The organism is Clavibacter sp. VKM Ac-2872 (assembly GCF_015351105.1).
Taxonomy (GTDB): Bacteria; Actinomycetota; Actinomycetes; order Actinomycetales; family Microbacteriaceae; genus Clavibacter.
This window is the reverse complement of the sequence record NZ_JADKRR010000001.1, coordinates 1476762-1590664: the sequence shown is the minus strand read 5'-3', so window position 1 is coordinate 1590664 and position 113903 is coordinate 1476762. Positions and strand designations below refer to the sequence as shown.

Below are 113903 nucleotides of genomic sequence, written 5' to 3'. Positions count from 1 at the left end.
CGTCCCGCTCGCGGCGGGGAGGCAGCGGCGCGATGTCCGGGGCCTGGAAGAAGACGGAGAGGGACGGGACGGCGCGGGCCGGAGCCGCGGGGGCCTCGGCGGCGGGCGCCTCGACCGGCTCGGCCGCGGCGGGCTCGTCGTCGGTCGCCACGTCGGCGGGCTCGGCCGCGGGCGCCGCGTCCTCGGCGGGGACGGCGGCCTTGCGCGGAGCGCGCTTCCGGGGAGCCCGGGCGGCGGGCTGCTCGGCGGCGGGAGCATCCTCGGAGGCCGCGGGGGCGGATGCCGAGGCGGACGCGTCGACGCTGGCGTCGTCCGGCTGGGCGATCGCGGGCGCGGATGCGGTGGTGCTCGCGCGGCGGGAGCGTCGGACGACCGGCGCCTCCGTCTCGTCGGGCGTGGTCCGGGTGTCGTCGTTCTCGTTCAGGGTGTGGCCCTTCGCTTCGGAGGCGGCGGGCGTGCCGCTCGCCTCGGGGGTCGCGGACCCAGGGGTGGCGGGCGTGCTGCCGGCCCCCGTCGCCGCGGTCGTCTCGGCGCGGCGGCCCGTGAGCCGCTCGAAGAGGCTGGGTCGCCTCCTGCCGGTGTTCTCGTCTCTCTCCACCATCTCTGGTGCACTCCTCAACCGGTCGATACGGCCGCGCCGTACCCCGGTAGCTCTCCGAGTGGATCCCCGCGTACGCGGCTCTCCGTCGATCCTGGTCTGCGACGGCCGGCCCGAGGCTTCGGTCGTGCGCACTGGTACGGAACTGGCTATCCGCCGCCGGACGTGCCTGGCGGCCCGGGTCTGCCCCGGGAAAGACTCTTCATGGCGGTCGTCCCGCGCGGCGGGGCGACCTGCCTGCCAGTATCGCACGCCGACGCCCACCGGGCCGTCAGGGTCGGCGCTCCCCCGTCTGCCATGATCGCCGCATGACCGCCACCCGGGCCCCCGCGCATCCCCGTTCGCTGGCCGTCCTGCTCGTCGTCACGGGCGTCGTCGGCTGGCTCGGCGCGTTCGTCCTCGTGCTGGACCGGCTGCACCTCCTGGAGAACCCGGGCGCGTCGCTGTCGTGCGACATCAACCCGTTCATCTCCTGCGCCACCGTCATCGAGTCGCGCCAGGGGTCGCTGTTCGGCTTCCCGAACCCGCTCATCGGGGTGGCCGCGTTCGTGGTGCCCATCGTGATCGGCATGGCCCTGCTCGCCGGCGCCCGGTTCGCGCGCTGGTTCTGGACGCTGTTCGCGCTGGGGACCTTCGGCGGCTGGGTCTTCGTGACGTGGCTCTTCACCCAGAGCGTCTTCGTCATCGGCGCCCTCTGCCCGTACTGCCTGCTCGTCTGGAGCGCGATGATCCCGCTGTGGTGGGGCACGCTGTCGGCCACCGCGCGCGCCGGCCTGCTGCCGCTGCCCGCGGGGATCCGGCGGGCGGCCGACGCCGTCGCGCCGTACACGTGGGCGGTCGTGGTGCTCAACTACGCCATCATCGTCGTCGCGATCATCTCGACGTTCCCGGCCCTCATCCCGACGCTCCTCGGCTGAGTCCCGGGACGACGAGAGGGGCCGACCGGGCATCCGGTCGGCCCCTCTCGTCGCGTGGGACTAGAACCAGAGCGCGAGCTCGCGCGCGGCCGACTCGGGCGAGTCGCTGCCGTGCACGAGGTTCTGGGCGACGGCGAGGCCCCAGTCGCGGCCGAGGTCGCCGCGGATCGTGCCGGGGGCGGCACCCGTGGGGTCGGTCGTGCCGGCGAGCGAGCGGAACCCCTCGATGACGCGGTTCCCGGCGACGCGCACGGCGACGATCGGGCCTGACTCCATGAACTCGACGAGCGGCTCGTAGAACGGCTTGCCCTGGTGCTCCGCGTAGTGCTGCTCGAGCAGGGCGCGTTCGGCCTGGACCATGCGGAGGTCGACGATCTGGTAGCCCTTGGCCTCGATGCGGCGGAGGATCTCGCCGGTGAGGCCGCGGGCGACGCCGTCGGGCTTGACGAGGACGAGGGTCTCCTGGACGGGAGCGGACATGGTGCCTCCTACGGGGTGGGAGCCGGCGGCTCGGTGGTCGGTCGGTGGTCGGTGGGGCGGTCATCGCCCGGGTCGGGGCTCCCGCCGGCCGCGGTCTGCTCGTCGAGCATGGCCTGCTCCCACGCGCCGCGGGCGGCCGCCTTCTCGCGGTCGATCCGGGCGCCCTGGACCATGGCGTAGATCCAGAGGAGCAGGAAGAAGCCGCCGACCGCGAACATGGCGGGGAGCACGAACCCGGTGAGGACGACGACCACCTGCACGACCCAGCCGGCGCGGATGCCGAGCGGGGTGCGCAGGGTGCCGACGACGGCGAGCATGGCCACGACGAGCAGCGCCCCGCCGCCGAGGGCGGGCAGCGCGGGCAGCGCCTGGAGGCCGAAGGCGACGAGGCTGGCGAGGAACACGACGATGACCTGGAAGCCCATGACGATGGATCCGAGGATCTCGACCGTAGTGCGGGGCGGCCGCGGCCGTCGGGTGCGCGCCGGGCGTCCTCCGACGCTCACGCGGTCTTCCAGCCCTCGTCGGCGGCGTGGGCGATGGCCTCGCCGACGAGGAGGATCGAGCCGGTGACGAGCGCCGCGCCCTTCTCGGTCTCGCCCGCCGAGTCGCGCGCGTCCTCGAGCGCCGTGCGCAGGTCGGGCTCGACCGTGACGCGGTCGCGGCCGACGACGCCGACGACGATGCGCGCCAGCTCGTCGGGATCCACCGAGCGCTCGGACGTGGACCTGGTGACGATGAAGTGGTCGACCACGGGCGCGAGCTCGCGCACGATCCCCTCCGCGTCCTTGTCCGCGAGGACCCCGATCACGGCGGTGACGCGGTCGAAGGTGAAGTACACGGGCAGCGCGGCCGCGAGCGACGCGGCTCCCGCGGGGTTGTGCGCCGCGTCGACCAGCACGGTCGGCTCCGTGCCGACGACCTGCAGGCGTCCGGGGCTCGTCGCGGTGGCGAGGCCCTCCGCGAGGACGTCGTCGTGGATGGCGTGGTCGCCGCCGCCGAGGAACGACTCGACCGCGGCGATCGCGACGGCTGCGTTCTGCGCCTGGTGCGCGCCGAACAGCGGCAGGAACACGTCGCGGTAGGTCCCCGCGAGACCCTGCACGCTGATCACCTGGCCGCCGACCGCGAGGGTCGTGTCGAGGAGGCGGAACCGCTCGCCCTCGATCGACCACGTGGACTCCGTGAGCTCGGCGGCGCGCGTGAGCTCGGCCACGACCTCGGGCACCTGGGCGCTCGACACGACGTCCGACGCGGGCTTCACGATGCCGGACTTGGTGCGCGCGATCTCCGCGACGGTGGATCCCAGCCGCTGCGTGTGGTCGAGCGAGACGGGCGTGAAGACGGCGACCTGGCCGTCGCCGACGTTCGTGCTGTCCCACTCGCCGCCCATGCCGACCTCGATCACGGCGACGTCGACGGGCGCGTCGGCGAACGACGCGAACGCGAGCACGGTGAGCGCCTCGAAGAAGGTGACGGGCTCCTCGCCCGCGGCGACGAGCTCCCGGTCGACCAGGTCGATGAACGGCTCGACGTCGGCCCAGTTGCGGCTGAGCGCCTCGTCCGTGATCGGCAGGCCGTCGACGACGATGCGCTCGTTGAAGCGCACGAGGTGCGGGCTCGTGAACAGGCCCGTGCGCAGGCCGGTGGCGCGCAGGATGCTCTCGGTGATCCGGCTGGTCGACGTCTTCCCGTTCGTGCCGGTGACGTGGACGATCGCGTACGCGCGCTGCGGGTCGCCGAGCAGCTCGACGACGCGCCGGGTGGCGGACAGGCGCGGCTGCGGCGCCTGCTCCCCCATCCGCGCGAGCAGCGCCTGGTAGACGGCGTCGCCCTCGCGCTCGAAGTAGTTCTCGTCGTCGACCTCGCGGCCGGCGACGATCGACTGCTCGGCCTCGCGGCGGAGCTCGGCGGCGTCGTCGGCGAAGAGCTGGTCGTCGCTGAGGCCGTCGACGTCGGGGTCGAGCGCGCGCGCCGCGGCGTCGACCCCCTCGTCCGTCTCCAGCTCGAAGTCGTCGTCGCGGCGGTCGTCGTCCGCGTCGTCGTCGAAGGGGCGTCCGCCCCGCTGGTCGCTCATGCTCGCTCCACCTCGATGTACAGGGGCGATCCGCCGCCGACGGTGATGCCGGGATCCGGATCCGCCGCGGCGTCCGCGTCGATCCGCAGCGCCACCGCCAGGGTCTCACGCGCGATGAGGTCGCGGAACCGCTCGGCCTGCTCGGCGCCCGCGGCGTCCAGCCGGATCACGAGGGCGATGCGGTCGCTCACGTCGAGCCCCGCGCCCTTCCGCGCGTCCTGCACGTTCCGCACCACGTCGCGCGCGAGGCCCTCGGCCTCGAGCTCGGGGGTGAGCGCGGTGTCGAGCAGCAGGAAGCCGCCGCCCGGCAGGAGCGCGAGCGCCTGGTCGGCCCGGTCGCCCGCCACCTCCAGCACGAGCTCGTACTCGCCGGCCACGAGCGGGACGCCGCCCGCGACGACCTCGCCGTCCGCCTCGGTCCAGTCGCCCTGCCTGGCGGCCTGGATCACCTGCTGCACGCCCTTCCCGAGCCGGGGTCCGGCGACGCGCGCGTTCACGGTGAGGCGGCGGGTGATCCCGGCGTCGGCCGCGCTCGTGGGGGTCAGCTCCTCGACGGAGACGGCCTTGACGTTGAGCTCGTCGCGCAGGATGTCCTCGAACCGGGCGAGGCCGTCGGCGTCGTCGCTCACGACCGTGAGGCGCGCGAGCGGCTGGCGCACGCGGAGGCCCGACTGCTTGCGGAGCGAGAGCGCGGTGGACGCGACCTGTCGGACGCGGTCCATCACCTCGACGAGGCGGTCGTCCGCCGGCAGGTCGTCGGGCTCCGGCCAGTCCTCCAGGTGGACGCTGCGCCCGCCCGTGAGGTCCTTCCAGATGCGCTCGGACACGAGCGGGAGGAGCGGTGCGGCGACGCGCGTCACGGTCTCGAGGACCGTGTGGAGCGTGTCGAAGGCGCGCGTGTCGCCCGCCTCGGTGCCCGCCCAGAAGCGGTCGCGGCTGCGGCGCACGTACCAGTTGGTGAGCACGTCGGCGAAGTCGCGGAGCGAGGCGGCGGCCAGCGTCGAGTCGAGCGCCGTCATGTGCTCCGTGACCTCGGTGACCAGCCGGCGCGTGCGGGCCAGGATGTAGCGGTCCAGCACGTCGTCGCTCGTCGTGTCGCGGCGCGCCTCGTAGCCACCGGGCTGCGCGGAGTTGGCGTAGAGCGAGAAGAAGTACCAGGTGCTCCAGAGCGGGAGCAGCACCTGGCGGACGCCCTCGCGGATGCCCTCCTCGGTGACGACGAGGTTGCCGCCGCGGAGCACGGGGCTCGCGAGGAGGAACCAGCGCATGGCGTCGGATCCGTCGCGGTCGAACACCTCGTTGACGTCGGGGTAGTTGCGGAGCGACTTCGACATCTTCTGGCCGTCGTTGCCGAGCACGATGCCGTGGCTCACGACGCTGGAGAACGCCGGCCGGTCGAACAGCGCGGTCGACAGCGCGTGCAGCGTGTAGAACCAGCCGCGGGTCTGGCCGATGTACTCGACGATGAAGTCCGCCGGGCTGTGCTGGTCGAACCACTCGCGGTTCTCGAACGGGTAGTGCACCTGCGCGAAGGGCATGGATCCCGAGTCGAACCAGACGTCGAGCACGTCCTCGATCCGGCGCATGGTGCTCTTCCCCGTCGGGTCGTCCGGGTTCGGGCGCGTGAGCCGGTCGATGAACGGGCGGTGCAGGTCCGTCGGCCGCACGCCGAAGTCGGCCTCGAGCTCGTCGAGGCTGCCGTACACGTCGACGCGCGGGTACGCCGGGTCGTCGCTCTTCCACACCGGGATCGGGCTGCCCCAGAACCGGTTGCGGCTGATCGACCAGTCGCGGGCGTTGCCGATCCACTTGCCGAACTGGCCGTCCTTGACGTTCTCGGGCGTCCACGTGATGTCCTGGTTGAGGCGCACCATGTCGTCGCGGAAGTCGGTGACGCGCACGAACCAGCTGGAGACCGCCTTGTAGATGAGCGGGTTCTTGCAGCGCCAGCAGTGCGGGTAGGAGTGCTCGTAGCTGGCCTGGCGGATGAGGCGGCCCTGCGCCTTGAGCATGCGCGTGAGCGTCTTGCCGGCGTCCGACCACAGCTCGCCCGCGACCTCGGGCACCGCGTCGACGAAGCGGCCGCCCTCGTCGAGCGACAGGATCACGGGGATACCGGCCGCCGCGCAGACCTGCTGGTCCTCCTCGCCGTAGGCCGGGGCCTGGTGGACGATGCCGGTGCCGTCGGTGGTCGTCACGTAGTCGGCGACGAGCACCTGCCACGCGTTCTCCGTCCCGAAGGCCTCCGTGTCGGCGTAGAAGTCCCAGAGGCGGTCGTAGGCGACGCCCTCGAGCTCGCGACCGGTGACGGTGCGGGAGACGGCGGAGCGGGCCTCGTCGGCGGACGCGTAGCCGAGGTCCTTGGCGTAGTTCCCCACGAGGTCCTGGGCGATGAGGTACTCGGATCCGAGCACCTCGGCCGCGAGCTGCACGGACGACGCACGGGGCAGCGAGTCGGGCGCCTCGGCGTCCGGCGTGCCCGCGGGGCCGGCCGGCACCACGGCGTAGACGATGTCCGGCCCGACGGCGAGCGCCATGTTGGTGGGCAGCGTCCAGGGCGTCGTCGTCCAGGCGAGCGCCCGCACGGCGGTGAGGCCGAGCGACTCGGCCTTCGCGCCGACGAGCGGGAACGTGACGGTGACGGACTGGTCCTGGCGCATGCGGTAGACGTCGTCGTCCATCCGCAGCTCGTGGTTGCTCAGCGGGGTCTGGTCGTGCCAGCAGTAGGGCAGCACGCGGAAGCCCTCGTAGGCGAGGCCCTTCTCGTGCAGCTGCTTGAAGGCCCAGATGACCGACTCCATGAAGTCGATGTCGAGCGTCTTGTAGTCGTCCTCGAAGTCGACCCAGCGGGCCGAGCGCGTGACGTAGTCCTCCCACTCCCCCGTGTACTCGAGCACCGAGCGGCGCGCGACGGCGTTGAACGCCTCGACGCCCATCTCCTCGATCTCGCTCTTCTCGGTGATGCCGAGCTGGCGCATCGCCTCGAGCTCGGCGGGGAGGCCGTGCGTGTCCCAGCCGAAGCGGCGGTGGACCTGCTTGCCGCGCATGGTCTGGAAGCGCGGGAAGGCGTCCTTCGCGTAGCCCGTGAGGAGGTGCCCGTAGTGCGGGAGGCCGTTGGCGAAGGGCGGGCCGTCGTAGAAGACCCACTCGTCGCATCCCTCGCGCCGCTCGACGGAGGCGCGGAAGGTGTCGTCGCGCTTCCAGAACGCGAGGATCCCCTTCTCGACGTCCGGGAAGCGCGGGCTCGCGGCGACCTGGTCGGGCGCGCTCGGGTCGTCGGGGACGGGACGGGGGTAGGTCATGGTGGCTCCTGCGGCGATGGGATCTCCGCGAGGACGCCCGGATCCCTCATGCGGATCCCCGAGCGCGGTACCACCCCGCTTGCCGCGCGATGCGCGACCACTCTCCTGAAGGCGATGACGGGCCCTATCCGTTCGGTTCTACTCGCCCCGTCTTCCGCGGCTTTCTTCCGAAGGCTCCCCGGTGATGGCCGGATCGACGCCTGTGCCACAGATCCTAGCGCGCCCGGGCGGCGGATCCGGCGGGTCAGCCGCCGAGCTCGGCCCGGTACGCGTCGGCGCGGTAGGGCAGGTCGAGCACGTCTCTGCCTGCCGTGTCCGGGTGGCCGGCGAGGAGCGTGCGGATGTCCTCGAGGACGCGGGCGCGCTCGTCGTCGGGCAGGGTGATGATCCGGCTGATGGACCCACCGAGGTCCACCACCTCCTCGGGGGTCGTGCGGTGCACGTGGGCGAACGACGCGTGCTCGACCGGGCCGAACCCGGGGAACGGGCCGGGCTCGGGTGCGCGTCCGCCGTGGCGCCGGCCCGCCTCGAGGATGGCGTCGAGCTCGCGGACCCAGTCGACGTCGCCGTCCATCATGTTCCAGACGATGCCGAGCCGTCCGCCGGGACGCAGCACGCGCGCGGCCTCCCGGGCCGCCTCGCCCGCGTCCATCCAGTGCCAGGCCTGCGCGACGAGCACGGCGTCCTCCTCGCCGTCGCCCACCGGGATCGCCTCGCCGCTGCCCGCCCGGACGTCGAGGCCCGGCGACGCCGCCTGGAGCACCTGGCGCATCTCGGCGTCGGGCTCGACCGCGGTGACGGCGAGGCCGCGCGCGGCGAGCAGGCGGGTGAGCTTGCCGGTGCCCGCGCCGAGGTCGATGACGCGGCGGGCGCCGGCCGGGAGCATCCATTCGACGGCGGCGTCGGGGTAGCCGGGGCGGACGCGGTCGTACTGGTCCGCGACGGATCCGAACGAGGAGGCGAGGGCGGCACGGTCGGGCTGCGGGAGGGCGTCGGAGGTCATGTGCCCATCATCGCCTGCGGAGGCCCGCGGAAGGGCGCGCGCCGCACGTCAGCCGAGGGTCGCGGCCAGGGCCGGGCGGAGCGGGTCGAGCGCCCGGCGGACGGCGTCCTCGAGGGGGCCGCGGCCCACGCCGTCATCCGCCCACGCGATGATGGCGGCGGCCGTCGCGGCGGCGATCACCGCGGCGGCGATCCGCACGGGCCCGGCGGAGGCGCGGCAGCCGGACGCCCGCGCGAGGGCCTGCGCGATGGGATCCACGAGCGGCGCCGCCCGGGCCACGCCCTCCCCCTGCACGTCGGCGCCGAGGCCCATCACCTCGTGCTGCGTGAGGGCGAGCGGCAGCCAGCCCTCGCCGCGGGAGCACGCGGCGCCGATCAGCGCGTCGACGACGCCGTCGACGGGCGGGCCCGCGCGATCCACGGACACGAGCGCGTCGCCGAGGGCGCGGAGCGTGTCGTCGAGGCCCGCCCACAGCAGGTCGGCCTTGGAGGCGAAGTAGTTGAAGAAGGTGGCGCGGCTCACCCCGGCGCGCTGGGCGATCTGCTCCACGGTCGTGGCGGCGTACGTGTTCTCCAGGAAGAGCTCGGCGGCGGCCTCCTCGAGTGTCGCGCGCGAGGAGCGACGCGGACGACCGGCGGGACGGGCGGGAGTCATGGGCCCATCCTGGTGCACCGGGGTGACGGCGGGCGCGTATTGTTGGACGCGGTACAGAAACACCCGCACCAGCGCCCGCAGCGGCGCGCTCATCGGAAGCACCCATGATCCATACCCCACGCACCCGCGCGCTCGCGGGCCTCGGCGCCCTCGCCACGACCGCCATCCTCCTCACCGGATGCACGCCCGCCACCCCCGAGGCATCGACCATGCCCGTCTCCGGCGGCACGCTCGTCTACGCGTCGGGCGACGCCGAGCCCGACTGCCTCGACCCCCACGTCGGCGGCAACTACCCGCAGGCGCTCGTGTCGTCCCAGTTCCTCGAGCCGCTCGTGTCGCTCGACGGCGCGGGCGGGATCACGCCCTGGCTCGCCGACAGCTGGACCTGGAGCGCGGACGGGCTCGGCCTCGAGCTGAAGCTCCGCCAGGGGGTCGCCTTCACCGACGGCACGCCGTTCGACGCGGACGCCGTGGTCGCGAACATCCGGCACGTGCAGGATCCCGCGACCCTCTCCTCCACCGGCTACCTCGCGCTGCAGGCGATCTCGGACGCGACCGCGGTCGACGCGGACACCGTGCGGCTCACCCTCTCGACGCCCGACAGCGCGCTGCTCGAGTCGCTCTCGCAGCCGTGGCTGGCCATGGAGTCGCCCGCCGGGATCGCGCGCGGCACCGACGCCAACTGCGCGGCGCCCATCGGCACCGGCCCCTTCCGCGTCGAGCGCTGGGACCGCCAGCAGTCGATCTCGCTCGTGCGCAACGACGCGTACTCCTCGCCGCCCACCGACGCCGCGCACACGGGGCCCGCGTACCTGGACCGCATCGACTGGCGATTCCTGCCCGACGCGGCCTCCCGATTCGCGGCGCTGCAGAGCGGCGAGGTCGACGTGATCGACAACGCGCAGCCCGACGCGATCGTCTCCGCGACGGCGAGCGGCGCGCTCGGCGAGCTCGACGCGCCGCGGCCCGGCGCCGCCAACCGCATCGAGCTGAACTCCGGCCGCGCGCCCTTCGACGACGCGCGCGTGCGGGAGGCGTTCATCCGCTCCGCCGACGTCGACGCGGGGATCACCGCCCTGTTCCAGGGCACCGCGGACCGGTCGTACTCGCCTCTCGCCAGCACGGAGCCGGCCGCCGTGTCCGCCCCCGACCTCTTCGGCATCGACGCCGACCGCGCGGCCGCCCTCCTCGACCAGGCGGGCTGGTCGGCCAAGGACGCCGACGGGATCCGCACGAAGGACGGGAAGCGGCTCACGCTCCGCTTCCCCGTGAGCACCAACCAGTCGATCCCGGCCGAGCAGTCGCTCTTCGAGCAGATCCAGGCCACCACCAAGCAGGTCGGCTTCGACGTGCAGCTCGAGCCCATGGACCTCGGCTCCTGGTACGAGGCCCTCGGCGCCGACGCGTACGAGCTCGTCAGCGCGCCGTACACGAAGGCCGGGCCCGACGTGCTGCGGATCCTCTACGACACCTCCGGCATCACCCCGGCGCCGAGCGGCTACTTCGCGAACCACGCCAAGGTGTCGGTGCCGGAGATCGACCGGGCGCTCGCCGAGGCCCGCGCGACGACCGACCTCGACCGCCGGAAGGCGCTCTACACCGACGTGCAGCAGCGCGTGATGGCCGGGTACTGGATCCTGCCGCTCTACGACCAGCAGAACCACTTCCTCCACGGCACCGCCGTCCAGGGCCTCCGCGCCCTGCCGTCCGTCGCGACGCCGACGCTGTACGACACCTGGCTCGCCCGGTGAGGCGCGGGCGCGCCGTCCGCGCGTCCGGTCCCCGTCGACACGGGCTCCTCGGCGCCGTCCGGGCCGTCGCGGCCCGGATCGGCGGCGCGGTCCTCGTGCTGTGGGCGGTCGCGACCGTCACGTTCCTCGCGGTGCGGCTGATCCCGGGCGATCCCGCGCAGGCGATCCTCGGCGGCCCCGGCTCGCAGGCGCCGCCCGAGGCGGTCGCCGCCGTGCGCGCCGAGTACGGGCTCGACCAGCCCCTGCTCGTGCAGTACCTGGCGCAGCTGGGTCGGCTGGCGCGGGGCGACCTCGGCCGCTCGTACGCGCTGCGCGAGGACGTCGTGGCGGTGCTCGCCCGGCAGCTGCCCGGCACGCTGCTGCTCGCGGTGCTCGCGCTCACGGTCGCCTGGATCCTCGCCCTCGGCCTCGCGCTCGTCTCCACGGGAGCGGGCCGCGTCGCGGCAGCGGTGGGCGCGGGCGTCGAGATCGTCGCGGCGTCGCTGCCGCACTTCTGGATCGGCGTGGTGCTGATCCTCGTGTTCTCCACCGGCCTCGGCTGGCTGCCGGCCGTGAGCGGATCGTCCCCCGCTGGCCTCGTGCTGCCGGTGCTCACGCTCGCGATCCCCCTCGCCGGGTTCCTCGGGCAGATCATGCGCGAAGCGCTGCTCGACGCGCTCGACTCCCCGTTCGCGCTCGCCGCCCGGGCCCGCGGCGAGTCCGAGGCAGGCGTCCGGCTGCGGCACGCGCTCCGGCACGCGGCGGCCCCCGGGATCGCGCTGTCCGGCTGGGCGTTCGGCTTCCTCATCTCCGGCGCGGTGGTCGTGGAGCAGATCTTCGCCCGGCCCGGCCTCGGCCGCACCGCGCTCGCGGCGGTGACCAGCCGCGACGTGCCGGTCATCGTCGGCGTGGTCCTCGTGGTGGCGGTGGTCTACATCGTGCTCACGGCCGTGACCGACCTGCTGGCCCGGATCGTGGACCCGCGGCTCGTCGACGCGCGCTCGGGGCCCGTCCCCGGCGTCTCGGGCCCTCCCGCCCCTGCGGTCGCAGCCGCGGCCGATGCGCCGGCGGTCGCACGATGAGCGACCCGCGCGCCGCGACGCTCCTCGCCCTCGCGCCCGACCGGCCGCGCGTGCGCCTCCTCGCCGTTGCCGGGACGACGGGCGCCGCGATCGCGGTCGTCCTGCTCCTCGCCTGCGCCGTCGCCCCCGGCCTCGTCGCGCCCGGCGACCCGCTCGCCATCGCCCCCGCAGAGGCGTTCCGCGCGCCCGGCGCCGGCCACCTGCTCGGCACCGACGAGTCCGGCCGCGACGTGCTCACGCGCGTCGTGCACGGCGCCGGACCGAGCCTCGTGATCGGCGTGACCGCCACCGCCATCGGCCTCGGCCTCGGCACGCTCCTGGGGCTCGCCGCCGCGCTCCTCGGCCGGATCGCCGACTTCGCCGTGAACCGCGTGATCGAGGTGGTCTTCGCGTTCCCCGGCCTGCTGCTCGCGCTCTTCCTCATCGTGATCCTCGGGCCCGGCATCGGCAGCGCGACCCTGGCCGTCGGGATCTCGGCCGCGCCCGGCTACGCGCGCATCATCCGCGGCCGGGTCGTCGCCGTGCGCCGCTCCGCCTACGTGGAGGCGGCCACCGTGCTCGGCCGCCCCCCGCTCGTGGTGCTCGCGCGGCACATCCTGCCGAACACGGCGACTCCCCTCTTCGTGCTCGGGACGCTCGGCGTCGGCCAGGCGATCGTGTGGGCGTCGTCGCTCAGCTACCTCGGGCTCGGCACGGTCCCGCCGGATCCCGAGTGGGGCGCCATGCTCGCGGCCGGCCGCACGTACATCGGCTCGGCACCGTGGCTCACGGTGGTGCCCGGCCTCATGATCGTCCTGACCGCGACCGCGTCCACCGTCCTCGGACGGGCGCTCGAGCGCCGGGTGCGCGGATCATGACCGGCGGATCAGGGCGGGGAGCCCCCGCGACGCCGCCCGCCCTGCGGGTGGAGGACCTCCGCGTCCGGTTCGACGGCGTCCCCGTCGTGCACGGCGTCTCGCTGCGGATCGCGCCGGGCGAGTGCCTCGCGCTGGTCGGCACGTCCGGCTCCGGCAAGAGCGTCACCGCCAGGAGCCTCCTCGGCCTCGCCGGCCCCGGCGCCGACGTCGAGGCGGAGGTCCTGGAGATCGCCGGCCGCGACCTCCGCGCCGCCGGTCCCCGTGCGTGGCGGCGCGTCCGGGGATCCGGCGTCGGCCTCGTGCTGCAGGACGCCCTCTCGTCCCTCGACCCGCTGCGGCCCATCGGCCGCGAGATCGGCGACGCCCTCCGCATCCACGGCATGCGGGATCCGCGCGCGCGCCGGGCGCGGGTCCTCGAGCTGCTCGAGCTCGTGGGCATGCCGGATCCCGCGACGCGCGCGCACCAGCGCTCGGGCGAGCTGTCGGGCGGGCTGCGGCAGCGGGCGCTCCTCGCGGCGGCCCTGGCGCTGGATCCGCCGCTCCTCGTCGCCGACGAGCCCACGACCGCGCTCGACGCCACCGTGCAGGCGCGCATCATCGACCTGCTCGCCGACCTCCGCACGCGCGGCCAGGCGACCCTGCTCGTCAGCCACGACCTGGCCGTGGTCGCGCGCCTCGCCGACCGCGTCGCCGTGATGCACGACGGACGGATCGTGGAGGAGGGCCGGACCGCGGACGTCCTCCGCGCGCCCGCGCATCGCCGGACCCGCGCTCTCGTGGCGGCGGTCCCGACGGGCGTCCCGCGCGGCGTCGCGCTGTCGGAGGCCCGCGTCGACGCGGCCGCAGCGGCCCCGGCCGCGAGCGCCGCACCGCACCCGGACGACCGCGTCGTCCTCCGCGCCACCGGCCTGACGCGCTCCTACCGGGGTCCCGCCGGATCCGCCCGCACGGCCGTCGACGACGTCTCCCTCGAGGTGCGCCGCGGGCGCACGCTCGGCCTCGTCGGCGGGTCCGGCTCCGGCAAGACCACGGTCGCCCGCCTCCTGCTCGCGCTCGAGGAGCCGGACGCGGGCGCCGTGACGCTCGACGGCGACCCGTGGAGCGGCCTCCCCGAGCGGGAGCGCCGCAGCCGTCGCGCGCGCGTCGGCGCGGTCTACCAGGACCCCCTCGCGTCCTTCGACCCGCGCTGGACCGTCGACCGGATCCTCCAGGACGCCCTCGCCGTCGCCGGCCACCGCGGCGCGGACGCGTTCGACTCCCCCGCCACGCTCCTCGCGCAGGTGGGCCTCGATCCCGCGCTCCTCCGCCGCCGTCCCGCGCGGCTGTCGGGCGGCCAGCGCCAGCGCGTCGCCATCGCGCGCGCGCTCGCGGCCCGGCCCGACGTCCTGATCTGCGACGAGCCCGTCTCCGCGCTCGACATCGCCGTGCAGGCGCAGGTGCTGGACCTCCTCGACGAGCTGCAGCGCCGGCTGGGCCTCGGCCTCCTCCTCATCTCGCACGACCTGGGCGTCGTCGCGCACATGAGCGACGAGGTCCTCGTGATGAGCGAGGGCCGGGTCGTCGAGCGCGGATCCGCGGACGACGTGCTGACGCGTCCGGTCCACCCCGTCACCCGGGCGCTCCTCGACGCCGTCCCCCGGCTGGACCCGGACGCCGCGACACGCTGACCGGCCCGGCGCCCTGAATCAGGCCCCCGCGTGCCGGTCGAGGAAGGCGTACAGCTCGCGGTCGTCCACCCCGGGGAACGACCCGCGCGGCAGGGGCGCGAGGATGTGCGCGTGCAGCCGCGCGCTCGGCCACGCGCGGTGGCGCCACCGGCCGGCGTCCTCGGGATCCGCGCGCCGGCAGCACGACTCGTCGGGGCACCGCGACACGCTCCTGGCCGTCGTCTCGCGGCCCCGGAACCACTTCGCGTGCGCGAACGGCACGCCGAAGGAGATGGAGTACTCGCCCTCGGCGGTGGATCCGGTCTGCGTCGAGCACCAGAACGTCCCCGCCGGCGTGTCCGTGTACTGGTGGAACTCGGTCGTGCGGTTCGTGCGGTCGAACGCGCCGCGCGCCGCCCACTCGCGGCAGACCGGCTGCCCCTCGACCGCCCCCGTCACGTCGACGGGCAGCGGCAGGCCGTCGTTCTCGTAGGCCTTGTAGACCGCGCCGTCCCCGCCCACGCGCAGGAAGTGCACGCGGAGGTCGAGGTGCGTGGTGCTGATGTTCGTGAGCCGGAGCGCCGCCGCCTCGTGCGTCACGCCGAACGCGTCGCGGAAGTCCTCCACCGCGAGGTCGCGCCGCGCCTTGGCCTCCGCGAGGAACTCCACCGACTGTGTGAGCGGCATGAGGCACGCGGCCGCGAAGTAGTTGATCTCCAGCCGCTGCCGCAGGAAGTCGGCGTAGCTCGCGGGCTCCTCGTGGCCGAGCACCCGGTGGGCCATCGCCTGCAGCGCCATCGAGCGGAGGCCGTGGCCGCCGGGGATGGACGCGGGCGGCAGGTAGATCCGCCCCTCCCCGAGGTCGGTGACCGAGCGCGTCGATCGGGGCAGGTCGTCCACGTAGATGAGCTCGAAACCGAGCCCCTCGGCCATGCGGCTGACGCTGCGGTGAGAGAGGGCGCCGCTGCGGTGGCCGACGTCGGCGAGCATCCGCTCGGCGAGCTCCTCGATGGCGGGCATGTGGTTGTGGCGCTCGCGCATCATCAGGCGCTGCTCCGTGTTCGCCCGCCTGGCCTCCTCGGGCGTCGCGATCGACTCGCGCGCACGGCGGGCGAGCTCGCGGTGCAGGCCCACGAGCGCCTCCAGCGTCTCCTGCGGGAGCGCCCTGCTCGCCGGGACGGTCGGCAGCCCGAGCGAGCCGTACAGCGACGAGCGCTGCGCACGGTCCAGCTCGATCTCGAGGGCCGACCGCGCGTCCGGCGCGTCCGCCGCGAGCAGGTGGGTGACGTCCACGCCGAGCGCGGCGGCGATGCGTCCGAGCGTCGAGAGCCGCGTCTCGCGCCGGCCGTTCTCGATCATGCTCAGCTGGCTCGGCAGGATCCCCGCCCGCTCCCCCAGCGCCTGCAGCGTGAGCCCCGCGCCCTTCCGCGCATGCCGGATGCGCCGGCCGATGACGAGCTGGTCCATTGATTCACCTCTCCGTGAACATCCGCTCTTCTTCACGTCGGCGGATCCCCGAACACCATCCTGACGGGTCGCAGGCTGGAACAACAGACCGATCGACGAGGACGGACCGACATGACCAGCATCCAGGACGCACCCGCGCTCACCGCCGACCGCCCGCGCGGCGGCAGGCCCGGCACCGGCACCGGGACGGCCGGCGCCACGCCCGACGCCCGGCCGCTCCCGCCCGGCGCGGCCGCTCCCGCGCGCTGCCGCGACCCCCGCATCGCCGAGTGGGTCGCCGAGGTCGCCCGGCTCACGCTCCCCGACCGGGTCGTCTGGTGCACGGGCAGCGTCGCCGAGTACGACCGCCTCACGCGCGAGATGGTCGACGCCGGCACGCTCATCCGGCTGAACCCCGAGTGGCGCCCGCACAGCTTCCTCGCGCGCAGCGACCCGGCCGACGTGGCGCGCGTCGAGGACCGCACCTTCATCTGCTCCGCGGATCCCGCCGACGCCGGCCCCACGAACAACTGGCGCGACCCCGATGAGACGCGCGCCGAGCTCGACGCGCTCTTCGCCGGATCCATGCGCGGCCGCACCCTCTACGTCGTCCCGTTCTCGATGGGCCCGCTCGGCGGCGCGATCTCGCAGCTCGGCGTGCAGATCACCGACAGCCCCTACGTCGTCGCGAGCATGGCGCTCATGACCCGGATGGGCGACGACGCGCTCCGCCTCATCGGCCCGGACACGACCTGGGTCCGCGCGCTGCACGGCCTCGGCGCGCCGCTCGTGGACGACCGGGGCCGCCGCACGGCCGACGTCCCGTGGCCGCACAACGCCGACAAGCGCATCTGCCACTTCCCCGAGGACCGCGAGATCATCTCGTTCGGCTCGGGCTACGGCGGCAACGCGCTGCTCGGCAAGAAGTGCTTCTCCCTCCGCATCGCCTCCGTGATGGCCCGCGACGAGGGCTGGCTCGCCGAGCACATGCTCCTGATCCGGATCACGAGCCCCGAGGGCCGGCGCTTCCATGTCGCCGCCGCGTTCCCCTCGGCGTGCGGCAAGACGAACCTCGCGATGCTCACCCCCACGATCCCCGGGTGGACGGTCGAGACGCTGGGCGACGACATCGCGTGGCTGCGGCCGGACGTGCAGGGCCGGCTCCGCGCCGTGAACCCGGAGCGCGGCCTCTTCGGCGTGGCCCCCGGCACGGGCGAGGCGTCGAACCCCGTCGCCATGTCCACGATCTGGGGCAACGCGATCTACACGAACGTCGCCCTGCGACCCGACGGCGACGTGTGGTGGGAGGGCATGACGCCCACGCCGCCCGCGGGTCTCGTCGACTGGCAGGGGCGGCCCTGGTCGCCCGGATCCGGGACCCCCGCCGCGCACCCGAACGCGCGCTTCACCGTGGGCCTGGAGCAGTGCCCGTCGCTCGCGGACGACTGGGACGACCCGGACGGCGTCGTCGTCGACGCGATCCTCTTCGGCGGGCGCCGCGCCACCAACGTCCCGCTCGTGGCGGAGGCGGACGACTGGGAGCACGGCGTCTTCGTGGGCGCCACCATGGCGTCGGAGCAGACGGCCGCCGCCGAGGGCCGGGTGGGCGAGCTCCGCCACGACCCCTTCGCGATGCAGCCGTTCTGCGGCTACGACATGGCCGACCACTGGCGCCACTGGCTGGAGGTCGGACGGGGGCTCGGCGCCGGCGCGCCCCGCGTCTTCCAGGTCAACTGGTTCCGCAAGGGCGACGACGGCTCCTTCCTCTGGCCCGGCTTCGGCGAGAACGCCCGCGTCCTCGAGTGGATCGTCCGCCGCCTGGAGGACCGCGTGCCCGTCGAGCGGACCCCCGTCGGCGGGCTGCCGCTGCCGGAGGACCTGGACGTCCAGGACCTCGACCTCGCCGAGGGAGCGCTCGACGAGCTGCTGTCGCTGGATCCCGAGCTCTGGCTCGAGGAGCTCGACGCCGTGGACGCCCACTTCGCCCGCTTCGGCGGCCGGGTGCCCGCGGAGCTGAGGGCCCGGCTCGACGCGATGCGCCGGGCGTTCCGGGAGGCCGCGACGACGAGCCCGGCCTAGCCCTCGAGGCCGGATGCGCGGGGCGTCGCCGCCCCCGCATCCGGCCTCCGTGCCCCCATCCGGTAGCGTGAACCCCGCACAGAAGGCACCTCACCATCGACACGGTGCCGTCCACATCGAGGGAACCGGAGCACGCATGGCTGACGAACGACGTCCGGACACCGCGCAGGAGGCGACCGGCCAGGTCGCCCGGGTCCCCGACAAGCCGGCCCTCGAGGGCCTCGAGGCCACGTGGGGCGCCCGCTGGCAGGCCGACGGCACGTACGAGTTCCGCCGCGACGAGGCCGCCGCCGGCACCGTCTTCTCCATCGACACCCCGCCGCCCACGGCGAGCGGATCCCTCCACATCGGCCACGTCTTCAGCTACACGCACACCGACGTGATCGCCCGCTACCGCCGCATGCGCGGCGAGAGCGTCTTCTACCCGCTCGGTTGGGACGACAACGGCCTGCCCACCGAGCGCCGCGTCCAGAACTTCTACGGCGTCCGCTGCGACCCGACGCTCCCCTACGACCCCGCCTACCAGCCCTCCGAGACCGGCGGCACGTCGAAGCCCGGCGACCAGCAGCCGATCTCCCGCCGTAACTTCATCGAACTGTGCGAGCGCCTGACCGAGGAGGACGAGAAGCAGTTCGAGGACCTCTTCCGCACGCTGGGCCTCAGCGTCGACTGGCGCCAGAGCTACCGAACCATCGGCGCCGACGCGCAGGTGGCCTCGCAGCGCGCGTTCCTCCGCAACCTCGCCCGCGGCGAGGCGTACCAGGCCGACGCCCCCACCCTGTGGGACGTCACCTTCCGCACGGCCGTGGCGCAGGCCGAGCTCGAGGACCGCGAGCAGCCCAGCGCCTACCACCGCCTCGCGTTCCACCGGCAGGGCGGCGACGACGTGATCATCGACACCACGCGCCCCGAGCTCCTCGCCGCGTGCGTCGCCCTCGTCGCGCATCCCGACGACGAGCGCTACCAGGGCCTGTTCGGCACGACCGTCACGACGCCGGTGTTCGGCGTCGAGGTGCCCGTGCTCGCGCACCACCTCGCCCAGCCCGACAAGGGATCCGGCATCGCCATGGTCTGCACGTTCGGCGACCTCAACGACGTGGTGTGGTGGCGCGAGCTGCAGCTGGAGAACCGCGCGATCGTCGGCTTCGACGGCCGCATCGTCTCCGACGCCCCCGCCGCCATCACGTCCGAGTCGGGCCGCACGGCGTACGCCGCCCTCGCCGGCAAGACGGTCTTCTCCGCGAAGGCGGCGATGGTCGAGCTCCTCACGGAGTCCGGCGAGCTCATCGGCGAGCCGCGCAAGATCACCCACCCCGTCAAGTTCTACGAGAAGGGCGACAAGCCCCTCGAGATCGTCTCGACCCGCCAGTGGTACATCCGCAACGGCGGCCGCGACGAGGAGCTCCGCGCCGGGCTGATCGCCCGCGGGCGGGAGATCGGGTTCGTCCCCGACTTCATGCGCGTGCGCTACGAGAACTGGGTCGGCGGCCTCAACGGCGACTGGCTCGTCTCGCGCCAGCGCTTCTTCGGCGTGCCGCTGCCCGTCTGGTACCCGCTCGACGCCGACGGCAACCCGGAGTTCGACAAGGCCATCACGCCCACCGAGGACCAGCTGCCCGTCGACCCGTCCTCGGATCCCGCCCCCGGCTACACGGAGGACCAGCGCGGCGTGCCCGGCGGCTTCCAGGGCGAGCTCGACGTCATGGACACCTGGGCCACCTCCTCGCTCACCCCGCAGCTCGCGGGCGGATGGGAGCGCGACCCCGAGCTCTTCGACCTCGTCTTCCCGTTCTCCATGCGACCGCAGGGCCAGGACATCATCCGCACGTGGCTCTTCTCCACGGTCCTGCGGGCCGAGCTGGAGCACGGCCAGGCGCCGTGGACGACGGCCGCGATCTCCGGCTGGATCCTCGACCCCGACCGCAAGAAGATGTCGAAGTCCAAGGGCAACGTCGTGACCCCGGCGGCCACGCTCGAGCAGTTCGGCTCCGACGCGGTGCGGTACTGGGCCGCGTCCGCGCGCCTCGGCGTCGACGCGGCGATGGACCCGCAGAACCCGACGCAGATCAAGATCGGCCGCCGGCTCGCGATCAAGGTCCTCAACGCGGCGAAGTTCATCCTCTCGTTCGAGGCCCCCGAGGGCGCCCGCGCCACCCACGCCATCGACGTGGGCATGCTCGCCGCCCTGGCCGAGGTCGTGGAGACCGCGACCACCGCGCTCGGGGAGTACGACCATGCGCGCGCGCTGGAGGTCACGGAGAGCTTCTTCTGGACCTTCTGCGACGACTACCTGGAGCTCGTCAAGGACCGCGCCTACTCGGCCGATGCCGACCCCGCCGACCGGGGATCCGCGGTCGCCGCGCTCCGCGAGGCCCTCGATGTCCTCCTGCGCCTGTTCGCGCCCTTCGTGCCCTTCGCCACGGAGGAGGCGTGGAGCTGGTCGCACGACGGCTCGATCCACACCGCCGCCTGGCCGTCCCCGCCTGCCCCGTCCGCCCCGGCGACCGGCGGCACGGCCGACCCGCGGCTGCTGGACCTCGCCGGTCGCGCGCTCGTGGGCATCCGCCGCGCCAAGACCGACGCGAAGGCCTCGCAGAAGACGCCCGTGGCCGAGGCCGTGGTCTCCGCGTCGACGGAGGACATCCGCTCGCTCGAGCTCGTGGCACGGGACCTCCGCGCCGTGGGCCGCATCACCGACCTGACCTTCACCGAGGGGGACGGCCCGGCCGTCACCCGCATCACGCTCGCCCCCGCCGAGCAGCCCGAGGAGAACCGCGCATGACCATCTCGATCCGTCCCGTCCGCGACGGCGACTTCTTCCCCTGGTTCGACCTGTTCGCGGGCTACGCCGAGTTCTACGGCACCGAGCTCACGGACGAGGCAGCCGTGCTCGCCTGGAGCCAGCTCACCGACGACCAGCACGCGAGCTCCGCGCTCGTCGCCGTCGACGACGCGCACGAGGGCGCCCTCGTCGGTCTCGCGCACTTCCACCGCTTCGCGCGCCTGGCGCGCGGCACCGGGGGCCTGCTGGTCGACGACCTGTACGTGCGCGAGGTCTCGCGCCGCCAGGGCGTGGGCGAGCAGCTCATCGCCGCGGTCGCCGACGTCGCGCGCCGCGACGGCGCCAGCATGCTCCGGTGGATCACCGCCGAGGACAACTCCGACGCGCAGCGTCTCTACGACAAGGTCGCCCGCCGCACGACGTGGGTCACCTACGAGCAGGACGTCTGATGCAGCTCGGCACCCGCTGGCCCGTCGGCGGCACCGCCCCCGCGGAGCTGCCCGAGGTCGTCCTCCTCGCGGTGAAGACCGTCGAGAAGGACGTGATCGCGCTCGCGACCGACACGTCCGCCTGGCGCTGGACGCTCACGTGGCTCGAGCGGAAGCCCGTCGTCGAGCTCGACGACGGCACCGTGATCCGCTACGACCCGATCGAGGACGCGGCGACCATCACGATCCCCGGCGAGTCGACGGACGACCCCTTCGACGACTGAGCGTTCACCGCCGGGCGAGGATCTCGCCGTGCGGCATCGCGAAGAAGCCGTCGCCGTCCGCGGCCCACACCTGCCAGCCGGCGCGGATGGCCAGCAGGTCCTCGTCCGTCGCGAACCCGCCCTCGCGGGCCTGGCCGGCGAAGGACGACGCGACCGCGCGATCGGCCCACGCGCCGCCCCACCAGGCGCGCTCCTCGTCCGACGTGAAGCACCACACCGACGCGCTCGACGCGATCTCGGTGAAGCCGGCCTCCCGGGCCCACGCCTTGAGACGGGATCCGGCATCGGGCTCGCCGCCGTTCGCGCGGTGGACGGGCAGGTACACGTCGGACCAGAGGCGCAGCCCGTCGGACTCGGGGTAGAGCGCCACCTTCGAGTAGATGACGTCGCGCGCCGCCACGAGCCCACCCGGGCGCGTGACGCGGCGCATCTCCGCGAGCGCGCGGACGGGGTCGCCGACGTGCTGCAGGACCTGGTGCGCGTGGACCACGTCGAAGGACGCGTCGGAGTAGGGCAGGTCGTACACGGATCCCGTGACGAACTCGACGTTCCCCGTGCCGCGCGACGCCGCCAGCTCGGCGGCCTGCCGCACGACGTCCTCCGACATGTCGACGCCGACGACGCGGCCGGGCGCGACGATGTCCGCGAGCTCCACCGTGATGGTCCCGGGGCCGCTCCCCACGTCCAGCACGTCCAGGCCGGGGCGGAGGTGGGGTTGGAGGTAGGCCGCGGAGTTCCGGACCGTCCGGGCGCTGTGCACCCGGAGGACGCTCTCGTGGTGGCCGTGGGTGTATCGCTCGCTCTTCACCCTCCGAGCCTAGGTCGGCGCCCGGCCTAGGCTCGCTGTATGACGACGCCCCCGAACCCCTTCCTCGAACCGAGCACCCTCCCGTACGGCATGCCCCCCTTCGCCGACATCCGCGAGGAGCACTTCCGCCCCGCGTTCGAGGCGGGCATCGCCGAGCACCTCGCGGAGGTGCGCGCCATCGCGGACTCGACCGAGCCGCCGACCTTCGAGAACACGCTCGTCGCGCTCGAGCGGTCCGGCCGGATCCTCGACCGCGTCGGCCACGTCTTCTTCACCCTCACGTCGGCCGACAGCTCCGCCTTCACCCGCGAGCTCGAGGCCGAGATCGCCCCGGAGCTCGCCGCGCACGAGGACGCCATCCGCCTCGACTCCGCGCTCTACGCGCGCATCCTCGCCGTCCACGACGCGCGCCACGAATCGGGCCTCGACGCCGAGTCGGTCTACCTCGTCGAGCGCTACCTGGCCGAGTTCACGATCGCGGGCGCCGGCCTCGACGACGAGGCGAAGGGCCGGCTCCGCGACCTCAACCGCCGCCTGTCCGTGCTCACCACGCGCTTCGAGTCCCACCTCCTCGAGGACACCAACGACCTCGCCGTCGTGGTCGACGACCCGGCCGAGCTCGACGGCCTGGGAGAGGGTGCCATCGCGGCCGCGGCGCAGGCGGCCGTCGATCGCGGGCTCGACGGGAGGCACCTCATCACCCTGGTGCTGCCGACCGGCCACCCGTACCTCGCGCAGCTCACGGACAGGGGCCTGCGCCAGCGGATCATGGAGGCGTCGCTCGCCCGGGGATCCCGGGGGAACGCGCACGACAACCGCCCGCTCGTCCTCGAGATCACCCGCCTCCGGGCCGAGCGCGCCGCCCTCCTCGGCTTCCCGAGCCATGCCGCCGCCGTGACCGCGGACCAGACGGCGCGCACGCCGGAGGCCGTCGCCGACATGCTCAGCCGCCTCGCCCCGGCCGCGGCCCGCAACGCCCGCGCCGAGGCCGTCGAGCTGCAGCGCGTGATCGACCGCACGCAGCAGGAGCTCGGCGAGCCGACGTTCGAGCTCGCCGCCTGGGACTGGGCCTTCTACAGCGAGCGGGTGCGCACGGAGCGCTACGACGTCGACACCGAGCGCATGCGCCCGTACCTGGAGGCCGACCGGGTGCTCCGCGACGGCGTGTTCCGCGCGGCCACGGCGCTCTACGGCGTCACCTTCACCGAGCGCGACGACATCCCCGCCTACCATCCCGACGCGCGCGTCTTCGAGGTGCGCGACGAGGACGGATCCGAGGTCGGCCTCTACGTGCTGGATCTCCACACGCGCGACTCGAAGCGCGGCGGCGCGTGGATGAACCGGCTCGTCCAGCAGAGCGCCCTGCTCGACACCCCGACGGTCGTGCTCAACAACCTCAACGTCCCGAAGCCACCCGCCGGGCAGCCCACGCTCCTCAGCTACGACGAGACGAACACGCTGTTCCACGAGTTCGGCCACGCGCTGCACGGCCTCTTCGCCCGCGTCACCTACCCGCGCTTCGGGGGCACGAACGTGTTCCGCGACTTCGTCGAGTTCCCCAGCCAGGTGAACGAGATGTGGATGCTGTGGCCCGAGATCCTCGCCTCCTACGCCGTGCACCACGAGACGGGCGAGCCGATGCCCGCCGACCTCGTCGCGGCCGTCCAGGCGTCGTCCGCCTTCAACGAGGGCTTCCTCACCAGCGAGTACCTGGGTGCCGCGCTCCTCGACCAGGCCTGGCACCGCATCGGCGTCGACGACGTCGTCGAGGACGTCGACGCGTTCCAGGCCGATGCCCTCGCCGCCGTGGGCCTCGACGTGCCCGCCGTCCTCCCCCGTTACGCGTCGAGCTACTTCCAGCACACCTTCGCGGGCGGCTACGACGCGGGCTACTACTCCTACATCTGGAGCGAGGTGCTGGACGCCGACACCGTCGAGTGGTTCCGCGAGAACGGCGGCCTCACGCGCGAGAACGGCGACCGGTTCCGCGCGCGTCTGCTCGGCGTCGGCGGATCCAAGGACCCGCTGGAGGCCTACCGCGACTTCCGCGGCCGCGACGCCGTGATCGAGCCGCTGCTCGTGCGCCGGGGCCTCGCCGGCTGACACGTCCCGCCGCACGACGAGAGCGCCGCGCCCTTGACGGGGTGCGGCGCTCTCGTCGTGAGCCGGCGGACCGGCTGGCTCAGGCGGACCTCTCCGCGCGGAGCATCGAGGCGCGCGGCACGATGGTGGGCGCGGCGTTCTGCACGACCGACTCGCGCGTGATGACCACGCGCCCCACCTCATCGTCCGAGGGGATGTCGAACATGATCGGCCCGAGCACCTCCTCGAGGATGGCGCGGAGGCCGCGGGCTCCCGTCTGCCGCAGGACGGCGAGGTCGGCGATCGACTCCAGCGCGCCCTGCTCGAACTCCAGCTCCACGCCGTCGAGCTCGAACATGCGCTGGTACTGGCGCACGAGCGCGTTGCGCGGCTTGGTGAGGATCTCCATCAGCGCCCGCTGGTCGAGCTGCGTGACCGTGGTGACGACGGGGAGGCGCCCGATGAACTCGGGGATGAGCCCGAACTTGTGCAGGTCCTCCGGGAGCACCTCGCCGAACACGTCGGCGTTCACGTCCTTGCGGTGCAGCGGAGCGCCGAACCCGATGCCCTTCTTGCCCGCGCGCTGGCTGATGATGTCCTCGAGCCCGGCGAACGCGCCCGCGACGATGAACAGCACGTTGGTCGTGTCGACCTGGATGAACTCCTGGTGCGGGTGCTTGCGTCCGCCCTGCGGCGGGACCGAGGCGACCGTGCCCTCGAGGATCTTGAGCAGCGCCTGCTGCACGCCCTCGCCCGACACGTCGCGCGTGATGCTGGGGTTCTCCGCCTTGCGCGCGATCTTGTCGACCTCGTCGATGTAGATGATCCCGGTCTCGGCGCGCTTCACGTCGTAGTCGGCCGCCTGGATGAGCTTGAGGAGGATGTTCTCCACGTCCTCGCCCACGTAGCCCGCCTCGGTGAGCGCCGTCGCGTCCGCGACGGCGAACGGCACGTTCAGCCGCTTCGCCAGGGTCTGCGCGAGGTAGGTCTTGCCGCAGCCGGTCGGCCCGATGAGGAGGATGTTGCTCTTCGCGATCTCGATCTCGTCGCCCACGGTCTCGGCCGGCCCGATGCTGCTGACGGCCCGGACCCGCTTGTAGTGGTTGTACACCGCCACGGACAGCGCGCGCTTGGCGGCCTCCTGCCCGATGACGTACTCGTCGAGGAAGCCGAAGATCTCCTTCGGCTTGGGGAGCTCGAACTCGCCCGTGGTCTCCTCGCTGGCCTCGGCCAGGCGCTCCTCGATGATCTCGTTGCAGAGCTCCACGCACTCGTCGCAGATGTAGACGCCCGGTCCCGCGATCAGCTGCTGGACCTGCTTCTGGCTCTTCCCGCAGAAGGAGCACTTGAGCAGATCCGCGCTCTCGCCGATGCGTGCCATGGAAGCCTCCCCGGAAGTCGTGCGGTGTCCCACGAGCCTAACGCGTGCATGGGACATCGCCCGGACCACTGGGGGCACGGCCCGTCGCATGCGATCATGCGGGCACCGGCCGTCACACGGCGCAACACTCAGGGCCGGCCCCAGCGGGCACCCCCACCATGTCCGCATGACCGACAACCCCGCCACCGCATCCCCCGACGCGCTGTCCTTCGCCTACTGGGTCCCGAACGTCTCGGGAGGACTCGTGACGAGCGACATCGAGCAGCGCACCCACTTCGACTTCGACTTCAACGTCCGCGTCGCGCAGCTCGCCGAGCAGCGGGGCTTCGACTACGCGCTGAGCCAGGTGCGGTACGCCGCGTCCTACGGCGCCGACCAGCAGCACGAGTCGACCTCGTTCTCGCTCGGCCTGCTGCTCGCGACCGAACGGCTCAAGGTCATCGCCGCCGTGCACCCGGGGCTCTGGCACCCGGGCGTGCTGGCCAAGTGGATCATCACGGCCGACCACATGTCGCATGGTCGCGCCGCCGTCAACGTCGTCTCCGGGTGGCTCAAGGACGAGTTCGTGGGCTTCGGCGAGCCGTGGCTCGAGCACGGGGAGCGCTACCGCCGCACCGAGGAGTTCATCCGCGTGCTCCGGGGACTCTGGACCGAGAAGGACTTCTCGCACCTGGGCGACTTCTACCGGATCCACGACTTCACGCTCAAGCCGCCGCCCGTCGACGTGCCCGGCCGCGCCCACCCGGAGATCTTCATGGGCGGCAACAGCACCGACGCCCGGGAGATGGGCGGCCGGGTCACGGACTGGTACTTCTCCAACGGGAAGGACTTCGCGGGCTTCGAGGAGCAGCGCGCCGACGTGCTCGCCTCCGCCCGCGCCGCCGGCCGGAGCCAGCGGGTCAAGTTCGGCCTCAACGGCTTCGTCATCGCGCGCGACACCGAGCAGGAGGCGCAGGACGTGCTCGAGGAGATCATCGCGAAGGCGAACCCCGACGCCGTGGAGGGCTTCCGCCAGGCCGTGAAGCAGGCGGGGGCGTCCACCGGCGACGGCAAGGGCATGTGGTCCGACTCGACCTTCCGCGACCTCGTGCAGTACAACGACGGCTTCCGGACGGGCCTCATCGGCACGCCCGAGCAGATCGCGCGCCGCATGGTCGAGTACCGCAAGCGCGGCGTGGACCTGCTGCTCCTCGGCTTCCTGCACTACCTCGAGGACATCGAGCGGTTCGGCACGCAGGTGCTGCCCATCGTGCGGGAGCTCGAGCGGGAGGCGATCGAGCGCGGCGAGCTGGCCGAGCCCGCCGCCTGATCTCCCGGGCGCGAAGGAGGGGCGGTCGGCTGATGCCGACCGCCCCTCTCGCTGCGCGGACCTAGCGGGCGGGGATCGCCGCCGTCAGGTTCTTGCGCGAGGTGAGCACCTGGTCGATGAGGCCGTACTCGAGGGCCTCGTCGGCGCCCAGGATCTTGTCGCGCTCGATGTCGCGGTTGATCTGGTCGCGGTCGCGGTTGGTGTGCTTCGCGAGCGTGTCCTCGAGCCAGGAGCGCATGCGCATGATCTCCGCCGCCTGGATCTCGATGTCGGATGCCTGCCCGCCGCTCGACTCGCCCGTCGCGGGCTGGTGGATGAGCACGCGCGCGTTCGGCAGCGCCAGGCGCTTGCCGGGCGCGCCGCCCGCGAGCAGGACGGCAGCGGCCGAGGCCGCCTGGCCGAGGCACACCGTCTGGATCTGCGGGGAGACGTACTGCATGGTGTCGTAGATCGCCGTCATGGCCGTGAACGAGCCCCCGGGCGAGTTGATGTACATGACGATGTCGCGGTCGGGGTCCATCGACTCGAGCACGAGCAGCTGGGCCATGACGTCGTCGGCCGACGCGTCGTCGACCTGCACGCCGAGGAAGATGATGCGGTCCTCGAAGAGCTTGGCGTAGGGGTCCTGGCGCTTGTACCCGTAGGCCGTGCGCTCCTCGAAGCTGGGGAGGATGTACCGCGACGACGGGCTCGTGGCGGTGGAGCCGGCGCCGCGGGCGCCGCCGAAGGTGGGGAGTTCCATGTTCTTCTTCTCTGCCTGTCTCTTCTGTCTGTCGCTCAGGAGGTCTCGGTGCCGCCGCCGCCGACGACGTCGGTCGCGGACTCGCGGATGTGGTCGACGAAGCCGTACTCGAGGGCCTCCTGCGCCGTGAACCAGCGGTCGCGGTCGCCGTCCTCGTTGATCTGCTCGGCCGTCTTGCCGGTCTGGCCCGCGGTGATCTCGGCGAGGCGCTGCTTCATCGAGAGGATGAGCTGGGCCTGCGTCTGGATGTCGCTCGACGTGCCGCCGAAGCCGCCGTGGGGCTGGTGCAGCAGCACGCGCGCGTTCGGCGTGATGTAGCGCTTGCCCTTGGTGCCGCTCGTGAGGAGCAGCTGTCCCATGGAGGCGGCCATGCCGATCCCGACCGTGACGATGTCGTTGGGGACGAACTGCATGGTGTCGTAGATGGCCATTCCCGCGGTGATGGAACCGCCGGGCGAGTTGATGTACAGGAAGATGTCCTTCTCGGAATCCTCCGCCGCCAGCAGCAGGATCTTCGCGCAGATCTCGTTCGCGTTGTCGTCGCGGACCTCGGATCCGAGCCAGATGATGCGGTCCTTCAGCAGTCGGTCAAAAACACCGGGTACCAGTGTCGGTTCGGCCATTGTTCGAGCTCCCATTCATTCGTCGCTTCGAGTCATGAATCTATCGGAGCGGATCCGCCCCTACGCCCGTGTTCGCCGCGGGCGGAGAGCGCAGCCGCCGCACGCGCGAGGGCCCGAGGAGCGTGCGCTCCCCGGGCCCTCGTGCTGCCGACCGCCGCGAGCGGTCGGCGGATGCGACTACTCGGAGTCGGCGGCCTTCTCGGCGGCCTTCTTCTTCGCCGGCGCCTTCTTCTTCGGCTTCTCGGCGGGAGCCTCCTCGGCAGCGGGTGCCTCGGTGGCCTCCTCCGCCGGGGCGTCGGCCGCGACGGCCTCGGCGTCCGCGTCGGCAGGCTGCTCGGACACGGCATCCGCGTCGCGCACGACGGGCTGCGTGAACTCGGTCACGTCGACGACCTTGCCGTCGGCGTCCACGACCTTGGCCTTGTCGAGCACGACCGCGAGGGCCTTGTTGCGCGCGACCTCGCCGACCATGGCGGGGATCTGGTTGTTCTGCTGCAGCACCTGCACGAACTCGTTCGGCTCCATGTTGTACTGCTGCGCGCCCTGGATGAGGTACTGGGTCAGCTCGTCCTGGCTGACCTTCAGCTCCTCCTTCTCCGCGATGACGTCGAGGAGCAGCTGCTGGCGGAAGGCCTTCTCGCTGGACTCCTTGACCTCGGCCCGGTGCACGTCGTCCTCGAGGCGGTTCTCGTTCTCGAGGTGGCGCTGCACCTCGTCCTCGACGAGCTTCTCGGGGACCGGGATCTCGACGCCCTCGAGGAGCTTGTCGACGATCTGGTCGCGGGCCTGCGTGACCTGGCCGAAGACCTTGGACTTGCCGACCTGGACCTTGAGGTCCGCGCGCAGCTCGTCGATGGTGTCGAACTCGCTGGCGATCTGCGCGAAGTCGTCGTCGGCCTCGGGCAGCTCGCGCTCCTTGACGGACTGGACGGTGACGGCGATCTCCGCGGTCTCGCCCTCGTTGTCGCCACCGAGCAGCTTGGACTCGAACGTGGTGCTCTCGCCGGCGGTGAGGGACTCGAGGGCCTCGTCGATGCCGTCGATGAGGTCGCCGGAGCCGAGCTCGTAGGAGATGCCGCTCGCGGTGTCGACGGCGTTGCCGGCGATGGTGGCCGTGAGGTCGATCTGGACGAAGTCGCCCGTCTTCGCGGGGCGGTCGACCGTGATCAGCGTGCCGAAGCGGCTGCGCAGGCTGTCGAGCTCGGTGCCGACCTCGTCGTCGGTGACCTCGACGGAGTCCACGGTGAGCTCGAGGCCCTCGTACGCGGGCAGGTCGAACTCGGGGCGGACGTCGACCTCGATCTCGAGGAGCAGGTCGCCGGTGAGGTCCTTGCCGGGCCACTCCTTGACGTCGGCCTCGGGGCGCCCGAGGGGACGGATGTCCGTCTCCTTCACGGCGGCCTGGTAGAAGCCGTCCATGCCGTCGTTGACGGCGTGCTCCAGCACGGCCTCGCGTCCGACGCGCTGGTCGATGATGGGCGGCGGCACCTTGCCCTTGCGGAAGCCGGGGATGGCGACCTGCTCGGCGATGTGGCCGTATGCGTGGTCGATGTGCGGCTTCAGGTCTTCGGGGGTGGCAGAGATCGCGAGCTTGACGCGCGTGGGGCTCAGCTTTTCGACCGTGGTCTTCACGTGTGGAGTTCTCCTGTAATCGCGGTACGCGCCTCGGCTGAGACGGCATTTCGTCGTCGGGGATGTGGTCGGGGCGACAGGACTCGAACCTGCGGTCTTCCGCTCCCAAAGCGGACGCGCTAGCCACTACGCTACGCCCCGGCTGCCACGCATTCCCTCGGTCGAGGCGGGCGCCGTGCCCCTCTTCGTGCAGGCGCGCGGAAGCCGATCCGACCGTGGCACAGCCTATCCGACTCGTGCCGGGCCCTGGTCACCGGCGGCGAGAGGCTGCGCTACGCTGGATCCCGCGCATCCGGCGCACGGCCCCTCGGGGGCGGTGGCTCCGGCGTCGCGGGGATGTAGCTCAATGGTAGAGCCTCAGTCTTCCAAACTGATCACGCGGGTTCGATTCCCGTCATCCCCTCCATCGCGGGCGCACCGCCGCTCCTCCACATCCACGGCTTCGCGTGATCCCTCCCCCGTTCGGGGCGACCCGTCGTCCACAGCACGTCGGCCCGCTAGCGTCCTGATCCGTGGATAGCCTGGGAGCTTCCGCAACGGGCGAGCTCGGGGGATGGCATGGTCGAGGACGACGCACGGGGATCGGCCGTCGAGGCGCAACCGTGGGCCGCCCGCCCGGATGACCTGCTGCGCACGGACCTGTGCCCCTCCTGCTTCTCCCCCCTGGGCGCGCTCGTCTGCGGGCGATGCGGTCTCGACGTGCGCGCGCCCGAGGCGGCCGCCGTCCTGGGCGCATCGCGCCGCGTGGTCGAGGCGATCACCGAACGGGATCGCCTCGTCGCGGCCATGCGGCGGTGGAGCGAGACGGCGGCGCGCAGCCGGGAGGCCGCCGCCGTAGCGGCTGTCCCGGCTGTCGAACGGAGCGTCCCTGAGGCGCCCCTCCCCGCACCCCCGGACGAGCTTCCCGGAGCGGGCTCCACCGCCCCCGAGGCGGCGCGGCCCACGGTCCCTGCGCCGCCATCGCAGCGATCCGCCGCCGGGTTCCCGACCCCCGCGCCTCCCGCACCCGCCCTGCCGCGGCGCCGGATCAGCGTCCCCGCCGTGCTGCTCGCCGTCGGCGTCGTGCTCCTCTCCGTCGCGGCCGTGTTCTACGTCGTCTACGCCTTCGTCACCTACGGGCTGGTCGTGCGGGCGGCGATCACCGCGGCCGTGACGCTGGCCGCGCTCGTCGTGGCGGCCGTCCTCTCCCGACGCCGACTGCCCGGAACCGCCGAGGCCGTGGGGGTGGTGGGCATCGTGCTGCTGCACCTCGACGTCTGGGCCGTGCGGTCCTACGACCTCGCGGGAGCGGGCTCCACCGACCCGTTCGTGCACTTCGGCGTCGGGACGCTCGTCGTCTCCGCCGCGCTCCTCGTGCTCCGCCCGCTGCTCCGGATCCACGCGGCCGGCATCGCGGGCTGGGCGGGCCTCACGGTCGCAGCCGGCCTGCTGGTCGGCGCCGTCCCGTCGGCGGACGCCGGCACCCGCACCGCGCTCGCCCTCGCCGCTGCCTCAGCCGTGGCGCTCGTCCACGCCGCACCCCGGTCGCGCGGGTCCGCCCTGCCCGACGCGCTCGAGCGCCGCATCCTGCGCGCGGGGGGCGTGTCCGCCGCCGCCCTGGCCGTGCTCGCCGGGGCCCTCAGCGCGCTCGATCCCGACGCGGTCCCCGCGCTCCCGCTGCTCGTGGCCGCCGCGGCCAGCGGCGCCCACGCGTGGGCGCTCGCCCGGCTCCGCTCCCGCGACGAGCTGCACCTCCCGGACCGGGACGCCGGCGCCGAGCAGGCGGACGCGGTCGACGCGCCGTTCCCCTCGACCTCCGGTGGCACCGCCGACGTTCGGCCTTCCCGCGCCGACGATTCCGCGCCGCCTGCTCCCGCGCCGACGTCGACGGATCCCCTGCGCGTCCTCGCCGCCGCCGTCGCGGGTGTGGCCGCCGCGGCCGCCCTCCCGGTGACGGCCCTCGCGGGCGGGCCCGCTCTGCTCACGTTCTGCGCGCAGCTCGCGGCGGCGGCGTTCGCGGCAGCGGCCGTCGATGTTGCCGCCCGACGCCTGCGCGACCCCGCCGTGGCCCGCACGGCCCGCATCGCGGCGATCGCCGCCCTGGTCGTCACCGGCCTCGCCGGGCTACCCGCGGCGATCGGCGGCCTCGGCGGGATCACGGCGGCCCTCGTCGTCGGGCTGCCCGCGTGGCAGCGCGGGCCGCTCGACGACCCGGTGATCGCCCTCGGACGGACGAGCGACGTCGCCGACCTCGCGACGGACGTCCGGGCAGCGGCGCTCGGGCTGGTCGTCGTCTGGATCATCGCCGCCGGTGCCGCCATCCTCGGGCGTCGCCTCCGGGCTCGGCGGGCCCTCCTCGCCTGGACCGGGGCCGCCGCGCTGGTCGCCGCCATCCCGTCCCTCGGTCCCGTCGCCGTCGTGATGACCGCGTACCTCGTCGCGTCCGCCGGCGCTCTGGCATGGCGGGTCGCCTCCCGCCGGACGCCCGGGCCCGCAGCCGTCCCCGCGGCCCCGCTCACGGCGCTGTCCCTCGCGGCGGGCGCTCTCGCCTGGGCCGCCTCCTGGGCGAGCACGGGCACCTGGTGGGTGGCCACGCCCTGCATCGTGCTGCTCCTCGTCGCCGCCTCCCGGACAGCGCGCACGGATCACACCGCGCGTCTCGCCACGGTCGGGGCCGCGCTCGCCGGCCTCATCGCCGCGGCAGGCCTGGCCCCCTCGCTCACCGCCGCCCGCGTCATCTCGGCCGAGCCTGTCACGACCGCACTCCAGTCCGCCGCGGATCCCGTGGTGCTCGTGCTCCTCGCATCCGCGCTCGGCGTCCTCGTCACCGGCGCCCTCCCGGGTCTGCCGCGGGTGCGGCGACGCGCTCTGCTCGCGACGCTCCTCCTCCCCGCATGCCTCACGGCCCTCACGGTCGCGCTCGTCGGAGCGGACCGGGTCGGCGGTGCGCTCACCGCATCACCCGTCTGGTCCATCTCGGCGCAGGTGGTCCTCGCCGCGGGTGTCGTGGCGTGGACCGTGGGCGGTGCACGAGGCGTCCCACTCCCGGCGCGGGCCGGGCGCACGGACGAGGAGTCTGTGGCCGCGCGAGCGCCAGGGACCACAGCGCTGCGACGCTGGCGCCTCACGACCGCCGCCCTCGTGGCGCCGATCCTCCTGCTCACGATCCTGACCGCGAGCGGCATGTTCGACCGCGGCGCCCTGCCCCACGGGGTCGTGCCCGCCGCGGTCGCCGTCGTCGTGGCGGCGGGCTCGCTGCTCGCGTACCGGCACGCGTCGCCGTCGCTCCGCGTCGCCCTCGACGTCGGCACGGCCGTGGTGGCGACCGGGTCGCTGATCGTCGCCGTCTCCGTAGATCCCACCCGAGGGGCACGCGAGCTCCTCTGGGTCCCCCTCCTGCTGATCGCGGGCACCGCTCTCGTCCTCTCCGTCGCCCACGACGGTCTCCTCCTGTCGCGCAGCGCCCGCCGGGCGTGGGCGTGGACGGCGCTCGCCCTCGGCATCTCCGCGCTCTGGTCGCGGCTGCTCGCCGGGGGCACGACCTCGTCGGAGGCCTACTGGCTGCCGGTCGCGGGCGTGCTGCTCCTCGTCGCCGCGTCGATCCACCGTGCTGCCGTGCGGGTCGACGGAGCCGCTCACGGCCCGGGGACGCCGGACGGGCCGCCGGACGGGCCGCCGGTGCGCTTCGGCGTCTGGGCGCTCACGCTCGCGGGCATCCTCACGGCCGTCCTGCCCCTCGCCGCTGTCGGTCGACCCGAGGACGTCCTGCGGCCGTACCTCCTGACCGGGATCTGCGCGGCCCTGGCCCTGGGCGCGTCCGCGGCGCTGCGTGGTGCTGCGGCCCCGGTCCGCCCGCTGCTGCGCGCCGTGGTGATCGGCGGCGGCATCGGTCTCCTGGTGGTCGGCGGCACGCGGGCGCTGCGTCTCGCCGCGGGGTACCTCGACCGCGCGCCGACCGTGGACCTCCAGCTGGCCATCACGGCGGCCCTGCTCGTCGGGGTCGGCATCCTCGTCCTGCGCGGCGCCCGGAGCCCCGGGGACGTGCTCCTGGCCGGATCCGCGTGGACAGCTGCGTCCGCCCTCGTCACCGTCGTGGTGAGCGCGTCCGTCGGCTCCGGCGAGGGCGTCGTCCGTCCGCTCGTCGCGAGCGTCACGCTCGTGGCGGGGGCAGGGGCGCTCCTGATGATCCGGTCCGTGCACCGGCGCGTCCTGGCGGCATCCGCGGCCGTCGCCCTCCTCGGAGCCGTGCTGGTGGCATTCGTCGCCTGGCGTGGCGGGGACGTGGCCCTCGACCCCGCCGCGCTCGCCGTGCCGGCGATCGTGGCCGTGCTGGTCGCCGCGGTCGGTGCCGCCGACCGGCTCAGGCATCCGGCGCCCAGCCCCCTCCCCGGACGCGCATCGAGTCCGATCGACGACGTCCTCCGTCACTCCGCCGACGCGACGACGCTCGCCCTCGTCGCCGGGACCGCCGCGGTCGGAGCCGCTTCGGACGGCCCGGGGCTCCCTGTGGCGCTGCTCCTCTCGGGGGTGGCCGTGCTCGTCGCCTCCATCCCGCCCGGGTCACGCGCGCGGCGCCTCGTGGGCTGGCTCGCCCTCGCCCTCGGCTCGGCCGCCCTGTGGGTCGCGCTCGGCCGTGGCGGTGTCGATGCCGTGGAGCCCTACGTCCTGCCGCCGGCCGGCGTGATGCTCGTCGTGGCCGCCGGCCTCCACCGCGGGGTCCCCGGTCTCCGCCGCGTGTCGCCGCCGCTCCCCGCCCGGGCATCCGGCGCGGCGCCGGTCCTCCTCGGCGCTCTCCTCCTCGCCGCCCTGCCCACCGCGGTCGCGTCGTGGACGGGGACGCCCGTCCGCGCCCTCGTGCTCGGGGCCGCCGCCGGCGTCGTGCTGCTCCTGGCGGCCACCGCCCTGCGCGGCACCGACAGCGCCGCCCCTGCGCGTCCGCTCCTCCTCGCGACCGCAGCGGCGGCCGGTCTGGCCGTCCCGGTCGTCGGATTCGGCAGGGCCCTCGGTCAGATGCTCGCGTCCGAGCCGGCCACCTTCGGGCGCACGGATCTCTGGACGCTCGCAGCCGCCGTGGTCCTCGTGCTCGCGGTGGGCCTGCTGCCCGCACGGGAGGCGGAGCCGGATGCCCGTCTCGAGCTCGAGACCCGTGCGTCCGTCGTCCGAGCTGGCGGATCGCCGACCCCGGTGACGCCAGCGGTCGGACGCACGGTCGCGGCGGAGACCGAGCCCCGCGACGCCGCTGCGCACCGCCACTCACTCGTCCGCGTCATGCCCCGTGTCGCCGTGCTGGTGGCGCTGGTCGGCGTCGGCACGGTGGGGGCAGCGGGCATCCTCCGCGCCCATGCCGAGGGCATGCACGACGGCGGACCGCGGTCCGCCGTGCTCGTCGGCCTCATCGCGGCGATCCACGTCGCCTGCTCGCCCTCCCGGACGTCGCAGGAGATGACCTCGCCGGATGGGGAGGCGATCCCCTGCGAGGACGCTGCCGCGCTGCACGACCGCGTCCTCGGGCTCGCTGCGCTCGTCGCCGGCGGGCTCGTCGGGGCCGTCCTGTTCGCCACCGGAGCGGCTGATCCGGCCGAGACCGTCTCGGTGCCGATCGCCGCGGCCCTCCTTCTGGTCGGCACGCGACGCCTCGTGCGCGACCCGCCCGCCGGCAGCATGCGGCACCTGTCTCCCGGGCTCCTCGTCCTGCTGGTCCCGCCGCTGCTCGCGGATCTCGGTCCCAGCCCCGCCTGGCGGATCGTCGGCCTCGGGATCGTGGCGCTCGCGACGTTGCTCACGGGGGCGCGCCTGAGGCTCCGCGCGCCCTTCCTCATCGGCGCCGTCGTCCTGTTCCTGCACGCGATCGCCCAGCTCTGGCCCTGGATCCGCGAGGCCTCGGCGACCGTCCCCTGGTGGGCGTGGGCGGGCATCGGCGGCGTCGTCCTCATCGCCGTCGCTGCCCGCTACGAGCAGCGCATCCGGGATGTGAAGGGCATGGCGGCCCGTGTCTCCTCGCTCCGCTGAACGGGGAACGCCGGGGGCCGGTTCGCGGCCCGCGACCCGGTAAGCCATGCCTCAGCTTGCTTGCGGGCGGCGTCGGGATGCGCGAGATTGACGGCATCGTCCGCAGCCCGCAGACCCGCATCACCGCTCGAGGAGAGAACCCATGACCGACACCGTCCACGTCCCCACCAGCTCCGCATCCGCCGACGTCGCCGCCGGGGTGGCCCAGTTCCTCAGCCCCGTCGTCGTCAACCTGCAGGCTCTCGCCGTCAACGGCAAGCAGGCCCACTGGCACGTCCGCGGCGCCAACTTCATCGGCGTGCACGAGTTCCTCGACGTCCTCGTCTCCCACGCGCAGGACTGGGCGGACACGGCCGCCGAGCGCGTCGTCGCTCTGGGTCTCCCCATCGACGCGCGCATCGAGACGGTCGCCGCGTCCACCACCACGGCGTCGCTCACGCCGGGCTTCCGCCCGTCGAGCGCCACCATCGCCGAGGTCATCGCGCAGATCGACGCGACGATGGAGCTCGTCAACCGCGCCGTCCAGGAGCTGGGCGACATCGACGTCAACAGCCAGGACGTCGCCATCGAGATCGCCCGCGGGCTCGAGAAGGACCGCTGGTTCCTCTTCGCCCACATCAGCGAGTAGCGCCACCGCAGCGCTCGCCGCGACGGTCGAGGGGCCCGGATCCGATCGGATCCGGGCCCCTCCGTCATGCGAGCCCCGGGTCGGGCTCCGACGGCCAGCACCCTCCGGCGCGCGTCACGCCTGGCAGCACGGGCACCAGTACAGCTTCCGGCCGGCGGCCTCCTCCATCACGATGTGGGTGCCGCACACCCGGCACGGCAGCCCCTCCCGGTGGTACACCCAGTGCCGGTCCGCGCGGTTGCGCAGCGCCGCGTCGAGCTTCTTCCCGCGCAGGCCGTCCATGGTCATCATCTGGCCGACCTCGACGCCCTTGCGGAGGAGCTTCGACCAGTCGCGCCACAGGCCGCGCACGACGTCCTCCGGCACGTCCCGTCCCGGCGTGTGCGGGTTCTGCCGGGCGCGGAACAGCAGCTCGGCGCGATACACGTTGCCGATCCCGCTGACCACGGTCTGGTCCATGAGCAGCAGGCCGATCGCCGTCGGCTTCTTCCGCACCGTCGCCGTGAACCGGTCCTCGGAGCGCTTGCCGCCGTCGACGAGGGGGTCGGGCCCGAGCTTGTCGATGGCCTGCCGCACCTCCTCGGGATCGGCGACGACGCAGGCGGTGGGCCCACGGAGGTCCGCGACCGCGCGCTCGGTGAGCAGCCGCACGCGCACCTGGCCCACCGGCTCGGGCGGCCACGCCTCGGCGGAGAACGGGTCGTGCACCTTCTCCTGCTCGGCCATGCGCAGCCGGGCCCGACGGGGCGCCCCGATGCTCGCGAGGGAGTCCTCCGCGTCGGAGTCGACCGGCGCGTCGTCGACGCGGTCGTCGACGGGGACGTCGCCGCGCATCCCGTTCTGCCCCATCCTGTTGAGCGTCGTGACGTCGCCCGCGAAGTCCCACGCGCCGTAGAGGCCGAGGTGAACGCGGAGCCAGACGTCGCCGTCGAACTCGAGGAACATCTGCTTGCCCACCGCCTTCGCGGCGACGAGCCGACGGCTGTCGAGGACGGCCGCGCCCTCCGCGAACCGACCCTGCGGGGAGGACGCCTGCACGACATCGCCCACGAAGTGCGCCTCGAACTGCTTCGCGATCCGGTGGATCGAATGCCCCTCGGGCACGGCGGCCTAGTCGGTGACGGGGTGACCGGCGATGGCCCCCGTCGTCTCGTACTCGGCGAGCTGCGCGATGCGGCGCGCGTGCCGCTCCTCCGCGGAGAACGGCTCGGCGATGAAGGCGTCGATGAACGCCGTGGCCTCCTCGACGGTGTGCTGGCGGGCGCCGATGGAGATCACGTTGGCGTCGTTGTGCTGGCGCGCCAGCACGGCGGTCGAGAGGTTCCAGACGAGCGCCGCGCGCGCGCCCTCGACCTTGTTGGCGGCGATCTGCTCGCCGTTGCCCGACCCGCCGAAGACCACGCCGAGCGCGGTCGTGCCCGCGCGCTGGTCGGCGACGACGGCCCGGGCCGCGCGGATGCAGAAGGACGGGTAGTCGTCGAGCGCGTCGTACGAGGTGGGTCCGTGGTCGACGACGTCGTGACCGGCGTCGGTCAGGTGGTCGGTGAGGAACCTCGAGAAGTCGAGGCCCGCGTGGTCGGTCGCGATGTGGATGCGCATCGTGCACTCCTCCTGCCGCGCAGGCGGCGTCGTGCCCGCGGCGCGGGCGGTGCCGGACGCGCCGCGACCGGACACCCGTGGGCGTCCGGCCGCCGCGCGTGCGACGGGAAGGGATCAGTCGAAGATGGGGCCCACGGTGCGCGAGCGCTTGATCTCGAAGAAGCCCGGGTAGGCGGCGACGGCGACGACGCCGTCCCACAGCTTCACGGCCTCGTCGCCCTTCGGCGCGGGCGAGATGACGGGGCCGAAGAAGGCGACGCCGTCGACCGCGATGACGGGCGTGCCGACGTCCTGCCCGACGCGCTCGATGCCGTCGAAGTGGCTGGCGCGCATCGGCTCGTCGTAGCGGTCGGTGCGGCTGGTCTCGGCGAGCTCGGCGGGGAGGCCGAGCTCCGCGAGCACCTCGGGGATCACGACGTCGGCGTCCTTCTGGTCGCGGAGGTGGATCCGCGTGCCGAGGGCGTCGTACAGCGGCTTGACGTGCTCGGCGCCGTGCTCGGCCTCGACGGCGGCGACGAGGCGCGTGAACCGGAGCGCGCGCGGGAGGAACGCGGCGAAGTTCGGGTCGTCGGCCTTGTCCTCGTTGAGGACGGCGAGGCTCATCACGCGCCAGGTGATGTCGAGGTCGCGGTGACGGGCCACCTCGTCGACCCAGCGGGAGGTCATCCACGCCCAGGGGCAGGACGGGTCGAACCAGAACTCGACGGCGGTCGTGCGGGGGCTGCTCTGAACGTCGGACATGCCGCAAGCCTAGGTCAGCCGACGCAATAGGATCGGCTCCGAATGCGGTGCCGCTCCGCCCGCCACCCGTGGTCCCGACCGCCAGGTGCACCGTCGCGCGAGCGCGTCCGCCGCACGGCCCACCCACCTCACGGACGAGCAGGAGCACCATGCCAGGAGAGAATCTCACCCGCGTCGAGGCCGAGGAGCGCGCCGCACTCCTGGCCGTGTCCGAGTACGACGTGACGCTCGACCTCACCCGCGGAGCCGAGGTGTTCGGATCCACCACGACCGTGCGCTTCACGGCCACGGCGGGCGCGTCCACGTTCATCGACGCGATCACGCGCACCGTGCACGCGGTCACCCTCAACGGCCGCGAGCTCGACCCCGCCGACGTCAGCGACGGCGTCCGCATCCGCCTCGACGACCTCGCGCAGGAGAACGAGCTGACGGTCGTCGCCGACGCCATGTACACGAACACGGGCGAGGGCCTGCACCGCTTCGTGGATCCCGTCGACGACGAGGTCTACCTCTACTCGCAGTTCGAGGTGCCGGACTCCCGCCGCATGTTCGCGGTGTTCGAACAGCCCGACCTCAAGGCGGTCTTCCGCTTCACCGTCACCGCGCCGTCCCACTGGGAGGTCGTCTCCAACTCCCCCACGCCCGAGCCCACGGCCGCCGCCGACGGCGCGTCCACGTGGACCTTCGAGCCGACGCTCCGCATGTCGAGCTACATCACGGCCCTCATCGCCGGTCCCTACGGCGTCGTCCGCAGCGAGCTCACCTCGAGCGACGGCCGCACCATCCCGCTCGGCGTCTTCGCGCGCAAGTCGCTCATGGAGCACCTCGACGCCGACTACGTGTTCGAGAAGACCCGCGAGGGCTTCGCGTTCTACGAGGAGCGCTTCGCATACCCGTACCCGTTCCCCAAGTACGACCAGCTCTTCGTCCCCGAGTTCAACGCGGGCGCGATGGAGAACGCCGGTGCCGTCACGTTCGTGGAGAGCTACGTCTTCCGCTCCAAGGTCACCGACGCGGTGAAGGAGCGCCGGGTCACGACGATCCTGCACGAGCTCGCCCACATGTGGTTCGGCGACCTGGTCACCATGAAGTGGTGGGACGACCTGTGGTTGAACGAGTCCTTCGCCACCTACATCTCGACCCTGGCGACCGCCGAGGGCACCGAGTGGACGGGCGCCTGGACCACCTTCAACGCCGGCGAGAAGTCCTGGGCGTACAACCAGGACCAGCTCCCGAGCACGCACCCCGTCTACGCGACCATCAACGACCTGGAGGACGTGCAGGTCAACTTCGACGGCATCACGTACGCCAAGGGCGCGTCCGTGCTCCGCCAGCTCGTGGCCTACGTCGGCCAGGACGAGTTCCTCGCGGGAGTCGCGGCGTACTTCCAGCGCCACGCCTTCGGCAACTCGACGCTCCGCGACTTCACCACGGAGCTCGAGGGCACGAGCGGCCGCGACCTCGAGCGCTGGACCGACCTGTGGCTGAAGACCTCGGGCGTGAACACGCTGTGCCCGGAGATCGAGACGGACGAGGACGGCGTCATCACGTCATTCGCCGTGCTGCAGGAGGCGGCGGAGGACTACCCGACGCTCCGCCCGCACCGCCTGGCCATCGGCTTCTACGAGCTGCGCGACGCGCACCTCGTCCGGACCGAGCGCTTCGAGCTCGACGTCGACGGCGACCGCACCGAGGTCGCCGAGCTCGTCGGCCGCCAGCGTCCCGCGCTCGTGCTGCTCAACGACGACGACCTCACCTACGCGAAGATCCGGCTGGATCCCGCGTCGCTCGAGGTCGCGATGCGCCACCTCGCCGCGTTCGAGGACTCGCTCGCCCGATCGCTCGTCTTCGCCTCCGTATGGGACGCGACGCGCGACGGCGAGATCCGCGCCCGCGACTACGCGCGCCTCGTGCTCGACAACGTCGCGACCGAGGACGAGTCGACGGCTCTCCGCTACGCGCTCGCGCAGCTGACGGTCGCGGCGACCACCTACTCCGCGCCCGACCACCGCGACGAGCTGCTCGCGACGGTCGCGTCCGAGCTGTGGGCGCTCACCGCGCAGGCCGCGCCCGGATCCGACAACCAGTTCCAGTTCCTGCGCACCTTCGCGCAGGTCGCGCAGGAGCCGGCACAGCTGGATCACGTGCAGGCGCTGCTCGACGGAACCGAGACGCTCGAGGGCGTCGAGATCGACGCCGACCTCCGCTGGGAGCTGCTGACCGCGCTCGTCGCGGGGGGTCGCGCCGGGACGGCGGAGATCGATGCGGCGCTCGCCGCGGACCGCACGGCGACGGGCGCGCAGTCCGCGGCCCAGGCACGTGCGGCGCTCCCCACCGCGGAGGGCAAGCAGGCCGCGTGGGCCTCCGTGTGGGAGGCCGACACCGAGCCGAACACGATCGTCCGCACGACGGGCCTCGGCTTCCGCCGCGCGGCCGACGTCGAGCTGCTGCGCCCGTACGTCGGCGCGTACTTCGACGCGCTGCAGGCCGTGTGGGAGTCGCGGAGCTACGCCATCGCCGCCGCGCTCATCGGCGGCTTCTACCCGTCGCCGCTCGCCGACGAGGAGCTACGCGACGCGACCGTCGCCTGGCTCGACGCGAACCCCGAGCCGCCGGCGCTCCGCCGCCTCGTCAGCGAGCTGCTGTCGGGCGTCGAGCGGGCGCTCCGCGCGCAGGCGAAGGACGCCGAGTAGCCGCAGCTCCACCCGAGGGGGACGGTCGCGCACGCGGCCGTCCCCCTCGTCGTCCACCCCGCTCCTGCGGACGGACCCAGGACCGGCCGGGGAGGCCGCCGGTACACTCGGCCGGATGACCTCCCCTCTCCTCACCCCCGTCGGAAGCGCATCGCGATGGACCTGAGCATGGTGTGCTGCGGCGACGGCTCGTTCTTCTCCACGTGGGGCACGCTCATCAAGGTCGTGTCCTACCTGGTCGGTGGATTCCTCCTGAGGTGGATCCTCCTCGTGGTGATCCGCAACACGGTCGACCAGATCGTCTCGGGCGTCAAGAAGCGCCAGAACGTCGACGACACGCAGTCGATCCAGGCGTCGCCGCTCACCGCGGTGCGGGTCGTCCAGCGCACCCGCACGCTGGGCAGCGTCCTCAGCAACATCACCACCGTCGTCATCGTGATCATCGTGCTGGCGCTCGTGGTGAACGCCGTGGACGACAGCATCCTCAGCTCCCTCGCCCTCCTCACCGCCGCCCTCGGCGCGGGCCTCGGCTTCGGCGCGCAGAACATCGTCAAGGACATCCTCAACGGCCTGTTCATGGTCGTGGAGGACCAGCTCGGCGTCGGCGACGTCGTCGACGTGGGACCGGCGACGGGCGTCGTCGAGACCGTCGGCATCCGCATCACCACCCTCCGCGACGTCAACGGCACGCTCTGGTTCGTGCGCAACGGCGAGATCCTCCGCGTCGGCAACATGTCGCAGGGCTGGGCCCGCGTCGTCATCGACCTCGCCGTCCCCTACGACACCGATGTGCAGGCCGTGCAGGAGCGCATGCTCGCGACCGCGACGGAGCTCGCGTCCACCCCGAAGTGGCGCTCGCGCATCGTCGAGAAGCCCGAGCTCTGGGGCATCGAGTCGATCTCCGAGTCGGCCGTCGTGATCCGCGTGGTCGTCAAGACGCGCAGCAACGCGCGCGACGACGTCTCCCGCGAGCTGCGCGGCCGGCTCAAGGCGAGCCTCGACGCGATGGGCGTCACCCTGCCGTCCCTCTCCGCCGTGGTGCTCACCGGCTTCGACAGCGCGGCGAGCGTCGGCGGGGCGCATCCCCCGCGCACCGCGTCGACGCCCGTGCAGCAGCCCGAGCAGCCGGCTCCCCGCAAGCGCGCCGCCCGGAAGGTCGCGCAGCGGCAGCCCGGATCCCCGTCGGCCGGAACCGCGTCCCCCGTCGTCCGCGGCGCGGCCGGCACCCGCCCCGACCCGCGTTCGACGCAGATGATCCCCGCGCAGGACCCGGCACCCGCCCGTGAGCCCGACGAGGACGAGGTCACCGCGACCTGGACCGTCCTCCCCGAGGATCCCGCGTCCCCGCCGGAGGGCGATGCCGACACGGAGGCAGCAGCCGAGGACGCCGCTCCCCCGAAGCCGCCCCGCGCGCCGCGCCAGCCGCGGAAGCCCGCCACGCCGCCGGAGGAGGGTTCCTGATGGCGGATCTGCTCGCGAACTCGTTCTACGACGACGTCGGCGGCCGCCCGACCTTCGAGAGGCTCGTCCGCGAGTTCTACCGGGGCGTCGCCGAGGACCCGGTGCTCGTCGCGATGTACCCGGAGGAGGACCTCGAGGGCGCGATCCAGCGCCTCACCGGGTTCCTCGAGCAGTACTGGGGCGGCCCCACGACCTATAGCGATGAGCGCGGCCACCCCCGGCTGCGGATGCGGCACATGCCGTTCCGCGTCAACCCCGACGCCCGCGACCGCTGGCTCGCCCACATGCGCGTGGCCGTCGACTCGCTCGACCTGTCGCCGATGCACGAGGCGCAGCTCTGGGACTACCTGGAGCGCGCCGCCCACGCGATGGTCAACACGTTCGACGAGTCCTGACGACAGGCGGCGGGCGGTCGTCCCGCCGTCGGGGACCCGCTACAGGCGACGCACGAGGACGTGCCCACGGGCCGTGGTGAGGCGCGTCCAGGGTCCGGCGCGGAACACGGCGACGGGCGCCTCGGCGTCGTCCGGCTCCGCGTCGGCGGCCGGATCCGGACCGAGGAACGCGAGGCTGTAGGCGGCGAAGGCCCCACCCGCGACCACGTCGGGCGCGCCCTGCACGGCGCGACCCCAGACCTCGCCGCGCACGCGGGACACGATCTGCTCGCCGGTGCCCGACGGGACGGCGGCGGCGACCTCGTCGATCCCGGCGCGCGCCGCGGCGCGGAGGGCCGACGCGGGGATGTCCGCCGTGCGCTCCCATCCCGCGCGCGGCGGCGAGATGCCGGCCCACGGCGCGGTGGCGGTGTCGGGCGGCACGAGCACGCCGACGGGCTGACCCGGGGATCCGGTCGCCGGACCCTCGAGGCGCGCGAGGCGGTCGAGGAGGGCGCGGATCGGGACCACGCTGTCGACGGGCGCCTGCGTCTCCGCCGCGAACGTGCGGAGGCCGAGCACGGTCGGCGACCGGTCGAGGAGGCCGGCGGGCTGCAGCACGGAGGTGTAGACGGCGAGGACCCCGCCGGATCCGATGAGGCGCACGGCCCCGTCGTCGACGCGGGCGGAGCGCCCGAGGAAGGTCTGCAGATCGCCGAGGGCGAGGGCATCCCGGAGGGCGAAGGAGGGCGTCATGGCGTGTCTAAGCTACTGGATGCGCCCGCGCGATCCGCCGGGCGCCCGGCCACCCGAGACCGGCCCGCCACGCGGAGGACCCATGACCGACCACGCATCCGACATCCCGGACGACGGGCCCCTCGCCGGCCTCCTCACGGCCCTCGACCTCACCGACACGGGTGCGCGCACGAGCGAGGACATCTCCACCGGACCGTCGCAGTGGATGCCGATGGGCCGCGTCTTCGGCGGCCAGGTGCTCGCGCAGTCCCTGGTGGCGGCCATGCGCACCACCGACGCCGACCGGCGCCCGCACAGCATGCACGGCTACTTCCTGCGTCCCGGCGACGTCACGAAGCCCATCACCTTCTCCGTCGACCGGATCCACGACGGCCGCTCGTTCTCGACCCGCCGCACGCAGGCGTACCAGGACGGCCGGCCGATCCTCTCGATGATCGCGTCCTTCCAGGACGCGGACGAGGGCCTCGAGCACCAGGCGCCCATGCCCGAGGGGATCCCCGAGCCGGAGTCGCTCCCGAGCGCGCACGACGTGCTGTCCCGGATCGACCACCCGGTCGCCGCCCACTGGGCCAACGACCGCCCCTTCGACATGCGCCACGTCGAGCAGCCGGTCTACTTCGGCGCCGCGCCGGATCGCGTCGCGCACCAGGCGGTGTGGATCCGCGCCATCGGCCGTCTCCCCGACGACCCGGCCGTGCACCTCGCGTCCCTCGCCTACGCGAGCGACTACTCCATCCTCGAGTCCATCTACCGCAGGCACGGCCTCTCCTGGGCGACGCCCGGCATCAAGGCCGCGAGCCTCGACCACGCGATGTGGTTCCACCGCTTCGGCCGCGCCGACGAGTGGATGCTCTACGTCCAGGAGTCGACGAGCGCGCAGGGCGGTCGCGGCCTGTCCCTCGGCCGCATCTACTCGCGCGACGGCGTGCTGCTCGCGAGCGTCGCCCAGGAGGGCATGGTCCGGGTCCCGCTCGCGGACCGCGCCTGATCGGCCGGCTCAGCCGCGGCGGCTGAACGCGACCGGCTCCTCCACGTACTCCGCCCAGGCGGCGCGCTCCTCGTCGGTGATCCGGCGCGGGCGCCCCGTGGCGGCGTCGACGAGCACGATCGTCGTGGAGGCGCGCGCGTACAGCGCGCCCGGCTCGACGCCCGCGGGCGTCCGCAGCTCGTAGCATGCCTCGAAGCTGGACCCGCCGAGCCGCCCCAGCCACACCTGCACGTCGAGCGGACGCCGCCCGTAGGAGATGGGCAGCAGGTACTCGACCTCCTGCCGCGCGATCATGGTCATGGTCGCCGCGCCCGCGGAGGCGTCGATGAGCGCGAGCCCCGCGTCCTCCCCGTCGTCCTCGCCCCGCCAGAAGGCGCGCACGCGCGCCTCCTCCAGCAGCCGCAGGACCTCGACGTTGTTCACGTGGTCGTAGGCGTCGAGGTCCGCCCACCTCAGGTGGATCGGGACATGGACCCGGGTCACGGGATCAGTCCCGGGTGAGCTTGCGGTACGCGGAGCGGTGCGGCTTCGCGGCGTCCGCGCCCAGGCGCTCGATCTTGTTCTGCTCGTAGGACTCGAAGTTGCCCTCGAACCAGTACCAGTTCGCGGGATCCTCCTCCGTGCCCTCGTAGGACAGGATGTGCGTCGCGATCCGGTCGAGGAACCACCGGTCGTGGGTGATGACCACGGCGCAGCCGGGGAACTCCAGGAGCGCGTTCTCCAGGCTGCCGAGCGTCTCGACGTCCAGGTCGTTGGTGGGCTCGTCGAGCAGCAGGAGGTTGCCGCCCTGCTTGAGCGTGAGCGCGAGGTTCAGGCGGTTGCGCTCGCCACCCGAGAGGATGCCGGCCTTCTTCTGCTGGTCCGGCCCCTTGAACCCGAAGGTGGAGACGTAGGCGCGCGCCGGGACCTCCTGCTTCCCGACCTGGATGTAGTCCTGGCCGTCCGAGACGACCTCGAAGAGCGACTTCTCGGGGTCGATGCCGCCGCGGCTCTGGTCGACGTAGGAGATGTCGACGGTGTCGCCGACCTTGAGCTCGCCGGAGTCGAGCGGCTCGAAGCCGACGATGGTCTTGAACAGCGTGGTCTTGCCCACGCCGTTCGGGCCGATCACCCCGACGATGCCGTTGCGCGGCAGCGTGAAGGAGAGGTCGTCGATGAGGACCCGCTCGCCGAACTGCTTGTGCAGCTTGTTCGCGTCGATGACCTGTGAGCCGAGGCGCGGCCCGACGGGGATCTGGATCTCCTCGAAGTCGAGCTTCCTCGTGCGCTCCGCCTCGGTCACCATCTCCTCGTAGCGCGCGAGGCGCGCCTTGGACTTGGCCTGGCGGCCCTTGGCGTTGCTGCGCACCCAGTCGAGCTCCTCGGCGAGGCGCTTGGAGAGCTTCGCGTCCTTCTTGCCCTGGACGCTGAGGCGCTCCTGCTTCTTCTCGAGGTAGGTCGAGTAGTTGCCCTCGTACGGGTAGAGGCGCCCGCGGTCGACCTCGGCGATCCATTCGGCCACGTGGTCGAGGAAGTACCGGTCGTGGGTCACGGCGAGGACGGCGCCGGGGTACTTGGAGAGGTGCTGCTCGAGCCAGAGCACGCTCTCGGCGTCGAGGTGGTTGGTGGGCTCGTCGAGCAGCAGCAGGTCGGGCTTCTGGAGCAGGAGCTTGCAGAGCGCGACGCGGCGCTTCTCGCCGCCCGAGAGGTTCGCGACCGACGCGTCTCCCGGCGGGGTCCGGAGCGCGTCCATCGCCTGCTCGAGCTGCGAGTCGAGCTCCCAGCCGTCGGCGGCGTCGATGGCCTCCTGCAGCGTGCCCATCTCGGCGAGCAGGGTGTCGAAGTCGGCGTCGGGCTCGGCCATGGCCGCGGCGATCTCGTTGTAGCGGTCGACCTGCGCCTTGAGCGGGCCGACGCCCTCCTGCACGTTCTCGAGGACGGTCTTCGACTCGTCGAGCTCGGGCTCCTGCATGAGGATGCCGACCGAGTAGCCGGGCGAGAGCTTGGCCTCGCCGTTGCTGGGGGTGTCGAGGCCCGCCATGATCTTCAGGATCGTCGACTTGCCCGCGCCGTTCGGCCCGACGACGCCGATCTTCGCGCCGGGGATGAACGACATGGTGACGTCGTCGAGGATCAGCTTGTCGCCGACCGACTTCCGGGCGCGGACCATCGAGTAGATGTATTCAGCCATGGGCACGAGTCTATTCAGTGCCGCGGGTGCCGGATGCCGCGCGCGGGTGCGCCGGCACCGCGGTCACCAGTCGATCGCGCGCGTCTGGCCCACCAGGCAGCGACCCGAGGACAACGCCGGCTCGACCTGGGCGCTGAAGCCGTCCCGGGCGCGCTGCCCGATGAGGCAGGCATCCGGCATGTGCACGGACACGAGGATCGAGTCCACCGCGTTGCCGAGCGGCGTCGCGTCGGCGGTGACCTCCATGCGGTCCTTGGGGAACCCGGCGGCCACGAGCGCGTCCACGAGGGCGCGGCCCTGCGCGTTCGCATCCGCGGCGACGACAGCGCCGGCCGTCGCCTCGAAGACGGGGAGGGCGGCTTCCGCCGTGCCGTCCGGATCCAGGGGCGCGACGGTCGGCGCGGCGGGCGCGGCACCGGGGTCGCCGCTCTCCGCGACAGCGGTCGGGGTCGGCTCCGGCGCCGCAGGCGACTGCGTGCAGGCCGACAGGAGCAGGGCGCCGAGGAGCGCCGGCACCAGGAGGCCGCGGGTGGCGCGGATCACGCGGCCGGCTCGTCGGCGCGGGCCGGGTCGATGTCGCGGTCGGGTGCCGGGGGGATGGCGAGGTCGTCGCCTCGGGCGCTCCCCGTGCCGTCGTCGAGGGAGGATGCGCTCATGCTGGCGAGGATATCCCGCGCGATGGCCTCGAGCTGCGCGGTCTGCTCCACGGTCAGGGGGTCGAACACCGAGCGGAGCACCTCCTCGGCGTGGCCGGGTGCCGCCGCCGCGAGGGTGGCCCGGCCCACGTCGGTGAGCTGCGCGAGGAGGCTCCGGCCGTCGTGCGGCGATCTCGAGCGGCGGACCCACCCCAGCTGCTCCAGGCGGGTGACGGCGTGCGAGGTGCGGCTCGCCGACGCCTGCAGCGCCCGGGCGAGGACGCTCATGGGGAGCGCCTCGCCCTCGGCCTCCGACAGCCGGACGAGGATCATGTAGTACGCATGCGGCATCGCCGAGTCACGGATGAGCTGCCGTTCGATGCGCTCGCTGACGTGGTTCAGCGCGACGATGACGGTCCGCCAGGCGCGCTGCTGATCCGGCTCGAGCCACCGGGGGGATCCGCTCATGGTGCGATCCTAGGCTCCGCCGCCGTGGAGACGGCTGCGGGCGGACGTCGCGCGAGCACCGCGTCGGCCAGGAGCTCGATCGTGTCGTCCTCCGGACGGGCGGCGCGCCGCGGGACCAGTCGCCCGAGCACGACCACCTCCTCCCCGACCGACAGGCGCGCGACGGACCCGGACGACCCGGTGCCCGCGCACACGACGAGGAGGCCGTCACCCTCCGGGCGGCGTCCCTCCACGCATCCGACGACGAGGCTCGTCAGCTCCCAGCCCTCGACCGTGCGGATGCTCCGCGGCCGCCGGGCGGCTCGCCCGTGCACCACGACGGATGTCCCGCCCCCGTCGCCTCCGGGCTGCGCCCAGCCACCGCCCACCCGACCGCCCCTCCCCGCGACCACCTGATCGCCGGCCCAGGTTGCGGCGTCGGACGCGAGCCCAGGACGGGCGAGCGATTCCCGCGCGCGACGCGACCCCCGCGCGCCTGGGGAGGGATCGACCGGGTCAGTGCTCGGCGAAGCTGAGGTCGTCGTCCTGGCCGGCTCGGAGCGCGGCCTTGGCGATCTCCAGCGTGGGGTAGGTGCCGGTGACGACGCCGCGGTGCAGCGCCCGCACCTCGTAGCCGTCGTCATGCGAGTGGACGGAGGCGAGCGCCCCGGTGGCCCCGAACACCACCCATGTCTTGCCCGCCGTGCGCGGGACTCCGGTCGTGCTCGTGCTGGTGGTCATCGACATCGTCGTCGTCTCTCCTCCCCGGGCTCCGTCGCCCGGACACGCCGATGCTACGCCGACGCCCCGCGGCCGTACAGGCCGCGGGGCGTCGGGAGCGAGCTGGATCAGGCGGCGCGCACGTACTGCGCGAACGACTTCCGCACCTTGTTGACCTTGGGCACGGCGACGGCGTTGCAGTAGCCCTGGCCCGGGTTCTTCGCGAAGAAGTCCTGGTGGTAGTCCTCCGCGTCGTACCACGTGCCGACCGGCTCGATCGTGGTGACGGGCGTGCCGTCCCAGAGCTCCCCGGCGCGGGCGATTGCGTCCCGGAACAGCTGCTCCTGCGCGGCGTCCGCGGGGAACATCGCGGACCGGTACTGGGTGCCGACGTCGGCACCCTGGCGGTTGAGCTGGCGGGGGTCGTGCAGCGTGAAGAACACGTCGAGGATGACGTCGGCGGGGATGACCTCCTCGTCGAAGACCACCTTCACCGCCTCGGCGTGCCCGGTCGCGCCCGTGCACACGGCGTCGTAGGAGGGGTGGGCGGTGTGGCCGCCGATGTAGCCGGAGATGACGTCCTGGACGCCGTCGAGCGTGCGGTAGACCGCATCGAGGCACCAGAAGCAGCCGCCGGCGAGGATGAATGTCTGCATGAGAGATGAACCTACTTCCCGTCGACGCGCGCGAGGTCCGCGGTGGTCGACATGGGAGGGAACCGTCATCGGATGCCGCCCATTCCTGCCGGCCGCGATGTCGGTGGTCGCCCGTAGCTTCGGGGACATCGAGACACCGCCGGGCCGGCGGCACGCGGACGGAGGACACCATGCCCAGCATCACCTACACCCCCCTGGCGCGCTCGGCGGCCCAGGTGCGCGAGCTGCACGACGGCCTCCTGCGCGTCACCCGGCCGGACGGCGCCGTGCTCGGCTACGTGGAGCGGATGCACGAGCCGCAGGGCGAGCGCTTCCGCGCCAAGCGCCTGCGCCGGGACGCGCAGGGGTTCGTGCCGCTGGGCGACTTCTGGTCGCTGCAGGACGCGGTCGACTGCCTGCGGTTCTGACCCGGCTCCCCCGCGTCTCCGCGAGCGGCGACGCGCCCGCCCGGCCTCCCGGATCGGGCCCGGGCTGCGGGGTACGGTCGCCGCATGCAGTGGTGGAATGATCTCCTCGATGCCCTCGCGTCCGAGCGGGGCACGCAGCTCCTCTCCGGCGTCGTCGTCCCCTTCGTCGCCATCGTGGTGGCCGGTGTCCTCGCCGCCGTCATCGCGCGCGGCGCCACGCAGCGGATCCTCACGCGGCACGACCGCGAGGTGAAGGCCGCCGCCATCGGCGTGCTGGTGGACGCCGCGCGCCAGGCGTCCGTGTGGGACGGCCTCACGGCGCAGGAGCGCGTGCTCGCCGATCGCGCCGCGGGCGAGGCCGACATCCGCATCCGTCTCCTGCCGGTCAAGGGCGCGGCCACGGCCGCCACCTGGGCCGCGCACGAGATCACCGAGTTCAAGCGCGGCAGCGGCAGCTTCGGCTTCCAGTTCGACGCGCAGCTCGCCGAGTTCCGCGACCGCATGGTCGAGTGGCAGCACCACCCCGGTCGCGCGCGGAAGATCTTCCAGGGCGACATCTCCCGTTGGCAGTTCGAGGACGACCAGCCCGGCGCCGACACGACCGATGCGGCCGGACGGCAGGCCAGGCAGTCCGAGCCGAGCGCCGTCGCCCCCGTCCCGGTGCCATGGCGCAGCGGATCCGACGACCAGCCCGCGGCGGAGCGCCGGGTCGAGTCCCCCGACGAGCAGTACAGCCCGCCGGTCCCCTCGTCGTCCGCCGCCAACTCGCGCGCCGCGGAGGCCGATCGGCGCTGACCGCCACCCCGTGGCACATGACGACGCCCCGCACCTCCTCCGAGGTGCGGGGCGTCGTCGTCATCTCAGACCGCGATCACTTCCACCAGTCGTCGAACATGCTGGCGGGCACGCGCCGCTTGTGCTCGGTGCTCTGGTAACGCGCCTCGATCGCGTCGGCCACCTCGTCGTCGACGTCGCGGCCCTCGAGGTAGTCGTCGATGTCGGCGTAGGTGAGGCCCAGGTTGGCCTCATCGGTCTGGCCGGGGGTGTCGTCGAGCAGGTCCGCAGTGGGGGCCTTGAGGTAGAGCCGCTCCGGCGCCCCGAGGTGCTCGAGCAGCGCGCGTCCCTGGCGCTTGGTGAGGCCGGTGAGGGGGAGGACGTCTGCCCCGCCGTCGCCGTACTTCGTGAAGAACCCCGTGACCGCCTCCGCCGCGTGGTCCGTGCCGATCACCAGCAGGCGCGCCTGTCCGGCGAGCGCGTACTGGGCGACCATGCGCGAGCGCGCCTTGACGTTGCCCTTGGTGAAGTCGGTCATCGCGTGGCCGGCCGCGTCGGCGTACTCCGCCTGGAAGCCGTCGACGGCGCGCTTGATGTCGAAGACCACGCTCGACTTGGGCTGGATGAAGGAGAGCGCCAGCTGCGCGTCCTCCTCGTCGGCCTGCACGCCGTACGGGAGGCGCACGGCGACGAACTCGGCGAGGAGTCCCTCGGTGGCGAGCTCCTCGACCGCGAGCTGGGCGATGCGCCCGGCGAGGGAGGAGTCCTGGCCGCCGCTCACGCCGAGGACGAAGCCCTCCGCGCCGGTGGCCCGGAGGTAGGCCTTGAGGAAGTCGACGCGCTTGCGCACCTCGTCGGCGGGATCGATGGTCGGGCGCACCTCGAGGGCGGCGATGATCTGTGACTGGATGTCGCGCATGCGCCCAAATCTACGGCCGATCCGGCGCTTCCGACAGTCGGTCCCCCCGGCGCGACTCGAACGCGCAACCGTCGGATTAGAAGGCCGATGCTCTATCCATTGAGCTACAGGGGGTCGTGACGAGGGTACTACGCGGGGTCCGGGGGCCCCGAGGCCTCGGCGGGAGACGCCTCGGCCGTCCCGTCCATGGCGCGCACGACCGCCTGCAGCACCTGCGGCGCCGTCGGCACGCCCTCGGCGCGGAGCATCTCGCGGTCCCCCGCGCGCACGAGGATCGTCGGCGTCGACCGGATCCGCTCCGCCTCGGCGATCTCCGGGTGCGCCGCGACATCCAGCTCCTCGACCGGGAGCCACGGCAGCAGCCGCTGCACCTCACCGAGGATGCGCCGGGTCGCCTGGCACGGCACGCAGAAGAGGGAGGAGAACAGGATGACCCGCACGCCCTCGGATCCCGCGGGCACGAGGGCGGATGCGGGCGCGCCCTCTCCCGGGATCAGGACGCGAACGCCGCGACGGCGGCGATGATCGAGACGAGGGCGAGGAGCAGCGACACGGAGACCAGGACGAGGTGCACGGTGAAGAAGGCGGTGCGCGATCCGTCGGCGGCACGTGCACGGGGATCCTTCGCGACGCGCTTCAGGAACTGCGGCCACACGACGACGTTCCAGACGCCGTTGACGATGAGGAGGACGGCGAGGAGGGTGATCACTCCCCCATGGTAGGCGGCGCGTCGGGGCGGACCGGGCCCGCCGATAGGATCGGGGGATGGGCAACAACGCGGACCGGCTGGTGTGGATCGACTGCGAGATGACGGGGCTCGACCTCGCGATCGACGAGCTGGTGGAGGTCGCGGTGGTCGTCACCGACTTCGACCTCGTGCCCGTCGACGACGGCTTCACGATCGTCATCAACCCCGACCCCGCCGCGCTCGCCAACATGGGCGAGTTCGTCACCGACATGCACCGCTCCTCGGGCCTGCTCGAGGAGATCCCCGCGGGCGTGAGCCTCGCCGACGCCGAGTTCGCGGTGCTGGAGTACCTGCTGCAGCACGTGCCGAACGGCGGCAAGGCCCCGATCGCGGGCAACACCATCGGCACCGACCGCGCCTTCCTCGCGAAGTACATGCCCCGCGTGGACGCGCACCTGCACTACCGGAGCGTCGACGTCTCCTCCATCAAGGTCCTCGCCAAGGAGTGGTTCCCCCGGATCTACTTCAACTCCCCCGCGAAGAACGGCGGCCACCGCGCCCTCGCCGACATCCTCGAGTCGATCCGCGAGCTCGAGTACTACCGCCGCGCGGCGTTCGTGCCGGCGCCGGGACCCGCCACCGACGACGTGCAGGCCATCGCCGCGGACGTGACGTCCGCGTGGGCTCCGCGGCTGTAGTATCCTCATTCATGGCCGTCCGCGAGAGCGGGATCGGCCGCATGGTGGGCGTAGCTCAGTTGGCAGAGCGCTGGCTTGTGGAGCCGGAAGTCGCGGGTTCGAGCCCCGTCGTCCACCCCACCGGGAAGGGCCGGGATCCGAGAGGGTCCCGGCCCTTCCGTCATCCCCGGTGCCGGTCGACGGCGCGTGTGCGAGGGTGGGAACGTGCTGCACTGCGATCCCGACGACTTCGAGCGACTGGTGGTCGACGAGCTCGATGAGCTGCCGGACGAGATGGTGGACGGCCTGGACAACGTCGTGTTCGTGGTCGAGGACCGGCCCGAGGACGGCTCGCTCGACCTCCTGGGGCTCTACGACGGCATCGCCATGACCGAGCGCGGGCAGTACGGCTTCGGCGAGATGCCGGACCGCATCGTCGTCTACCGCGAGCCGCACCTGCACGAGGCCGAGGACGTAGATGCGCTGCGGGACCTCGTCCACGTCACCCTCGTCCACGAGATCGCGCACTTCCACGGCATCGACGACGACCGCCTGCACGAGCTCGGCTGGGCCTGAGGCGACGACGCCGGCCGGACGACATCCGACCGATGCCGGCGGAATGCACGCCCCGTCCCGGACGCACGACGACCCCGGCAGCCGCATCGCGGGCCGGGGTCGTGGGCGTCGGCGCTCAGGCGCCTGGCGTTCCGGGGATCAGAGCTCGAGGGACTCGTCGTCGCCCTCGCCGAGGACGTCGTCGCTGCCGTCGGCCACGAACGTGTAGGTGACGCGCTGCTCGCCCGCGACCTCGGACACCTCGCCGGCGCGGTACTGGAAGAGCGACTCCTTGCCCTCCACGGCCGACATGGTGCTGATGGTCTCGTCGTGCGTGCCGTCGACGAGGACGCGGGTCTCGGTGGTGCCCTCGAGGGGGCCGTCGGCGTAGACGGCGAGGTAGCGGACGTCGGACGGTGCGGAATCGGTCATGGCCTCAGGCTACCCGGCCGCCGCCACCGCGTCCGTGCGGACGACGACGTCGGCCAGGGCGCGCGGATCCTCCCGGTCGACGTGGGCGCGCCACTGCACGTCCCAGCGATCCCACTCCACCGCGAACGCCTCGCCGTCACGGGCGATGGCCCGGGACCGGCGCACGGCGTCGTCGGCCTCCACCCAGATCCGGTGGGTGGCGAGGGGTGCCGCGACCCGGGTCAGGGATCCGCAGCCCTCTACCACGAGCGGGCGATCCGGATCCAGGTCGTGCCACTCCGCGGGCGAGTCCGCGATCCAGTCCCAGCGGCGCCATCGCGGTCGTCCGCCGGAGCGCATCTCCGACAGCACGTGCCCTTCGAGATGACGGGAGGCCGCCTCGAGGCCGTCCCAGCCGGGGTAGACGTCGTCGAGCCGCAGGAGCTGGGCGCCGGGCGGGAGTCCCGCGTCGGTGTCGCCGTCCCGGATGAGGGCGTCCGAGAGGGTCGACTTGCCGGAGCCCGACGGGCCGTCGACCAGGACCAGCGCCGGGCGCCGCTCACCTGCCTCAGGCCGCAACGGAGTCCCACGTCCCGGCGGCGACGGCGGCCGCGACCGCGCTCGCCGCGACGAGCACCGCGACGGCGAGCACGAGCGCCTCCCGCCTTCCGACGACGCTCGCCCTGGCCCACGTGCGGGTCGTCGCGCCGCCGAAGCCGCGGGCCTCCATGGCGGTGGCGAGCTTGCTGCCACGCCGGATGGAGAGCACGAGGAGCGCGAAGGCCTGGCCGGCGAACCGGCGGATCCGGCCGCGGTCGGCGACGCCGCGCGCGCGACGAGCCAGCTCGAGCGAGCGCCAGTCGTCGAGGAGCAGGCCGACGAGCCGGACACCCGCGAGCGCCCCGAGGACGAAGCGGGACGGCAGGCGCGCCACCTGCGCGAGGCCGTCGGCGAGGTCCGTGGGATCCACGTCCGAGAACAGGACGAGCGAGGCCACGCCGATGGCCAGCACGCGCAGCGTCGTCGCGACCGCGAGCAGCACCGACCCCTCGCTCACGACGACGAGCAGGAACTGCGCGTACACGTCGCCGGAGGTGCGGCCGTAGAGCAGGATCGTGAGGCCGGCGCCGGGCGCCGCGATCCAGATCGGGATGCCGCGGACAAGCAACGCGCGCGGGCGGATCCCCGCCAGGGGCAGGAGCAGCAGCTCGAGGACGAGCGCCGCGCCCGCGGACACCACGTCGAGGCTCAGCACGAGGACGAGCGTCAGCACGAGGGCGGCCGCGAGACGGGCCACCGGGTTCACGGCGGCGAGGCCGGTGGCGCGGGCCACGGGGACGAGATCGGTCGGGACGACGCTCATCGCACGACCTCGAGGCGCGCGGCGCGACCGGGGACGGCGTCGAGGCGGAGGACGTCGTCCGCGAGCGCACGGACGAGGTCCGCGTCGTGCGTGACGGCGAGGACCCCGACGCCCTCGCGGTCGACGAGCTCGGCGAGGAGCGCGACGAGCTCGGCCCACGTGCGCGAGTCCTGCCCGAATGTGGGCTCGTCGAGCACGAGGAGGCGCGGCGCGGTCGCGAGCGCGGTGGCCACGGAGAGGCGCCGCTTCTCCCCGCCGGAGAGGGTGAAGGGGTTCGCCTGGGCGAGGCCGTCGAGGCGCAGGCGCACGAGCAGCTCGTCCACGCGCCGGGCGGCGGCCGGGGGATCCATGCCCACGGCGCGCGGGCCGACCTCGAGCTCGGCGCGCACGGTGCCCGCGAGGAACTGGTGCTCCGGGTCCTGGAAGACGGTGCCGATGCGGCCCGCGAGCTCGCGCGAGCGCCAGGCGGCGGGATCGTCCCCGAGGCCGTCGGCGAGGGCCGCCGCCGCGACGACCCGTCCGGACAGCGCGGGCAGCAGGCCGCCGAGCGTCAGGGCGAGCGTGCTCTTGCCGCCGCCGTTCGGGCCGGTGAGGGCGACGACGCGGCCGGACGCGAGCGCGACGCCGACGCCGTCGGCCACCGCGCCGCCGCGCGCGCCGCCCCGTCCGACCGAGAGGCCGTCGGCGCGGAGGAGCGCAGCGGCTGCGGCCCGATCGCGGACGGGCGCGGCCGGCTCGCGGCCCGGGACCCAGACGCCCGCGGCCGCGAGGGACGCGCCCTGGTCGCGGAGGACGTCGTCGGGCGCGCCGTCGGCGAGGATCCCGCCGTCGGCACCCAGCACCACGACCCGGTCGACGAGGTCGCGCCACACGGCGACCCGGTGCTCGATGACGACGAGGGTCGCGCCGCTCGCCGCGACGACGGACTCCACGGCGCGCCGCACCTCGCCGACTCCCTCGGGATCGAGGTTGGCGGTCGGCTCGTCGAGGAGCAGGAGCCCGGGCCGCATGGCGAGGACCCCTGCCAGGGCGAGGCGCTGCTTCTGCCCGCCGGAGAGCGCGGTCGTGGACCGGTCGAGGGCGACGTCGAGACCGACCGCGTCCAGCGCCGCGCGGACGCGGGGCCAGATCTCCTCGCGCGGGACGCCGAGGTTCTCGCAGCCGAACGCCACGTCGTCGCCGACGCGGGAGAGGATCACCTGCGCGTCCGGATCCTGCAGCACGAGCCCGGCACGACCGCGTCGGGCGGCCGGATCCTGCCCGTCGACGAGCAGCGCGCCCCGGGTCTCCCCCTCGTCGTCGCCGCCGAGGACACCCGCGAGGGCGTGCAGGAGCGTGGTCTTGCCGGCACCGGACGCCCCGAGGAGCAGGACGCGTTCGCCCGGCTCGATGACGAGGTCGACGTCGCGCACCGCCCAGGAGACGCGTCCGGCGTGACGCCAGCCCCAGCCCTCCGCGCGGACGGACGCCCCGCCCGCCGCGTCGGCCGTCGCGGCTCGCCCGGCGAGCGGGACGCGCGACGCGCCGATCGGCGACGTGCGACGGCCCGGCCGCCGCACGGTCAGACGCGGGCCGCGGTGTCGCGGCCCGAGGCGAATCGCGAGAGGGCGCCGGTGCGGGCGAGCGCGCGGGCGACGAGCCACGAGAGCAGCCCGGCGACGACCGCGCCCGAGACGAGCGCCGCGACCGTGTAGATCGTGGCGAACAGCGGGGTGGATCCCGGGTAGGACACGATCAGGTCCGTGACCGCCATGCCGAGCCCCGCGCCCATGCCCGCGAGGACGGCGACGTAGGCGCGCCAGTTCGCGTAGAGGAAGACGAGGAGCACGAGCTCCGCGCCGAGGCCCTGCGTGAGGCCGGAGAGCAGCGTGCTCACGCCCCACACGTTGCCGACGAGCATGGAGACGAAGGCCGCGAGGAGCTCGCCGTAGAGGGCGGCGCCGGGCTTGCGGATCACGATGCCGGTGAGGACGCCGGCGAACAGCCAGCCGCCGCCCGCGAGGGCCTGGAGCCCGGGCAGCAGCGGCTCGAAGAAGCCGCCGACGGGCACGGACGCCGTGTTCCAGATGACGAAGACGAGGCCGGACGCGACGCCGAGGACGCTCGCGACGACGATGTCGATGACCCGCCAGCGGGCGCGGAGACCCGAGCGGGGGCTGCGGGCGCCGGTGTCGGCGCTCGCGGCGGATGCGGTGGACGTGGATGATGCGGTCATTGACGTGCCCTTCGGATGAGTGGAAGAGGGCACGGGTGCGAGATGGAAGCCTCCCTGCGCTGGCATGATCCAGATCAGGTACTTACGGTCGAAGACTGGGTGTCTTCCTCTCAGCCCGGCTCACCGGACTCCCGTGTTCACGGCGAGCATAGCGCGCGGGCGACGCGCCCGGGCGACGGACGTCGGACGCCCCGGACGCACGGGAGCGCGGGCGCCCGAGGGCACCCGCGCTCCGCGGTGGTCGTGCGGGCCGCGCTACTTCAGCGTCTTGATGAGCTTGACGAGGACCTTGCCGGAGATCCAGATGACGGGCGTGGCCACGGCGAGCAGCGCGATGACGTTGGGCTGGAAGCGCACCTCGCCGTCGGTGGCGATGTAGGCGCCGATCGGCCAGGTGGCGCCGCCGCCCCCGCCGCCGCCCGCGACGTTGCCGTCGGAATCGGGGAGGTCGCTGCCCCCGCCGAAGCCGTACCAGGCGAATGCCACCGGCACGATGGTCGAGCCGTCGATGTCGAGGGGGTCGCCGTAGACCGTCCCCACTCCGGCGTTCTTCACGTTCTCTGCGAGCTGTGCGACGAGGTTGGTCATGCGTCCCACCGTACCCCGCGGGGCCCGGAGGATGCGGGGCGATCCGGGTCATCACGGTACCCTCGCCCCTGGTGCGTCGCTGCGTCGCATCCGGTCTCCCTGCCGCTGCGGCCCACGCGGATCCACCGCCTGCCCCGCCCCCGACGGACCCCGCGCGCACCCGTGCGCCGCCGGCGGACGAGTCGACCCAACTGGAGGACCACTTGCACACCTGGCCCGGAAACCCCTACCCGCTCGGCGCGACCTTCGACGGGAGCGGCACGAACTTCGCGCTCTTCAGCGAGGTCGCCGAGAAGGTGCAGCTGTGCCTCATCGAGGAGGACGGCACCGAGACCCGCGTGGACGTGACGGAGGTCGACGCGCACGTCTGGCACTGCTACCTCCCGCACGTGCAGCCGGGCCAGCGCTACGGCTACCGCGTCACCGGGCCGTACGAGCCGGAGAACGGGCACCGGTCGAACCCCGCGAAGCTGCTGCTGGATCCGTACGCCAAGGCCACCTGCGGGGAGTTCGACTGGGACCCGTCGCTGTTCGCGTACGAGTTCGGCGACCCGTCGAGCCGCAACGACGAGGACTCGGGCCCGCACATGATGCTCGGCGTCGTGGTCAACCCGTTCTTCGACTGGGACGGCGACCGCCTCCCCCGCACGCCCTACAGCGAGACCGTCGTCTACGAGGCGCACGTGAAGGGGCTCACGCAGCTGAACCCGCGGATCCCCGAGGAGCTGCGCGGCACGTACGCCGGCATCGCGCACCCCGCCGTCATCGACCACCTGCAGAAGCTCGGCGTCACCGCCATCGAGCTCATGCCCGTGCACCAGTTCGTGCAGGACAACACGCTGCTGGAGAAGGGCCTGCGCAACTACTGGGGCTACAACACCATCGGCTTCTTCGCGCCGCACAACGCCTACTCGTCCACGGGCGAGCTCGGCCAGCAGGTGCAGGAGTTCAAGTCGATGGTGCGCGCGCTGCACGCGGCGGGCATCGAGGTCATCCTCGACGTGGTCTACAACCACACGGCAGAGGGCAACCACCTCGGGCCGACGCTCTCCTTCAAGGGCATCGACAACCAGGCCTACTACCGGCTCATGGAGGACGACCCCACCTACTACATGGACTACACGGGCACGGGGAACTCGCTCAACGTGCGCCACCCGCACGCCCTGCAGCTGATCATGGACTCGCTGCGCTACTGGGTCACCGAGATGCACGTCGACGGGTTCCGGTTCGACCTCGCCTCGGCGCTCGCGCGCGAGTTCTACGACGTCGACAAGCTCGCCACCTTCTTCGAGCTCGTGCAGCAGGATCCGGTGGTGTCGCAGGTCAAGCTCATCGCCGAGCCCTGGGACGTGGGCCCCGGCGGCTACCAGGTGGGCAACTTCCCGCCGCAGTGGACGGAGTGGAACGGCAAGTACCGCGACACGGTCCGCGACTTCTGGCGCGGCGAAGCCTCCTCGCTCGGCGAGTTCGCGGCGCGCATCACGGGCTCGGCGGACCTCTACGAGCACTCGGGCCGCCGACCCGTCGCGTCGATCAACTTCATCACCGCGCACGACGGCTTCACCATCGCCGACCTCGTCTCCTACAACGAGAAGCACAACGAGGCGAACGGCGAGGACAACAAGGACGGCGAGAGCCACAACCGCTCCTGGAACATGGGCGTGGAGGGACCGACCGACGATCCGACCATCGCCACCCTGCGGGGCCGCCAGCAGCGCAACATGCTGGCGACGATGATCCTGTCGCAGGGCGTGCCGATGATCCTGCACGGCGACGAGCTCGGCCGCACGCAGCAGGGCAACAACAACACGTACGCGCAGGACAACGAGATCAGCTGGGTGCACTGGGACCAGGCCGACCAGCCGCTCGTGGAGTTCACCGCGTCCGTCGTGCGGCTCCGCAAGGAGCACCCGACCTTCCGCCGTGGTCGCTTCTTCGACGGGCGGCCCGTGCGCCGCGGCGAGGGCGAGCCGCTGCCCGACATCGTCTGGCTCGACGCCGACGCGACCCCGATGTCGGACGACGACTGGGAGTCCGGCCTCCGCGCGATCGGCATGTTCCTCAACGGCAACGGGATCCGCGGGCGCGACCGCCGCGGCGAGGACATCTACGACACCCACTTCCTCCTCTACTTCAACGCGCACGACGAGCCGGTGTCCTTCACGCTCCCCTCCGACGAGTACGCGGACGCGTGGGAGACCGTGATCGACACCGCGGGCGTCGGAGCCGACTCGACCGCCCTCCGCGCGAGTAGCGTCGTGGACGTGGCGGCCAAGGCGCTCGTGGTGCTGCGCGCCTACACCGAGCCCGAGGTGGAGCCCGACCACTCGGTCGCGGCGAGCCTCGCCGTCCTCACCCACGCGCAAGCCGACCGGCCGGCCGCAGACCCAAGGAGCGACATCAGTTGAGAACCCCCATCTCCACCTACCGGTTCCAGGTGCGGGAGTCGTTCGACCTCGCCGCCGTGGCCGAGCAGCTGCCGTACGTGAAGGACCTCGGCGCGGACTGGGTGTACCTCAGCCCCATCCTCGCGGCCGAGCCGGGATCCGACCACGGCTACGACGTGGTCGACCACTCGCGGGTGGACCCGTCCCGCGGCGGCGCCGCGGGGCTGCAGGCGGTGGCCGATCGGGCCCACGAGCTGGGCCTCGGCGTGCTGGTGGACATCGTCCCCAACCACGTCGGCGTCGCGACGCCCGTCGAGAGCCTCTGGTGGTGGGACCTGCTGACGCACGGCACCGCGAGCCGCTACGCCGACGCGTTCGACGTCGACTGGGACTTCGGGCGGGGCAAGGTGCGGATCCCCGTCCTCGGCGACGGCGAGACCGAGCTCGACGAGCTCACGCTCGTGCGCGGCGATGACGGCACCGTCGAGCTCCGCTACTACGACCAGCGCTTCCCCGTCGCGCCCGGCACAGCCGAGGACGACGCGGACGCCCGCACGGTGCACGAGCGCCAGTCCTACGAGCTCATCAACTGGCGCCGCGCCGACGCCGAGCTCAACTACCGCCGCTTCTTCGCGGTCAACACGCTCGCGGGCATCCGCGTCGAGCTGCCGCGCGTGTTCGAGGAGTCGCACACGGAGATCTCCCGCTGGTTCCGCGAGGGCCTCGCCGACGGCCTCCGGGTCGACCACCCGGACGGCCTCCTCGACCCGAAGGGGTACCTCGACGACCTCGCGCGGATCACGGGCGGGGCGTACGTGCTCGTGGAGAAGATCCTCGAGCCCGGCGAGACGCTGCCCACCGACTGGGCGACCGCCGGCACCACGGGGTACGACGCGCTCGCCGAGATCGACCGCGTGCTCGTCGACCCCGACGGCCAGGTCGAGCTCGACCACCTCGAGGCGTCGCTGCGCGGCCTGCCGCAGGGCGAGCTCACCAGCTGGGCCGACATGATCCGCGGCACCAAGCGCGGCATCGCCGACGGGATCCTCCGCAGCGAGGTGCTCCGCCTCGAGCGCCTGGTGGAGGACGCGCCCGCCGACGCCGCCGACGCGCTCGCCGAGCTGCTCGCGACCTTCCCCGTGTACCGCAGCTACCTGCCCGGAGGGCTGCATCACCTCGAGGAGGCCGCAGAGGCCGCGCGCGCGAGCCGCCCCGACCTCGTCGCCACCATCGACGCGCTCATGCCGCAGCTCTCGGATCCGTCCACGCTCGTGGCCCAGCGCTTCCAGCAGACGAGCGGCATGGTCATGGCCAAGGGCGTCGAGGACACCGCGTTCTACCGGTACTCGCGCCTCGTGTCCCTCAACGAGGTCGGCGCCGACCCGTCGATCTTCGCCATCGACGTGGACGACTTCCACGCGCGCCAGCAGGAGCGGCACCGCATCGCGCCCCACGCCATGACGACGCTCTCCACGCACGACACCAAGCGGGGCGAGGACGTGCGCGCCCGCATCGACGTGCTCTCCGAGACGCCCGAGGCGTGGCGCGACGCGCTCGGCCAGCTCCGCGATGTCGCCCCCACCGGCGACGGCCCGTTCGAGAACCTGCTCTGGCAGACGCTCGTCGGCACCTGGCCCGCGTCGCGCGAGCGCCTGCACGCGTACGCCGAGAAGGCGTCGCGCGAGGCCGGCGACTCCACCACGTGGACCGCGCCCGACGAGGCGTTCGAGGAGCGCATGCACGCGCTCGTCGACGCGGCCTTCGACGACCCGCGCGCCCGCACGATCGTCGCCGGGCTCTACGACCGGCTCTCCGGCCCGGGCTGGTCGAACGCGCTCGCGGCCAAGGCCATCCAGCTCACGGCCCCCGGCATGCCCGACGTCTACCAGGGCAGCGAGCTGTGGGAGACGAGCCTCGTGGATCCCGACAACCGCCGTGAGGTCGACTTCGGCATGCGCCGCGCCGCCCTCGACGCCGTGCTCACGGGCGCCGAGCCCGCGATCGACGAGACGGGGGCCGCGAAGCTCCTCGTCACGGCGCGCGCGCTCCGCCTCCGCCGCGACCACCCGGAGCTGTTCACCGGCTATGAGCCGGTGCGCGCGACCGGCGACGCCGCGGCCCACGTGATCGCCTTCGACCGCGGCGGCGCGATCACCGTCGCGACCCGCCTGCCCGTCGGCCTCGAGACCGGCGGCGGATGGGGATCCACCTCCCTCACGCTGCCCGAGGGCGAGCTCGTCGACCACGTGAGCGGCCGTCGTCTCGACGGCGGGCGCGTGTCCGTCGCCGCGCTCCTCGCCGACTACCCGGTCGCGATCCTCGCGCCCGCCTCCACCGCATCCGACATCACCCCCGGGAGCCGAGCATGACCGACGACCGCTTCGACATCTGGGCCCCGAAGGCCCGCACCCTCGCCCTGTCCGTAGGCGACGAGCGCCTGCCGCTCGCGCCCGTGGGCGACGGCTGGTGGACCCTCGATGCCGACCGCGCCGAGGCGCTGCCGTCCGGCGACCTCGACTACGGCTACCTCGTGGACGACGCCGACACCGCCCTGCCGGATCCTCGCTCGCGTCGCCAGCCCGAGGGCGTCCACGGCCGATCGCGCACCTACGACCCGTCGTCGTTCGCCTGGACCGACCAGGCGTGGACCGGCCGTCAGCTCGCCGGCGCCGTCATCTACGAGATGCACATCGGGACCTTCACGCCCGAGGGCACGCTCGACTCCGCGATCGACCGGCTCGACCATCTGGTCGCGCTGGGCGTCGACCTCGTGGAGGTGCTGCCGGTCAACGGCTTCAACGGCACGCACAACTGGGGCTACGACGGCGTCCTCTGGTACGCCGTCCAGGAGACGTACGGCGGACCCGAGGCGTACCAGCGCTTCGTCGACGCGTGCCACGCGCGCGGCCTCGGCGTCGTGCAGGACGTCGTCTACAACCACCTCGGTCCCTCCGGCAACTACCTGCCCGTCTACGGCCCGTACCTGCACGAGGCGTCGGCGAACACGTGGGGATCCAGCCTCAACCTCGACGGCGAGGACTCCGGTCCCGTGCGCGAGTACATCATCGACAACGCGCTCATGTGGCTCGGCGACTACCACGTCGACGCGCTGCGCCTCGATGCGGTGCACGCGCTGGTCGACCACACGGCGACGCACCTCCTCGAGGAGCTCGCGGTGCAGGTGGACGTGCTCTCCGCCCACGTCGGGCGCCCGCTCACGCTCATCGCGGAGTCCGACCTCAACGACCCGAAGCTCATCACCTCGCGCGAGGCGCACGGCTACGGGCTCGACGCGCAGTGGAGCGACGACTTCCACCACGCGGTCCACGTCGCGCTCACGGGCGAGACCACGGGCTACTACGAGGACTTCGCGTCGCTCGGGGCGCTCGCCAAGGTCATCACGCGCGGCTTCTTCCACGACGGCACGTGGTCGTCGTTCCGCGGCCGCGTGCACGGGCGGCCGCTCGACACCGAGCGGATCCCCGCGCACCGCCTCGTGGTCGCGAACCAGAACCACGACCAGATCGGCAACCGCGCCACGGGCGACCGCCTCTCGGCGACGCTCGACGAGGGCGGCCTGGCGCTGGCCGCGGTCCTCACCCTGACGTCGCCCTTCACGCCGATGCTCTTCATGGGCGAGGAGTGGGGCGCGACGACCCCGTGGCAGTTCTTCACCTCCCACCCCGAGCACGACCTCGGCGAGGCGACAGCCAAGGGCCGCATCGCGGAGTTCGCGAAGATGGGCTGGGACGAGTCGGTCGTGCCGAACCCGCAGGACCTCTCCACGTTCCAGGACTCGAAGCTCGACTGGTCGGAGCTCTACGGCGCGGAGGCGTCCGACTCGCAGCACGCCCGCCTCTTCGCGCTGTACGGCGCGCTGATCCGCCTGCGTCGCGCCCACCCCGACCTCACCGACCCCCGGTTCGCCGAGGTCGAGGTCGAGGTGCACGAGGAGGCGCGCCTGCTCGTGATGGACCGCGGCGAGCTGTCCATCGTGGTCAACCTGTCCGACGAGGAGCGCCGCGTGCCCGTCGTGGGCGAGCGTCCGGCGCTGCTGCTCGCCACGGCCCCGGGCGTCGCCCTGGGCGACGACGAGGTCGTCCTGCCCGCCCGATCGGCCGCGATCCTCGGCCCGGTGGCGGACTCCGCGGAGGCGCTGCTGGCCTGATCCGCCGCACCCGGGGCGGGGTCGGACGCGGCGCGCGAGCGCCCGCCCGGGCCCGCCCCTGGCGCGTCACATGCCCGTGATACGGTGACCACGCCGCCGGCCGGCGACGTGATCGACCGTCGCCCGGCGCGCATCGTCTTCCCTCCCCACGACGCGAAGGACCTCCTGTGCGCATCTCCGTCATCGGCTGCGGCTACCTCGGCACGGTCCACGCCGCGTGCATGAGCCGCCTCGGGCACGACGTGGTCGCGATCGACGTGGACGCGGCCAAGATCGCCTCGCTGCAGACCGGTGTCGCCCCGTTCTTCGAGCCGGGACTGCCGGACCTCCTCACCGAGCAGCTCGCGACCGGCCGTCTCCGCTTCACCACCGACACCGCGGAGGCCGCGGGCGCGCGCGTGCACTTCATCGCCGTCGGCACGCCGCAGAAGCGCGGCGAGAACGCAGCGGACATGACGTACGTCGACGCGGCGGTCGACGCCCTGATCCCCCACCTCGCGCCGGGTGACGTGGTGGCCGGCAAGTCGACCGTGCCCGTGGGCACCGCGCGCCGGCTCGCCGAGCGCATCGAGGCACGCGTCCCCGGAGCGACGCTCATGTGGAACCCGGAGTTCCTGCGCGAGGGCTTCGCGGTCGAGGACACGCTCACGCCCGACCGCTTCGTCTACGGCCTGCCCGCGGGCGACGCCGGCGAGGCGGCGCGGGCGGCGCTCGACGAGGTGTACGCCACCGCGCTCGGCACCGGCACGGCGCGCGTCACGACCGACTACGAGACCGCCGAGCTCGTCAAGGTGTCGGCGAACGCGTTCCTCGCCACGAAGATCTCCTTCATCAACGCCATGGCGGAGGTGTGCGAGGCCACGGGCGCCGACGTCACGCAGCTGGCGGACGCCATCGGGTACGACGACCGCATCGGGCGCCGCTTCCTGAACGCCGGCATCGGCTTCGGCGGCGGCTGCCTCCCCAAGGACATCCGCGCGTTCATGGCGCGCGCGGGTGAGCTCGGCGCCGACCAGGCGCTCACCTTCCTCCGCGAGGTCGACTCGATCAACATGCGCCGCCGCGTGCGCGCGGTCGACGTGGCGCGCGAGGTCTGCGGCGGATCCCTGCTCGGCCGCAACATCGCGGTGCTCGGCCTCGCCTTCAAGCCCGAGTCGGACGACGTGCGCGACTCCCCCGCGCTCAGCATCTCCGCGCAGCTCCAGCTGCAGGGCGCGCGCGTGCTCGCGACGGATCCGTACGCGAACGAGAACTCGCGCCGCCGCTTCCCGGAGCTCACCTACGTCGACACGTGGCAGGAGGCGGCGCGCGACGCCGATGCCGTCATGGTGCTCACGGAGTGGAAGCAGTACCGCGCCATCGACCCCGCGGAGCTGAAGGCCATCGTGACCACGCCCGTGATCGTCGACGGGCGCAACTGCCTGGATCCCCTCGCGTGGCGCGCCGCCGGCTGGCGCTACCGCGGCATGGGCCGGCCCTAGCCGCCCTGCACGACGCCGCCCCGCCGCGGGACGCGAGCGGGGCGGCGTCGTGACCTGGTCAACGCGGGGTGGTGGCGGCGATGCCGAAGATCGTGCCGCCCGCGACGATGACCGAGAGCACGAACGCGACGGGGATGAGCAGCAGCAGGCCGTTGAGCACGAGTCCCGTGATGGCGAAGCCGCGGCCGGCCGGCTCCTTGCGGAACCCGACGATGCCGAAGACGAGCCCGATGAGCGGGCAGAGGAACGTCCAGAAGAAGAAGACCGAGACGAGGCCCAGGATCATCGACGTGAGGCTGAGGCCCTTGGGCGGCGCGACCGCGTAGACCGGCTGGCCCCAGGCGACCGCCGCCGGGGAGGGCGGGACCGGCGCGGCGGCGAGACCGTAGGGAGCGGCGGCGGACGCCGACGCGGCCGGGTACGCGTATGGGGCGGCGGGCGGCGTCGGAGCGGCGGGCAGAACGGGCGGCGCGGCGGACGCCGGGGCCGCTGCCTCCTCCCCCGCGGGGACGTGGTCGACCGGAACCTGGTCGTCGGGGGTGGGGGCGGCGGGATCGGTCATGGTGGTCCTCGTCAGTCGGGCGGGTGTCCGGGGAGGATACCGCGCGCGGCCGCCTCGGTGCGCGGATCCGACACGGTGGCCCGCTTCGCCCCCGGCCTGCGGAGGAGCGACGCCGGGCCGATGGCGCCCCTGCCGAAGCGCTCCGCCGCCTGGTCGACCGTGCGCTCGGCCTCACGCCAGCCCTCGTCCGCGTCCCACAGGGCGACGGCGCGGTTGTCGGCGTCGTCGAGCTGCTCGGCGCGCACGCCCACGAGCCGGATGCGGTCGCCGGGCCGGGCGACCTGCTCGTAGACGTCGCGGATCTCGTCGTAGATGCGGCGCGCGACGTCGGTGGGATCCGACAGCGTGCGGGACCGGGTGATGGTGCGGAAGTCGGAGTAGCGGAGCTTGAGCGAGACGGTGCGGGCGGTGAGGCCCGCGCGCCGCAGCCGCTCGGCGACCCGCGTGGCCTGTCCGAGGAGCTCGCGACGGACGATCTCGGGATCCGTGACGTCGTCGTGGAACGTGTTCTCGTGCCCCATGCTCTTCTCCTCGCGGTGGGTGCTGACGCTCCGGGGATCCCGCCCCCAGGAGAGGTCGTGCAGCCGCGCGCCCGCGGATTCGCCGAGCATCGACTGCAGCGTGGGCAGCGGCGTGTCCGCGATGTCGGCCACCGTGCGGAGCCCGCGCCGTACGAGCGCCTCCTCGGTCGTCTTCCCCACGCCCCAGAGCGCGCCGACCGGCAGCGCGTGGAGGAACGGCAGCGTCTCGGCGGCGGGGATGACGAGCAGGCCGTCGGGCTTGCAGCGCGTGCTGGCGAGCTTGGCGACGAACTTGGTGGAGGCCGCGCCGACCGAGCAGGTGAGGCCGGTCTCGGCGTGCACGCGGCGCCGGATCATCGCGCCGATCTGGGCGGGCGAGCCGAACAGGCCGCGGGCGCCCGCCACGTCGAGGAACGCCTCGTCGATGCTGAGCGGCTCGACGAGCGGCGTGACGTCGCGGAAGATCCCCATGACCACGCGAGACCAGTGCGCGTACTTCTCCATGTGGCCGCCGATGACCGTGGCCTGCGGGCAGAGCCGCAGCGCCTGCGCCATGGGCATGGCCGAGCGGACCCCGAATCGCCGGGCCTCGTAGGTGGCGCTCGTGACCACGCCGCGGCCCGACGACCCGCCGACGATGACGGGGGTTCCTCGCAGCTCCGGCCGCTCGAGCAGCTCGACGGCCGCGAAGAACGCGTCCATGTCGATGTGGAGGATGGTGGCTTCGGAGTCGTCCGCGCTCGCATCGGACGTGCGCCGGGTCGATCCGTCCTGCCTGCTCATGTCGTTCCCACGCTAGCCCGGGCCGCCGACATCGGCGCCGGCGGGAGGGACCCGCTGCGCGGGATCAGGCCGCGGGCTGGGCGCGCTGCCCGGCGTCGTCGTCGCGACCGGGGCGGGGCTCGGCGGCGGCGGACGACGCCGACCCGGCCGGAGCGCCCTGCAGCCGGGCGATGCGCGTGAGCGCGGCCTGGTGGCTGGTGGACTGCTCGCCCATCACGCGTCCGGCGACGCCCAGCATCACGCGCGTCGACGCGAGCGCCGGCAGGGGGAACGGGCCGAAGGACGCCCGGTCGAGCCCGAGGAGCTCGCGGTACCGCGGCTCGAGCGACGCGACGGCCCCCGCGAAGAGGACGCGGTAGGCCGGGAGCATGGAGGGCCGGAGCGGCGGCTCGCGGAGGAAGGAGATCGTCTCGCGCGTGCGCTCGTCGGCGCGGAGGAGGCCCTGGTCGTGGAACGCGTCGATCTGCGCGTGCAGCTCGGCGTGCGAGCGCGGCGGTGCCTCGACCCCCATGAGCTCGCCCGCCTTGGCCCACTCCGCCACGTACCGGTCGGGTCCGCCGGGGATCGGCGGCCCCCACTGCATGTGCGTGCTGAGGAACGCGTCGGTGAAGACCATGTGCACCCACGCGAGGAGGTCGGGGTCGTTCGCGCTGTAGGGGCGCTCGACGCCGCGTCCGTCGACGAACGTGCCCTGCACCTTGCGGTGGTAGCCGCGCACACGGCGGCTGACGCCGACCGCGGTGTCCCGGTCGCCGAACGACGTGGTGATGACCCAGCGCACGGTGCCGGCGAGGCGGCCGAGGGGGTCCTCGCGGTAGCGCGACCAGTCGTGGACGCCGGCCATGGCGCCCGGGTGCAGCGTCTGCATGAGGAGGGCGCGGATCCCCGCCACGAGCGTCGGCATCCCGCCGTGCACCGCCCAGACGGCGGAGCCGGGGCCGAACCAGCCCGCGTCGTCGCCGAGCTCGAGGTCCTGGATCCACTGGGGTCGCCCCTCGGAGTCCGCGGAGAACGTCTCCAGGATGTGGGACTTCCAGCGGTCCGCGAATCTGCTCACGTGATCGAACCTATCCCCCCGTCCGCGCCGTGAGGAGGCCGCGGTGCCCCCGATGCGGGCCGGATCCCGGCGGCTGCCCGGGCGTCACCCCCGTACTGGGGGACGCGTGCCCGGGCGCCGGGATCAGCTGTCGAGGAGCGCCGCGAGCGCGGCCACCGTGCGGGCGTTCCTGGCCGTGACGGACGCCCCCAGCCCGCGCCAGAACGCCGGCGGCACGCGCGAGGCCGACACACCGTCGGGGTGCCAGGAGTAGACCGCGTCGCGTGCCACCTCGACGAGGTCGGGGGCGATCGCGGCGGCGGGCGGCGCCGCGGGCAGCGGGTCCAGCGGGCGATCCGGGAACGAGACGAGGAGGCGCCCGGGGTCGGCGGCGACCGGGCCGAACGGGATGCCGGCGGCGATGCGGCGGAAGTCGGCCGCGGGCACGAGGTGGACGTCGGCGGTCACGCCCGTCGCGAGCCGCACCGCGTCCTCGATGGCGACCGCGGCACCCCGGCCGCTCGGCCGCTCGTGGTCGACCACGGCGTTCCCGCTCCGCAGGTGCGTGCGCACGCCGACGTAGCCGAGGCCCGTGAGCGCCGCGGAGAGCTCCGCCATCGGCACCTGCTTGGCACGCCCGACGTTGATCCCGCGCAGCAGCACGACCGATCGCTCCATGCGGCACCCGCTCCCGACGGCTCCGTCGCCGTCCGCCCCAGTGTGGCCCGGCGCGGCGTCCGCGTCACTCCCCCGACGGGCCGAACTGCTCGATGCGGATCACGTCGCGGCCGACCCCGGCGTCGAGCAGCAGGCGCGTCGCCCCGCCCGCGAAGGCGGTGGATCCGCACACGAAAGCCACCTCCGCGCCCGCGGCGAGCTCCGCGACCTCGTATGCGCGGAGGCGCCCGAACCCCCGCGCGCCATGCCGCTCCCGCGTCGTGACGATGAGCGCACCCGCGGCCTCGAGCTCCGCGCGGCACGGGACGTCGGCGGAGGTGCGCCCCGAGACGGCCACGCGGACGAGGTGCGGGACGCCGAGGTGGATCGCGTGGCGGACCATCGCCACGAGCGGAACCGCGCCCGTCCCGCCCCCCAGCGCGACGGCCGGGGTCGCGCCGTCCCAGACGAAGAAGCCGCCGATGGGCAGCCGCATCTCGATCGCGTCGCCGACCCGGGCGACGTCGGCGAAGAACCCGCTCACCTCGCCGTCCTCGTAGCGCTCCATCAGCAGCTCGACGCCCTCCTCGTGCGGCGCGGAGAGGATCGAGTACGAGCGCTGCGCCGTGTAGCCGTCCTCCGCGCGCAGCCGCACGACGCAGTGCTGGCCGGGCAGGTGCGGGATCCGGTCGGGCACGTCGAAGCGCAGCAGGACGGTCGTGGGCGTCGGGTGCTCGAGCGCCGTGATGGTCGCGGTCCGCCACGCGCCGCCGACGGAGGCCGGGACGGCGGGTGCGCGGCCGGATCCGGGGCCGGGCGAGACGGCGCTCAGCGGTCGCCCTGGTAGCGCTGCTCGCGCCACGGGTCGCCCCGGTCGTGGTAGCCGTTGCGCTCCCAGAAGCCCTGCTGGTCGCGGTCGAGCAGCGTGAGGCGGGCGATCCACTTCGCGCTCTTCCAGAAGTAGAGGTGCGGCACGAGGAGGCGCGCGGGTCCGCCGTGGTCGGGCGTGAGCGGTCGTCCGTCCGCCTCCCAGGCGATCCACGCCCGACCGCCGCGGAGGTCCTCCAGCGGGAGGTTGGTCGTGTAGCCGGAGTGCGAGGTGGCGAGGACGAAGCGCGCCTCCGGGAGCGGAGCCGCGGCGTCGAGCAGGGTGTCGACGCTGACGCCGGCGAAGCGCGTGTCGAGCCGGGTCCACGTGGTGACGCAGTGGATGTCACCCGCGTACTCGGAGCGCGGCAACGCGTGCGCCGCGTCCCAGTCCCATGTCGTCGGGCGCTCGACGAGGCCGTCGACGGCGATGGACCAGCGGGACTCCGGCAGGTTCGGCACGGCCTCGGCGGTGAGGACGGGCCAGCCGCCCTCGGTGTCGTACTGGCCGGGCGGGAGCCGGTCGGCGGGGCCCTTCCGCGGGCGGCCGACGAAGCCGCGGGTGATGCCGGTCATGGGCGCCTCCTCGAGGGGCGGGTGGGTGGAGGTGTCCCGTCCATCATGGCGCGCCCGTCATCGCGCGGACGGCTCGGACGGATCCGGATGCACGGGAGCGGACAGCATCGCGACCGCGTGCTGGCCGTCGGCGTCGACGACCTCGCCGAGGCGGACGAAGCCGAGCCGGCCGTGGAAGGCGAGCGACCCGGGATTGGGCGGCAGCGTGTTGACCTCGCACGTGACCGCCCGGCGCCCGGTGCGCCGCGCCTCGTGGAAGACGCGGGCGTAGAGGACCTGCCCGAGCCGGCGCCCGCGCTGCCCGTCGGCGACCACGATCCGGTCGACGTAGAGGCCGTCGACGCCGTGCTCGGCGAACCAGCGGTAGTTCGGGCTGTCGTAGGCGCCGCCGGGCTGCATCGCGAGGAGCATGCCGACGGGCGGCGCGTCGGGCGCGTCCGAGTCCACCACGGCGATCGCGAGGTCGGCGTGGTCGAGCACCTCGCCGAGGGACGCGGCGTCCATGGGCGGGACCGCGGGCACGGCCGCGTTGTTGAGCGGCACCATCCAGGCGAGGTCGGCGGGCACGAGGTCGCGGGTCGCGGGGGTCACGGATCGAGGCTACGGGAGCCGCGGGGCCGGTCGGCGCGCGAGGCGGCGTCCGCGTACCGTGGTCCGGGTGACCGCATCGCTCGTGCTCCTCAGCGACACCCACCTGCCGAAGCGCGCCAGGGACCTGCCGCGGGCGCTGTGGCGGGCCGTCGAGGCCGCCGACGTCGTGGTCCACGCGGGCGACTGGGTCGACGAGCCAGCCCTCGACGCGCTCGAGACCCGCGCCGCCCGGCTCCTCGCCTGCTGGGGCAACAACGACCCCGCGGGGCTGCGGGCGCGGCTGCCGGAGACGGCGCGCGCGGTGATCGAGGGGATCCGGTTCGCCGTCACGCACGAGACCGGCGCCGCCACGGGACGCGAGCGCCGGATGGACCAGGCGTTCCCGGACACCGACGTGCTCGTCTTCGGCCACAGCCACATCCCCTGGGACACCGTGACGCCCGCGGGCCTCCGGCTCCTCAACCCCGGCTCGCCGACCGACCGCCGCCGCCAGCCGGACGTCACGTGGATGACCGCGACGGCCGAACAGGGGCGGCTCGACGTGGAGCTGCACCGGTCCGCGACACGCGACTAGGGAGCCGCGCCGCGGCTAGGCCCGGACGCTCCCGCAGAAGTCGAGGATCGCGCCCTCGAGCACCGCGGTGAGCTGGCGGATCGAGGCGACCTCGGCCCACTCCTCTGCCGCGTGCGCGCCGCCGCCCGTGACGCCCAGGAGAAGACACGGGATCCCGGCCTCGTGCACGAGCCCGGCGTCGGTCCAGAACGGCTCGCCGCGGTGCGGGACGGGCGATCCGGTGACGCGCGCGCCGCTGTCGAGCACGGCGCGCGCGAGCGGCCCGTCGACGTCGGCCTCGAAGGCCGCGCGGGCGACGAGCACGACGAGCTCCGCGTCCATGCCCGGCGTGCGGGCCACGACCGCGTCGAGGGCCGCGCGGAGCTCGGCCTCCACGTGCGCGGTCGACTGGCCGGGGAGGAACCGCCGCTCGAGGGTGAGCACGCAGGAGTCGGCGACCGTCGCCGCGTCCGAGCCGCCGTGGATCCGGGAGACCCGCACGGCGCCCGTCCCGAGGAGCGGGTGGCGCGGCCCGGAGGCGACCCGGTCGGCCAGCGCGTCCAGCTCCCGGAGCACGAGCCCGGCGTGCGCGATCGCGTCGACGCCCTGCTCGGGCATCGAGCCGTGCGCCGCGCGCCCGCGCAGCCGGATCTCGTACCAGCCGAAGCCGCGGTGGGCGACGATCGCCTCGGACTGGCTGGGCTCGGAGATGACGGCGCCGTCGATGCGCGTGCCGTCGGCGTCCAGCGCCCGGAGCGCCTCCTCGGTGCCCATGCTGCCGAACTCCTCGTCCGCGACGAGCGCGAGCACGACGTCGCCGCGCGTGCCGATCCGACGGGCGCGGTCGGCGGCGACCATCATCGCGGCGAGGCCCGCCTTCATGTCGAACGCGCCGCGGCCGAGGAGGCGGCCGTCCTCGATCCGCGGAATGAGCCCGCCGCGCTCGGGGTCGCCGGGCGGGACGGTGTCGAGGTGCCCGTCGAGCAGGATGGTGCGGCCGCCGCCGGTGCCGTGCGCGGTCGCGAGGACGGTCGGGCGTCCCGGCGTCTCCTCGAGCACGCGCACGTCGAAGCCGCGGGCCCGGAGCCACGCGGCGGCGTGGGCGGCGACCCGGACCTCCCCCGCGGCGCCGGCCACGAGGTCGGGGTTGGTCGAGTCGATGCGGATCAGCTCGGCGGCGAGGTCGACGGGATCGACGAGGTCGGCGGCACGCGAGCCGGGCGCCGAGAGGCTGTCGCTCACGCGCGCGGCGGCAGGTCGTCGGCGGGCATCGCGGAGACGGCCTCGTCCGCGTCGTCCACCAGGCGCAGCGCGCTCTGCGGCACGACGACCCGACGGCCGGCCGTGCCGTCGTCGTCCGAGCCGAGCTCCACGACCCAGGCGCGGCCGCGGGCGGTCGGCACGGGGCTGACGCTGCGCAGGCCGTCGGAGGCGGAGGCGACCACGAGGCCGACGGGCTCGCCGTCGAGCGCGGGGTCGCCCGTGGCGGCGGCCCCGTCGAGGATCACGACCACGGCCCCGACCCCGATCGCGTGCGTCGCGTCGCTCCCCCGCTCGCCCTCGGATCCATCCCGGCCGCGTCTCATCCACATGCCCCGATCCTCCCATCGGCCGCCCGCCTCGGGCCGTCCGGCGCGCGGCCCCGGCCGACCCGCACGGGCGACGCCCGGCCGACCTCGATAGCGTGGGGATCCCACCCGCAAGAGGAGTCCGCGTGCCCCGTCCCACCGACATCATCATCAGCCCGCTCGACGGGAAGCGCGCCGTCGTCACCGGCGGCAACAGCGGCCTCGGCCTCGAGACCGCGCGCCGGCTCGCCGCGGCCGGCGCCTCCGTCGTCCTCACCTCCCGCGACCCGGAGCGCGGCGAGGACGCGGCCGGCTCCATCCGCGACCGCCACCCCGGCGTGCACGTGGAGGTCGGATCCCTCGACCTCGCCGACCTCTCCTCCGTGCGCGCCTTCGCCGACCGCGAGATCGAGCGCGGGCCGATCGACATCCTCGTCGACAACGCCGGCGTCATGGCCCCGCCGGACCGGCGCGAGACCGCGGACGGCTTCGAGCTGCAGCTCGGCACGAACCACCTCGGCCACTTCGCCCTCACGGGCCTGCTCCTGCCCGCGCTCCAGGCCGCCGAGGCGCCGCGCGTGGTCGTCGTGTCGAGCCTCGCGCACTGGATGGGCCGCATCGCGTTCGGCGACCTCCAGTCGGAGCGGCGCTACAGCCCCTGGGCGGCCTACGGCCAGGCCAAGCTCGCGAACCTGCTGTTCATGCGGCGTCTGCAGGCGCTGTCGGATGGGCGGGGCTGGGGCCTCACGGCGGTCGCCGCGCACCCCGGCGTCACGTCCACGAACCTCGCGAAGAACGGTCCGGGATCCGGGCCGCAGGGCGTCGTCAGCGACCTGACCGCCAAGTTCGGTCCCGCCGCGCTGGGCCAGGACGTGCGCGTGGGCGCGCTCCCGCAGATCCAGGCCGCGACCGGCCTCGGGGTGCACCCCGGCGACTACTACGGGCCCGCGGGCCTCGGCGGGATGAGCGGCCTGCCGCACCTGGCCGCGTCGAGCCCGCGGTCGAAGGACGCCGAGCTCGCGCGCCGCCTCTGGGACGCGTCCGAGCAGCTGACCGGGGTCGTCTACCCCGCCTAGCCCGCGACCGCGGCACGGCCGATGCGCCCGGGTCTTGCCCGGGCGCATTCCCTATGGTGGGGACATGAGCCTCGACGCCGACCGCCCCTGGGTACGCAGCTACGCGGACGGGGTGTCGGCCGACATCCCGCCCGTGATCGGATCGCTGGTCGACATGGTCGAGCGCTCGATCCAGCGGCACGGGAAGGCCGTCGCCCTCGAGTTCTTCGGCCGCGAGACGACGTACCGCGAGATGGGCGACCAGATTGCGCGCGCCGCCGAGGGCCTCCGCCGCCTCGGCGTCCGCAAGGGCGACCGCGTCGCGCTCGTACTGCCGAACTGCCCGCAGCACGTCGTCGCCTTCTACGCCGTCCTGCGGCTCGGCGCGATCGTCGTCGAGCACAACCCGCTCTACACGCCGCGGGAGCTCCGCCACCAGTTCGAGGACCACGGCGCCCGCGTCGTCATCGCCTGGGACACCGTGGTCGGCACGATCCAGGACATGCCGCGCGACGTGCCCGTGGACACGATCGTCTCGGTCGACCTGCCGGCCGCGATGCCGTTCGCGACCCGCCTCAAGCTCCGCCTGCCTGTTCCCGCCGCCCGCCGTGCCCGCGCCGCGATCACGGCGCCCGTGACGGGCACCGTCACGTGGGAGGAGCTCGTCGACCACCGCCGCATCGCCGCCTCCCGCCCCCGGCCCGAGCTCGACGACACGGCGATCCTCCAGTACACGAGCGGCACGACCGCGAGCCCCAAGGGCGCGATCCTCACCCACCGCAACCTGCACGCCAACGCCATGCAGGGCCGCGCCTGGGTGCCGGGGCTCTCGGACGGCGGCGAGACGGTCTACGGCGTGCTGCCGATGTTCCACGCGTACGGCCTCACGCTCTGCCTCACCTTCGCCATGGCGATCGGCGCGCGCCTCGTGCTCTTCCCGAAGTTCGACGTGGACCTCGTGCTCGCCGCCGCACGGAAGCACCCGCCGACGTTCCTGCCGGCGGTCCCGCCCATCTACGAGCGCCTCGCGCGCGGCGCGAAGGAGAAGGGCGTCGACCTCACGGGCGTGCGCTTCGCGATCTCCGGCGCCATGAACCTGCCGGTGTCGACCGTCGAGCTGTGGGAGGGCCTCACGGGCGGCTACCTCGTCGAGGGCTACGGGCTCACCGAGACGTCGCCCGTGGCGCTCGGCAACCCGATCGGCCCGTCGCGGCGGCCGGGCACCGTCGGCGTCCCGTTCCCGAGCACGGAGGTGCGGGTCGTGGATCCCGAGGACCCGGCCGTCGACCGCGCGCCCGGCGAGGAGGGCGAGCTGCTCATCCGCGGGCCCCAGGTGTTCCAGGGCTACTGGCGTCGCCCCGACGAGACGCGCGCCGCGCTCCTCGACGGCGGCTGGTTCCGGACGGGCGACATCGTGCGCGTCGACGCCGACGGCTTCACCACCATCGTCGACCGGATGAAGGAGCTGATCATCACGGGCGGCTTCAACGTCTCCCCCAGCGAGGTCGAGGATGTCGTCCGCGGCGCCCCCGGCGTGCAGGGCGTCGCCGTGGTCGGCCTCCCGTCGGCGGACGGCGGCGAGGACGTCACTGCCGCGGTCGTGCTGGATCCGGGTGCCGCGCTCGACGAGGCCGCCATCCGCGCGTACTGCCGCGCGCACCTCACCGCCTACAAGGTCCCCCGCCGCGTGATCCAGGTGGACGCGCTGCCCACGTCGCTCATCGGCAAGGTGCTCCGCCGCCAGGTGCGCGAGGACCTGCAGCGCGAAGGCTGACCGCCGCCTGGCAGGACCGGGCCCGGAGGCCTCGGCGGGGTGCGCCGGTCCTACGGTGGAGGAGCACGTTTCGTGCACCAACCATCGAAGGAGCCACATGACTCGAGGCATCGCCGTCGTCACCGGAGGATCGGCCGGACTGGGCCGCGCGACCGTGCGGGAGCTCGCGGACCGGGGCTGGGACGTCGCTGTCCTCGCGCGCGGCGAGGATGGCCTCGCGGGCGCCGTCGCCGACATCGAGGCGCGCGGCCGCCGCGGCCTCGGCATCTCCACCGACGTCGCCGACCGCCTGGCCGTCGAGGCCGCCGCCGACCGCGTCGAGGACGAGCTCGGCCCCATCGACCTCTGGGTCAACGACGCCATGGTCGGCGTCTTCGGCGAGTTCCTCACCACGGATCCGGCGGACTTCGAGCGCGCCACCGCTGTCAACTACTTCGGCTTCGTCAACGGCACGCGCGCCGCGCTCAGCCGCATGGTGCCGCGCGACCGCGGGCACGTGATCCAGGTGGGCTCGGCGCTCGCCCATCGCGGGATCCCGCTGCAGGCCGCGTACTGCGCCGCCAAGCACGCCGTGCAGGGCTTCACCGAGTCGGTGACGACCGAGCTGATCCACAACAAGAGCGCCGTGAAGATCTCCACCGTCGACATGCCCGCGCTCAACACGATCCAGTTCAACTGGGTCAAGTCGCAGCTGCCGCACCACCCGCAGCCCGTGCCGCCGATCTTCGAGCCCGAGGTGGGCGCGCAGGCCATCGCCGCGGTCGCCGAGAAGCCGAAGCGCCGCAACTGGGTCGGCGAGCCGACCGTCATGACCGTGCTCGGCAACCGCTTCGTCGCGAACTGGCTCGACGGCTACCTCGCCAAGACCGGGTACACCGGCCAGCAGGCGGAGGACAAGACGCAGCCGATGCTCACGACCAACCTCTACACGCCGACCGCGGGCGACCACGGCGCGCGCGGCATCTTCAGCGACCGGGCGCGCATGATGAGCCCGCAGGTGTGGATCATCCGCAACCGCGCGAAGGCCGTCGCGATCGGCGCGGGCGCGCTCCTCTCGGGCGTCGTCGCCGGCACAGCCGCGCTCCGCCGCCGATAGCCTCGACGCATGGGTGACATCGACGCGATCGTGGTCGGATCCGGACCGAACGGGCTGGCCGCGGCCGTGACGATGGCGCGCGCCGGGCTGTCCGTGCAGGTGCACGAGCGGGCGGACACGATCGGCGGCGGCAGCCGCACGGCCGAGCTCACGCTCCCGGGCTTCCACCACGACATCTGCTCTGCGGTGCACCCGATGGCGCTGGCCTCCGGGTTCTTCCGGGCCTTCCAGCTCGACCGTCGGATCGACCTCGTGGTGCCGGAGATCTCCTACGGGCACCCGCTCGACGGCGGCGTCTCGGGCATCGCCTACCGCGACATCGACCGCACGGCCGACGCGCTGGGCGTCGACGGTCGGGCCTGGCGTCAGCTGATGGGGCCGCTCGCCGCCTCCGCCGACCGGGTCGCGCAGTTCACGAACGGGCCGCTCCTGCAGGTGCCGCGCCACCCGCCGACCGCGATCCGCCTGGGCCTCCGCGCCCTCGAGCAGGGCTCGCCCGCCTGGGACGCGCGCTTCCGCGGCGACGTCGCGCCCGCCATGTTCACCGGGGTCGCCGCCCACGCGATCCAGACCATGCCGAGCGTCTCGACCGCCGCCGCCGCGCTCTCCCTCGGCGCGTACGCGCACGCGCGCGGCTGGCCGGTGCCGATCGGCGGCAGCCAGTCGATCGTCGACGCGATGGTCGCCGACCTGCGGGCCCACGGCGGCGAGGTGATCACGGGCTCCGAGGTCCGCCGGCTCCGCGAGCTGCCCGCCGCGCGCGCGGTGCTGTTCGACACCAGCGCCCGGGCCCTCTCGCGCATCGCGAGCGACCGCCTGCCCGCGCGCTACCTCCGCGCCCTGCGCCGCTTCCGCTACGGCAACGCGGCCTCGAAGGTCGACTTCGCGCTCTCCGGACCGGTGCCCTGGACGGATCCCGAGCTCCGCCGCGCGGGCACGCTGCACGTCGGCGGCACGCGCGCCGAGATCCAGCGGGCGGAGCGCGACGTGGCGGCCGGCCGGCACAGCGACGACCCGTACGTCCTGGTCGCCCAGCCCTCCATCGACGACCCGGGCCGCGCGCCCGCGGGCAAGCACGTGCTGTGGGCGTACACGCACGTGCCCGCGGGATCCACGGTCGACCAGACCGAGGCGATCACGCGGCAGATCGAGCGCTTCGCACCGGGCTTCCGCGACCTGATCCTCGCCTCCTCGAGCATCGACGCGGTCGGCATGGAGGAGCACGACCCCAACTACATCGGCGGCGACATCGCCGCGGGCGCCGCGAGCGTCTGGCAGCTGCTCGCGCGTCCGGTGCTCTCGCCGGACCCGTGGCGAACCCCGGCCGCGGGCGTCTACCTGGCCTCGAGCTCGGCGACCCCGGGCCCCGGCGTCCACGGCATGGCCGGGTACCAGGCGGCCCGGAGCGCGCTGCGACACGAGTTCGGGATCGAGCGCGGGCCGGACCTCTCGGTGTGACGCGCGCGCCGGCGGAGCTGGGCGCCACGTCGCCGTGAGATCGGTGTAACCCGCACACCCGCAGGCACCCGGAACCCATCCGGCGTCACCGCATGCTCCACCACCACCCGCACCGACGGAACCCGCCCGACCGCGTCCCGCAACGCATTCATCACCGGCGCCGTCGCCGCATGCCCCACCGCATCCGCCTTGGCCACCGCCTGCGTCAACAGATCCCCCACACGCACCAACCCGGAACCCGCAGCGACCGTCACCCGCGCACCCGCACCCACCACACGCCCTGCAACAGACGCCGCATCGGCCGCCTCCGCGACACGATCCCCCACCGCCACGACCCGCGCCCCGACCGACACCACCTTCGCGCCCGCCGCGACCTCACCACCCACCGGGATGAACAACGACCCCACATTCACGAACAACGACCCCGCCGCCCGCGCCGGATCCGCATCCCACAGCTCACCGCTACCGACGAACCCCTCCACCATCTGCCGCTGCTTATCCAACGTCGACCCCGAGAAGTCCCGCAACCACCCCGGCGTCACACCACCGGAATCATCGGCCAGCACCTGGAAGAGCGGCGTCGGCGCGATCAACGCACCCAGCCCCTCCACCACGCCCAGAGCCGACGCCCCCGCGTGACCCCAATCACCCCACTGACCCGTCTCGGGGTTGTACGAGACGAGGCTCCCCAACCCCTCGGCCATGCTCGTGACCGCATCCCCCGCACCACCCAGGAACGACCCCACGCACGTCTGACGCCCCGACGCCATCTGCCCGAACGGCAACGCCGTCCCCGCCACGGCCGCCGCCGTGAAATCCGTGCCCTGCACCGGCACGGCGCACGACGTCCGCGTGGGATCCGCCGCGGCGATCGCATTCACGCAATCCGCCTGCGCCTGGTCCAACGCCGTGGCCTGCACCGCCACCGCCTTGATCAACTCGTCATTGCGCTGGTTGCACGGCGGGTAGTCCGTCCACTCCACGTGATGCGCAGGAGACGAGCAGTCACCCCCTCGTGGGGGCCACCTTCTCCCGAATCTCCCGTGTCAGCTGCGGGACATCTAGGACGCGGAACCCTCCGGACGATCCGCATCTTCTACCGAGAAAATGCGGTGTATGAGGGTAGCGAGCGACGGAGCCCGATACCGGAGAAGCTTCTGCGCCTTGCGTTAGCTCCTACAAACCAGGGCCAGCGGAACTCATCCCCGGTATCTGGCGATCGCATCCCACTGCTCGAAATCCGGGATGACCTCCCAGTTGTCGGACATGTCGACGCCGTGGTAGTCCCACTGCTCAACGCCGGGACGGGACTTTTGCTTCAGCCTGCGCTTCATGGACCCGTCGAGCTTGAAGAGGATGTTCTCCGCCGTAAGCCATTCATGTTGGAAGAACTGCTGGGCCTCATCCGGATACGTGTACTCGGTCCGACAGAAGAAGAACATCCCCGCCGGTTCGCGCCGGAAGTTGTAGATGTACTTGATACTCCCCCACTCGTCGCACAGAAACGTGTTGATGAAATCCGCATGCTGGGTCACCTCGAGCACGTAGTCAACAGCCCCCGCGCTGGGACCATCCTGCGCGCGAGCTGCCACGGAGAACCAATCATCCGGCTCCTTTCTCCCACCCCCGAACCGCGCCCGCGCTTCATCACGCGACAACTCCGTGATGGAAGCTTTAGTCATGAAGTTCCACTGGTAGCAATATTCAAACTTCTTCACAACTTACTCTTATCCCGCCTGTTCGACAATATTGTAAGAGCGGCCATTAGAATCCCTGATAACCACACCATGCTCTCTTGCGTACGTCAACACCTCTTGCGGAACGGCTTTCAACTGGGGCGGGACTTCGAGGATTTTCACGCCCTGCAAAGGAACGCCAGTCTCGTCGACGATAAACCCAGGCCTGTATTTCTTGTGAATCTCATAGATGTACCGCTTCATGGTATACCACCGGATATCAACCACCTGTGTGTGCTTTCGTGATGTTATCCATAGATCTTCCTCGTAGGAATGCAGCCGCCAACGCCGCATCACGCGTATCTCGCTATACGTGTACCGGTGGTGGTTCGCGTAGTTGAACTCATGACCCTGGAGGATGCGCTTCTTCCAAGCCGGCAGCTCGTGATTCGCGAGCCGGTCGGCGATCCACGAGGGTATCGGATGCCGATTGGCCACGTCCGCGGAAGGGCCATCGAAGCGCGCCGCGCCCTCGGGACGCGGGTGCTCGAGGGCGGCGTTATGGGTCCCGTGCACCGCATCCGGCGAGCCCGCGTGCGGCCCCGCTTGCCCGTGATGTGCGCCGTCTGCTCCTGCCGGGTCGTGATGAGCTCCCGACGGGCGCCCCCCTGATGCGGTGCGCGCGTCGACCGCCGTCGTGCCGTGGTCGCTCCTCGGGAGGCCGTCGTGCAGTGTCCCCTGACCGGTGCGCCCGACATCCGTTCCCGCCGCACGCGCCTCCGCCGCCGGACCGGACACCATCTCCGCCGTGTGTCGACCACCCGCCGCGGCAACCGCCGCTCCACCCGACGCCGGATGCTCCACGCTCATATGCACGCTCGGGATAGCCCACGCCCCATCCGGAGTCGCCATGCGTTCGACCGTCACACTCACCCGCGGCACCCGCTCCAACACCTCCCGCAACGACGACACCACGCCCGCCGTCGCCGCACGCGGCACATCCGCGAACCCCGCCACACGATCCGAGACCGCCTCGAGAACCAACCCGGTCTGCTTCACATACAGACCCGCATCCAGCAGCGCATTCCCGCCGACCCTCGTCAACCGCCCCGCCACCGACGCGACATCCGCCGCCTCCGCCGCCGTGCCACCGACCTCGACCATCCGCGCCCCGACCGACACCACCTTCGCGCCCGCCGCGACCTCACCACCCACCGGGATGAACAACGACCCCACATTCACGAACAACGACCCCGCCGCCCGCGCCGGATCCGCATCCCACAGCTCACCGCTACCGACGAACCCCTCCACCATCTGCCGCTGCTTATCCAACGTCGACCCCGAGAAGTCCCGCAACCACCCCGGCGTCACACCACCGGAATCATCGGCCAGCACCTGGAAGAGCGGCGTCAGCGCGATCAACGCACCTACTCGCTCGCGTGATAGGCAGGTTCACCATGCACGGTGGTCGCGTGTTCGATCAAAAGCCTCCGAACATCTTCTCAAGACGCCCGTCGAGCCAATCCTCTGCACCTTCTTCTAATATTTTGGTCGGGTGGTTCGAATACACGAGATCGTGGGACAACTGCATGTCCAGTTGACGCGTGAGCAAATCATATGTCAAGCGGTACTGGGTAGGAGATGGTGCACCGGCTTCCTCGAACTGCGCCTCAGCCTCCGCCAAGTAGTTGAGTAGGTATCTTTGAACCACAGAAACGCGCTCGTCCCCAGAGTCGACTCCGCGTAGATCGTTGGCGTAAACGATCTCTCCGCCTTGCTCGAAGAACGCATTCGCGTAGGAGTGCCCGCACTCGGAACCGACGTAGACGTAGATCTTCGACAACTCTGGCGCGCCCTCGCTGAACTCCATTGCGATTGACACGCAGCCCGTCGCAAAGTCGCGCAGAATTTCTTCTTGTCTCTTTGGCATTTGGTTCCCTACTGCTTGAAATTGCTCCGGTAGATTCTGCCGTTGATCTTGTATTCGACCTCGAAGCGGGGCGACCTGCCGGTGAGCGGATCAGGATCCAGCCGGATGTCCAGGAAAATTCGTTCATCAGGATGAGCAGCCTTGCGACCGAGTAACTTCCTCTCGAGGCGAGCGTATTGTACCAGGTTGTTCTTTTGGGACATCGCGACGATGTTGTCCAGCTTCGGAGAGCCCCCGGCAGCGTCCGCGGCGAGGTGTCCCGCGTGATCCCCCTGGAGCTTGCCCAGAGGATTTCTTTGATGCGGAAGACGGCCCTCATGGATCTTGAGCTGCAGATCCTGGATGATGACGCGGTCGATGTGCCCGTGCTCGTTCGTCCTGTAAAGGTACTCGTGCTCACCAGCTTGGTACCAGGTGCTGGGTTCGAGACTCCTATCCGGACGCAGATGACTACCGTCACGGACAACAGGCAGATCGTGGATCTCCTGCGGACTCAACGACCGCCAATAGTCGTCTTTGAAGTAGTCGAGCGGCTCGCTGGGTAGTGGATGGGCAACGGACGCGGCTTCGCGTGAGTGGATCCCGTCCGACCCGCGACTTATGTTGCCGGTTCCTTCACCACGATCGTGACGTCCGATCTGGTCACTGTGTGACGCATTAGCATCCCCGGCATCATGCCTCACCTCCTCGCGTGTCAACTCAAACGACGCGCGCTCTGCGACTCCCCCGCGAGCATCCGCCCCGTGCTGCTCGACCCCACGCACCACATCCGCACCCGCAGCACACCCCACCCCCGGCGCATGCCCCGAACCCACAGCACCACGCGCACCCGCAGGCGCCTCCACCGTCCCGCGCTCCAACACACCCTGCCCCGCCGCATCCGCGACCTGCGAACGCACACGACTCTCCACCTCCACCCGCACACCCGCAGGCACCCGGAACCCATCCGGCGTCACCGCATGCTCCACCACCACCCGCACCGACGGAACCCGCCCGACCGCGTCCCGCAACGCATTCATCACCGGCGCCGTCGCCGCATGCCCCACCGCATCCGCCTTGGCCATGGCCTGCGTCAACAGATCCCCCACACGCACCAACCCGGTACCCGCAGCGACCGTCACCCGCGCACCCGCACCCGCCACACGCCCCGCAACAGACGCCACATCGGCCGCCTCCGCGACACGATCCCCCACCGCCACGAAACCGCCCACGGCCCGAGCGGTGGTCCAGCTGAAGTCACCACCCGACGCGGCAACCACCGCCGCGGTCTGCGTCGGCGTCAGGTCGGACGACATGGTCCTATCGGCGTGCACATAGGCCAGCGACCGACGAGACACGCATCCTCGTGGTAATCCTGGCTAAAGCTTTCGCTTTCGTCGGGATATTTGTCATTCGTATTGGGGACGCAGCAGTCTGCCGAATACTTTGTTCAGCCGACCATCGAGTCACTCCTGGAGGCCACTCCCCAAAGGTGACAGCCTCAAGCCACAATTCCTATTTGCGCTTTTTAGCGAATCGGAACCATTCGCGCTCCGGGGGCAATAGCTTACCCACGACCTTCTCAAGGCGACCATCAAGCCAATCCTCTGGACCGCTTTGCAGGGTCTTGACCGGATGATCCGCGTACTTTATGTCACGGGATAGTTGCACGTCCAGTCGGCCGGCTTCGGGCTCGTAGGTGATACGATATTCAGTAGGGCAAGGGATACCAATCTCGCGGAACAGCCTCTCCGCTTCGATTAGGTCTTCGATCATGCACTTCTGCATATTCAAGATTCGTTGCGAATGGGAGTCGACACCGTCGAGTCTGCTCGGATAGACAACTCGCCCGCTTTGTTCGAAGAAGATATTTGCATGTTGATGGTTGGGTTCGGAATCCGCATACAGATATAGTGTCGTGACACCCTGGGCTCCTTGAGCATACTCGAGCCCAAGGGGTATCCAACCATTTATAAGCCCCTGAAGGATATCTTGCTCGCTCGTCGACATGCAATCACTTTCTGCACTAATTAAAGCGGTAGAAGAAGGGTTCGTCATTGACCACAGAGTCAACGATAAACTCTTTAGGGCCGGCCTTTACGGGCTCGGCAACAATTCGAACGTCGGCATCGACGCGACCTAGAGACTCAGACGTAAGCACCCTCGCCCACTGCCATTCGACATTGAGGCAACCGCGTCGATCGATGTCCTCGAATCGCGCGACAGCGATGTCTAGCATCGGTGATCCAACGAACCAGTAACCGATGATGCGCCGCGCATGGCTCATGCTTAATCATTTTACGGACCGAACGCGCTCATTCCGAGCTAATAGGTCACGACTTCGGCCACTGATCCTCGGGGGGCAACAAAGCTCCGTAGAGCTTCTCCAGACGGCCGTTGAGCCAATCTTCGGGTCCATGCTGGATCGTCTTCACAGGGTGGTGCCTGTATTTCACTTCTCGCGAAAGCTGCACATCGAGCCGACCACTTCCCGGCTCATAAGTAATGCGATACTCAGTGGGCGGCGGGATCTGCGACTTCTTGAATGCCGCCTCAGCCTCATCCAGGACATCGACCAAGTACCTCTGCAGTTCGATGATCTTTTCTGTCGATGCATCCGCGCCTTTCAACTTGGACGGATATAGCACCTCACCGTCTTGTTCGAAGAACACGTTTGCGTATGCACTCCCGAGCTCCGACCCGATGTAGACGTACAACGCCCTGACACCGCCTGCGCCATGCGCGTACTCCAGCCCCGCTGAAATCCACTTCTCGATCGCGATCTGCACGATCTCATGCTCTTGCTGGGTCATTTGTCCCTCACTGGCTATAACGAGCAAAACCGGGCTCGCCGTTTATTATGTACTCGATACGGAACATAGCTGGGCGTCCCGTCGTCGAATCAGTATCGATCCGCATATCAAGGCTGACCCTCCCAGGCGGGTCACCTTTGAGAGCACTCGCCCATTGCCTTTCAAGACGAGCATATTCATGCTTGTTGATGCGCGCCAGTTGAGAGACGACATTATCGAGTTTGGAGGATCCTCCGAACCAGTCCGCGACGAGGTGTCCCGCATGATCACCGAAGAGCTTGCCCAACGTACGTCGTATGTGCCGTAGCCGCCCTGTGTGCAGCTTGAGTTGCAGGTTCTCGGCGATGACCCGGTCGATGTGCCCGTGCTCGTTCGTCCGGTAGAGGTACTCGTGCTCGCCGGTCTGGTACCAGATGTTCGGCCGCAGGCTGCCGTTCGCGTTGAGGTGGCTCCCGTCCCGGACCACGGGGAGGTCCTGGATCTCCTCGTGACTGAGCGGCCGCCAGTAGTCATCGACCTCCAGCCCCCGCGGGGCGGCGGAGTGGTCCATGTCCGGGATCGAGTACTCGGACTCCGGGGGCCCATGCTCAGAGCCACCGTCATGGCTGGGGTCGTGCCCACCCGGATGCCCCGCTCCTTCATCCATGTGCCGACCGTCATGTCCCGGGTTCTCATGGTCATGCCCAGCCGACGCGTCGCGGTGATCCCCGTACGTGTCCGCGCTCGTTCGTGGGATGCAGGTATTCGGGCTCGCCCGCCGGCAGCCACGCGACCGCGGAGCAGATCGCTCACCTGAGTTAAATACGGTCGCACCAGTGAATGATCAGAACCCCGAGTGGGGGCTTAGTAAGTGCGCTTCTTGCCGACCTTGTGCCACTCGCTTTCGGGGGGCAGCAGCTTCCCGAAGACTTTCTCTAGGCGACCATCGAGCCAGTCTTCAGGCCCGTGCTCGAGTGTCTTGACGGGATGCTCCGCGTATTTGATTTCGTGAGACAACTGCACATCCAGACGTCGCGGGCCTAGTTCGTAGGTTATTCGGTACTCTGTAGGGCAAGGCACTCCAGCCGACCTGAACGCTCGCTCAGCTTCATCAAGATCTTCAAGCATGAGATCCTGCATCCGAAAGATCAACCCGTGATCTATGCCCTCGGCCTTCAAATTGTCAGGGTAGATGACAACTCCGTGTTGCTCGAACAAAATGTTCGCATACTTCACGCCGAGCTCCGAAGCGGCGTAGATGTACATCTTTGACACACCTCCGGCAGATTCGCAGAAATCCAGCCCAAGTGAAACCCACTTGTCCGCCAATTCATGGATTGTCTCGACTTCACGATTCATCATGTGGCCCCTTCTATTGACTGAATGATTTGGTTGTCCTCACACCATTGACAACGCTCGTGATTTTGAAGCCCTCCGGTCTTCCTGTGCTCACATCCGTGTCTACTCGCATGTCTATGGCTACGTGACCAGGGGGTTCAGCCCGCAGAGCGGCAGCCCACTGGCGCTCCAGAGCGCCGTATTCGCGAATGTTGACGTGCTTGAATTGCGAGACGAGATTGTCGAGCTTGGGCGATCCGCCGAACCAGTCCGCAATCAAGTGGCCGGCGTGGTCCCCGAAGAGCTTGCCGAGGGTACGTCGCACATATCGTAGCCGGCCTATGTGCGTCTTGAGCTGCAGGTTCTCCGCAATGACCCGGTCGATGTGGCCGTGCTCGTTCGTCCTGTACAGGTACTCGTGCTCACCGGTCCGATACCAGGTGCTCGGCGTCAAGCTGCCGTCGGCACGGATGTGACTGCCGTCGCGAACGACTGGCAGGTTCTGGATCTCCTCATGCGAGAGGGGACGCCAATACTCATCACCAGCGGATGCACGCAGCCGAGACGTCTTACCGGGACCTCGCTCAGAAGTTCCCGGATCGTGATCATGGGCCTCTCCCGCACTGTCCCCACGTGCACCTCCTCGCTCGACACCTCCGCCCGCATGGTCCCCGTGTGCGGTCTGTTGCTCGCCGTGCCCACCCCCATGCTCCGAACCACCACGGACATCGTCCCCGGGACGCAGCCCACCGGGATGCTCCCGCACATCCGTCGACGCCACATGACGCCCACCAACTGCCGTCTCCGCCCCGTGCTGCTCCACCCCACGCACCGCATCCACCGCCACGCCGCGACCGACCGCAGACTCCCCCGCCGCAGCATGCCCCGAACCCACAGCACCACGCGCACCCACAGGCGCCTCCACCGTCCCGCGCTCCAACACACCCTGCCCCGCCGCATCCGCGACCTGCGAACGCACACGACTCTCCACCTCCACCCGCACACCCGCAGGCACCCGGAACCCATCCGGCGTCACCGCATGCTCCACCACCACCCGCACCGACGGAACCCGCCCGACCGCGTCCCGCAACGCATTCATCACCGGCGCCGTCGCCGCATGCCCCACCGCATCCGCCTTGGCCATGGCCTGCGTCAACAGATCCCCCACACGCACCAACCCGGTACCCGCAGCGACCGTCACCCGCGCACCCGCACCCACCACACGCCCCGCAACAGACGCCACATCGGCCGCCTCCGCGACACGATCCCCCACCGCCACGACCCGCACCCCGACCGACACCACCTTCGCGCCCGCCGCGACCTCACCACCCACCGGGATGAACAACGAACCCACATTCACGAACAACGAACCCGCCGCCCGCGCCGGATCCGCATCCCACTGCTCACCGCTACCGACGAACCCCTCCACCATCTGCTGCTGCTTGCCCAACGTCGACTTCGAGAAATCCCGCAACCACCCCGCAGTCACACCACCGGAATCATCGGATCCGCCGGCCGGATGGCATTCACACAATCCGCCTGAGCCTCGGTGTCGACCCTAAGACCTCTTATAAACCTCTTCGAGGCGGTCGCCGAGCCAATCCGCAGGTCCATCAAGGAGCCCCTTGGTCGGGTGTCCGTGATACTTGAGATCACGATGCAATTGCACGTCGAGCCTACCCGGCGCGGGCTCATAGGAGATTCGATACTCCGTAGGGCACGGTATTCCGGATTCTTTGAACTGACGCTCTGCGTCGAGAAGATCCTCGATCATGAGCCCCTGCATATGATGCACGGAGCCGCGTGCGGTCTGAGCGCCTTTAAGGTTTCCTGGATATACGATCTTGTCGCCCACGTCGAAGAATATGTTCGCCCTCTTGGCACCCAGCTCGGAACCTGCGTGGAAGTACATGCCCACGACGCCGACCGCACCTTCTGCAAATTCGATCCCCAAAGGCAACCACTTGTTTATTAGCTCTTGAATGATTTCTTGCTCGGTCTTCATGGCCACCGGTCCTCTATTGATGGAAGTACGCTATTTCTTCTTGACCGTCGATCACATGCATCACGACGAATCGAGCCGGACGGCCAGTTAAGGGATCCGTGTCGAGTCGGACGTCGAGACTGACGTGACCTGGCGGATCGGATTTCAGAACCCGCGCCCACTGCTTTTCCAAGCTGCCGATTTCATGCTGGTTGATCTTCGCAAGCTGGGAGACGAGGTTGTCGAGTTTAGGAGATCCGCCGAACCAGTCAGCGATCACATGTCCCGCGTGGTCGCCGAAGAGCTTACCCAAGGTACGTCGTATGTGCCGTAGTCGGCCGATGTGCGTCTTGAGTTGCAGGTTCTCCGCGATCACCCGGTCGATGTGCCCATGCTCGTCCGTGCGATACAGGTACTCGTGCTCGCCGGTCTGGTACCAGATGTTCGGCCGCAGGCTGCCGTTCGCGTTGAGGTGGCTCCCGTCCCGGACCACGGGCAGGTCCTGGATCTCCTCGTGACTGAGCGGCCGCCAGTAGTCATCGACCTCCGGCCCCCGCGGGGCGGCGGAGTGGACCATGTCCGGGATCGAGTACCCGGACTCCGGCCGCACGTGCTCAGAGCCCCCTTCGTGGCTGGGGTCGTGCCCGTCGGAATGCCCGGCTCCTTCATCCAGGTGCCGACCGTCATGACCCTGGTTCTCGTGATCATGCCCAGCGGATGCGTCTCGGTGGTCCCCGTGACCGGTCTCGTGCCCGCCGTGCCCACCCCCATGCTCCGAACCACCACGGACATCGTCCCCGGGACGCAGCCCACCGGGATGCTCCCGCACATCCGTCGACGCCACATGACGCCCACCAACTGCCGTCTCCGCCCCGTGCTGCTCCACCCCACGCACCGCATCCACCGCCACGCCGCGACCGACCGCAGACTCCCCCGCCGCAGCATGCCCCGAACCCACAGCACCACGCGCACCCGCAGGCGCCTCCACCGTCCCGCGCTCCAACACACCCTGCCCCGCCGCATCCGCGACCTGCGAACGCACACGACTCTCCACCTCCACCCGCACACCCGCAGGCACCCGGAACCCATCCGGCGTCACCGCATGCTCCACCACCACCCGCACCGACGGAACCCGCCCGACCGCGTCCCGCAACGCATTCATCACCGGCGCCGTCGCCGCATGCCCCACCGCATCCGCCTTGGCCATGGCCTGCGTCAACAGATCCCCCACACGCACCAACCCGGTACCCGCAGCGACCGTCACCCGCGCACCGGCACCCGCCACACGCCCTGCAACAGACGCCGCATCGGCCGCCTCCGCGACGCGATCCCCCACCGCCACGACCCGCACCCCGACCGACACCACCTTCGCGCCCGCCGCGACCTCACCCCCCACCGGGATCAACAACGACCCCACATTCACGAACAACGACCCCGCCGCCCGCGCCGGATCCGCATCCCACTGCTCACCGCTGCCGACGAACCCCTCCACCATCCGCTGCTGCTTGTCCAACGTCGACCTCGAGAAGTCCCGCATCCACCCCGGTGTCATACCACCGGAATCATCCGCGAGCACCTGGAACAGCGGCGTCGGCGCGATCAACGCACCCAACCCCGTCGCGTTATAGAGAGTTCCGTCAAGCACCATGGTCGCTTGATGTCCTCAGTAGTCAGCCGTTCATTTCGGAAGAGCTGCTGCGCCTGGTCCGAGTATGCGTCCTCGGCCTTACAAGAGAAGAACGCTTCCACCGACTTACGGTGGAGGCTGGAAATTTATCTCGCACTCGCCTGTTCAGCACACAAGAGCCCGTTGACGAAATGGTGGTCCGCAGTGACTTCCGGCACGATTTCCATGGTCTCATCATGCACATTATTCCGTAGATTCGTGAGCACAGAGAACCAGCGTGGGGACTTTTTTCACAGAGTGAATTGAACCCACACTTCGCATCTCTCTTGTTAGGCGATGGAAGACTCAGTGATGAATGTCCATGGATAGCAACATGTGAAGTAATCAGTACTAATTTAGCCGAAAATCTTACGAAGGCGGCCATCCAGCCAGTCTTCCGCACCCTCCTCCATGACCTTCGTAGGATGGCCGGCATAGATGACATCATGCGACAGCTGCATGTCCAGCTGCCGGGAGGCCAAATCGTACGTCACTCGATATTGAGTGGGGACGGACGCGCCCAGCTCCCTGAGCTTCCCCTCGGCAGCCTTCAGGTCAACACGTAAATAGCGCTGGACAGCGAGCACACGCTCACGTCCAGTGTCGATACCGCGCAATTCGTGTGGATACACGACTTGTCCGTCCTGCTCGTAGAAAATGTTAGCGTAGGCACTTCCCTCTTCAGAGGCTGCGTATATGAACAACTTTGTGACGTGGGCGCCTTGCGAGTATTCGAGACCCAAGGATACCCAATTGTCAATTAGTTCGCGTAGAACCTCGTCGTAAGTCATTAGATCCATCTCCTCCTACTGGTCAAATCCGCGCGAGAACGTGGCATCATCTATCGTATATTCAACTTCAAATCTTGCCGATCGCCCAGTTTCGGCATCTGGGTCAAGTCGAATATCAAGAAATATTTTCTCACCAGGATGAGCAGCTTTATGGCCGAGTAGCTTTCTCTCCAAGCTAGCATATTTTACCAGATTATTCTGTTGAGACATGGCGATGATGTTGTCTAGCTTCGGAGAGCCGCCGGCAGCGTCGGCGGCGAGATGCCCCGCATGATCCCCCTGGAGCTTGCCCAGAGGATTTCTTTGATGCGGAAGACGGCCCTCATGGATCTTGAGCTGCAGATCCTGGATGATGACGCGGTCGATATGCCCGTGCTCATTCGTCCTGTAAAGGTATTCGTGCTCACCAGCCTGGTACCAGGTGCTGGGTTCGAGACTCCTATCTGGACGCAGATGACTACCGTCACGGACAACAGGCAGATCGTGGATCTCCTGCGGACTCAACGACCGCCAATAGTCGTCTTTAAAGTAGTCGAGCGGCTCGCTGGGTAGTGGATGGGCAACGGATGTCGCTTCGCGTGAGTGGATCCCGTCCGGTCCGCGACTTGAGTTGCCGCTTCCTCCACCACGATCGTTACGGCCGATCTGGTCACTGTGTGACGCATGCGCGTCCCCGGCATGATGCGTCACCTCCTCGGGTGTCAACTCGGATGACGCGCGCTCTGCGACTCCCCCGCGAGCATCCGCCCCCTGATGCTCCACACCACGCACCGCATCCGCCCCCGCAGCACGCCCCACCGCCGGCGCATGCCCCGAACCCACAGAACCACGGACAGGCGCCTCCACCGTCCCGCGCTCCAACACACCCTGCCCCGCCGCGTCCGCGACCTGCGCACGCACACGACCCTCCACCTCCACCCGCACACCCGCCGGCACCCGGAACCCATCCGGCGTCACCGCATGCTCCACCACCACCCGCACCGACGGCACCCGACCAACCGCGTCCCGCAACGCATTCATCACGGGCGCCGTCGCCGCATGACCCACCGCATCCGCCTTGACCATGGCCTGCGTCAGCAGATCCCCCACCCGCACCAGACCGGTACCCGCAGCGACCGTCACCCGCGCACCCGCACCCACCACACGCCCCGCAACCGACGCCACATCCGCCGCCTCCGCGACACGATCCCCCACCGCCACCACACGCGCCCCGACCGACACCACCTTCGCGCCCGCCGCGACCTCACCACCCACCGGGATCAACAACGACCCCACATTCACGAACAACGCACCCGCCGCCCGCGCCGGATCCGCATCCCACTGCTCACCGCTCCCGACGAACCCCTCCACCATCCGCTGCTGCTTGTCCAACGTCGACCTCGAGAAATCCCGCAACCACCCCGGCGTCACACCACCGGAATCAACCGCCAACACCTGGAACAGCGGCGTCGGCGCGATCAACGCACCCAACCCCTCCACCACGCCCAGAGCCGACGCCCCCGCATGACCCCAATCACCCCACGCACCCGTCTCCGGGTTGTACGACACGAGGCTCCCCAAACCCTCGGCCATGCTCGTGACCGCATCCCCCGCACCACCCAGGAACGACCCCACACACGTCTGACGACCCGACGCCATCTGCCCGAACGGCAACGCCGTCCCCGCCACGGCCGCCGCCGTGAAATCGGTGCCCTGCACCGGCACGGCGCACGACGTCCGCGTGGGATCCGCCGCGGCGATCGCGTTCACGCAATCCGCCTGCGCCTGGTCCAACGCCGTCGCCTGCACGGCCACCGCCTTGATCAACTCGTCGTTGCGCTGGTTGTACGGCGGGTAATCCGTCCACTCCACGTGATGCGCAGGAGACGAGTACATCCCCCCGGGCGAGGTCTGCACCGAGCCGTAATCCGTCAACTGCGTCGTCGGCTGATCCCCCACCGCCGGCAGGACGTATCCCTGCTCCGCCAACGCCACGAACGCGACGGCCTGGGTCTGGAGGTCCTTCAGCGTCACCACGATCGGCTCCACGGTGTCCGCGAAGTCCTTCAGGGCCTTCGCCACCTTGGTGAACCCGTCGGCGAGGGCCGTGGTCTCCTGCCCCACCGGCGCCATCACCGCCAGCAACGCCTCCGACTCCGGTGCCTGGTACACCGTCGACATCGTCTGCCACGATGCCACCGCCGACGCACCGTGCTGCGAGACCCCCGTCGACGCCGACGACAACGTCGACGCAGCGCTCCGGATCAGATCCGGGGACATGCCCACCCCGGGAATGCTGCCGGGATCGATCAAGCCATCCGCACGGCACACGCCGCCACCCGCGGTCGACGCCGGCGCGTACATCACCGACCACCGGCCCGAGCGGTGAACCAGCTGAAGTCACCGCTCGACGCGGAATCCACCGCGGCCGTCTGCGCCTGCGTCACGTCGGACGACATGGTCTCATCGGCCTGCACGTAGTCGGTCGTCGCCGTCGCCGCACCGAAGAGGCACGCCGAGATCCGGTTCGTCACATCGGTGACCGCCGCCGCCTGCGCGTCGAGGAACGCCGCCAGGGCATTCGGCACCGCGGTGCAGGTCGCCGCCCCCGATGTCACGTCGTCGTGCGCGCCGGACACGCCGCTCACCGCGGTCGACAGGTCGTCGGATGCCTTCTGGACGTTCGTGAGCACGTCCCTCACCCCCTGCGGATCAATGCTGTAGCTCGTCATGAGACCCCTCCTCCACCTCTGCCGTCAGTGCGTGCGCGGACCCGTCCGCGGAGGCCGCGATGGCCCCGACCAGCGCGGCGTCCTCCTCCTCGACCCACCCGCGGGCGTGGAGGTCCGTCCAATACAGCTCGTGTTCGTCTCGTGGCATCGACACGCGGCTGCCGAGGATGCGTTCCGCATCGCCGGTGTGCTCGAGCGACCGGGATCGGGTCACCGTCAGATGCGTCTCAGCACCCATGCGGGACACGAACGCGGCGCCCCCGTCCCAGAGATCAGCGACGCCCAGATCCGGATCCACCGACGCAGCACCCACGATGCACTCCGCCAGCGACACCGGACGCGGCGAGACGATCGCCCACTCGCGGTTCACGACGGCGTCCCGGAGAACGCCGCGGCGATCGTCTCGGGGCCGAGGTGCCGCGCGGTGGTCGCGAGATCCGCCCAGGCGGCCGCCTCATCCCCGCCGAACGACATCAGGAGCGACGGCGTGCGCGGATGCCCGACGCGTTCGACGATGGCCGCCCGCTCCAGCTCGCCCGTGAGGAAGTCGTTGTCGCGCACGGCGCGCGGCCCGACCAGCGCGGCCCGCGGCTCGACAGGGGCGGGGACGTCCGCCGTGAAGGTCATGTCCGGCGCTCCGTGCATGGTGCAGACGAACGCGAACTGGATCTGAGCGGCGCGCTGCAGGCGCCGCAGGAGCTCGGCGGATCGGGTCGTGGACAGGTCGCCGCGCACCACCAGCTTCGTCTCCTCGAAGACGGCGGCAGGCTCCGACCACACACGGATGCTCCCGCTGAGGCCATCGCCGTGCAGCAGGAGCCGGACCGTCTGCGGGAGCCGCGAACGCGCCCACGCGGTGACCCCCGCGGCGCGGAACGCACTGACGGCGGGCTCGACCACGCCCCACGCATCCACGCGCGAATCCGCCTCGACGGCGATCATCTCCGCGATGCGCCCCACCTCGAACTCCCCTGTCAGCACATGCCGCGCGGTGACGGTGATCTGCGTCCACGGCACGGATCCCGGGGCAGGAGGCGCCTGCCATCCCCCCGGGATCCGTGGCGCGAACGCCTCCTTCGCGTCGCCGACGATGGCGGTCGTGCCCGCGAGCCGGAGACCTCCCCTCGAGGGCACGGCCCACCGGCCGCCGAACGACCTCAGCGCCTCGAGCGACGCGAAGGTGAGACGCGTGTCCGCGGGTGTGACGAGCAGCAAGCGGGAACCCGCTGCCCCGGTGTCGGCGAGGAGGCCCGCCCGCAGCGCGCTGAGATGGAGCACGCGCGCCGCGGTGCGGCAGACCACGTAGCCGTCGCCCTGCTCGTGGATGAGCGGGTGGAGCATGGGGGCGGCGACGGCGGACCTGGTCTCGTTCATCTCGGTGTCCCGCACGCCCCTAGCCGATGGCGTCGACTGCGGCCTTCCCCCGTGACATGGCCGTCTGCGCGGTCTCGTCGTTGCGCGCCATCGACTGACGGAGCGCATGGATGATGTCGCGCACCTGCTGCGCGACCGCGTTCCAGCGGGCCTCCTTGGCGGCGTACTCCGTGGAGACGCCGTCGGCCTGGTAGTCGGCCATGGCGGCCTTGACGTCGGAGTCGCGCTGGTCGAGCAGCGACTCCAGGTGGCTCGCGACGGCCTGGAACTCGTCCTGGGCCGACTGCGATGCCGCGATGTCGTAGTCGCGGCGGTCTGCGCTGTTCCCGCTCATGATCCTGTTCCCCTCGCCTATGACCGGCCGGAGAAGCGCGCGGAGTCGAAGCCGGCGCCGCTCTGCGCGGCGCGCGTCTGGTCCGACATGTCGGAATCGCCCTGCTGGAAGGCCATGTCCTGCCCCTGGATGCCGTCGAGGACCGCCGCGAGCGCGGCGTTCAGCTCGGCCGCGATGGAGTCGGTGTTGGCCTTGAACTGGTCGAAGGCCTGTCGCCCCGCCCCGTTGAACCGGCCCTCGAGGGGTGCGGCCGACTGCTCCAGCCGACGCACGAGCGCCCCCAGGTCCTCGTGGGACGAGCTCGTCCGCTGTCCCAGCTGCGTGAGGGTGCTCGCCCCCATGGCGAATTTCATGCCCATGTTCCGTCTCCGCTCATCCCAGCGGAGGCTGTCTCCACCCGCTGATCACCGACGCCGGACGCCACGCCCGACCCGTCGGCATGATACCCCCGGAACGGGGGCGCGAGAACAGCGAGCGTCTGTGCGGTTTTGTCCCGCTAGGATCACGCCTGGCTCGGGCATCGGGCCGCGATCGGGGGAGGACGCGATGCCGCACGCGCTTCTCGGTGCCGCCACGTGCGCGCGGTGCGGGTCACGCACGGGACCGGCCGCGGCGCGCTGCGCGCGGTGCCTGTCCCCGCGGCTCGACGCGGCTCCCGGCACCGCGACCGGCCCCTATCAGGGCATGCTCGCCGGCGTCGTGCCGGCCTCGGCCGGTCGTCGCTACACGGCGCTCATCCTCGATGCCGCTCCGCTGCTCCTGCTCGCCGCCGCCGCGGCGGCGGCGGCGGCCACGGCGGGTGGCCACTGGCCGACGGGCGCCCTGGCGCTGACGCCCATGGTGGCCGTCGCCTTCGTCGTCGCGAACGCCGTCGCCTCCCTCCGCACCGGGCAGACTCTCGGGAGGCGCATCCTCGGGCTCCGCACCGTCGACGACCTCTCGGGCGCTCCGCTCACCGCCATGGACCGGCTCGGTCGCCTGCCGCGCGGCCTACGTCTCCGCACCACCGTGACGGCGGATCTCCGTGCAGGGCGCGATCCTCTCAGCGTCGCCCGCGCGCCGGTGGACGTCCTCGGTGACGACCGCGACCCGACGGACGGCGCGACGCGGGGCGAGGACGATCCGGTACGCCGTGCGCGACGACGCGGCGTGGCCGCCGCGACGCCGGACGAGCGGATCAGGTCGACCGCGGCCGCCCTGGTCCTCGACTCGGGCGAGAGCATCCTCGTCGCGACCCCCGTCGTGGTGGGACGCAAGCCCGAGGCGCAGGTCGACGGTGTGGTCCACGACGTGCACCCCTGGGCCGACCTCTCCCGCACGGTCGCGCGGACGCATGCCCTGTTCGCGTGGTCGGGATCCAGCATGTGGATCACCGACCTCGGCAGCCCCTCCGGCACCGCGATCATCACGCCGGACGGCGAGCGGCGGCCGCTGGTCGCCCGAGTGCCCACCGCCGCGAGCATCGGCTGGACGGTCGAGCTCGGGCGACGGCGCCTCGTCATCGAGCCGGAGTCCGCACCGGCGACCGACGCCGTCGGAGCACCCGGCGGCGCGGAGGCCCCCACGACGTCGCCCACCACGAACGAGAGGACGGCGCTCCGTGCCGACTGATCCCGACGTCATCCTCCTGGAGACGATCCGCACCCACCGCTCCCGGCTCCGCTCGGCCTTCATCTTCGGCGAGCTCACCGAGCGCCGTGTCGTCGACGACAACTCGCGTCGCTTCATCGCGAGCATCGTGGTCGCCGCGGTCGTGTGCGCGGGATGCGTGGGCGCCTCCTTCGTCGGGCACCTGCTCAGCACCACCCCGATCGGCGGCGCGAGCGTGGTCTCGACGCCGGTGAGCACGCCGTGAGCACGTTCACCCGCGTCACGGTGCTCGGATCCCGCAAGCGCGTCGATCTCGTGGCCCCCGGGGACGAGGCGGTCGCCGCGCTGATCGCGCAGCTCGTCGAGCTGCTCGACGAGCGGACCGAGTCAGCCGCGCGGCCGATGACCCTCATCCGGGCCTCGGGCGACCAGCTCGGCGCCGAGGAGTCGCTCGACGAGCAGGGCGTGAAGGCGGGCGACGTGCTCCGGCTCGTCCGCGTCGACGATGCGCCGGCACCGCCCGAGGTCGCCGACGTGACGGACGTCGTCGCCGAGTCCCGCGACGGCCAGGGGTCCCTCTGGGCGGACGTGCACCGGATCACCGCCGCCTGCATCGGGATCACGCTGCTGACGGGCATCGCCTCGTCCCTGCTGGTCGGTGACGGCGCGATGCCCGAGCTCGGCGTCGGTGCGCTGCTGCTGCTCGTCTCCGCGACGGTCCTCGGGCTGACCGGCGTCGCACGTCTCGCCCTCGCCCTCACGGCCGCGGCCCTGGGACTGGCCCTGCCGACCGCCGTGCAGGCATCCCTCGCGTGGATGCCGGAGGGATCCTCCCTCCCGGTGAGCGCGTTCAGCGTGACGGGGATCGCCTGGCTCGTGATCGGCATCGCCCTCGGCGTCGGGCTGCGGCGGCGCGCGCTGCTGCGGGGCGCCATCGTCGGGGTGGCGGCCAGCGCCGTCGCCCTCGGGGTGGATCTGCTCGGCATGAGCGTGGTGGAGGAGTCCGCCGTCGTCGGCGTGGTCTCCGTCGTCGCGATAGGCCTCCTCCCGTGGTACTCGATGACGGCATCCGGCCTCACGGGACTGGACGACCTGGTGATCGCCGGGACGCTCTCCGACCGCGACACTCTGCGCTCCACGGTGGACGACGCGTACCGCTCGCTCAGCTGGGCGAGCCTCGCCGCTGCCATCCCGGCGAGCATCGCCGTGGGTGCCCTCGTGTCCACGGACGAGCCCTGGCCCCTCGCGCTCGGCGTCTCCCTGACGCTCGTGCTCGCCCTGCGGACGCGGGCGTTCCCGCTGGCCTGGCAGGCCCTGCCGCTCTGGGGCGCCGTCACCGTGGTCGCCATCGCCGCGGCGTTCGCGCACGTGCAGGCCAGGGACGGGGTGGTCATCGCCCTCGGCGGCGCCGCCGCCGCATGCCTCCTGGCCTGCGTCGCCCGTCCCACCGTGCAGACGCGGGCACGGCTCCGACGCCTCGGCAACCGGATCGAGACCGTGGCGGTCGTGGCCCTCATGCCCTGCGTCATCGGCGTCTTCGGGATCTACCCGACGCTGCTCGGGACGTTCTGACGATGAGCAGGACGATGACCGTCGCGCGGACCGCGGCGCGCGTGCTCCTCGCGAGTCCCGCCTCCGCGTTCCGCGAAGCGCAGGAGGCCGACACCGCGGTGCGTGCCCCGTTGCCCGTCTCCCGCCGCGTCGGGTTCGTGCAGCTCGCCGGCGGGAGCGGCACATCGGCCGCGGCAGCCGCCGTCGCGGCCACGCTCGCAGCCCGACGCAGCGGCGTCTCGCTCGCGGTCAACGCCTCGGGGGGATCCGCGCACATCCTGAGCCGCCTCCCCCGTGATGCGGCCGACGCGCGGGAGCGCGTCGAGACGCTGCCGGGCACCCTCCGCGACGCCGCGGCCGGCCTCGCGTTCCCCCTCCCCCGACTGGCGGGGCTCGACCTGCAGCGCGACGACCGCCCCACCACGGCGGTCGAGGCCTCCGCCTGGTTCGGCAAGGTCAACCCCGTCTCGCGCTTCTTCGACCTGGTCGTCACCGACTGGGGGGTCCGTCCCGCGGCGGGCGACCTCGCGTCGACGGCCGTCGCGAGCCATGTGCTCTGCCTCGTCTGCCGGGCAGAGCGGCATGCCCTCGAGGAGGTCGTCGCCGTCATCCCCGCCCTCCGGTCGGAGCCGGATCACCCGCGCATCGTGGTCGTGAGCGTCGACGTCGGAGCGCGCGGACGGCACGACGCACGCGACGCGATCGCGCGCGAGGTGGGGGTGCCGCTCGTCCAGCTTCCCTATGACCCCGCGTGGTCGACGACCGTCCCCACCCCGAGCAGGCGGCTCGCGCTCGCCTCGCGCCGGGCCGTCCTCCGGCTCGCGAGCACCGTCGTGACCGAGGCCGTGTCATCGCTCCCCTCCCGCCGGGCGCCCGAGGCCGCCGCCACGGTGGAGGCCATGCGATGAACCGGCTCGTGCACCGGCCGAGCCGGGTGACCCGTCCGCTCGAGCAGCCCGATGAGGAGGTGCTCGCGGCGCCTCCCGCCATGCAGGACGGGCCCCAAGGTGGCTTCCCCGTGCAGTCGCTCATCCCCATCCTCGGGGCCACCGTGAGCGTGACGATGATGACGCTCCTCCGCGGGCAGCAGATCTACATGGTCATCGGCGCGCTCGTCCTGGTCATCGCTGCGATCGGGGGCCTCGCCATGGCCTTCACCCAGCGGAACTCGTCCGCCCGCACGCGCCGTGTGCAGCGCGAGCGCTACCTCGACTACCTGGAGCGGGTCCGGGCGCGCACCCGCGCGCGCAGCCTCGAGACGCGGGAGCAGGCCACCCTCCTCGATCCGCCGCCGGTGGCCCTCCCCGAGATCGTGCGTGACCCGGCCCGGCTCTGGGAGCGGCGGCGCAGCGACGCCGACTTCATGCGGGTGCGCCTGGGGTCCGGGACGAGGCGCTGGCTCGAGCTCGCGCTCCCCGCGGAGGGCAACCCGGTCGAGCCGTACGACCCCATCATGGCCGCCGAGGCCGAGCAGGTCGTCACCCAGCACCAGGTCGTGCGCGGCATGCCGATCACGGTCGACCTCGCCGGCGCGGGTCACGTGTCCGTGATCGGGCCACGCGACGACGTCGTCAACGCGGCGCGCGCCCTCATCGCCCAGCTCGCGGTGTTCCACGCCCCGGACGACATGATGATGGCGCTCACGTTCCCGGAGCATGCCGCCGCCGACTGGCGCGGGGTCGACCAGCTCCCGCACCTCGTCGTCGAGGACGTCTTCGACGGCCCCGTCCCCGCGCGCCGCATCGCCCCCACCCCGCAGGCGCTCCGCACGGTCATCGGCGAGGATCTCGCCGACCGCGCCCAGCTGGCCGCGACCGCGCGGCGGGGCGGCCTCGAGCAGGGCCCTGCGGACATCCCCCGCCTCGTGGTGTTCATGGACGACTACGGGAGGATCGCGGGCTCGCTCCCCGTGCCGGACGCGGAGCTCGACCTGCGCGACCTGCGCATCACGATCGTGCACCTCCTCAGCGATCGCCTTCACGAGCCCTCTGACGTGACGCTCCGCATCGTCGTGGACGGTCCGCACGCCCTCGTCTCGGATGCGCGCCTCGTGCGGCCCGTGTCCGAGTTCTCGCCCGACCTCATGCCGGTCGCCCTGTTCGACGTGCTCACGCGCGCTCTCGCACCGCTCCGGTTGAGCATGTCGCGACGGGATGAGGCGGAGTCGGCGCGCGCCATCGACATCTCCGAGCTCCTCGGCCTCGGCGAGATCCACACGTTGGATCCGGCGATCACGCAGGCGCCGCGCTCACCGCGCGACTTCCTCCGCGTCCCCGTCGGCCTCGACGACTTCGGCGAGCCGCTCCTGCTCGACATCAAGGAGGCCTCGCAGCTCGGCATCGGGCCGCACGGCCTGTGCGTCGGAGCCACCGGATCCGGCAAGAGCGAGTTCCTGCGCACCTTCGTGCTGTCGCTGGCCTCCTCGCACAGCCCCGAGGACCTCGCGATGATCCTCATCGACTACAAGGGCGGCGCGGCCTTCGCCCCCTTCGCCAGCCTCCCGCACGTCGCGGGACTCATCGACAACCTGGCCGACGACCCGCAGCTCACGCAGCGGGCCCGCGCGAGCCTGGCGGGTGAGGTCGTCCGCCGCCAGAAGCTCCTCAAGGACGCCGGCAACGTCCCGTCCATCACCCACTACGCCGAGCTACGGGCGCAGCGGCCGGATCTACCGGGAATGCCGCACCTCCTGCTGGTGATCGACGAGTTCGGCGAGCTTCTCACGGCCGAGCCCGAGCTCATCGACCTGCTCATCCAGATCGGCCGGATCGGGCGCACGCTCGGCATCCACATGCTGCTCTCCAGCCAGAGGCTCGAGGCGGGCAAGCTGCGCGGCCTCGACACCTACCTGTCCTACCGGATCGCGCTCCGCACGTTCTCGGAGTCCGAGAGCAGCATGATCATCGACACCTCCGATGCGTTCCGGCTCCCCGCCGTGCCCGGATACGCCTACCTCAAGTTCGACACGACGTTGCGCCGGTTCCGCTCCGGCTACGTGTCGGGAGCGGTCGCCACGGCCGAACGCGACGAGGCACCTGCCGCTCACGACCGGCGTCGCGGCATCATCCCGCTGCCGACCTACAACGGCATCGCCTCCCGGGAGAGCAGCGAGAGCGCCGAGGAGGCGCTCGCCCGACCGGTGGTGGGGCGTGTCCTCGTCGACCTCGCCGTCGAGCGGCTGCGCCTGGTCGGCGAGACCGTCGCCCCCGTGTGGCTGCCGCCTCTGCCCGATCGCCTCACGCTCGCGTCGCTCGTCGACCGCGCAGACGAGCGGCGTCCGCTGTCCATCCCCATCGGCCTCCTCGACGAACCCGATCGTCAGCGGCAGGATCCGTGGACCCTCGACCTCACCCGCAGCGGCGGCCACGCAGCCGTCTTCGGCGCCCCGCAGTCCGGCCGGACATCGTTCCTCCGCACCCTGGTCGTCTCGCTCGTCCTCACCCACCGCCCCGACCAGGTCGCGATCTACGGCTTGGACTTCTCCGGGGGCGGCCTCTCCCGGGTCGAGGGCTTCCCGCACGTCGGCGGCATCGGGACCCGGACGAATCGGGAGAAGCTGCAGCGGGTGACGGAGGAGATGCGCCGGATGCTCGGGGAGCGCGAGACGCTGTTCTCCCGCCACGCCGTGGACTCCATGCCCACGCTCCGCCGCCTGCACGCCCAGGGCCGCATCCCGGAGCTGGACGCGCCCGATGTGGTGCTCGTCATCGACGAGGCCGGGGCGCTCCGTGGCGACCACGAGGAGCTCGAGCCGGTCGTGCAGGAGCTCCTCCAGCGCGGGGGCGCCTACGGCATCCACGTGGTGCTGGCGCTCACCCGCTGGAACGACCTCCGCACCACCCTCCAGCCCTTCATCGGCACGCGGGTCGAGCTCCGCCTGAACGACGCGCTCGAATCGCTCGCCGGCCGCCGCCTCTCCGAGACGCTGCGCGCCGAGCAGCCCGGTCGTGCCATCACGGACGACCGTCGATTCGCGCAGATCGCCCTGCCCGTGCTGGAGACCGAGCCGGGGCTCGACCTGGGCGAGGCACTGGAGCGCCTGGCCCGCGACACGACCGACCGCTGGCAGGGTGCGGGTGCCCGCGAGATACGGCTGCTCCCCGAGACGCTCCCCGCCGCCCAGCTGCCGGACCCGATCGAGGTCCCCCACCTCGTCCCGGTGGGGCTGGCGCAGGAGGACATGCAGCCCGTCGCGCTCGACCTCCGGGGACCGGACCCGCACCTGCTCGTCTTCGGGGACACGGGAGCCGGGAAGAGCAACCTGCTGCGCGTCGTGATCGACGGCGCCGTCGCGCGCAACACCCCGGACCAGCTCGTGGTGGCGCTCGTCGACATCCGCGGCGCGCTCTCCGACGCGTGCCCGGACGACTATCTGGGGGGATACGCCGGCGACGCTCCGCAGGCCGCGGAGCTGGTGACGGCCATCGTGGGTGAGCTGACCCGGCGACGGGCGGAGCACGACACCCGCGCCGCGCGGATCCTCCTCGTGATCGACGACCACGACATCGTCGCGGCGTCGGGCACAGAAGCCCTGCGTCCGCTGCTGCCGTTCATCGCCAGCGCCAGGGACCTGCGGCTCACGGTCGTCCTCGCCCGCCCCGTCGCCGGCACCTCTCGAGCCTTCTTCGACCTGGTGCTGCAATCGCTCCGGGACAACGGGGCGACGGGCGTCGTGATGTCCGGCGAGCGGACGGAGGGGCAGATCGTGCCCGGCATCCACGCGGAGCGCATGATCCCGGGACGCGCGCGGCTGGTCCGTCGCGGCGATCGTGCGCAGCTGATCCAGGTCGCTCTCCAGGACCCCGCGCACCAGGGTGCCGTCCGAGAGGACGCCGTGAACGAGGAGGCGGGGGCGGCCCATGGCTGAGACCGGACCTCCCCCTGCCGCGCGCCCCCGCGAGCGAGCCGCCGTGCGGGTGGTCTTCGCTGGCACATCGGGCGGCGTCGGCACGACGACGGCGATGTCCCTCGTGTTCTCGGCCCTGCAGCACCGCGCGGGAGGGGCACCTGCCCTGACCGACCACACGGGCGGCACGCTCGGAGCCCGGCTCCCGCTGGGCGACGAGTCCGACGCCGTCGACGGCCACCTCGTCCTCCACGACCTCGGGGCGCACGCCCGCGGCGAGGGCATCGACCTGCTCGAGTCACCCGCGACACTCCTGGCCATCACGACGGCGTCGACCCCCACCGGGATCGCCGGGGCGACCGAGCTGCTGACGGACATCACCTCTCGGTACGGGATCGCGGCCATGGCCCGCGTCACCATCGTCGCCAGCCAGACCAACGGCCGCCACGACGTCTCCGCGGAGTCGCGCCGCCTGTTCGCCACGCACGGACGCACCATGGTCTACGACATCCCCGCCGACGCCGCGCTCGCGGTCGGTGGACGCATTCCGCTCAACCGGCTGCGGCGAGGCACACGCGACGCCCAGACCCGGCTCGCGAAGCACCTGGACGAGGTCGCGCGTCGCTTCCATCTGGCGCGCCCGCCCGGGTGAGGCGGGAGGCGGCCCGCCACCCCGCGCCACCGGAGCGGCCTCCGGCAGACTGGATCCCATGTCCATCACCCGCCGCCGCATGTCCTGCTCTCCCGCCGACGTCGCCGAGGTGGTGGTCGACGGCTGGCTCTTCCCCGCCTGGGTGGTCGGCGCGTCCCGGATGCGGGCCGTCGACGCGTCCTGGCCCGCGGTCGGCGCCCGGCTGCACCACTCGTTCGGCTCCTGGCCCGCGCTCATCGACGACGCGACGACGATGCTCGAGTGGGACCCGCCCCGCCGCATGGTCATGCAGCCGAAGGGCTGGCCCATCGGCGAGGCGCGCGTGACCCTCGAGGTGCGGACGCTGCCCGACGGCTGCGAGGTGCGGATGACCGAGGAGGCCGTGCGGGGCCCGGGGCGCCTCGTGCCGGCCCCGGTCATGGACCTGCTGCTGCACGCGCGCAACGTGGAGACGCTGCGCCGTCTCGCCTACCTGGCCGAGGGGCGGCGGGCAGGCCGGGCCTGATCCACGCCGGTCGGCTGCCCGCCGCCCGCTCCGCGCCGCCCGCATCCCCGTGCCGTCGCCGCCGCGTCACCGGCCCCGGCCCGCACGCGACCTAGAATGGGAGGAGTGACCTCCCCCACCGAGCGGCCCTGGCTGGCCAGCTACGCGCCCGACGTCCCGCACGAGATCGATCTGCCGCAGGGATCGCTCGTGGACATCGTCGACCAGTCCGTGCTCCGCTTCCCCGGCGGCACCGCGCTCGACTTCCTCGGGGCGGAGACCAGCTACCGCGATCTCGGCGAGCAGATCGCGCGGGCCGCGCAGGGTCTGCACGACGCCGGCGTGCGCGCGGGCGACCCCGTCGCGATCGTGCTGCCCAACTGCCCGCAGCACGTCGTGGCGTTCTACGCGGTGCTGCGCCTCGGCGCCGTCGTCGTGGAGCACAACCCGCTATACACGCCCCGCGAGCTGCAGCACCAGTTCGAGGACCACGGGGCCCGCACCGTCATCGCGTGGGACAGATCGGTCGCCACCATCCAGGCGCTCCCCGACGGCGCACGACCCGAGCGCATCGTCTCCGTCGACGTGACGCGGGCCATGCCGACGCGCACCCGGCTGCTCCTGCGCCTTCCCGTCCCGAAGGCCCGCGCGGCCCGCGCGGCGATCGCGGCGAAGGTCACCGGCACGATCACCTGGGAGCGGATCGGCGCCACGGCGCCCCTGCCGGTCGACCACCCGCGTCCGGCGGCGACGGACCTCGCGGTGATCCAGTACACGAGCGGCACGACGGGCGCGCCGAAGGGCGCCGAGCTCACGCACCTCAACCTCAGCGCGAACGCCGCCCAGTCACGCGCGTGGGTGCCCACGGTGCCGCGCGGCACGAGCGTCGTGTACGCGGTGCTGCCGATGTTCCACGCCTACGGGCTGACCCTCTGCCTCACCTTCGCGATGAGCATGGGCTCACGCCTCGTCCTCTTCCCCCGCTTCGAGCCCGACCTCGTGCTGCAGGCGATCCGCCGCCACCCGCCGACGTTCCTCCCCGCCGTGCCACCCATCTACAAGCGGCTGCGCGAGGCCGCCGAGGCCGAGGGCGTCTCGCTCGCCGGCATCTCCATCTCCATCTCCGGCGCGATGGCGCTGCCCGAGTCGGTCGTCGTCCCGTGGGAGGAGCAGACCGGCGGCTGGCTCGTCGAGGGCTACGGGCTCTCGGAGTGCTCGCCCGTGCTCATGGCGAACCCGGTCGGCGACACGCGTCGCGCCGGGACGGTCGGGCTGCCGCTGCCCAACACGGAGGTGCGCGTCGTGGATCCCGAGGATCCGTCGATCGACCGGCCCGCGGGCGAGCCCGGCGAGCTGCTCGTGCGCGGGCCCCAGGTCTTCCGCGGCTACCACGGCCGGCCGGAGGAGACCGCCGCGGTGCTGCTCGAGGGCGGCTGGTTCCGCACGGGCGACGTGGTGACGATCGACGAGGACGGTTTCGTGCGCATCGCCGACCGCATCAAGGAGCTCATCATCACGGGCGGGTTCAACGTGTCGCCGAGCGAGGTCGAGGAGGCGGTGCGCGAGCTCCCCGGCGTGCGGGACGCGGCGGTCGTCGGGATCCCGCGCGACGACGGCGACGAGGAGGTCGTCGCCGCCGTGGTGCTCGAGGAGGGCGCGACGCTCGACGAGCAGGCCGCGCGGACGACGCTGCGCGCGGAGCTGGCGGCCTACAAGGTGCCCCGGCGGATCGTGGTGCTCGACGAGCTGCCGACGTCGCTCCTCGGCAAGGTGCTGCGCCGGAAGGTGCGCGAGGGGATCGTCGAGGCGGGGTAGGCGCCCGGCCTGCTCGCCGGGCGTCCGCGGGTCAGAAGAAGTCCCCGCCGCCGAAGTCGCCGCCGCCCATGTCGGTGCCGCCACCGAAGTCGCCGCCCCCGAAGTCGCCGCTGCCGAAGTCGCCCGCGCCCGCGTCGGGACCTCCCGCGTCCGCGGTGCCGTCTGGCCCGCCGTCCGCGCCGACGTCCGCCGCGCCGGCGTCCGCCTGGTCCTGCCCGACCGCGTCGGGGATGAGCGCCTGCGCGATGGCCGACCCGACCACGACGCCCGCGATGGTGCCGAGCATGGATCCGGCGATCATGCCGCCCACTCCCCTGCCTGCGCCGCCCCCGCCCGCGAGGCCGCCGCGCGGTCCGAGGGTCCGCTCGAGCGTGCCGGGTGCGCGCATCTCCGAACGGGTCGCGGAGCGGGCGAGCGACTCGGGGCGGTCGTCCACGGGCGCGTCGCCCTCGGCGGCGTCCGAGCTGAGCTGGCGGAAGAGGATCTCGCGCTGCTCGGGCGTCAGCTTCCGGAACGCCTCGAGGTGCACCTCCTCGATCCTCTCGGGCGGGGCCGTGCGGAGGAGGTAGCGGTAGCGCTCGACAGCCACCTCGTCCGCGCTGCGCTCGCGCTGGGCGGCGCCCGAAGCGCGGTCACGTCGCCCGGCGGGCTGCTCGTCGCGGCCCAGGAGCCTGTCCAGGAATCCCATGGTGGTGCCTCTCGCCGGGGCCGGATCGGCGCGTGTCGCCGACCTCGTCGGCCCGCGGCCACCGTACGGCCCGGGCCGGGGAACCCCGTGGGAGGCGGGTGCGCATCGCCCGCGCGCGGCACGCGTCCGCGCGGGCGTCAGCGGTCGCGAGCGGCCCGGCCCCGCTGGGCCCGACGGCGCACGGCCCGTCCGACCAGCAGGAGCACGAGGAGGCCGAGGACGGCGTACACCGCGTAGTCGAGGTACTGCGCGTAGCGGTCGATCAGCTCGTACTGGCTGCCGAGGGCGGCGCCCAGGCCGATGAGCGCGCCGTTCCAGAGCCCGCTGCCGGCGATCGTGTACGCGCTGAACGTGCCGAGGTGCATGCCCGACGCGCCGGCGGGCAGGGAGATGAGGCTGCGGACGCCCGGCACGAGGCGTCCGAAGAACACCGCCGACCGGCCGTGGCGGTGGAACCACGCGGCGGCCACCTCGAAGTCGTGGCGCTCCACGAGCGGCAGCTTCGCGAGCACGCGGATCGTCCGCTCCTCCCCCGCCTTGCGGCCGAGCCAGTACAGCAGCAGGGCGCCGAGGTAGGCCCCGAGCGTGCTGGCCACGATGACGAGGACCAGGTTCATGCGACCCGTGGCCGCGACGAAGCCGGCCAGCGGCAGGACCACCTCGCTGGGGATGGGCGGGAAGACCGTCTCGATGAACGTCATGGCGCCCACGCCCGCCTCGCCCAGCGCCTCGATGACCCGGGCGGCGGCGCCCACGAGCCCGTCGAGGCCCTCGAGCGGATCCCCGCCCGTCGCCGCGGGACGGATCCCGGCGGTCGTCGTCGGCAGGAGGAGCGGCGGCAGGAGAGCGGTCACCCGACAACGGTACCCGGCGCACCGGAGGGCGCCGGCGGCGGGCATGCCGCGCGGATGCCCGGCGTGCGGCGCCTCCCCGACGCGGCCATGCCCTGTCCGCTCGCCCCCGCCCGGGGTCGCGTACCGTGGTCGGGTGCTGTCCCCTCTCCGCCTCCCCCGGTCCCTCCGCGCCTCCGCCTCCCTCCTCACCGCCCTCGGCCTGATCGCGGGCCTCGGCGCCTGCTCCGCGCAGCGCGACGCGCCCGAGGGGGGCCGCCCGGTGACCGCCGCGCCCGACGCGCCGCTCACGGTCGTGGGCCAGGCCGACGACTCGGACGCGTCGGTCGCCATGAGCGGGAGCCTCTACCGCTCCGCGCCCGTCGCCGTGCTCGCGCCCGCGGGCGACGTCGCGGCGCAGGAGCTCGGGGCCGAGGCCGCGGTCGCGCTCGGCGCGCCCCTCATCGTCCAGGGGGCCGGGGCCGCGCCCGAGATCGCGCGCCTCGGATCCTCGGGGGTGCTCGCCGTCGGCGACCTCGGCGACGACGCCGCCTCCGCCCTGCCTGGGTCGACCACCATCGTGCGGGCCGACCGCGCCGCGGACGTCTCCCGCCTCACGGGAGCCGACGTCGCGGACGCCGCGGACGCGGACCCGTCCGCCGCCGTCTCACGCGTCGCCGCGCTCGCCGCGCCCGACGCGGACGCCTCCCCGAGGACCCCGCCCACCGGATCCGGCGACGACGCGCTCCCGTCCACCGCGCCCGCGGCCTCCCTCACGGGGGCGCACGCCCTCGCCACCGACGCCGCGTCCTCCCTCGCCGCGGTCGCGACCGCGCGCGCGGCGGGCGTCGGCGTGACCGTCGTGCCCGAGGCGGACCCGGATCCGCGGGCCTCGGCCGACACGGTGGCCGCCCTGCACGAGGCGGGAGCGACGAGCACGATCGCCGTCGGCGCCGCCTACGCGGACGACGCCTCGCTCGAAGGCCGCATCCGCACCGCCGCCACGGGCGACCAGCTGCCGGGCGGCGGCCAGCTCGTCCTGCCGGGCAAGCGCTACGTCGCGCTCTACGGCGCCGCCGGCACGGGCGCGCTCGGCGTGCTCGGCGAGCAGGGTCCCGCGGATGCCGTCGCCCGCGCCAGGGCGCAGGCCGCCGAGTACCAGCCGTACTCCGACGAGCCCGTGATCCCGATGTTCGAACTCATCGCCACGGTCGCCGCGGGCGACGCGGGCCCCGACGGCGACTACTCGTCCGAGGTCCCCGTGGAGACCCTGCAGCCCTGGCTCGACGCGGCCAGGGACGCGGGCGTCTACGTCGTCATCGACCTCCAGCCCGGCCGCACCGACTTCCTCACGCAGGCGAAGCGCTACGAGTCGGTGCTCGCGCAGCCGGGCGTGGGCCTGGCACTCGACCCCGAGTGGCGCCTCGGACCGGACCAGGTGCCGCTCAAGCAGATCGGCAGCGTGTCCGCGTCCGAGGTCGACGCCACGACCGACTGGCTCGCCGGCCTCGTGCGCGACGCGGGCCTGCCGCAGAAGATGTTCGTGCTGCACCAGTTCCGGTCGAGCATGATCCAGGACCGCGCGTCGATCGACATGGGCCACCCGGAGCTCGCGATGCTCGTCCACGCCGACGGCCAGGGCGGCCAGCCCGACAAGCAGGCCACCTGGCGCGCGCTGCACGTCGATGCCCCCGCCGGCATGGCGTGGGGATGGAAGAACTTCATCGACGAGGACCACCCGATGCTGACGCCGGAGCAGACCATGACGGAGGTCTCCCCCGTGCCGGACCTCGTCACCTACCAGTAGCGCTGCGGCGCGACGGGACGGGGGCGTCAGGACTCGGTGACGACGCCCCGCTCCACGTGCCAGTGCCGGTCGAGGCGCACGGCGTCGAGCATCCGACGGTCGTGCGTGACGAGCAGGAGCGTGCCGTCGTAGCTGTCGAGCGCCTGCTCGAGCTGCTCGATGGCGGGCAGGTCGAGGTGGTTGGTCGGCTCGTCGAGCACGAGCAGGTTGACCCCGCGGGCCTGCAGGAGCGCGAGCCCGGCGCGCGTGCGCTCCCCCGGCGACAGGCCGTCGACGGGACGCGTGACGTGGTCGGCGCGCAGGCCGAACTTCGCGAGCAGCGTGCGGACCTCGGCGGGCGACATGTCGGGCACCTGCTCGGCGAACGACTCCGCGAGCGGCAGCTCGCCCCGCAGCGACGCGCGCGCCTGATCGATCTCGCCCACCTGCACGCTGCGCCCGGGCGACGCGTCGCCCGCGTCCGGCGCGATGCGGCCGAGGACCAGCCCGAGCAGCGTCGACTTGCCTGCACCGTTCGGGCCGGTGATCCCGATGCGGTCGCCGCCGTCGACCTGCAGCGAGACGGGTCCGAGGGTGAAGCCGCCGAGGGTGACGGTCGCCTCCCGCAGCGTCGCGACCACCGCGCTCGACCGCGGCGCCTGCCCGATGGTGAAGGCGAGCTCCCACTCCTTGCGCGGCTCCTCGACCTCCTCGAGGCGCGCGATGCGGCTCTCCATCTGGCGGACCTTCTGGCCCTGCTTCTCGCTGGACTCGGCCGCGGCCTTGCGGCGGATCTTGTCGTTGTCGGGCGCCTTGCGCATGGCGTTCCTGACCCCCTGCGACGACCACTCGCGCTGCGTGCGGGCGCGGGCGACGAGGTCCGCCTTGGTGTCGGCGAACTGCTCGTACGCCTCGCGCGCGTGGCGGCGGGCGACCTGGCGCTCCTCGAGGAACGCGTCGTAGCCGCCCTCGTAGACGCGGACGCTGTCCTGCGCGAGGTCGAGCTCGACCACGGTCGTGACGCAGCGCGCCAGGAACTCGCGGTCGTGCGAGACGAGCACGACGCCGCCGCGGAGGCCGCGCACGAAGGACTCGAGGCGCGCGAGGCCGTCGAGGTCGAGGTCGTTGGTGGGCTCGTCGAGGAGCACGACGTCGAAGCGGCTGAGCAGGAGCGCGGCGAGGGCGACGCGGGCGGCCTGCCCGCCGGAGAGGCCGGCGGTGGGGAGCTCCGGATCGAGGTCGAGCCCGAGCTCCGCCAGGGTGACGGGCAGGCGCTCGTCGAGGTCGGCCGCGCCGCTCGCCATCCAGCGGTCGAGCGCGGTGCCGTAGGCGTCGTCGGCGCCCGGGAGTCCCTCGCCGAGCGCGACGGCCGTGCGATCCAGCTCGGCCGAGGCCTCGGCGCAACCCGTGCGGCGGGCGACGTAGCCGGCGACGGTCTCCCCGGGGATCCGCTCGTGCTCCTGCGGCAACCAGCCGATGAAGGCGTCGGCGGGCGACAGCAGCACCCGGCCGTCCTGCGGCGCGTCGACGCCCGCGAGGAGCCGCAGCAGCGTGCTCTTCCCGGCGCCGTTCGCGCCGACGAGGCCGACGACGTCCCCGGGCGCGACCGTGAGGTCGAGCCCGGAGAACAGCGTGCGGTGCCCGTGGCCTCCGGCGAGGCCGCGGGCGACGAGGGTGGCGGTCACGAGGCCTGCGCGCGCTCCAGCACGAGCTCGCGGACGCGGGCCGCGTCCGCCTGTCCGCGCATGGCCTTCATCACGGCGCCGATGACGGCACCTGCGGCCTGCACCTTGCCGTCGCGGATCTTCGCGAGCACGTCGGGCTGCGCCTGCAGCGCCTCGTCGATGGCGGCGATGAGCGGGCCGTCGTCGGACACGACCGCGAGGCCGCGGGCGTCCACGACCTCCTGCGCCGTGCCCTCGCCGTCGATGACGCCCTCGAGCACGTCGCGCGCGAGGCGGTTCGTGAGCGTCCCGGCCTCGACCAGCTGGATCACCGACGCGACCTGCTCGGGCGTGATGAGCGTCGCCGCGTCCACGCCGCGCGCGTTGGCGATGCGGGCGATCTCCCCCGTCCACCACTTGCGCGCCGCCTGCGGGGCGGCCCCGGCCTCGACCGTGTCGACGAGCTCGGTGAGGAGGCCGGAGTTCACGACGTCCTGGAACTCGAGGTCGGTGAAGCCCCACTCGGCCTTGAGCCGGCGGCGGCGGATCGCGGGCGCCTCGGGCAGCGCGGCCCGCAGCTCCTCGATCAGCTCGGCGCTCGGCTGCACGGGCAGCAGGTCGGGCTCCGGGAAGTAGCGGTAGTCGTCGGCGTCGCTCTTCGGGCGGCCGGCGGAGGTGCGGCCGGTGTCCTCGTGCCAGTGCCGCGTCTCCTGCGTGATCGTGCCGCCCGCGGCGAGGATGGCCGCCTGGCGCTGGATCTCGTAGCGGATGGCGCGCTCGACGCTGCGCAGCGAGTTGACGTTCTTCGTCTCCGTGCGGGTGCCGAGCTTCCCGGATCCGCGCGGGCTCAGCGAGATGTTCGCGTCGCAGCGGAGGTTGCCGCGCTCCATCTTCGCGTCGGAGATGCCGAGCGCCACGACGATGTCGCGGATGGTCGACACGTACGCCTTCGCGAGCTCGGGCGCCTCGCCCTCCGCGCCGTAGATGATGTCGGTGACGATCTCCACGAGCGGCACGCCCGCGCGGTTGTAGTCGACGAGCGAGTGGTCGGCGCCCTGGATCCGGCCCGTCGCGCCGCCCACGTGCGTGAGCTTCCCGGCGTCCTCCTCCATGTGCGCGCGCTCGATCGGCACCGTGACGATGCGGCCGTCGGGCATCTCGACCTCGACGGAGCCGCGGAACGCGATGGGCTCGTCGAACTGGCTGATCTGGTAGTTCTTCGCGAGGTCCGGGTAGAAGTAGTTCTTCCGCGCGAAGCGCGAGCTGGGCGCGATCGAGCAGCCGAGCGCGAGCCCCAGGCTGATCGAGTGGCGCACGGCCTGCTCGTTCACCACGGGAAGCGAGCCCGGGAGACCCAGGTCGACCGGCGTGATGTTGGTGTTGGGCTCGCCGCCGAAGAAGTTCGGGGCGTCCGAGAACATCTTGGTGCGCGTGTTGAGCTCCACGTGCACCTCGAACCCGAGCACGGGCTCGAACATCTCGATGGCCTTGTCGTAGTCCATCAGCTCTGCCTTGGCCATCAGTGCGTGTCTCCGTCCAGGGTGGTGCGCGTCGCGGCGCGCGCGAGCTCGGGTGCCTGGGCGAGCAGCGGCCCGCCCCACTGCCGCTCGAGGATCCCCTCGAGCGCGGCGCCGACCGTGTAGAGGCGCGCGTCCTCGCGGGCGGGCGCCATGAACTGGATCCCGACGGGCAGGCCGTCCTCGGGCGCGAGCCCGATGGGGAGGCCGATGCCGGGGACGCCCGCGAGGTTCGCGGGGATCGTGGTGAGGTCGTTGAGGTACATGGCCAGCGGGTCGTCGAGCTTCTCGCCGAGCTTGAACGCCGTGGTGGGCGCGGACGGCGTGACAAGCACGTCGACCTGCTGGAACGCGGCGTCGAAGTCGCGCTGGATGAG

At 72.2% G+C, this 113903-nt stretch carries 105 protein-coding genes, 4 tRNA genes and 1 riboswitch (2 of these 110 cut by a window edge); of the genes, 41 read left to right on the top strand and 68 right to left on the bottom strand.

Going from position 1 to position 113903, the window contains the following annotated elements; all coding sequences use genetic code 11:
• Positions 1 to 601 carry the 5' portion of an Rne/Rng family ribonuclease gene (locus ITJ40_RS07545; protein ID WP_194666451.1) on the bottom strand. It extends 2399 nt beyond the left edge of the window, so the window shows 601 of its 3000 coding nt (coding positions 1–601); the start codon lies at positions 599 to 601; its stop codon lies off the left edge, out of view.
• 305 nt (positions 602 to 906) lie between these two features.
• On the opposite strand from ITJ40_RS07545, the gene ITJ40_RS07540 reads away from it, so the two are divergent.
• Positions 907 to 1515: a vitamin K epoxide reductase family protein gene (locus ITJ40_RS07540; protein WP_194666450.1), complete on the top strand. Its 609-nt coding sequence runs from the start codon at positions 907 to 909 to the stop codon at positions 1513 to 1515.
• Between the two features lie 60 nt (positions 1516 to 1575).
• Here ITJ40_RS07540 and ndk read toward each other — a convergent pair whose 3' ends face one another.
• The 6 genes from ndk to ITJ40_RS07510 all read right to left on the bottom strand — a co-directional run bounded on the left by ndk (position 1576) and on the right by ITJ40_RS07510 (position 9031).
• Positions 1576 to 1995: a nucleoside-diphosphate kinase gene (gene ndk / locus ITJ40_RS07535; RefSeq protein WP_194666449.1), complete on the bottom strand. Its 420-nt coding sequence runs from the start codon at positions 1993 to 1995 to the stop codon at positions 1576 to 1578.
• Between the two features lie 8 nt (positions 1996 to 2003).
• Positions 2004 to 2501, bottom strand: a complete 498-nt coding sequence (locus ITJ40_RS07530; protein WP_194666448.1) for a DUF4233 domain-containing protein — start codon at positions 2499 to 2501, stop codon at positions 2004 to 2006.
• A complete protein-coding gene (locus ITJ40_RS07525) occupies positions 2498 to 4072 on the bottom strand; it encodes a folylpolyglutamate synthase/dihydrofolate synthase family protein (protein WP_194666447.1) in 1575 nt (524 codons plus the stop codon). The genes ITJ40_RS07530 and ITJ40_RS07525 overlap by 4 nt, the downstream gene beginning before the upstream one ends.
• Positions 4069 to 7374 carry an isoleucine--tRNA ligase gene (gene ileS, locus ITJ40_RS07520; protein ID WP_194666446.1) on the bottom strand — a complete coding sequence of 1102 codons (3306 nt, stop codon included), beginning with the start codon at positions 7372 to 7374 and terminating at the stop codon, positions 4069 to 4071. The genes ITJ40_RS07525 and ileS overlap by 4 nt, the downstream gene beginning before the upstream one ends.
• Positions 7375 to 7618: 244 nt before the next feature.
• A complete protein-coding gene (locus ITJ40_RS07515; protein ID WP_194666445.1) occupies positions 7619 to 8377 on the bottom strand; it encodes a class I SAM-dependent methyltransferase in 759 nt (252 codons plus the stop codon).
• A gap of 48 nt (positions 8378 to 8425) precedes the next feature.
• The gene (locus tag ITJ40_RS07510; RefSeq protein ID WP_194666444.1) at positions 8426 to 9031 is read right to left on the bottom strand and encodes a TetR/AcrR family transcriptional regulator; all 606 of its coding nucleotides are present in this window, start codon (positions 9029 to 9031) and stop codon (positions 8426 to 8428) included.
• Positions 9032 to 9135: 104 nt separating this feature from the next.
• On the opposite strand from ITJ40_RS07510, the gene ITJ40_RS07505 reads away from it, so the two are divergent.
• The 4 genes from ITJ40_RS07505 to ITJ40_RS07490 are packed head-to-tail and all read left to right on the top strand — an operon-like array spanning position 9136 to position 14367.
• On the top strand, positions 9136 to 10782 hold the full coding sequence (locus ITJ40_RS07505; RefSeq protein ID WP_194666443.1) for an ABC transporter substrate-binding protein: 1647 nt from the start codon (positions 9136 to 9138) through the stop codon (positions 10780 to 10782).
• A complete protein-coding gene (locus tag ITJ40_RS07500; protein ID WP_194666442.1) occupies positions 10779 to 11843 on the top strand; it encodes an ABC transporter permease in 1065 nt (354 codons plus the stop codon). The genes ITJ40_RS07505 and ITJ40_RS07500 overlap by 4 nt, the downstream gene beginning before the upstream one ends.
• Positions 11840 to 12700 carry an ABC transporter permease gene (locus ITJ40_RS07495; protein ID WP_194666441.1) on the top strand — a complete coding sequence of 287 codons (861 nt, stop codon included), beginning with the start codon at positions 11840 to 11842 and terminating at the stop codon, positions 12698 to 12700. The genes ITJ40_RS07500 and ITJ40_RS07495 overlap by 4 nt, the downstream gene beginning before the upstream one ends.
• The gene (locus ITJ40_RS07490; protein ID WP_194666440.1) at positions 12697 to 14367 is read left to right on the top strand and encodes an ABC transporter ATP-binding protein; all 1671 of its coding nucleotides are present in this window, start codon (positions 12697 to 12699) and stop codon (positions 14365 to 14367) included. Before ITJ40_RS07495 ends, ITJ40_RS07490 begins: the two co-directional genes overlap by 4 nt.
• A gap of 18 nt (positions 14368 to 14385) precedes the next feature.
• On the opposite strand, the gene ITJ40_RS07485 is transcribed toward ITJ40_RS07490, so the two are convergent.
• Positions 14386 to 15813 (bottom strand): helix-turn-helix domain-containing protein, encoded by a 1428-nt coding sequence (locus tag ITJ40_RS07485; protein WP_194666439.1) that lies wholly within the window; start codon positions 15811 to 15813, stop codon positions 14386 to 14388.
• 111 nt (positions 15814 to 15924) lie between these two features.
• Here ITJ40_RS07485 and ITJ40_RS07480 point away from each other — a divergent pair, with 111 nt between their 5' ends.
• From ITJ40_RS07480 to ITJ40_RS07465, 4 genes are all read left to right on the top strand, one after another.
• A complete protein-coding gene (locus ITJ40_RS07480; RefSeq protein WP_194666438.1) occupies positions 15925 to 17871 on the top strand; it encodes a phosphoenolpyruvate carboxykinase (GTP) in 1947 nt (648 codons plus the stop codon).
• 136 nt (positions 17872 to 18007) lie between these two features.
• A complete protein-coding gene (gene valS, locus ITJ40_RS07475) occupies positions 18008 to 20653 on the top strand; it encodes a valine--tRNA ligase (protein WP_194666437.1) in 2646 nt (881 codons plus the stop codon).
• Complete coding sequence (locus ITJ40_RS07470) at positions 20650 to 21102, top strand: GNAT family N-acetyltransferase (RefSeq protein WP_194666436.1); 453 nt, start codon at positions 20650 to 20652, stop codon at positions 21100 to 21102. The genes valS and ITJ40_RS07470 overlap by 4 nt, the downstream gene beginning before the upstream one ends.
• A complete protein-coding gene (locus ITJ40_RS07465) occupies positions 21102 to 21365 on the top strand; it encodes a hypothetical protein (RefSeq protein WP_194666435.1) in 264 nt (87 codons plus the stop codon). Before ITJ40_RS07470 ends, ITJ40_RS07465 begins: the two co-directional genes overlap by 1 nt.
• 4 nt (positions 21366 to 21369) lie before the next feature.
• Here ITJ40_RS07465 and ITJ40_RS07460 read toward each other — a convergent pair whose 3' ends face one another.
• Entirely contained in the window at positions 21370 to 22173 is an 804-nt protein-coding gene (locus ITJ40_RS07460; RefSeq protein ID WP_194666434.1) for a methyltransferase domain-containing protein, read from the bottom strand.
• A 39-nt stretch (positions 22174 to 22212) separates the two neighbouring features.
• On the opposite strand from ITJ40_RS07460, the gene ITJ40_RS07455 reads away from it, so the two are divergent.
• A complete protein-coding gene (locus ITJ40_RS07455) occupies positions 22213 to 24276 on the top strand; it encodes a M3 family metallopeptidase (RefSeq protein ID WP_194666433.1) in 2064 nt (687 codons plus the stop codon).
• 79 nt (positions 24277 to 24355) lie between these two features.
• On the opposite strand, the gene clpX is transcribed toward ITJ40_RS07455, so the two are convergent.
• On the bottom strand, positions 24356 to 25636 hold the full coding sequence (gene clpX, locus ITJ40_RS07450) for an ATP-dependent Clp protease ATP-binding subunit ClpX (protein ID WP_194666432.1): 1281 nt from the start codon (positions 25634 to 25636) through the stop codon (positions 24356 to 24358).
• Positions 25637 to 25802: 166 nt separating this feature from the next.
• On the opposite strand from clpX, the gene sfnG reads away from it, so the two are divergent.
• Positions 25803 to 26945, top strand: coding sequence for a dimethylsulfone monooxygenase SfnG (gene sfnG, locus ITJ40_RS07445; protein ID WP_194666431.1), 1143 nt, complete (start codon positions 25803 to 25805; stop codon positions 26943 to 26945).
• A gap of 61 nt (positions 26946 to 27006) precedes the next feature.
• On the opposite strand, the gene ITJ40_RS07440 is transcribed toward sfnG, so the two are convergent.
• The 4 genes from ITJ40_RS07440 to ITJ40_RS07425 form a co-directional block, all read right to left on the bottom strand.
• On the bottom strand, positions 27007 to 27687 hold the full coding sequence (locus ITJ40_RS07440; RefSeq protein WP_012038151.1) for an ATP-dependent Clp protease proteolytic subunit: 681 nt from the start codon (positions 27685 to 27687) through the stop codon (positions 27007 to 27009).
• A 35-nt stretch (positions 27688 to 27722) separates the two neighbouring features.
• The gene (locus tag ITJ40_RS07435; protein ID WP_012038150.1) at positions 27723 to 28310 is read right to left on the bottom strand and encodes an ATP-dependent Clp protease proteolytic subunit; all 588 of its coding nucleotides are present in this window, start codon (positions 28308 to 28310) and stop codon (positions 27723 to 27725) included.
• Positions 28311 to 28487: 177 nt separating this feature from the next.
• Positions 28488 to 29942, bottom strand: a complete 1455-nt coding sequence (gene tig / locus ITJ40_RS07430; RefSeq protein WP_194666430.1) for a trigger factor — start codon at positions 29940 to 29942, stop codon at positions 28488 to 28490.
• 65 nt (positions 29943 to 30007) lie between these two features.
• Positions 30008 to 30083 (bottom strand) — tRNA-Pro (locus ITJ40_RS07425).
• Between the two features lie 191 nt (positions 30084 to 30274).
• Here ITJ40_RS07425 and ITJ40_RS07420 point away from each other — a divergent pair.
• From ITJ40_RS07420 to ITJ40_RS07410, 3 genes are all read left to right on the top strand, one after another.
• Positions 30275 to 30348: transfer RNA gene (locus tag ITJ40_RS07420), tRNA-Gly, on the top strand.
• A gap of 152 nt (positions 30349 to 30500) precedes the next feature.
• Positions 30501 to 35930 (top strand): SCO7613 C-terminal domain-containing membrane protein, encoded by a 5430-nt coding sequence (locus tag ITJ40_RS07415; protein ID WP_194666429.1) that lies wholly within the window; start codon positions 30501 to 30503, stop codon positions 35928 to 35930.
• 142 nt (positions 35931 to 36072) lie between these two features.
• Positions 36073 to 36558 (top strand): Dps family protein, encoded by a 486-nt coding sequence (locus tag ITJ40_RS07410; RefSeq protein ID WP_194666428.1) that lies wholly within the window; start codon positions 36073 to 36075, stop codon positions 36556 to 36558.
• A gap of 114 nt (positions 36559 to 36672) precedes the next feature.
• On the opposite strand, the gene ITJ40_RS07405 is transcribed toward ITJ40_RS07410, so the two are convergent.
• The 3 genes from ITJ40_RS07405 to ITJ40_RS07395 form a co-directional block, all read right to left on the bottom strand.
• A complete protein-coding gene (locus tag ITJ40_RS07405; protein WP_194666427.1) occupies positions 36673 to 37662 on the bottom strand; it encodes a zinc finger domain-containing protein in 990 nt (329 codons plus the stop codon).
• 6 nt (positions 37663 to 37668) lie between these two features.
• Positions 37669 to 38157 (bottom strand): ribose-5-phosphate isomerase, encoded by a 489-nt coding sequence (locus ITJ40_RS07400; RefSeq protein WP_194666426.1) that lies wholly within the window; start codon positions 38155 to 38157, stop codon positions 37669 to 37671.
• Between the two features lie 114 nt (positions 38158 to 38271).
• Positions 38272 to 38898, bottom strand: a complete 627-nt coding sequence (locus ITJ40_RS07395) for a DsbA family protein (RefSeq protein ID WP_194666425.1) — start codon at positions 38896 to 38898, stop codon at positions 38272 to 38274.
• 149 nt (positions 38899 to 39047) lie between these two features.
• Between ITJ40_RS07395 and pepN the strand changes: the two genes are divergently transcribed.
• The 3 genes from pepN (at position 39048) to ITJ40_RS07380 (ending at position 43447) form a co-directional block, all read left to right on the top strand.
• Positions 39048 to 41591: an aminopeptidase N gene (gene pepN, locus ITJ40_RS07390; RefSeq protein WP_194666424.1), complete on the top strand. Its 2544-nt coding sequence runs from the start codon at positions 39048 to 39050 to the stop codon at positions 41589 to 41591.
• A gap of 156 nt (positions 41592 to 41747) precedes the next feature.
• Positions 41748 to 43052: a mechanosensitive ion channel family protein gene (locus ITJ40_RS07385; protein ID WP_194666423.1), complete on the top strand. Its 1305-nt coding sequence runs from the start codon at positions 41748 to 41750 to the stop codon at positions 43050 to 43052.
• Entirely contained in the window at positions 43052 to 43447 is a 396-nt protein-coding gene (locus tag ITJ40_RS07380; RefSeq protein WP_194666422.1) for a globin, read from the top strand. Before ITJ40_RS07385 ends, ITJ40_RS07380 begins: the two co-directional genes overlap by 1 nt.
• Positions 43448 to 43486: 39 nt before the next feature.
• Here ITJ40_RS07380 and ITJ40_RS07375 read toward each other — a convergent pair whose 3' ends face one another.
• Positions 43487 to 44182 (bottom strand): hypothetical protein, encoded by a 696-nt coding sequence (locus ITJ40_RS07375; RefSeq protein ID WP_194666421.1) that lies wholly within the window; start codon positions 44180 to 44182, stop codon positions 43487 to 43489.
• A gap of 82 nt (positions 44183 to 44264) precedes the next feature.
• Between ITJ40_RS07375 and ITJ40_RS07370 the strand changes: the two genes are divergently transcribed.
• Positions 44265 to 45170 (top strand): acyl-CoA thioesterase II, encoded by a 906-nt coding sequence (locus ITJ40_RS07370; protein WP_194666420.1) that lies wholly within the window; start codon positions 44265 to 44267, stop codon positions 45168 to 45170.
• A 9-nt stretch (positions 45171 to 45179) separates the two neighbouring features.
• On the opposite strand, the gene ITJ40_RS07365 is transcribed toward ITJ40_RS07370, so the two are convergent.
• From ITJ40_RS07365 to msrA, 7 genes are all read right to left on the bottom strand, one after another.
• Positions 45180 to 45653, bottom strand: coding sequence for a thioesterase family protein (locus ITJ40_RS07365; RefSeq protein WP_194666419.1), 474 nt, complete (start codon positions 45651 to 45653; stop codon positions 45180 to 45182).
• A gap of 4 nt (positions 45654 to 45657) precedes the next feature.
• Positions 45658 to 47340: an energy-dependent translational throttle protein EttA gene (gene ettA / locus ITJ40_RS07360; RefSeq protein ID WP_094130519.1), complete on the bottom strand. Its 1683-nt coding sequence runs from the start codon at positions 47338 to 47340 to the stop codon at positions 45658 to 45660.
• A 63-nt stretch (positions 47341 to 47403) separates the two neighbouring features.
• Positions 47404 to 47883 (bottom strand): hypothetical protein, encoded by a 480-nt coding sequence (locus tag ITJ40_RS07355; protein ID WP_194666418.1) that lies wholly within the window; start codon positions 47881 to 47883, stop codon positions 47404 to 47406.
• Complete coding sequence (locus ITJ40_RS07350) at positions 47880 to 48443, bottom strand: MarR family winged helix-turn-helix transcriptional regulator (protein WP_194666417.1); 564 nt, start codon at positions 48441 to 48443, stop codon at positions 47880 to 47882. The genes ITJ40_RS07355 and ITJ40_RS07350 overlap by 4 nt, the downstream gene beginning before the upstream one ends.
• Positions 48440 to 48760: a hypothetical protein gene (locus tag ITJ40_RS07345; protein WP_370532012.1), complete on the bottom strand. Its 321-nt coding sequence runs from the start codon at positions 48758 to 48760 to the stop codon at positions 48440 to 48442. The genes ITJ40_RS07350 and ITJ40_RS07345 overlap by 4 nt, the downstream gene beginning before the upstream one ends.
• A gap of 178 nt (positions 48761 to 48938) precedes the next feature.
• On the bottom strand, positions 48939 to 49163 hold the full coding sequence (locus ITJ40_RS07340) for a hypothetical protein (protein WP_228511861.1): 225 nt from the start codon (positions 49161 to 49163) through the stop codon (positions 48939 to 48941).
• A gap of 107 nt (positions 49164 to 49270) precedes the next feature.
• Positions 49271 to 49798 carry a peptide-methionine (S)-S-oxide reductase MsrA gene (gene msrA, locus ITJ40_RS07335; protein ID WP_194666414.1) on the bottom strand — a complete coding sequence of 176 codons (528 nt, stop codon included), beginning with the start codon at positions 49796 to 49798 and terminating at the stop codon, positions 49271 to 49273.
• 170 nt (positions 49799 to 49968) lie between these two features.
• On the opposite strand from msrA, the gene ITJ40_RS07330 reads away from it, so the two are divergent.
• Together ITJ40_RS07330 and ITJ40_RS07325 are read left to right on the top strand one after the other, a co-directional pair.
• The gene (locus ITJ40_RS07330; RefSeq protein WP_194666413.1) at positions 49969 to 50205 is read left to right on the top strand and encodes a hypothetical protein; all 237 of its coding nucleotides are present in this window, start codon (positions 49969 to 49971) and stop codon (positions 50203 to 50205) included.
• 84 nt (positions 50206 to 50289) lie between these two features.
• Entirely contained in the window at positions 50290 to 51000 is a 711-nt protein-coding gene (locus tag ITJ40_RS07325; RefSeq protein WP_194666412.1) for a hypothetical protein, read from the top strand.
• Between the two features lie 76 nt (positions 51001 to 51076).
• On the opposite strand, the gene nadE is transcribed toward ITJ40_RS07325, so the two are convergent.
• From nadE to ITJ40_RS07305, 4 genes are all read right to left on the bottom strand, one after another.
• Entirely contained in the window at positions 51077 to 51898 is an 822-nt protein-coding gene (gene nadE, locus ITJ40_RS07320) for an ammonia-dependent NAD(+) synthetase (protein WP_194666411.1), read from the bottom strand.
• Between the two features lie 41 nt (positions 51899 to 51939).
• A tRNA-Arg gene (locus ITJ40_RS07315) sits at positions 51940 to 52012 on the bottom strand.
• A 14-nt stretch (positions 52013 to 52026) separates the two neighbouring features.
• Complete coding sequence (locus ITJ40_RS07310; RefSeq protein WP_370532011.1) at positions 52027 to 52359, bottom strand: thioredoxin family protein; 333 nt, start codon at positions 52357 to 52359, stop codon at positions 52027 to 52029.
• A 32-nt stretch (positions 52360 to 52391) separates the two neighbouring features.
• Positions 52392 to 52607, bottom strand: a complete 216-nt coding sequence (locus tag ITJ40_RS07305; protein ID WP_194666410.1) for an SCO4848 family membrane protein — start codon at positions 52605 to 52607, stop codon at positions 52392 to 52394.
• Between the two features lie 56 nt (positions 52608 to 52663).
• On the opposite strand from ITJ40_RS07305, the gene orn reads away from it, so the two are divergent.
• From orn to ITJ40_RS07290, 3 genes are all read left to right on the top strand, one after another.
• Entirely contained in the window at positions 52664 to 53284 is a 621-nt protein-coding gene (orn, locus tag ITJ40_RS07300; protein ID WP_086520408.1) for an oligoribonuclease, read from the top strand.
• A 44-nt stretch (positions 53285 to 53328) separates the two neighbouring features.
• Positions 53329 to 53404: transfer RNA gene (locus ITJ40_RS07295), tRNA-His, on the top strand.
• 84 nt (positions 53405 to 53488) lie between these two features.
• Positions 53489 to 53839, top strand: a complete 351-nt coding sequence (locus tag ITJ40_RS07290) for a metallopeptidase family protein (RefSeq protein WP_194666409.1) — start codon at positions 53489 to 53491, stop codon at positions 53837 to 53839.
• A gap of 138 nt (positions 53840 to 53977) precedes the next feature.
• Here ITJ40_RS07290 and ITJ40_RS07285 read toward each other — a convergent pair whose 3' ends face one another.
• The 6 genes from ITJ40_RS07285 to ITJ40_RS07260 all read right to left on the bottom strand — a co-directional run bounded on the left by ITJ40_RS07285 (position 53978) and on the right by ITJ40_RS07260 (position 58395).
• Entirely contained in the window at positions 53978 to 54250 is a 273-nt protein-coding gene (locus ITJ40_RS07285; RefSeq protein ID WP_194666408.1) for a hypothetical protein, read from the bottom strand.
• A gap of 9 nt (positions 54251 to 54259) precedes the next feature.
• Positions 54260 to 54808 carry an ATP-binding protein gene (locus tag ITJ40_RS07280; protein WP_194666407.1) on the bottom strand — a complete coding sequence of 183 codons (549 nt, stop codon included), beginning with the start codon at positions 54806 to 54808 and terminating at the stop codon, positions 54260 to 54262.
• Positions 54798 to 55592 carry an energy-coupling factor transporter transmembrane protein EcfT gene (locus ITJ40_RS07275; RefSeq protein WP_194666406.1) on the bottom strand — a complete coding sequence of 265 codons (795 nt, stop codon included), beginning with the start codon at positions 55590 to 55592 and terminating at the stop codon, positions 54798 to 54800. Before ITJ40_RS07275 ends, ITJ40_RS07280 begins: the two co-directional genes overlap by 11 nt.
• A complete protein-coding gene (locus ITJ40_RS07270; protein WP_194666405.1) occupies positions 55589 to 57151 on the bottom strand; it encodes an ATP-binding cassette domain-containing protein in 1563 nt (520 codons plus the stop codon). Before ITJ40_RS07270 ends, ITJ40_RS07275 begins: the two co-directional genes overlap by 4 nt.
• Before the next feature lie 2 nt (positions 57152 to 57153).
• Positions 57154 to 57807, bottom strand: a complete 654-nt coding sequence (locus ITJ40_RS07265; RefSeq protein WP_194666404.1) for an ECF transporter S component — start codon at positions 57805 to 57807, stop codon at positions 57154 to 57156.
• Between the two features lie 32 nt (positions 57808 to 57839).
• Positions 57840 to 57952, bottom strand: a riboswitch (TPP riboswitch).
• Between the two features lie 110 nt (positions 57953 to 58062).
• Positions 58063 to 58395 (bottom strand): hypothetical protein, encoded by a 333-nt coding sequence (locus tag ITJ40_RS07260; protein ID WP_012038119.1) that lies wholly within the window; start codon positions 58393 to 58395, stop codon positions 58063 to 58065.
• A 203-nt stretch (positions 58396 to 58598) separates the two neighbouring features.
• On the opposite strand from ITJ40_RS07260, the gene glgX reads away from it, so the two are divergent.
• From glgX to ITJ40_RS07240, 4 genes are all read left to right on the top strand, one after another.
• The gene (gene glgX / locus ITJ40_RS07255) at positions 58599 to 60803 is read left to right on the top strand and encodes a glycogen debranching protein GlgX (RefSeq protein WP_194666403.1); all 2205 of its coding nucleotides are present in this window, start codon (positions 58599 to 58601) and stop codon (positions 60801 to 60803) included.
• Complete coding sequence (gene treY / locus ITJ40_RS07250) at positions 60800 to 63151, top strand: malto-oligosyltrehalose synthase (RefSeq protein ID WP_194666402.1); 2352 nt, start codon at positions 60800 to 60802, stop codon at positions 63149 to 63151. The genes glgX and treY overlap by 4 nt, the downstream gene beginning before the upstream one ends.
• Positions 63148 to 64950 carry a malto-oligosyltrehalose trehalohydrolase gene (treZ, locus tag ITJ40_RS07245; RefSeq protein WP_194666401.1) on the top strand — a complete coding sequence of 601 codons (1803 nt, stop codon included), beginning with the start codon at positions 63148 to 63150 and terminating at the stop codon, positions 64948 to 64950. Before treY ends, treZ begins: the two co-directional genes overlap by 4 nt.
• A 167-nt stretch (positions 64951 to 65117) precedes the next feature.
• Entirely contained in the window at positions 65118 to 66431 is a 1314-nt protein-coding gene (locus tag ITJ40_RS07240) for a UDP-glucose/GDP-mannose dehydrogenase family protein (protein WP_194666400.1), read from the top strand.
• A 58-nt stretch (positions 66432 to 66489) separates the two neighbouring features.
• On the opposite strand, the gene ITJ40_RS07235 is transcribed toward ITJ40_RS07240, so the two are convergent.
• The 7 genes from ITJ40_RS07235 to ITJ40_RS07205 all read right to left on the bottom strand — a co-directional run bounded on the left by ITJ40_RS07235 (position 66490) and on the right by ITJ40_RS07205 (position 72024).
• Positions 66490 to 66993, bottom strand: coding sequence for a DUF4190 domain-containing protein (locus ITJ40_RS07235; RefSeq protein ID WP_194666399.1), 504 nt, complete (start codon positions 66991 to 66993; stop codon positions 66490 to 66492).
• A gap of 11 nt (positions 66994 to 67004) precedes the next feature.
• On the bottom strand, positions 67005 to 68297 hold the full coding sequence (locus ITJ40_RS07230) for a DNA polymerase IV (protein ID WP_194666398.1): 1293 nt from the start codon (positions 68295 to 68297) through the stop codon (positions 67005 to 67007).
• 64 nt (positions 68298 to 68361) lie between these two features.
• Positions 68362 to 69354 carry an oxygenase MpaB family protein gene (locus ITJ40_RS07225; RefSeq protein ID WP_194666397.1) on the bottom strand — a complete coding sequence of 331 codons (993 nt, stop codon included), beginning with the start codon at positions 69352 to 69354 and terminating at the stop codon, positions 68362 to 68364.
• 123 nt (positions 69355 to 69477) lie between these two features.
• A complete protein-coding gene (locus ITJ40_RS07220; RefSeq protein ID WP_194666396.1) occupies positions 69478 to 70011 on the bottom strand; it encodes a DUF1697 domain-containing protein in 534 nt (177 codons plus the stop codon).
• Between the two features lie 64 nt (positions 70012 to 70075).
• A complete protein-coding gene (locus tag ITJ40_RS07215; RefSeq protein WP_370532010.1) occupies positions 70076 to 70852 on the bottom strand; it encodes an FAD-binding oxidoreductase in 777 nt (258 codons plus the stop codon).
• Positions 70819 to 71433, bottom strand: a complete 615-nt coding sequence (locus ITJ40_RS07210; RefSeq protein ID WP_194666395.1) for a sulfite oxidase-like oxidoreductase — start codon at positions 71431 to 71433, stop codon at positions 70819 to 70821. Before ITJ40_RS07210 ends, ITJ40_RS07215 begins: the two co-directional genes overlap by 34 nt.
• Before the next feature lie 57 nt (positions 71434 to 71490).
• Positions 71491 to 72024 (bottom strand): GNAT family N-acetyltransferase, encoded by a 534-nt coding sequence (locus ITJ40_RS07205; protein ID WP_194666394.1) that lies wholly within the window; start codon positions 72022 to 72024, stop codon positions 71491 to 71493.
• Positions 72025 to 72091: 67 nt separating this feature from the next.
• On the opposite strand from ITJ40_RS07205, the gene ITJ40_RS07200 reads away from it, so the two are divergent.
• Positions 72092 to 72598 (top strand): YfcE family phosphodiesterase, encoded by a 507-nt coding sequence (locus tag ITJ40_RS07200; protein ID WP_194666393.1) that lies wholly within the window; start codon positions 72092 to 72094, stop codon positions 72596 to 72598.
• Positions 72599 to 72613: 15 nt separating this feature from the next.
• On the opposite strand, the gene ITJ40_RS07195 is transcribed toward ITJ40_RS07200, so the two are convergent.
• Positions 72614 to 73819, bottom strand: a complete 1206-nt coding sequence (locus tag ITJ40_RS07195; protein WP_194666392.1) for a M20/M25/M40 family metallo-hydrolase — start codon at positions 73817 to 73819, stop codon at positions 72614 to 72616.
• Complete coding sequence (locus tag ITJ40_RS07190) at positions 73816 to 74169, bottom strand: hypothetical protein (protein ID WP_194666391.1); 354 nt, start codon at positions 74167 to 74169, stop codon at positions 73816 to 73818. The genes ITJ40_RS07195 and ITJ40_RS07190 overlap by 4 nt, the downstream gene beginning before the upstream one ends.
• 122 nt (positions 74170 to 74291) lie before the next feature.
• Here ITJ40_RS07190 and ITJ40_RS07185 point away from each other — a divergent pair, with 122 nt between their 5' ends.
• The 4 genes from ITJ40_RS07185 (at position 74292) to ITJ40_RS07170 (ending at position 79528) form a co-directional block, all read left to right on the top strand.
• Entirely contained in the window at positions 74292 to 75221 is a 930-nt protein-coding gene (locus ITJ40_RS07185; RefSeq protein WP_194666390.1) for an oxidoreductase, read from the top strand.
• Between the two features lie 64 nt (positions 75222 to 75285).
• Complete coding sequence (locus ITJ40_RS07180; RefSeq protein WP_194666389.1) at positions 75286 to 76974, top strand: long-chain-fatty-acid--CoA ligase; 1689 nt, start codon at positions 75286 to 75288, stop codon at positions 76972 to 76974.
• Between the two features lie 97 nt (positions 76975 to 77071).
• A complete protein-coding gene (locus ITJ40_RS07175) occupies positions 77072 to 78070 on the top strand; it encodes an SDR family oxidoreductase (RefSeq protein ID WP_194666388.1) in 999 nt (332 codons plus the stop codon).
• 9 nt (positions 78071 to 78079) lie between these two features.
• Positions 78080 to 79528, top strand: a complete 1449-nt coding sequence (locus ITJ40_RS07170) for an NAD(P)/FAD-dependent oxidoreductase (RefSeq protein ID WP_194666387.1) — start codon at positions 78080 to 78082, stop codon at positions 79526 to 79528.
• 1199 nt (positions 79529 to 80727) lie between these two features.
• Here the strand turns inward: ITJ40_RS07170 and ITJ40_RS07165 are convergent.
• The 19 genes from ITJ40_RS07165 to ITJ40_RS07075 form a co-directional block, all read right to left on the bottom strand.
• Complete coding sequence (locus ITJ40_RS07165; RefSeq protein WP_194666386.1) at positions 80728 to 81246, bottom strand: hypothetical protein; 519 nt, start codon at positions 81244 to 81246, stop codon at positions 80728 to 80730.
• A gap of 9 nt (positions 81247 to 81255) precedes the next feature.
• Positions 81256 to 82626, bottom strand: a complete 1371-nt coding sequence (locus ITJ40_RS07160) for a hypothetical protein (protein ID WP_194666385.1) — start codon at positions 82624 to 82626, stop codon at positions 81256 to 81258.
• Positions 82627 to 82684: 58 nt separating this feature from the next.
• The gene (locus tag ITJ40_RS07155) at positions 82685 to 83134 is read right to left on the bottom strand and encodes a hypothetical protein (RefSeq protein WP_194666384.1); all 450 of its coding nucleotides are present in this window, start codon (positions 83132 to 83134) and stop codon (positions 82685 to 82687) included.
• Between the two features lie 8 nt (positions 83135 to 83142).
• Complete coding sequence (locus ITJ40_RS17025) at positions 83143 to 84429, bottom strand: DNA/RNA non-specific endonuclease (protein WP_228511859.1); 1287 nt, start codon at positions 84427 to 84429, stop codon at positions 83143 to 83145.
• A gap of 199 nt (positions 84430 to 84628) precedes the next feature.
• A complete protein-coding gene (locus ITJ40_RS07145) occupies positions 84629 to 85123 on the bottom strand; it encodes a hypothetical protein (protein WP_194666383.1) in 495 nt (164 codons plus the stop codon).
• A gap of 16 nt (positions 85124 to 85139) precedes the next feature.
• Complete coding sequence (locus ITJ40_RS07140; protein WP_194666382.1) at positions 85140 to 85400, bottom strand: hypothetical protein; 261 nt, start codon at positions 85398 to 85400, stop codon at positions 85140 to 85142.
• A 46-nt stretch (positions 85401 to 85446) separates the two neighbouring features.
• The gene (locus ITJ40_RS07135; protein WP_194666381.1) at positions 85447 to 85926 is read right to left on the bottom strand and encodes a hypothetical protein; all 480 of its coding nucleotides are present in this window, start codon (positions 85924 to 85926) and stop codon (positions 85447 to 85449) included.
• A gap of 7 nt (positions 85927 to 85933) precedes the next feature.
• Entirely contained in the window at positions 85934 to 86476 is a 543-nt protein-coding gene (locus ITJ40_RS07130) for a DNA/RNA non-specific endonuclease (RefSeq protein WP_194666380.1), read from the bottom strand.
• Positions 86477 to 86769: 293 nt separating this feature from the next.
• Complete coding sequence (locus ITJ40_RS07125) at positions 86770 to 87267, bottom strand: hypothetical protein (RefSeq protein ID WP_194666379.1); 498 nt, start codon at positions 87265 to 87267, stop codon at positions 86770 to 86772.
• Between the two features lie 10 nt (positions 87268 to 87277).
• Entirely contained in the window at positions 87278 to 88693 is a 1416-nt protein-coding gene (locus ITJ40_RS07120) for a DNA/RNA non-specific endonuclease (protein WP_194666378.1), read from the bottom strand.
• 108 nt (positions 88694 to 88801) lie between these two features.
• Positions 88802 to 89248, bottom strand: coding sequence for a hypothetical protein (locus ITJ40_RS07115; protein WP_194666377.1), 447 nt, complete (start codon positions 89246 to 89248; stop codon positions 88802 to 88804).
• A gap of 13 nt (positions 89249 to 89261) precedes the next feature.
• Positions 89262 to 90875 carry a DNA/RNA non-specific endonuclease gene (locus tag ITJ40_RS07110; RefSeq protein WP_194666376.1) on the bottom strand — a complete coding sequence of 538 codons (1614 nt, stop codon included), beginning with the start codon at positions 90873 to 90875 and terminating at the stop codon, positions 89262 to 89264.
• 374 nt (positions 90876 to 91249) lie between these two features.
• The gene (locus tag ITJ40_RS07105) at positions 91250 to 91684 is read right to left on the bottom strand and encodes a hypothetical protein (RefSeq protein WP_194666375.1); all 435 of its coding nucleotides are present in this window, start codon (positions 91682 to 91684) and stop codon (positions 91250 to 91252) included.
• Positions 91685 to 91699: 15 nt separating this feature from the next.
• The gene (locus ITJ40_RS17020) at positions 91700 to 93976 is read right to left on the bottom strand and encodes a DNA/RNA non-specific endonuclease (RefSeq protein ID WP_228511857.1); all 2277 of its coding nucleotides are present in this window, start codon (positions 93974 to 93976) and stop codon (positions 91700 to 91702) included.
• A gap of 50 nt (positions 93977 to 94026) precedes the next feature.
• A complete protein-coding gene (locus ITJ40_RS07095) occupies positions 94027 to 94395 on the bottom strand; it encodes a DUF6507 family protein (RefSeq protein WP_194666374.1) in 369 nt (122 codons plus the stop codon).
• Entirely contained in the window at positions 94376 to 94765 is a 390-nt protein-coding gene (locus ITJ40_RS07090) for a hypothetical protein (RefSeq protein WP_194666373.1), read from the bottom strand. The genes ITJ40_RS07095 and ITJ40_RS07090 overlap by 20 nt, the downstream gene beginning before the upstream one ends.
• Positions 94762 to 95784, bottom strand: coding sequence for a DUF6177 family protein (locus tag ITJ40_RS07085; RefSeq protein WP_194666372.1), 1023 nt, complete (start codon positions 95782 to 95784; stop codon positions 94762 to 94764). Before ITJ40_RS07085 ends, ITJ40_RS07090 begins: the two co-directional genes overlap by 4 nt.
• A 4-nt stretch (positions 95785 to 95788) precedes the next feature.
• On the bottom strand, positions 95789 to 96103 hold the full coding sequence (locus tag ITJ40_RS07080; protein ID WP_194666371.1) for a pore-forming ESAT-6 family protein: 315 nt from the start codon (positions 96101 to 96103) through the stop codon (positions 95789 to 95791).
• 17 nt (positions 96104 to 96120) lie between these two features.
• Positions 96121 to 96456 (bottom strand): WXG100 family type VII secretion target, encoded by a 336-nt coding sequence (locus ITJ40_RS07075; protein WP_194666370.1) that lies wholly within the window; start codon positions 96454 to 96456, stop codon positions 96121 to 96123.
• A 331-nt stretch (positions 96457 to 96787) separates the two neighbouring features.
• Here ITJ40_RS07075 and ITJ40_RS07070 point away from each other — a divergent pair, with 331 nt between their 5' ends.
• From ITJ40_RS07070 to ITJ40_RS07035, 8 genes are all read left to right on the top strand, one after another.
• Positions 96788 to 97714 (top strand): FHA domain-containing protein, encoded by a 927-nt coding sequence (locus tag ITJ40_RS07070; RefSeq protein WP_194666369.1) that lies wholly within the window; start codon positions 96788 to 96790, stop codon positions 97712 to 97714.
• The gene (locus ITJ40_RS07065; RefSeq protein WP_194666368.1) at positions 97704 to 97958 is read left to right on the top strand and encodes a hypothetical protein; all 255 of its coding nucleotides are present in this window, start codon (positions 97704 to 97706) and stop codon (positions 97956 to 97958) included. The genes ITJ40_RS07070 and ITJ40_RS07065 overlap by 11 nt, the downstream gene beginning before the upstream one ends.
• The gene (locus tag ITJ40_RS07060; RefSeq protein ID WP_194666367.1) at positions 97955 to 99265 is read left to right on the top strand and encodes an EsaB/YukD family protein; all 1311 of its coding nucleotides are present in this window, start codon (positions 97955 to 97957) and stop codon (positions 99263 to 99265) included. Before ITJ40_RS07065 ends, ITJ40_RS07060 begins: the two co-directional genes overlap by 4 nt.
• A gap of 14 nt (positions 99266 to 99279) precedes the next feature.
• Positions 99280 to 100152 carry a hypothetical protein gene (locus tag ITJ40_RS07055; protein ID WP_194666366.1) on the top strand — a complete coding sequence of 291 codons (873 nt, stop codon included), beginning with the start codon at positions 99280 to 99282 and terminating at the stop codon, positions 100150 to 100152.
• Positions 100149 to 104111, top strand: coding sequence for a type VII secretion protein EccCa (gene eccCa / locus ITJ40_RS07050; protein ID WP_194666365.1), 3963 nt, complete (start codon positions 100149 to 100151; stop codon positions 104109 to 104111). Before ITJ40_RS07055 ends, eccCa begins: the two co-directional genes overlap by 4 nt.
• Complete coding sequence (locus tag ITJ40_RS07045) at positions 104104 to 104742, top strand: hypothetical protein (protein WP_194666364.1); 639 nt, start codon at positions 104104 to 104106, stop codon at positions 104740 to 104742. The genes eccCa and ITJ40_RS07045 overlap by 8 nt, the downstream gene beginning before the upstream one ends.
• A gap of 58 nt (positions 104743 to 104800) precedes the next feature.
• Positions 104801 to 105247 carry an SRPBCC family protein gene (locus ITJ40_RS07040; protein ID WP_194666363.1) on the top strand — a complete coding sequence of 149 codons (447 nt, stop codon included), beginning with the start codon at positions 104801 to 104803 and terminating at the stop codon, positions 105245 to 105247.
• A gap of 96 nt (positions 105248 to 105343) precedes the next feature.
• A complete protein-coding gene (locus ITJ40_RS07035; protein WP_194666362.1) occupies positions 105344 to 107041 on the top strand; it encodes a long-chain-fatty-acid--CoA ligase in 1698 nt (565 codons plus the stop codon).
• A 31-nt stretch (positions 107042 to 107072) separates the two neighbouring features.
• Here ITJ40_RS07035 and ITJ40_RS07030 read toward each other — a convergent pair whose 3' ends face one another.
• Entirely contained in the window at positions 107073 to 107729 is a 657-nt protein-coding gene (locus tag ITJ40_RS07030; protein ID WP_194666361.1) for a hypothetical protein, read from the bottom strand.
• A 137-nt stretch (positions 107730 to 107866) separates the two neighbouring features.
• Complete coding sequence (locus tag ITJ40_RS07025; protein WP_370532009.1) at positions 107867 to 108583, bottom strand: DedA family protein; 717 nt, start codon at positions 108581 to 108583, stop codon at positions 107867 to 107869.
• 133 nt (positions 108584 to 108716) lie between these two features.
• Between ITJ40_RS07025 and ITJ40_RS07020 the strand changes: the two genes are divergently transcribed.
• A complete protein-coding gene (locus tag ITJ40_RS07020; RefSeq protein ID WP_194666360.1) occupies positions 108717 to 110366 on the top strand; it encodes a hypothetical protein in 1650 nt (549 codons plus the stop codon).
• Positions 110367 to 110392: 26 nt separating this feature from the next.
• On the opposite strand, the gene ITJ40_RS07015 is transcribed toward ITJ40_RS07020, so the two are convergent.
• The 3 genes in view from ITJ40_RS07015 to gatA are tightly spaced (each overlapping or abutting the next) and all read right to left on the bottom strand, a layout consistent with a single transcriptional unit that may run on beyond the window.
• Positions 110393 to 112030: an ABC-F family ATP-binding cassette domain-containing protein gene (locus tag ITJ40_RS07015; protein WP_194666359.1), complete on the bottom strand. Its 1638-nt coding sequence runs from the start codon at positions 112028 to 112030 to the stop codon at positions 110393 to 110395.
• Positions 112027 to 113529, bottom strand: a complete 1503-nt coding sequence (gene gatB / locus ITJ40_RS07010) for an Asp-tRNA(Asn)/Glu-tRNA(Gln) amidotransferase subunit GatB (RefSeq protein ID WP_194666358.1) — start codon at positions 113527 to 113529, stop codon at positions 112027 to 112029. The genes ITJ40_RS07015 and gatB overlap by 4 nt, the downstream gene beginning before the upstream one ends.
• A protein-coding gene (gatA, locus tag ITJ40_RS07005) for an Asp-tRNA(Asn)/Glu-tRNA(Gln) amidotransferase subunit GatA (RefSeq protein ID WP_194666357.1) crosses the window boundary here: on the bottom strand, positions 113529 to 113903 show its final stretch. 1176 nt of this gene lie beyond the right edge of the window; 375 of the gene's 1551 nt are visible here — the last part of the coding sequence; the start codon falls outside the window, past its right edge; it ends in the stop codon at positions 113529 to 113531. The genes gatB and gatA overlap by 1 nt, the downstream gene beginning before the upstream one ends.

Excerpts from the sequence above, each read along its gene's own strand:
- ITJ40_RS07410 (WP_194666428.1), top strand. The coding sequence starts at position 36,073 with ATGACCGACACCGTCCACGTCCCCACCAGCTCCGCATCCGCCGACGTC.
- ITJ40_RS07540 (WP_194666450.1), top strand. The coding sequence starts at position 907 with ATGACCGCCACCCGGGCCCCCGCGCATCCCCGTTCGCTGGCCGTCCTG.
- sfnG (WP_194666431.1), top strand. The coding sequence starts at position 25,803 with ATGACCGACAACCCCGCCACCGCATCCCCCGACGCGCTGTCCTTCGCC.
- ITJ40_RS07105 (WP_194666375.1), bottom strand. The coding sequence starts at position 91,684 with ATGACTTACGACGAGGTTCTACGCGAACTAATTGACAATTGGGTATCC.
- ITJ40_RS07330 (WP_194666413.1), top strand. The coding sequence starts at position 49,969 with ATGCCCAGCATCACCTACACCCCCCTGGCGCGCTCGGCGGCCCAGGTG.
- ITJ40_RS07175 (WP_194666388.1), top strand. The coding sequence starts at position 77,072 with ATGACTCGAGGCATCGCCGTCGTCACCGGAGGATCGGCCGGACTGGGC.
- ITJ40_RS07470 (WP_194666436.1), top strand. The coding sequence starts at position 20,650 with ATGACCATCTCGATCCGTCCCGTCCGCGACGGCGACTTCTTCCCCTGG.
- ITJ40_RS07230 (WP_194666398.1), bottom strand. The coding sequence starts at position 68,297 with ATGAGCAGGCAGGACGGATCGACCCGGCGCACGTCCGATGCGAGCGCG.
- ITJ40_RS07180 (WP_194666389.1), top strand. The coding sequence starts at position 75,286 with ATGAGCCTCGACGCCGACCGCCCCTGGGTACGCAGCTACGCGGACGGG.
- ITJ40_RS07395 (WP_194666425.1), bottom strand. The coding sequence starts at position 38,898 with ATGTCCGACGTTCAGAGCAGCCCCCGCACGACCGCCGTCGAGTTCTGG.
- ITJ40_RS07095 (WP_194666374.1), bottom strand. The coding sequence starts at position 94,395 with ATGACGAGCTACAGCATTGATCCGCAGGGGGTGAGGGACGTGCTCACG.
- ITJ40_RS07115 (WP_194666377.1), bottom strand. The coding sequence starts at position 89,248 with ATGAAGACCGAGCAAGAAATCATTCAAGAGCTAATAAACAAGTGGTTG.
- ITJ40_RS07435 (WP_012038150.1), bottom strand. The coding sequence starts at position 28,310 with ATGGCCGAACCGACACTGGTACCCGGTGTTTTTGACCGACTGCTGAAG.
- ITJ40_RS07510 (WP_194666444.1), bottom strand. The coding sequence starts at position 9,031 with ATGACTCCCGCCCGTCCCGCCGGTCGTCCGCGTCGCTCCTCGCGCGCG.
- ITJ40_RS07145 (WP_194666383.1), bottom strand. The coding sequence starts at position 85,123 with ATGTCGACGAGCGAGCAAGATATCCTTCAGGGGCTTATAAATGGTTGG.
- clpX (WP_194666432.1), bottom strand. The coding sequence starts at position 25,636 with ATGGCACGCATCGGCGAGAGCGCGGATCTGCTCAAGTGCTCCTTCTGC.
- ITJ40_RS07375 (WP_194666421.1), bottom strand. The coding sequence starts at position 44,182 with ATGACGCCCTCCTTCGCCCTCCGGGATGCCCTCGCCCTCGGCGATCTG.
- ITJ40_RS07035 (WP_194666362.1), top strand. The coding sequence starts at position 105,344 with ATGGGAGGAGTGACCTCCCCCACCGAGCGGCCCTGGCTGGCCAGCTAC.
- ITJ40_RS07075 (WP_194666370.1), bottom strand. The coding sequence starts at position 96,456 with ATGAAATTCGCCATGGGGGCGAGCACCCTCACGCAGCTGGGACAGCGG.
- ITJ40_RS07350 (WP_194666417.1), bottom strand. The coding sequence starts at position 48,443 with ATGAGCGGATCCCCCCGGTGGCTCGAGCCGGATCAGCAGCGCGCCTGG.
- ITJ40_RS07385 (WP_194666423.1), top strand. The coding sequence starts at position 41,748 with ATGGACCTGAGCATGGTGTGCTGCGGCGACGGCTCGTTCTTCTCCACG.
- ITJ40_RS07370 (WP_194666420.1), top strand. The coding sequence starts at position 44,265 with ATGACCGACCACGCATCCGACATCCCGGACGACGGGCCCCTCGCCGGC.
- gatB (WP_194666358.1), bottom strand. The coding sequence starts at position 113,529 with ATGGCCAAGGCAGAGCTGATGGACTACGACAAGGCCATCGAGATGTTC.
- ITJ40_RS07455 (WP_194666433.1), top strand. The coding sequence starts at position 22,213 with ATGACGACGCCCCCGAACCCCTTCCTCGAACCGAGCACCCTCCCGTAC.
- ITJ40_RS07400 (WP_194666426.1), bottom strand. The coding sequence starts at position 38,157 with ATGCGCATCCACATCGCGACCGACCACGCGGGCCTCGACTTCTCGAGG.
- ITJ40_RS07380 (WP_194666422.1), top strand. The coding sequence starts at position 43,052 with ATGGCGGATCTGCTCGCGAACTCGTTCTACGACGACGTCGGCGGCCGC.
- ITJ40_RS07415 (WP_194666429.1), top strand. The coding sequence starts at position 30,501 with ATGGTCGAGGACGACGCACGGGGATCGGCCGTCGAGGCGCAACCGTGG.
- msrA (WP_194666414.1), bottom strand. The coding sequence starts at position 49,798 with ATGCAGACATTCATCCTCGCCGGCGGCTGCTTCTGGTGCCTCGATGCG.
- ITJ40_RS07325 (WP_194666412.1), top strand. The coding sequence starts at position 50,290 with ATGCAGTGGTGGAATGATCTCCTCGATGCCCTCGCGTCCGAGCGGGGC.
- ITJ40_RS07340 (WP_228511861.1), bottom strand. The coding sequence starts at position 49,163 with ATGACCACCAGCACGAGCACGACCGGAGTCCCGCGCACGGCGGGCAAG.
- ITJ40_RS07135 (WP_194666381.1), bottom strand. The coding sequence starts at position 85,926 with ATGACCCAGCAAGAGCATGAGATCGTGCAGATCGCGATCGAGAAGTGG.
- ITJ40_RS07070 (WP_194666369.1), top strand. The coding sequence starts at position 96,788 with ATGCTCGCCGGCGTCGTGCCGGCCTCGGCCGGTCGTCGCTACACGGCG.
- ileS (WP_194666446.1), bottom strand. The coding sequence starts at position 7,374 with ATGACCTACCCCCGTCCCGTCCCCGACGACCCGAGCGCGCCCGACCAG.
- ITJ40_RS07055 (WP_194666366.1), top strand. The coding sequence starts at position 99,280 with ATGACCGTCGCGCGGACCGCGGCGCGCGTGCTCCTCGCGAGTCCCGCC.
- ITJ40_RS07260 (WP_012038119.1), bottom strand. The coding sequence starts at position 58,395 with ATGACCAACCTCGTCGCACAGCTCGCAGAGAACGTGAAGAACGCCGGA.
- orn (WP_086520408.1), top strand. The coding sequence starts at position 52,664 with ATGGGCAACAACGCGGACCGGCTGGTGTGGATCGACTGCGAGATGACG.
- ITJ40_RS07495 (WP_194666441.1), top strand. The coding sequence starts at position 11,840 with ATGAGCGACCCGCGCGCCGCGACGCTCCTCGCCCTCGCGCCCGACCGG.
- ITJ40_RS07440 (WP_012038151.1), bottom strand. The coding sequence starts at position 27,687 with ATGGAACTCCCCACCTTCGGCGGCGCCCGCGGCGCCGGCTCCACCGCC.
- ITJ40_RS07275 (WP_194666406.1), bottom strand. The coding sequence starts at position 55,592 with ATGAGCGTCGTCCCGACCGATCTCGTCCCCGTGGCCCGCGCCACCGGC.
- pepN (WP_194666424.1), top strand. The coding sequence starts at position 39,048 with ATGCCAGGAGAGAATCTCACCCGCGTCGAGGCCGAGGAGCGCGCCGCA.
- ITJ40_RS07045 (WP_194666364.1), top strand. The coding sequence starts at position 104,104 with ATGGCTGAGACCGGACCTCCCCCTGCCGCGCGCCCCCGCGAGCGAGCC.
- ITJ40_RS07155 (WP_194666384.1), bottom strand. The coding sequence starts at position 83,134 with ATGCCAAAGAGACAAGAAGAAATTCTGCGCGACTTTGCGACGGGCTGC.
- treZ (WP_194666401.1), top strand. The coding sequence starts at position 63,148 with ATGACCGACGACCGCTTCGACATCTGGGCCCCGAAGGCCCGCACCCTC.
- ndk (WP_194666449.1), bottom strand. The coding sequence starts at position 1,995 with ATGTCCGCTCCCGTCCAGGAGACCCTCGTCCTCGTCAAGCCCGACGGC.
- ITJ40_RS17025 (WP_228511859.1), bottom strand. The coding sequence starts at position 84,429 with ATGTCGTCCGACCTGACGCCGACGCAGACCGCGGCGGTGGTTGCCGCG.
- ITJ40_RS07465 (WP_194666435.1), top strand. The coding sequence starts at position 21,102 with ATGCAGCTCGGCACCCGCTGGCCCGTCGGCGGCACCGCCCCCGCGGAG.
- ITJ40_RS07130 (WP_194666380.1), bottom strand. The coding sequence starts at position 86,476 with ATGGACCACTCCGCCGCCCCGCGGGGGCTGGAGGTCGATGACTACTGG.
- nadE (WP_194666411.1), bottom strand. The coding sequence starts at position 51,898 with ATGCGCGACATCCAGTCACAGATCATCGCCGCCCTCGAGGTGCGCCCG.
- ITJ40_RS07080 (WP_194666371.1), bottom strand. The coding sequence starts at position 96,103 with ATGAGCGGGAACAGCGCAGACCGCCGCGACTACGACATCGCGGCATCG.
- ITJ40_RS07190 (WP_194666391.1), bottom strand. The coding sequence starts at position 74,169 with ATGTGGATGAGACGCGGCCGGGATGGATCCGAGGGCGAGCGGGGGAGC.
- ITJ40_RS07285 (WP_194666408.1), bottom strand. The coding sequence starts at position 54,250 with ATGACCGATTCCGCACCGTCCGACGTCCGCTACCTCGCCGTCTACGCC.
- ITJ40_RS07485 (WP_194666439.1), bottom strand. The coding sequence starts at position 15,813 with ATGGACCAGCTCGTCATCGGCCGGCGCATCCGGCATGCGCGGAAGGGC.
- ITJ40_RS07480 (WP_194666438.1), top strand. The coding sequence starts at position 15,925 with ATGACCAGCATCCAGGACGCACCCGCGCTCACCGCCGACCGCCCGCGC.
- ITJ40_RS07170 (WP_194666387.1), top strand. The coding sequence starts at position 78,080 with ATGGGTGACATCGACGCGATCGTGGTCGGATCCGGACCGAACGGGCTG.
- ITJ40_RS07525 (WP_194666447.1), bottom strand. The coding sequence starts at position 4,072 with ATGAGCGACCAGCGGGGCGGACGCCCCTTCGACGACGACGCGGACGAC.
- ITJ40_RS07505 (WP_194666443.1), top strand. The coding sequence starts at position 9,136 with ATGATCCATACCCCACGCACCCGCGCGCTCGCGGGCCTCGGCGCCCTC.
- valS (WP_194666437.1), top strand. The coding sequence starts at position 18,008 with ATGGCTGACGAACGACGTCCGGACACCGCGCAGGAGGCGACCGGCCAG.
- ITJ40_RS07220 (WP_194666396.1), bottom strand. The coding sequence starts at position 70,011 with ATGGAGCGATCGGTCGTGCTGCTGCGCGGGATCAACGTCGGGCGTGCC.
- ITJ40_RS07210 (WP_194666395.1), bottom strand. The coding sequence starts at position 71,433 with ATGACCGGCATCACCCGCGGCTTCGTCGGCCGCCCGCGGAAGGGCCCC.
- ITJ40_RS07030 (WP_194666361.1), bottom strand. The coding sequence starts at position 107,729 with ATGGGATTCCTGGACAGGCTCCTGGGCCGCGACGAGCAGCCCGCCGGG.
- ITJ40_RS07265 (WP_194666404.1), bottom strand. The coding sequence starts at position 57,807 with ATGACCGCATCATCCACGTCCACCGCATCCGCCGCGAGCGCCGACACC.
- ITJ40_RS07235 (WP_194666399.1), bottom strand. The coding sequence starts at position 66,993 with ATGACCGATCCCGCCGCCCCCACCCCCGACGACCAGGTTCCGGTCGAC.
- ITJ40_RS07125 (WP_194666379.1), bottom strand. The coding sequence starts at position 87,267 with ATGATGAATCGTGAAGTCGAGACAATCCATGAATTGGCGGACAAGTGG.
- eccCa (WP_194666365.1), top strand. The coding sequence starts at position 100,149 with ATGAACCGGCTCGTGCACCGGCCGAGCCGGGTGACCCGTCCGCTCGAG.
- ettA (WP_094130519.1), bottom strand. The coding sequence starts at position 47,340 with ATGGCTGAATACATCTACTCGATGGTCCGCGCCCGGAAGTCGGTCGGC.
- ITJ40_RS07490 (WP_194666440.1), top strand. The coding sequence starts at position 12,697 with ATGACCGGCGGATCAGGGCGGGGAGCCCCCGCGACGCCGCCCGCCCTG.
- ITJ40_RS07110 (WP_194666376.1), bottom strand. The coding sequence starts at position 90,875 with ATGGTGCTTGACGGAACTCTCTATAACGCGACGGGGTTGGGTGCGTTG.
- ITJ40_RS07040 (WP_194666363.1), top strand. The coding sequence starts at position 104,801 with ATGTCCATCACCCGCCGCCGCATGTCCTGCTCTCCCGCCGACGTCGCC.
- ITJ40_RS07140 (WP_194666382.1), bottom strand. The coding sequence starts at position 85,400 with ATGAGCCATGCGCGGCGCATCATCGGTTACTGGTTCGTTGGATCACCG.
- ITJ40_RS07515 (WP_194666445.1), bottom strand. The coding sequence starts at position 8,377 with ATGACCTCCGACGCCCTCCCGCAGCCCGACCGTGCCGCCCTCGCCTCC.